Origin of the sequence: Pseudoalteromonas sp. SWXJZ10B (assembly GCF_015864475.1) — a bacterium.
Taxonomy (GTDB): Bacteria; Pseudomonadota; Gammaproteobacteria; order Enterobacterales; family Alteromonadaceae; genus Pseudoalteromonas; species Pseudoalteromonas arctica.
The window spans coordinates 1-114,714 of sequence record NZ_JADYXD010000012.1; the positions used below are offsets into that span (position 1 = coordinate 1).

Below are 114,714 nucleotides of genomic sequence, written 5' to 3' on the forward strand. Positions count from 1 at the left end.
GATGGAGCAGTCTGGTAGCTCGTCGGGCTCATAACCCGAAGGTCGTCGGTTCAAATCCGGCTCCCGCAACCAATTCTACTAGTAGGTATTACCTTACTAATTTATATCGCGCATTCTAAGTAATGCGCGTTTTGCGTTTTAGACTATGTAGTTTAATTAGGTCAGTTTACTGACTCGCAACCAAGCTTGGCCCTAGGCCACACAGTTTTATGCTTTATTGGTGTGACGCCCCGCTTGGTTCGGGGCGTTGTTGTATCTGCACCTTGCGATTTGTGGCAATTGTCATCAAATTAAAACTTAAACTCAGTATTTTAGGGCTATAAGCCCTTTTTTTGTTTGTATGGAGGATTTTCGTGACAAAACTTGAACAAGATTTAGTAACCATGTTAACGCCTGCGGTAGAAATGTTAGGCTTTGAATTGCATGGTCTTGAATTTGTGCAAGCGGGTCGCCATTCTACCTTAAGAGTATATATTGCTCATGAGAATGGGATCTCAGTTGATAACTGTGCGGATGCAAGTCGCCAAATTAGTGCGATTTTAGACGTCGAAGACCCAATTACAAATGAATATGATTTGGAAGTATCGTCTCCTGGTGTTGATCGTCTATTATTCAAACAAGATCACTACGAGCAGGCGCAAGGAGAGGAAGTACGCGTGCGTACTAAACTTCCACAGGATGGTCGTCGTAATTTTAAAGGCGACTTAGTAGCAGTTAGCAGCGATATGATCACACTATCTAGCGATGGTGCAGAGCATCTGATCATGCTTAGTAACATCGAACGTGCGAATTTAATCGCGAAGTTTTAAATTCGAGTGCGAAGGAATAGGGCAAGCGAGGCATTACCCATGGCAAAAGAGATATTATTGGTTGCTGAAGCCGTTTCCAATGAGAAAGCGGTTCCAAAAGAAAAGATTTTTGAAGCTCTAGAGTTCGCTTTAGCGACAGCTACAAAGAAAAAACACGATGGCGAAATTGAAGTACGCGTAGCAATTGACCGTAAAACTGGTGATTACGATACGTTCCGTCGTTGGCAGATTGCCGCTGTATTAGAAGATGGTTCTTTAGAGAATCCATACAGCGAAATCACTCTAGAAGCAGCACAGGTTGAAGAACCTGATTTGCAAATGGGTGATTATGTTGAAGAGCAAATCGACTCAATCAAATTTGACCGTATTACAACACAAATGGCTAAGCAAGTTATCGTACAAAAAGTACGTGAAGCTGAGCGTGCTTTAGTTGTTGAAGCATACAAAGATCAAGTAGGTGAGTTGGTAACGGGTGTTGTTAAAAAAGCAACGCGTGACTCTATTGTTCTTGATTTAGGCAATAACGCAGAAGCAGTAATTTACCGTGATGACATGTTACCACGTGAAAACTTCCGCCCGGGTGACCGTATTCGTGGCTTTTTATATGAAGTTAAGCCTGAAGCACGCGGTGCACAATTATTTGTAACGCGCTCTAAACCTGAAATGCTAATGGAATTATTCCGCATTGAGGTGCCAGAAATTGGCGAAGAGATGATTGAATTACGTGCTGCAGCACGTGATCCAGGTTCACGCGCTAAAATTGCTGTTAAATCTAACGACAAACGCATTGACCCAATTGGTGCATGTGTTGGTATGCGTGGCGCACGAGTGCAAGCTGTATCGTCAGAACTTGGCGGTGAGCGTGTTGATATCGTACTTTACGATGACAACCCGGCACAATTTGTTATCAATGCAATGGCGCCAGCAGAAGTTGCTTCAATCGTAATGGATGAAGACACTCACTCAATGGATATCGCTGTAGAAGCAGATAACCTAGCGCAAGCAATTGGTCGTAATGGTCAAAACGTTCGTTTAGCAAGTCAGTTAACTGGCTGGGAACTAAACGTAATGACTGTTGAAGACATGCGTACTAAAAATGAAGCTGAATCTGATAAGTTACTTAACTTATTCACTGAAAATTTAGAAATTGATGATGAGTTTGCATCATTACTTATCAACGAAGGTTTCTCTACACTTGAAGAAGTGGCGTATGTACCAGCGTCTGAATTTTTAGAAATTGATGGTCTTGATGAAGAGACTGTAGATTTACTGCGTTCACGCGCAAAAGATGCATTGACTACTAAAGCACTTAAAACGGAAGAAAGCTTAGATGGCGCAGAGCCAGCTGAAGACTTACTTGCGCTTGAAGGCTTAGAACGTCACTTAGCATTTGTGATGGCAAGCAAGGGTGTTGTTACACTTGAAGACTTGGCAGAACAAGGTATTGACGAATTAGTTGATATCACAGAAGTTTCATCTGAAAAAGCGGGTGAACTGATTATGGCTGCACGAAACATTTGTTGGTTTGCAGACGAGTAATTTATTAACGGAGGTATTACACACTATGGCAGAAGTAAATGTTGAAAAACTAGCCGGCGATATAGGTACGACTGTTGATAAATTGCTACAGCAGTTTTCACAAGCAGGTATCACTAAGCAAGCAACTGATAATGTAACAGAAGCTGAAAAAGCAACGTTACTTGATCATTTAAGTAAGCATCATGGCGGTACAGGTTCAGATGGCCCTGCGCGCATGACTTTACAACGTAAGAGCAAAAGCACGCTAAGTGTGACTGGCTCTACGGGTAAAGCAAAAGATGTTCAAGTTGAAGTTCGCAAAACACGTACTTACGTGAAGAAAAGCGCAATGGAACAAGAGCAAGAGCAAGCACGCTTAGCTGCTGAAGAAAAAGTGCGCCTTGAAGAGCAGCAAAAAGCTGACCAAGAAGCCGCAGAATTAAAAGCGAAACAAGAGGCAGAACGCAAAGCGAAAGAAGACGCTGACCGTAAAGCCAAAGAAGAAGCTAAACGCAAAGCTGATGCAGAGCGTAAAGCGAAACAAAAGCAGATGACCCCAGAGCAAAGTGCTAAGTCTGAGAAAGATCGCATAGAAGCTGAGCGTCTGCAAAAAGAAGCAGAAGAGGCCGCATTGAAGAAAGCTGAAGAAGAAGCGAAACGTCAAGCAGAAGAAGCAAGAAAGCTAGCTGAAGAGAATTCAGCACGCTGGAAGAAAGAAGAAGAAGAACGTAAGAAACGCGAAGAAACAGCGGATCACCATCTTACGACTTCTACTTATGCACGTGAAGCAGAAGATGTTGCCGATGCTCGTGATGAGCAAGGTACACGCCGTGCTAAGAAAAAGAAAAAAGCGCCAGCAAAAGATAAATTTGCAGCGTCAAGAGGCCGTAACAAGTCTAAGCTAAAAGCGCCAGCATCATTACAACATGGTTTCCAAAAACCAACTGTTGATGTTAAAAATGAAGTGCGTATTAGCGAAACAATTACAGTAGCCGAGCTTGCATCACGCATGGCCGTTAAAGGCGCTGAAGTTGTTAAAACAATGATGAAAATGGGTGACATGGTTACTATTAACCAAGTGATTGACCAAGAAGCTGCACAATTAGTTGCAGAAGAAATGGGTCACAAAGTTATCATTGTTAAAGAAAACGAATTAGAGCAAACAGTACTTAATGACCGCCATGAAGATGGTAAGTCAGAGCCTCGTGCTCCAGTAGTAACTGTAATGGGTCACGTTGACCATGGTAAAACATCTACGCTAGATTACATTCGTTCTGCGAAGGTTGCTTCTGGCGAAGCCGGTGGTATTACACAGCATATTGGTGCATACCATGTTGATGTAAACGGCAATATGATTACGTTCTTAGATACTCCAGGACATGCTGCATTTACATCAATGCGTGCTCGTGGTGCTAAAGCGACTGATATCGTAATCCTAGTGGTTGCAGCAGATGATGGCGTTATGCCACAAACTAAAGAAGCGGTACAGCATGCACGTGCAGCTGGCGTTCCTTTAATCATTGCTGTAAACAAAATGGATAAAGAAGGCGCAGATCCAGATCGTGTTAAAAACGAACTTGCTGTACTAGACGTTATTCCAGAAGAATGGGGCGGCGATACGCAGTACGTTCATATCTCAGCTAAAACTGGCTTAGGTATTGACGACCTTCTTGAAGCAGTATTGAACCAATCTGAGCTTCTAGAGCTTTCTGCACCGACTGAAGGTATGGCGGCTGGTGTTGTTATTGAATCTCGTCTTGATAAAGGCCGTGGTCCAGTAGCATCAGTACTTGTTCAATCTGGTACGCTTAACCAAGGTGACATTGTATTATGTGGTCTTGAGTATGGCCGTGTTCGTGCAATGCGCGATGAAAACGGTAAAGACATTAAGTCTGCTGGTCCATCTATTCCAGTTGAGATTTTAGGTCTTTCTGGTATTCCAGCTGCGGGCGACGAAGCGACTGTAGTTAAAGATGAACGTAAAGCGCGTGAAGTTGCTTTATACCGTCAAGGTAAGTTCCGCGATGTTAAACTAGCACGTCAACAAAAAGCTAAGCTTGAAAACATGTTTACTAACATGACTGAAGGCGATGTTTCTGAAGTTAACGTGGTACTTAAAGCTGACGTTCAAGGTTCTATCGAAGCAATCTCTGATTCACTAACTAAACTTTCTACTGATGAAGTAAAAGTGAAGATTGTTGGTTCAGGTGTTGGTGGTATTACCGAAACTGATGCAACACTAGCTGCAGCGTCTAACGCAATTGTAGTTGGCTTTAACGTTCGTGCTGATGCTTCAGCTCGTAAAGTTATCGAGACTGAAAACTTAGACCTACGTTACTACAGCGTAATTTATGCCTTGATTGACGAAGTTAAACAAGCAATGTCAGGTATGTTAGCGCCAGAGTTTAAACAAGAAATCATTGGTCTTGCTCAAGTTCGTGACGTATTCAAGTCTCCAAAAATTGGCGCAATCGCTGGTTGTATGGTTACTGAAGGTGTTATTAAACGTAGCGCTCCAATCCGTGTACTACGTGAAAACGTTGTTATCTATGAAGGTGAACTTGAGTCACTTCGTCGCTTTAAAGACGATGTTGCTGATGTTCGTAACGGCATGGAATGTGGTATCGGCGTTAAGAACTACAATGACGTACGTGTTGGTGACCAAATCGAAGTATTCGAAACAGTTGAAGTACAACGTACTCTATAATTGTTACTAGGGAGTATTGAACGCTCAGGTTAACGCCGGACGTTCTACACACCCTACGCTAAGATTTTAAATGGGGGCTTAGCCCCCATTTGCATATCCATTATTTAGTTAACTTATTATTTAATTTCAATAAGTTATTATTTTAGGACAAGTATAATGAGAGAATTTTCTCGCACTGATCGTGTTGCACAGCAAATCCAAAAAGAGATTGCTGTAATTTTACAACGCGAAATTAAAGATCCACGCTTAGGTATGGTGACAGTGTCAGCGGTAGAAGTATCGCGCGATTTATCTTATGCCAAAATTTTCATTACTGTGTTTAACACACAAGATGAAGACGCAGCAAAGCAAAGCGCAAAAGTACTTAATGAAGCAACGGGCTATATTCGCTCGTTACTTGGTAAGCGTATCCGTGCACGTATAATGCCTGAGTTAAAGTTTGTAGTTGATAACTCATTAATGGAAGGTATGCGTATTTCTAACTTAGTGGATTCTATTATCCGCGAAGATAACGCAAAGCATGTAGATGAAGACGTAGAAAGTGTTGATGCTGCTGATGTTTCAGATAGCGAAGAAGGTACTGATCACGTAGACGATACAGATAGCGAAGAAGGCACTGATACAGATGGCAAAGCGCAGTAAAGGCCGTGCAGTTGACGGTATTTTGTTGTTAAACAAACCTGAAGGCATTTCATCAAATAAAGCATTACAGCAAGCAAAAAGTGTTTATTTTGCGCAAAAAGCTGGACACACAGGTGCTTTAGATCCACTTGCCACAGGTATGCTGCCAATTTGTTTTGGTGAAGCGACTAAGTTTACGCAGTTTTTACTCGATACAGATAAAACCTATATCGTTCGAGCACAACTGGGTGAGCGTACAACAACATCAGATTCTGATGGCGAAATTGTTAGCACTAAAGATGTGAACGTTACGCGTGAACAGCTAACAAAAGAAATAGCTGCTTTTGTTGGTGAGTCTGAACAATATCCGTCAATGTACTCAGCTCTTAAGTACCAAGGTAGACCGTTATATAAGTACGCGCGCGAAGGTATTGAAGTTCCTCGTAAATGCAGAAAAATAAACGTGTTTAGCTTATCGTTTGACGAATTTGATGAACAAAGCAACGTATTACAAATGACGGCCCATGTATCTAAAGGGACCTACATTCGTACAATCGTTGATGATTTAGGCGAAAACCTAGGCTGTGGCGCACACGTTATTATGCTCCACAGAACCGCTGTTGGTCAGTATCCGGCAGATAAAATGGTCTCGCTTGATGAGATTGAAGCGTTGCTTGCTAAAGCGAAAGAAGAAGAGCTTGCGCCTTCAACTTATTTAGACTCGCTATTGCTACCAATTGATACTGCTTTAACTGATTTACCCGTTGTTGAAATTACAAAAGAACAAGGGGGGATTTTTAGTCACGGGCAAGCTGTAGAATTATCAATCGCTTTACCTGATGGTGCAATTAAAGTTGTTGCGGATAATATATTTATTGGTACTGGTGAGCGCAACTCAAACGGTCATTTAAAGGTTAAACGTGGTCTTGCTAGTCAGCAAGACGATTACGTAAAGCCTGAATAAGCAACTAATGTGCCTAACGGTGGCTTATTAGTTGTAGTTGGGGATAATTAGCTTGTAGTTATTCCTACAGTTGGTAGAATACGCCCGCTTAATCGTTTTGGCTGAATTAGTGATCGGCTAAGACACCTTTTAAATTTAATTTTTGGAGTTACTATGTCACTAAGCAATCAAGAAAAAATCGATATCATTGCTAAATTTGCACGTGCAGAAGGCGATACAGGTTCATCAGAAGTACAAGTAGCATTACTTACTTTTGACATCAACAAGCTTCAAGGTCACTTTGCTGATCACAAGCATGACTTCCACTCACGTCGTGGTCTGCTTCGTAAAGTAAGCACTCGCCGTAAACTACTTGATTACCTTAAAGGTAAAGACATCACTAGTTATACTGCGTTAATCAAAGAACTTGGCCTACGTCGCTAAGAACTAGATTATAGAAAAAGGAGCTTTTTAGCTCCTTTTTTTGTGCCTAAAATTTGTGTTTCCAAATTAAGAAAATTCTTAAACCTATTGAATTATAATATAAAACCCCCATTTCATAGACTACCAATAGCTGTTGTATTTACCCGCTAATTAGCCCAGTTTAAATCTAGTAGCGAGTGTGTGTTGACCTTTCGTGATTAATTTTGCAGCTGTATGTTTGGTCTTTAGGCAAGGCAGCGCCTATGTAGTGTGGTTATTCCCCATAAATAGGCGATAACGCAGCATAAATGCCAAACATGCGCTGCCCTGCGGGTTCATCCTAGGGGCGATTAACTCTTTGTTGCTCGATTTTTACTTAGCCCACTAGGTTACAAATCTCGCGCCGTGATTAAATCGACCCTAGATTGAACAAATTTCAATCCACAAAGATCAACACACCCTAGACTCGCATTTTGAAGCAGCTTTGGTATATACTATGCGCGTAGGTAAAAAGGTTTATCTACGCTTATTCACATCATTGCCAATTGTAGTACTTAATTGATTTCCAACTGAATACAATTATGTACTGTAATTGGTACTTTGATGACAACTTATTAGAATACATTTAAGGAATATTTTAAGTGCAAGCAATTATTAAAGAATTCAAACTAGGTCAACATACAGTGACTCTAGAAACTGGTGCAATCGCTCGTCAAGCAGACGGCGCTGTACTTGCAAGCATTGGCGACACTTCAGTTTTAGTAACTGTTGTTGGTAAGCGTGAAGCACAACCTGGCCAAGACTTTTTCCCACTAACAGTTAACTACCAAGAGCGTATGTATGCTGCTGGTCGTATCCCAGGTGGTTTCTTAAAGCGTGAAGGTCGTCCTAACGATGGCGAAACACTTATTGCACGTCTTATTGACCGTCCAATTCGTCCACTTTTCCCAAGCGGTTTTGTAAACGAAGTACAAGTTATTGCTACTGTTGTTTCTGTTAACCCTGAAATCCAACCTGATATGGTTGCGATGATTGGTACTTCAGCAGCACTTGCTATCTCTGGTATCCCGTTCAGTGGTCCAATTGGTGCATCTCGCGTTGGTTACATCAACGGCGAATATGTACTTAACCCTACATTAAAAGAGCTTGAAGAAAGCCAACTTGATTTAGTGGTAGCCGGTACTGATAAAGCGGTACTTATGGTTGAATCAGAAGCTAACGTACTTGCAGAAGACGTAATGCTTGGCGCTGTTGTATATGGTCATGAGCAATCTCAAGCGATCATCACTGCAATCGAAGAATTTAAAGCAGAAGCAGGCAAGCCTACTTGGGATTGGACTGCACCAGCTAAAAACGTTGCACTAGAAGATAAAGTTGCAGCAATTGCTGCTGATAAAGTAGGCGCAGCTTACTTAATCACTGATAAAGTAGCGCGTAAAGAAGCACTTGGCGTAGCTAAAGATGAAGTTGTTGCAGTGTTAACAGCTGAACTTGCTGAAGGCGAGTCTTTAGATAAGCAAGAAATTGGTAAAATCTTCGGTTCACTTGAGAAGAAAATCGTTCGTGGCCGTATCGCTTCTGGCGAAAAACGTATCGATGGTCGTGAACCAGATATGATTCGTGCACTAGATGTAATGACTGGCGTATTACCGCGTACTCACGGTTCTGCTATCTTTACTCGTGGCGAAACTCAAGCGTTAGTAACAGCTACACTTGGTACAGAACGTGATTCACAGTTAATCGACGATTTAACGGGTACTCATAAAAACCACTTTATGCTTAACTACAACTTCCCTCCATTCTGTGTAGGTGAAACTGGTTTTGTTGGTTCTCCTAAGCGTCGTGAAATCGGCCATGGTAACCTTGCTAAGCGTGGTATTGCTGCTGTAATGCCAACATTGACTGAATTCCCATATTCAATCCGTGTAGTATCTGAAATCACTGAATCAAACGGTTCATCTTCAATGGCTTCTGTATGTGGTACTTCACTTGCACTTATGAATGCCGGTGTACCAATTAAAGCGTCTGTTGCTGGTATTGCGATGGGTCTAGTTAAAGAAGACGATAAATTCGTTGTTCTTTCTGACATCTTAGGTGATGAAGATCACTTAGGTGACATGGACTTTAAAGTTGCTGGTACAGCTGCAGGTATCACTGCACTTCAAATGGATATCAAAATCGAAGGTATCACTCAAGAAATCATGCAAATTGCGCTTAAACAAGCAAAAGCTGCACGTTTACATATCTTAGAAGTGATGGACGAAGCAATTTCTGCTCCTTCTGAAGAGCTATCAATGTTTGCTCCTCGCATATACACAATGAAAATCCCACAGAAGAAAATCGCTGAAGTTATCGGTAAAGGTGGCGCAACTATTCGTCAGCTTACTGAAGAAACTGGTACAACGATTGAAATCGGTGACGACGGTACGATTAAAATTGCCGCTACAGATGGCGAAAGTGCAGCTAATGCAATTAGCCGTATTGAGCAATTAACAGCTGAACTTGAAGTAGGTACTATCTACGAAGGTAAAGTTGTACGTATTGTTGATTTCGGTGCGTTTGTAAACATTCTTCCTGGTAAAGATGGTCTAGTACATATTTCTCAAATTAGTACTGAGCGCGTTAATAACGTGGCTGATCACCTTTCTGAAGGTCAAGAAGTTAAAGTTAAAGTACTAGAAGTAGATCGCCAAGGCCGTGTACGTCTAAGTATTAAAGAAGCAATGGAATCAGCAGCACCTGCAGCTGACGCGCCAACTGACGCGTAATTGTTAACTTATTAATCTAGTTATATTAGCTAGATGATAAAAAAGGGGCTGTTTAGCCCCTTTTTTTATGCTTTAATGAAACCTTATTGGACAAGGTCTGTCTTATATTAATCGCGATATATCTTGGTATTAAGGATTTTAATGATACTCAAACATTTAGCTTTGGCATCTTTTGCTATTTTGTCTTTAAGCGCTTGCCAAACTACAACAGAATCAGAACCAACCCCGATTGTTAATGTGCCATTTACTGCACCTTTAGCCTCTGACTTTAGAAGTGAAATTGCTATTGCACGCTACTCAGAGTTATTGAATAGGGCTGACTTAAGCGAAGAGCAACAAGCTAAGCTTTATTACGACCGTGGTGTACTTTTCGATAGTCTAGGTATGACCACTCTTTCGCGTATTGATTTTAACCGCGCAGTAAAACTTAAGCCTGATTTAGCTGAAGTGTATAATTTTTTAGGTATTCAACATACGCTTATGCAGCAGTACGAAAAAGCCTATGAGTTTTTCGATTCAGCTCTAGAACTTGATGAAGAGCATGAATACGCCTATTTAAATCGAGGAATTGCACTGTATTACGGCGATAGAGCTGGCCTTGCTAAAAATGACTTTAATGAGTTTTTAGCCCGTTCTCCTAACGATCCGTACCGTGTTTTATGGGTTTATTTAGCCCAGGCACAAGAGGATAAAGTAATCGCACTTGATGCCCTTAAACAAAATGCGACTGCGCTTGATGATTCACAATGGGCGTATCAGTTAATTTCTCTTTATACGGGCGATATGAGTGAACATGCATTTTTATCAGGCATTAGTGATGGTGTTAGAACTGAGCAAGAATATGCGCAACGTTTATGTGAAGCTTATTTTTACTTAGCCAAAATGCATCAAGCAGCGGGTGAGCTGTACTTAGCATCAGACTATTTTAGGCTTGCGCTAGCAACCAATGTACATGAGTTTATTGAGTACAAATATGCGCGTTTAGAACTTGAGTTGATGGAAGGTGTTGACGCAAGTTAAGCGTTTTAAATTAATAGGTGTATTACTATGTTGTTTGTTAATTACAGGCTCGAGTAATTACCTTGGCGCTATTGGCTTTTGGCATGTTTTAAATACAAAAGCCAATGTTCTACAAAGTTATTGGAATTCACCAGCTTATTTTTCTGATCACCTAGAGCAGTTACCAAAGACCTCTTTAGCTATACTTGCTCGCAGTAAAATTTCCTCAGCACAATATATGTATTCTCTTAAGCTTATTAAAAGCAGTCAGAGTGATACTGCAAAACAATTTTGGCTCTCCGCTATAAATGACTTAACAATCCCAGAGCGTAAAATATTAGCAACAAAGTTACTTGAGCAATCACGTTGGAGCGATTTAGAGTTACTCGCTAGTAAAAACAAATTACCAGCAGGGGATGTACTAAATCATCTAAAACTTCAGTTAAAAATACCACAGAGTAAAATATCTACCGCGTTTATCCACGATCTCGGTTTTTCATCTTTAAGAAATATAAGCAAACCTAATAAGCAATGTATGTTTAACGTGCTGACTATGAGCGATCATCGCAGTGGCTTATATAAACTTACAGAGTTTATTAATGCTTATAATAAACAACCAGAGCCCCGTGAAAATATTTTTTGCTTTTCAAAACCCGTTTACGTTGCGGGTATGCTTGAGTGTAAAAGTAGTACTAGTCAAATAGCAAAGTGTGACTGGCAATCATCTAAACTTAATAGCCAGCTTCCTAACAATTTTGATTTTATAGTGATGATGCCTAAAGATGGAACGGCTAATGTCACGAAGGGAACAATGCTAATAAACTCAAAAGCAAAATACAGTATATTTTTGCATGAGCTGATGCATTTTAACGGTTTTGAAGATGAATACGCTTTGCCTAAAATTAAGCAAGCATGGTTGTGTGCAAAAACGGGTTTTGTTGCACCTAATTTATTTATTTCTCATGGTGAGTCACCGCCAACAGGTTGGCATAAAGCAAAGAGTTGCCAGGTAGGAGGTATTGCTTATAAACCTAGTGAAAATTGGTCTATTATGCAATATCAGCAGTTAGGGCTCTCAGCGCAGTATAGACAACTTTGGTTGAAACATTTAGATATGACCAATGGTAACTTTCATCGTCACCCTGGCGCGCTTACATTTGCAAATAAGGCCATATTAAATTAACAATTATCAGTATTAATTAATTGTTTTTTTAGGCTTAATAAATTGTTAGTTCTTGTTTAAAAAACACCCATACAGAACCGCTTTTTATAGACAAAATCAGTGTTTTTCAGTATAACTATAGTCATTAATGTCGTTTAAAAACAGGCAGTAAAAGCATCACTTAGTATTAAAAAGAGATGCCCTAATAAACTTATGATAATAAAAGGCCCTACATTATGACTTTGCTCTGGATACCCTTGTTATCCTTAATTGGCAGTGTTATTTCTGCATGCACAGGTAAGTTATCCCGCAATTTAAGCACTAGTTTAACGGCTCTTGCGCCTTTGACGGCTTTGGGGATTACTCTATACCATGCACCTGCCGTTTTAGCGGGCGAAACCATTCGTTATTCTTTAGCTTGGATCCCGTCAATAGGACTCGATTTGTCTCTGCGGTTAGACGGCCTCAGTTTATTGTTTATGTTTATGATTTTAGGCATAGGCTTGCTCGTTATCCTCTACACCCGTTACTACCTAAGCGCTAATGACTCAATGGCTAAGCTATATAGTTACTTAATGCTATTTATGACTGCAATGCTTGGTATTGTTATGTCTAACAACGTCATTCAACTGTGGTTGTTTTGGGAATTAACGAGCATCAGCTCATTTTTATTAATTAGTTTTTGGTGGCATAAATCAGAAGCGCGAAAAGGCGCACGTATGGCGCTTGCTGTAACAGGCGCGGGCGGCTTAGCGTTACTTGCTGGATTGATGCTATTAGGTGATATTGTTGGTAGTTACGACCTAGATGTTATTCTAGCGAGTAAAGCAATAATTCAATCTCATGATTTATACGAAGTAGCATTGGTATTGGTGCTACTGGGTGCGTTTACTAAATCGGCACAATTTCCATTTCACTTTTGGCTTCCTCATGCAATGGCAGCGCCTACGCCAGTAAGCGCGTATTTACATTCTGCGACGATGGTAAAAGCCGGTATATTTTTGTTAGCACGTTTTCATCCTGCTTTAGCCGGCACCGATACTTGGTTCTTGCTCGTTGGGTTAACGGGTTTAGCTACGCTGTTGTTTGGCGCTTATATAGCACTATTCAAACACGACTTAAAAGGCTTGTTAGCCTATTCAACAATAAGCCATTTGGGTTTAATAACGCTATTACTCGGACTTGATACTGAACTTGCGACTGTTGCTGCTATTTTTCACATAATTAACCATGCGACGTTTAAAGCGTCGTTATTTATGGCCGTTGGTATTATTGATCACGAAACGGGCACGCGCGATATGCGTAAATTAAATGGTATGTGGCGATACTTACCATACACTGCAACGCTTGCGATGGTCGCGGCGGCTGCAATGGCAGGAGTTCCTTTACTAAATGGCTTCTTGTCTAAAGAAATGTTTTTTGCAGAAACGCTGCATCAGCAAGTGCTTGGTTCTATGTCGTGGTTAATTCCAGTACTGGCAACTGTTGCAGGTGCATTAGCTGTTGCGTACTCAGCACGCTTTATTCATGACGTGTTTTTTAATGGTGAACCAATTGATTTACCTCGTACGCCGCATGAGCCACCGCGCTATATGCGTGTACCAATAGAAATACTTGTTGTGATTTGTTTGTTAGTGGGTATGTTCCCGCACTTTACAATTGATGGCATTTTATCTGCGGCGTCTTTAGCTGTACTTGGAAAAGAAATGCCTGTTTACGAATTAGCTATCTGGCATGGGTTTAACTTGCCTCTACTAATGAGTGCGATGGCGATTGCTGGCGGCTTATTTATTTATATTAATCGTAAATATCTATTTCAATTTCAAGCATCACTACCACCTCTAAACGCTAAAAAAACGTTTGAACGTGTAATCTTAAATATTGTTGCTTGGTGTCAGTCAAAAGTAAACAGTACAGAAAATGGATCGCTGCAGCGCTACCTTGTAATTATGTTAGCGGTAGTATTACTGTGTGCAGGTTGGCCGTTATTTGAAATGCAACAACTTGCCGGAAGCATGCCACTTACCCCTGTTGATGTGCACAATGCAATTGGTGCAGGCTTATTGATTATTGGTGCTCTTGCCACCGTTATTTGGCATCGCTCTCGAATGGTATCGCTATTAATGCTCTCAATTGTAGGATTAATGGTGTCGGTTGTATTTACACGCTTTTCTGCTCCAGATTTAGCGCTTACGCAGCTAACCGTTGAGGTTGTTACTATTATTTTACTTATGTTGGCATTGTTTTTCTTGCCGCAGCATACGCCAAAAGAATCAAGTTCATTACGCGTACTTCGAGACTTAGCAATAGCCTCTACGTTAGGTGTAGTGATAGCGAGTATTTGTTACGCATTACTTACACGTCCATTAGATTCAATCTCAGACTTCTTTATTGCTAACGCTAAAATAGGTGGCGGTGGTACCAACGTGGTTAACGTTATTTTGGTCGACTTTAGGGGCTTTGATACGCTTGGAGAAATTACCGTATTAGGTATTGCCGCATTAGGTATATTTAAAGTACTTTCTCGAATTCCATTATTTATGCCAGCAAGCGACAGCGAAGGGCGCCCATGGGCTAAAGAACGTCATCCAATATTACTGGCGAGTATTTCACAAAGTTTATTACCGCTTGCGTTATTAGTTTCTGCATATATTTTCCTACGTGGACATAACTTACCTGGTGGTGGCTTTATTGCAGGACTGGTAACGTCAATCGCGTTTATTTTGCAATACATGGCGCATGGTACAGCATGGATAAACGAACGCTTTGATGTTAATTATCGCAAAATTATAGCCTCAGGCATCGGTATTTCTTTGTTTACAGGTGTGGGTAGTTGGTTCTTCGATAAGCCATTTTTAACAACTTGGTTTGACTACTTTGATATTCCGTTTGTCGGTAAAACAGAGCTTGCCAGCGCGATTGCATTTGACCTAGGTGTTTACTTAACTGTTGTAGGCGCTACGTTAATGATTTTAGCAAGCTTAGGTAATATGACAGCAGATACCCAGAAAAAAGAGGTAAATATTTAATGGAATTATTGTACGCATCTTGCGTTGGAGTATTGGTCAGTTGCGGTGTGTTTTTACTGCTGAGAGCTCGTACATTCCCTGTAGTACTTGGGCTTACTATGATTTCATACGCTGTTAATTTATTTTTGTTTTCAGCAGGTCGCCTTACTATTAATAAAGCGGTAGTACTTGGTACTGGCACAGAATACGCCGATCCTCTACCTCAAGCATTAGTACTAACTGCAATAGTGATTGGTTTTGCGATGACCGCATTTGTGGTTATTTTGGCAATACGTGGGCGCGCCGATTTAGGTAGTGACCATGTTGATGGTTATGTGCCTAACACCTCTGCAGATAATAAGGAGCAAAAATGATCCAACATTTAGCTTCGCTACCTATTTTATTACCTATGTTGACGGCAGTTATTTTATTGCTGCCGCCATGTGGTAAAAGCGTCAAAATTCGCCGCTTAGTTTCAATTGTAATGGCAATAGCTACTTTTGCCATTAGTGTGCTTTTACTTGTACATATTAATAATACAGGTATTAATGTTTACGCTATTGGTAGTTGGTCTGCACCATTTGGGATAGTCTTAGTCGCTGACATGTTATCTACCTTATTGGTTACGTTAACTTCACTTTTAGGTTTGGGCGCTATTTTATATGGTAGTGCTGGCGATGATGAAAAGGGCAGCTTTTATCATCCACTTGTTCATTTTTTAATATTGGGTGTAAATGGCGCGTTTTTAACTGGCGATTTATTTAACCTATTTGTATTTTTTGAAGTGTTACTGATTGCATCATATGCACTGTTAATGCACGCAGGTGATAAACAAAACACTCGTGCGGCACTGCAATATGTAATATTAAATTTAGTTGGCTCAAGCGTATTTTTAATCGGTTTGGGTATTTTGTACGGTGTACTTGGTACGCTTAATATTGCAGATATGGCGCAAAAAGTATCACAGCTTTCGGGCGATGATGTATACCTAGCAAAAGCAGGTGGTTTATTACTATTAATTGTATTTGCTTTAAAGGCCGCACTATTACCTCTGCATTTATGGCTTCCAAATACGTATTCAAGCGCTAAACCTGTGGTTGCTGCATTGTTTGCGATTATGACCAAAGTAGGCGTTTACGCCATGCTTCGTGTTTACACGGTGATATTTGGCGAACAAGCAGGAGCGCTTGAACATATGGCGCAGCCTTGGCTTTGGGGCTTAGCAATTGCCACCATTATAGTGGGTGCCATTGGCGTTATGGCAGCGCAAGACTTACGTAAACTCACCTCTAACTTAGTATTAGTATCGGTAGGTACGTTGGTTGCGCTAATTGCATTGCAAAATGTAAATGCCACTGCTGCACTTTTATATTATTTAGTGCATTCAACACTTGTTAGTGCCGCACTGTTTTTACTAGCAGACTTAGTTTCAATCCAGCGCGGTAAAGTTGGTGATAGGCTAGTAGCGGGTCGCTCTGTTAAACAACCATTTTTATTAGGTGTGTGCTTTATTGTTGCGGCTTTAACTGTAGTTGGTATGCCGCCACTATCAGGCTTTGTAGGTAAAATTTGGATACTTAAAGCCACATTAAATAGTGAGCAAGCTTTACTATTTTGGCCTGTATATTTAGTAACAAGCTTCGCGTTGTTGGTAGCGCTTTCGCGTGCTGGCACGACCTTGTTTTGGGAGCATAAAAGTAAAAATAGCGAAAACGCAGATTGTGCAAATGCACACCCGTTGCAGGTAATTGTAATTATAGGTTTACTTGCGTGTTCGCCATTGCTCGTTATTTTTGGCGGACCAATAAGTGAATACATGCTAGGTGCTGCTACTCAGTTACATGATATAAGCGGCGGTATTAATGCTGTACTTAAAGGAGGCATGTGATGAGATTACAAGCCCGTTTTCGTTGGTTACCAACGCCATTTCGTAGCTTATTTTTGTTTATGGTTTGGCTATTGTTAAATAATAGCGTGTCGGTAGGGCACTTAGTATTAGCGACTATTTTTGCAATACTTATCCCGATATTAAGTTTTTCGCTTCGCGAGCCTCAGCCACTAATTTTAAAGCCGGGCTTGGCTCTTAAGCAGTTGCTTATTGTGCTGTACGATATTGTCGTAGCAAATTTACAAGTGGCTTTACTTATACTTGGGCCATCTAAAAATTTGCGTCCGGCATTTATAAAAGTACCGATAGATTTAACTCATGATATGCCAATTACCATATTGGCCAGTAGTGTATCGCTTACACCCGGTACAGTGAGTGCAGAGGTTTACCCAATTGCTGAATCGTTACCTGAGGGTGAAGAGCCAACACAACGCTACTTATTAATACATGTGCTTGACCTTAAAGATGAAGAAGCACTTATCAAACAAATAAAACAACGCTACGAAGCTCCACTAAAGGAGATATTTCAATGTTAGACACCGTATTACTCATTGTTTTTTCGATGATTGGCTTATCATTATTGCTTAATTTATGGCGATTGATCATTGGTCCATCAGTGCCTGATCGTGTTTTAGCGCTCGATACAATGTACATTAACGTCATTGCACTGATTATTTTATATAGCATTAGTATGGATACAGGGCTTTATTTTGAAGCTGCACTGCTTATTGCCATGCTAGGTTTCATAAGTACAGTTGCAGTGTGTAAGTATTTACTACGTGGCGATATAATTGAATAAGGTGAAAACATGATCAGCGAATGGGTTGTATCAATATTATTGTTATTTGGTGGTACGTTTATTTTAATTGGCTCAATAGGCTTAGTTAAACTACCTGACTTTTTTATGCGTTTGCATGGGCCAACTAAAGCAACAACGTTGGGCATGGCAAGTATGCTAATTGCAGCTATGGTTTATTTTGCAAATTCAGGGCATGGCCTAAGTGTTAAAGAAATACTCATTACTATATTTTTACTAATTACGGCACCGATTAGTGGTTACATGCTAATAAAGTCAGCTATTCATCATAAGCTAAAAGCCAAAGAAGGCACTAAAGGCCTAGATAATGTAGAAGACGATTAACATAAAAATATATTTATAAAAGGCCGAATAAATTCATTTTACTCGGCCTTTTTAGTGATTGCTTGTACCCTTTACAAGACTAATTAATAATGTAACTATAAAACGATTATTTATATGAAAGGATATTATTATGGGTAAGGTACTACTTTTATCATTACTGATTTTTTCTAGTAGTTTATATGCTGAACAAAATACTAAGCAGCAAAAAATAGATGAACTTATTAGTGTAATGAATTTAGATTCAATGGTTGACTCTATGTACGGCCAGGTTGAAGGTATGATGAAAGGCATGTCAGACCAAATGGGCGTTAAGCCTTCTGAGCAGCCAATTTTTGATAAATACTACGCAGATATGACAGCAGTATTAAAAACGCAAATGAGCTGGGCTAAAATGCAGCCAATGATGGTTAACGTGTACGACAAGCATTTTAATGAACAAGAAATTGCCGATATGTTAGCTTTTTATAAAACAGATACTGGGCAAAAAATACTCGCTAAAATGCCAGTTGTAATGCAAGAATCTATGCAAATGTCACAAAGCTTAATGCAAGATGCAATGCCTAAAATACAAGCTTTAGCGCAGCAACTAAGTGACGAATTAAAAGTATCTCGCGAGGGTGAAAATAAGTAAGGCTGATATTTATCTAAACTTTTATTTTTCATCACATGGGCAGGGTTTACCAATATGGTAGCCCTGTACATAGTTAACACCGATAGTCTCAAGTATTTGGTTAATCTGTTCATTCTCTACAAACTCTGCAATGGTCTGCATTCCCATCATATGGGCTATTTCATTAATAGATTTGACTATTTGTTGATCTACTTGGCTGCGTTCAATATTTTTAATTAAACTGCCATCTATTTTAAGATAATCAGCTGGTAGGTTTTTTAAATATTCGTAAGTAGACGCGCCACTGCCAAAATCATCGATTGCGAACTTAATACCAAGTACTTTCATCTCTCTTATAAAATTTTGAACTTTAGTTATCTGAGATATAGCAGCTGTTTCGGTGATTTCAAAACAAATATTCTTAGCATTGATATCACTTTTTTTTATGAGTTTAATTATGTGTTGTACAAACGCCTCATTACTTAGGCTAATCCCAGATAAGTTAATAGATACAAGGGTATTATTATCAGGGAAAAACTCTCTATATCTCACTAATAAAGTACTCACTACCCATTGATCTATTAATGTTATTAAGCCATTTTTTTCTGCAGCTGGAATAAATAAATCAGGGGGAATTAGTTTATTATCAAGCGCTTTAAAGCGAATTAAAATTTCGTAGTGGGCTTGTTCACTTATAGAAGAGCTTAGTGGAGCTATTTGCTGTTTAACTAAAAAAAACTGATTATTAGTAATAGCTTGGCTAATATTCGCAATATAGCCTATTTGAAGTGCTTCGTTGTATAAACTATTGTTACCGTGATCGGTAATATAAACACGACCTCGGCCTAGTTCTTTAGCTTTATAGCACGCTAGATCTGCTTTACTAAGTAACTCTGTCGCATTTAGTCCATATGTTATAGGCACCATACCTATACTAATACCTGAGTCAAAAATTCGTTCATTCCATATAAACTTATAGCTTCTAATCGTACTAATTATTTTTTCACAGGTGAGCTGAGCTTGCTCTAAAGTTGAATCATTAACTAATAAAGCAAATTCGTCCCCGCCTAAACGTGCAAGTAAGTCTTTATTAGTAATGCTTTGCTTTATAAGTGTCGCGACTTCACATAACATGGCATCACCAACTAGGTGACCTGCGCTGTCATTAACTAATTTGAAGCGGTCTAAATCGAGTATACATAAAAAGCGTGGAGCTTGATTATTTTGCTTATTAGATAAGTAAGCTTTCAGTTTTTCATTAAAGGTTTGGCGATTTATAAGCCCAGTAAGTTGGTCATAGCTTGCTTGATATACGACTCGTTCCGAAAGCTGATGTTGCTGTGTGATATCCTTAATTATTCCGCGGTAACCCGAAAAATTACTGTTTTGATCAAAGGTTGGCTTAGCCACGAGCATTAAAATTTTAAGATCTTTACTGGATAATTTTATTTTTATAATTAGGTTTTTTATTTTATTTTTTTTCTCAGTAGCTACTTTATAATTTTCCCAAGGAAACTCAATATTATTGTTATTTTTCAATAATGACTCAAAGGTATGATTAAGCATTTTTTGCTGAGATAAATTAAAAAATAACGTTGTATTACCAGAAATATAGCAAAGTTCACCTAATTGATTTGTTTCCCAAAATACATTTGCGCCAGCTTGAGCTAAGTCTTTATAACGCTGTTGATTTATATTTAATATTTTTTGGTTTTGCTTTGTACGTCGAATTATTTCAGCCATTAATATAATGATGCACAGTGCTGTGCTAAATGCTGTAATAGTAAGCCAAACGTAGGTTTTGTACTTTTTATAAAAGCTTGTTTTTTGATTAATAAGAACTTTAGGTGTGGGGGTTAAAGCTAAATTAATACCAATTTCTTCTAATTTTCCAACATCTAAAACCCATATGCTTTGCGCCTGTAAAATAGGCTGTAACAGTGAAGCCTCAGTACCATTTAATATTTTCTTAATGAGCTGACTCGTCTGCATTGCGTGCTGAATACCGTCAAGTTCGTGTGCGCCAGTTGCGCCATTATTTAACGTAACTTTTGCAATAGTGAATATGGGTCTAGTAGTATGCTTAGCTAGTAAAGAGCTACTCTCGCTCCAGCGAATAAGTTCATTTCTTTGATTGGGATTAATGAGTTGTCCGATCACCAGTATTGGAATGTTTTTAGAGTATGGGGTAAGTGTTGTTGCAATATCTATTTCATTTAAATCGATGACCTCATAAATATGTTTAGGTGCTTTTGGGTCCTTATTAATTGCTCTAATTTTATTTAAGTTTATTTTACCGGTTATACTGCTGTCGGAAATAACAATTAACTGTTCTTTCCCCGTCATTCTCTTTATATCGAATACTGTTTGGGCAAGGTTTCTATTTTCGAAAACACCTGTCATGTTTTTTTTTGCTAAAATTTCAGGTGTAACTTGGTTAATACCACTGTATACAATTGGTAATGAAGGGAAAAATGTAGCCCTGTGACCTGTCACCCACTCGAGTGCAGAGTCATCTGTTACAGCAATAAGGCTTAAATTAGTAGATATGTATTTGTGTTGGAGGTAGGTCAAAAATTGTTCTTTAAATTTTCCTTGAGGATAGCGCTTAGCATCCATAAATTCATGGAATAAATGCGTACTTTTTTCTTCTTTAAAAGAATCTTCAAATCCTTTTTTAAGCATACTGGTCCACTCATGCTCACTATGATAAGAATGAATGATCAGAATATTATTTTTAGCATTTTCTGCTATGCCTAGATTGCTATATAGGCAACCTATAAAAATGATAAGGTATTTTAGCAAAACATAAAATAATCAATTTGTTAGGGAGTTTATAGTATGCGTTTAATTGCACTATATCCAACTTTCGATTAAAAATACGAGTTAAGTTTATACTATTATATTTTTTGTAGGGAAAAGTCATTGCATTTTAATGATGCTATTGACCTATGTGTTGCACCTAGGTTTATTATGAAACTACTGAAACATGACGGAGCTAAATTATGTATGTTAAACAACTCGCCAAGTTAATGGGCGTGACTGCCGATACTGTTCGTCATTACACGCGTGTTGGGTTACTTAATCCAATACGCAGTGAAGAAAATGGCTATCAAGAATATACAAAGCGAGACCAGCAACGTTTAAAGTTTATTATTAGCTCTCGTCAACTTGGTTTTTCACTCAAAGATATTCAACAGATTATAGGCGAGTCAGAGCAGGGGAATTGTCCTTGTCCGTTAACGCGTAAACTCATTACTAAACGCCTAGAAGAAACCGAAGCACTATTTCAAGAAACATTAAAATTACGAAACAGAATGCATGCAGCTCTGGAGCAATGGGATACATCAGCCGATGGTGCAAATACCAGTGACGTGTGTAGTTTAATAGAATCTTTTGTTGATCCAATAAACGATTCTGCAAATAAGGAGCAGCGTAATGACGACTAATACAAAAGACACCGCGCAAAACTTTATTATTGAAGGTGCTAATTGTGGCAGTTGTGTGGCCAAAATTGAAAAAGCCCTCAATAGTGTTCAAGGTGCGCAAAGCGTAGAAATGAACTTTGCTGAGCGTACTGTACGTGTAGAAGGTAAAGCCGACGAAAGCACGCTTATTAAAGCAGTCGAAAACATTGGTTATTCAGCTAAGCCAATGAGTAACGAATCTGATCAAGATGCACTTGATGAAAAAGCAAAGTCAGACGAGGCACATTACAAAAAGCTAATGCGTAATATGATATTAGCGTTAGGAGTCGGTACACCGTTAATGATATACGGGCTTATTTTTGACATGAGTGTAACCACCGACACACAACGAATAGCGTGGTTTTTAGTGGGTATAGTCACGCTTGTAGTTATGGCTATATCAGGTAAACAATTTTACAACGGCGCATGGCAAGCATTTAAAAACCATGCGGCAAATATGGATACATTAATAGCGCTTGGTACAGGTACTGCGTGGTTGTATTCGATGTTTGTAGTAATCGCACCAAATTTATTACCAGAAGTCGCAAGACACGTATATTTTGAAGCGTCATCGATGATCATCGGTTTAATTAGTTTAGGGCTCGCTTTTGAAGTAAAAGCACGTGGGCGAACCTCACAGGCAATTAAACGCTTAATTGGTCTGCAACCAAAAACTGCACGCGTAATACGCGATGATCAAGAGCAAGACATCGACATTAGTGATGTTGTAAAAAATGATGAAGTACGTGTTCGCCCGGGTGAAAAAATCCCTGTAGATGGCGACGTTATTGAAGGCAGCAGTACGGTTGATGAGTCAATGCTTACTGGTGAGCCAATGCCTGCCCGCAAAAAAACGGGCGACAAAGTCGTTGCCGGAAGTATTAATAAAAGTGGCACTTTATTATTTAAAGCCACGCACATTGGTAGCGAAACCACACTTGCCAATATTATCAATATGGTAAAGCGTGCACAAAACTCTAAGCCATCAATAGGGCGCTTAGCTGATGTTATATCAGGGATATTTGTACCAACAGTCATGATTATAGCAGTACTTGCTGGCCTTGCATGGTTAAACTTTGGACCTGAGCCATCAATTGCTTATGCCGTTGTTGCTGTAACCACGGTACTTATTATTGCTTGTCCTTGTGCGCTGGGACTCGCAACCCCTATGTCGGTTATGGTGGGTATTGGTAAAGCCGCTGAGTCGGGAATATTAATTCGAAATGGCGAGTCGCTGCAAACTACATCTAAAATCACCACCATGATTTTAGATAAAACAGGCACTATTACTCAAGGCACACCGCAAGTTACCGATGTGGTTACATTTAACAACAGCGACGAAAATACAGTAATGCAATGTGTTGCAAGCCTTGAAAGTAGCTCAGAGCATCCACTGGCTGAAGCAATTACGGCATACGCTAAAAAGCATGGCTTAACACTGAGTAAAGTTACCGACTTTGATGCCATTACAGGTAAAGGCGTAACTGGCAGTGTTGACGGGCAAACATTGTTATTTGGCAACAAAGCGCTAATGGATAAATACAATGTGAGTGTTGATGATGCAACCGAGCAAGCTCAAACACTTGCCAGTGATGCTAAAACGCCCATGTATTTTGCAAGTAATAATAAGCTCCACGCTATTATTGCTGTAGCAGATCCTATTAAAGAGGATTCAGTAGAAGCGATTAAACGCCTGCAAAATAAAGGTATCCACCTAGTTATGCTAACTGGTGACAACAAAGCCACTGCACAAGCTGTTGCTAAGCAAGTTGGTATTGATGACTTTATTGCAGAAGTAATGCCCGATGACAAAGTAAACGAAGTAACAAAACGCCAAGCCAATGGTGAAATAGTGGGTATGACTGGTGACGGTATTAACGATGCTCCCGCACTTGCGCAAGCCGATGTAGGCTTTGCAATTGGTACAGGTACTGATGTAGCAATAGAAAGTGCAGACATTACCTTAATGCGTGGCTCGTTACATGGCCTTGCTGATGCAATTGCCGTGAGTAATGCAACTATTTCAAATATTAAACAAAACCTATTTGGTGCCTTTATTTATAACGTGGCGGGTATTCCGATTGCAGCCGGCGTGTTGTATCCATTTTTTGGCATATTACTTAACCCCGTTGTAGCAGGAGCTGCTATGGCACTTTCATCGCTTACTGTGGTAAGTAACGCTAATCGCTTACGTTTTTTCAAACCAAATAAATCGTAATTTAAGCTAAGGAGTACATTATGTTGATGATTAATATAGGTGGTGCACTGTTAATAGCCGCAATTATTTATTGGTTTTGGCTATACAAACCAGAGCAAACACAAAGTGATGACAATAAAGTAACGATAGTCGTTGATAACGGTATCTATAAGCCTGGCCATATTCAAGTGGCTGCCAACAAAGAGGTTGTACTTACCTTTGATAGAAAAGACAGCGCACCGTGCGCCGAAACAGTGATATTTCCACAGCTTGATATAAGTAAAGCTCTGGCAATGGGTGATGGTAATACAGTTAAACTACCTGCGCTTGAAGCTGGTGAATATGACTTTCATTGCCAAATGCAAATGTACAAAGGTAAGCTAGTTGCGCAGTAACCTGAACTAAGTAGGTGTTGGGGTCGTATAGTTGCTTTATATAAGCTGTGATATTAGCAGGAGTCGCTATATTAAATGAATAAATTAAACCCTAAAAAATTATTGAATAGTAAATGGACCGCAACACCTGCTATAAATAAAGAAAAGCACTTTATTATTGTTGAGGTGGAATTTGATGAAGACGGCAATGTAATTGAGTGTATTACCGAGGCTGTTATGTCAAAAAATCAATATCCAATTAGTTGGCGAGATTTAAAAGACAACCAAAAGTGGCTACAAGGGTGGAAGTAGTTTAAATCTATATAATTTACCTCCCTCAAATAGTGGCACTTTTAGCGGTACTTTTGCAGATGGCTGGCACACGATGTAGGTTTGCTTAACTCAAGCGAACCTATATTTTACGGCGCATTAAGTTATGAACTCAATGCTATAACTTAGCTTTCACATTGCAACCTTTCTAGATAAATTCGCCATTTGGCAACAAAACAGTTAATTTCAAAATATCACTTCACAATTTTTATAAAATACCTCAAAAAAATATAACTATCTAATTTTAAATAAGTTTATTTTTTAATAAACTTGAATAAATCCTATGTAATTTCCATGTTCATATTCAGTTTATTTTGAAGACGAACCTAAATGCTCCCGTCACTGGCTTTTTAGCTAAAGTGTGTCTTTTTAATTAAAGTTAACTTATTGATTTATATTGGCTTATTTTTTTTAGTTAAATGACTGTTGCTAAAAAGCAACAAAAGCATCTCCCCAAATTTAGCTTCTCTCGCTTTATATTGTTTAACCCATTGTTTTTAAATAACAAATAAAAAGTGGCATCGAAGTTGTAATACCAAGAGTGTATTAAGCAAAACGTGATGAAAGCCAAAGGCCTTAATCGCAACAACCCAATGAAGGAATACTATTATGAAAACATTTCAATCAACATTAGTACTAATGGCGCTAGCTTCTTCATCAGCGGCTTTTGCAGCAACAGATTTTGATACGCTAGACGTAGATGGTAATGGCGCAATCAGCCAAGCCGAAGCTTCAGTAGATGCTGAGCTTTTAAGCAAATTTGAAGAACTCGATACAAACCAAGATGGTGAGCTATCTGAAGATGAGTTTTCTAAGGCCTAAAATTAAAGCCTTAAGCAGTTAATGCTCTGTGATGTTATCTAAATTCTGAGTTGCCAAAGACAACCTAAGTAGGCAAGGGAGCCTACTAAAAAGAATAACCAGGAAGTGACTAGAGAACACTATTGAGCAAATTTATTTAGGACACCGCATACTTTTGAAGGATTAAATTATGAAAAAGCTACAATCAATATTTGTGCTCATAGCTATTGTTTCCTCGTCAGTTGTATTTGCAAACACAGACTTTGAAACACTTGATACAGGCGGCAATGCTTTAATTAATCGCTCTGAAAAATCGGCGCAAGTGATAGAGCAATTTGACGAGCTGAATGTTCAAAGTAGTGGTGGTCCGACAGAAAATGATTTTTTTGAATATTAATTTATTCAAACTTTACTCCTAAAGGATCTTTGAAAAGGACTTCTTACCTCTCTCTTATCAGGCACAAAGCCTAAGGAAACGCTTATGAAAACATTACACAAAACTTTAGGGCGTATTGATCTTTGTGGATTGAAATTTGTTCAATCTAGGAACGATTAAATCGCGGCGCGAGGTTTGTAACCTAGTGGGCTAAGTAAAAACCGAGCAACAAAGAGTTAATAGTCCCTAGAAAGAACCCAAAGGGCAGCGCATGTTTGGTATTTATGCTGCGTTATCGCCTATTTATGGGGAATAACCACACTACATAGGCTCTGCCTTGCCTAAAAACCAAACAGACTGCTGCAAATTCACCCACCAAAGATCAACACGCCCTACCACTTGTAGCCCTAGCTTCTTCTTCAGCGGCGTTTGCTGCGGTAGATTTTGATTCTTTTGATACTGATGGCGACGGCGTAATTAGCAAATCAGAAGCACAAGTAAACTCGCAACTAGTACAGTTATTTGATCAATTAGATACAGATGGAAATGGCGAGTTATCTAAAGAAGAGTTTTCAACGGTTCAGTAACAGGCTTTATATTTGAGTTAGTTGTAAAACCTTACCAGTCATACTCACAAAGCAACTAAGTATTTAATACTTAGTTGCTTTTTTCGTAAAAATTTTTATAGTTTGTCACTATAGACAGATTTACTGTGCTAACTATTTTATTAATAGGGTGCAGGTAATCATGTTTAAAGTGGTACTTGGGCAATAAAAGCATTTATATATGGCTTAATGAAAAAACCCTCCAACTAGGAGGGTTTTATATTACTCAGTAATAGCTATTACTACTTATCTTGTGCGCGCTTAGCTTTAAAGTCAGACTCGCTAGTCCACTTTGGCCAATCGCCATTGTTTGCAAGTTGAGCGGCTATATCAACAATAAGATCTATATCTTGCTTAACTCCCCCTAGCGACCAATCAGCAGAGTAGTCGTCAGCTTCTTTATGGTATTTATGCGCAATGTACTCAGGGTCGGTATCGCCCAGGCTCATAAATAATAAACTAGGCACGCCTTGCTTAGAAAGCGAGAAATGATCAGATCTAAAAAACAAGCCATTTTGCGGGCGAGGATCCATTTTAACAACACGGCCTTGTGATTTTGCAGCCTTTGCTAAATAGTTTTCCATTGTCGATAAATCTTTACCGTATTGTAAAATGTAGTCAGTGCCATCAAGCACGTTCATGCCATCAATATTTAATAAACCGACCATTTTTTTTGTTGGTACAACCGCGCCCGATGCAAACTCTTCAGAACCAATTAATCCCGTTTCTTCTGCTGTAAAGTTAGCAAAAATAATTGAGCGTTTAAATGGTTTTTGCTTGTTCATTTCGCTCATGATGCGTGCAATTTCAAGAGTTGCTGCTGTGCCAGAAGCATTATCTACTGCGCCATTGTAAATTTTAGGACCAGTGTCGGTTTGCTTCGTACCAAAATGATCCCAATGTGCGCTTATAACCACGTACTCGTCAGGTGATTCGCTACCTGTAATTTGTGCAACGACGTTATGCGATTTGGCATGGGATATTTCGTTTTTAAAAACTAGGTTTGCTTTTAAGTTAAGTGGCGTCGCTTTAAAGTCATCACTTAATGCTGCTTGCTTTAAATCTTGATAGTTTAGCTTTGCAGCGTTAAACATTTGCTCGGTCGCATCAAGTGTTAGCCAGCCCATAACCGGTAATTTTGATGCGTTTAAGTTGTTATCCATTAACGTGTATTTAGTACCCGTGTTTGAGCTTTCAACTACGCCCCAAGGGTACGCTGCGGGTGCTGTTTCGTGGACAATAAATACAGCCTTTGCACCTTGGCGAGCCGCTTCTTCATATTTATAAGTCCAGCGACCGTAGTAGGTCATTGCATTGCCAGTAAATAAGGCATCATTTTGAGTCGCAAAGCCTGGGTCGTTAACTAGCACAACCACTGTTTTACCCGTTACATCAATATTTTTATAATCATTCCACTTATATTCTGGCGCATTAATACCATAGCCAACAAATACAACGTCAGAGTTACGTACATCAATTAATGGCTGAAGTTGCTCGGTACGTGCAGTGAAGTCTTTACCTGATTCAAAGCTTAAATCACCTACCTTTAACTGCATATCCTGATTAGCCGTCACCATTGCCATTTTTACAGGCTGTAAGTATTTACCCTTATAAGCTCCGGTTAAACCCAGCGCTTTATATTGCTCGCTTAAGTAGCCTACTGTTTTTACTTCGCCATGAGTAAGCGGGCCGCGGCCTTCAAAGTCATCCGAGGCTAGCGTTTTAATATGTTGTTTAATATTGCTAAGGCTTACACCAGGTGTGTTTTCAAGGTTGGTTTGCTCATCAACAGGGTCTGAGCAGCCAAATAAGGTAACTAGCAAGCTTAAGCTTGCGACTTTTAAAAGAGTCGATGCCATAGTCTTCATATTGTTATTTAATTAGGCTTTCAATATAAAGGAAGCACCGCAGCGATGTCGAATTTTTATCGAAAACTTTTCACGCAATTGCAGATTAGTTTTATAAGGTGTATAAATAACGAACAACCTAAAGGAGCATATAATGAGCCAATGTAAAAAAAGTGGGTATTTATTTATAGCTAGTGGGATTGCATTTCTTGCTGCTGCAATATTAGCTGAACAGGAGGCATTTTTTGTGCTGTCTGCTTCTTTTATAATATTGGGCACTATAAGTATAAAAAAAGCGGCTTAATAGCCGCTTAGTTTTATTTAAATGATTGCAACCACCACTTATCGTGTATGGGGGCATCATTTATTGTAAATATTTGACCAAACTGCGGTGTACTTAATGCAACGTTATTGGCTGTACTTGCTGCTGTCACTCGCTCAAGTGGGTCTATCCAGGTATGAAACGCTAAATCAAATGTACCATTATGAATGGGCACCATGATTTTACCTTGCAAGTCCAAGTGCGCCTTAACAGACTCTTCCGGCGTCATATGAATATCGGCCCAGTCTTTATCATAAGCACCGGTTTCAATAAGCGTTAAATCAAATGGCCCGTACTTGTTACCTATTTCTTTAAAGCCAGCAAAGTAGCCTGAGTCACCACTGAAAAAGAGGTTTTGTTCCTTTGATTTAATAACCCACGACCCCCACAAGGTATTATTTGTATCACTAATACCTCGGCCAGAAAAATGCTGAGTAGGTGTAAAGGCAACTAATGCATGCTCAGTTTCTTGTTCTTGCCACCAATTAAATGAAGATATTTTACTTGGTTCAATCCCCCATTTTTGTAAATCAGTTTCAACACCTAAAGGAACATAAAACTGCTTTGTTTTTGCAGCTAGTTGTTTTACAGCTGCTTTATCAAGGTGGTCGTAATGATTATGCGATATAAGCACTCTATCTATCTCAGGTAGATCAGTAATGCTAATTGGAGTGGGCGAAAAGCGTTTTGGTCCTAAAAACGAAAATGGCGAAGCGCGCTCACTAAATACGGGATCAAGTAGCCAGTATTCACCATGCACTTTTAATAGCACCGTAGAGTGCCCTAATTTGACTACGTGAATGGTATTATTGCTTAATTTATCTAGCATATCTTTTGTTAATGAGTGCATAGGTACCGGACTAGAAGGGCTAATATTGGTACGTTTTTCTTTAATATAGCGCGCTATTAGTCCCAGTGTTTTTTTCAATGTAGTCGGCTCAACTTTGGCATCGTTGTGAAACTTACCATTGTCAAAATGCTTAATATTAGCTGTATTTTCTAACCCATGAGCAACTAAACTTTTATTCACGCTATACACTCCACAAATAATGACGGCGATGATCACAACTAACCATTTAAAAAATGTCATCGTTAAACCTTAAAGTAAACTAGTGAGTGTAGTTTTTCATTATCTATATAAAAAGTAAACTACTTAGTGCATTTTTTTATTGTTTGGTTAAAATACATGTATAAGTAATTGAAGATCCCATTATGAAATTATCAGAAAAAAAACGCATAGATATATTAGAAGCTGCAGAGCAATTATTTTATGAAAATGGTGTAGAGCATACCAGTATGGATCAAATTGCTGCTAAAGCGGGTGCATCAAAGCGTACTGTGTATAACCATTTTATGACTAAAGACGAACTGTTTCAGGCTATATTATCAACGATGCTGGCTAAAATTAATCATGGTGATGTTATTTCCTTTGATAAAAATAAGCCTATTGAGCAACAACTTAGCGCTATTGCAGAGCAAGAAGTAGGGATGCTCACTTCCCCCGATTTTTTACGCATTGCTAAAATAGCTTTTATGCAAATGCTACAAGAGCCACAGTTAGCTAAATCTTTGAGCAATAATACAATGGGATGTATGAGCTACTTTGAAGGTTTTTTAAAAGAGGCTACAAAGGCTAATACTTTAAAAGTTGATGACTTAAGCATTGCAGCAAAACAGTTTGTGTATCAGTTAAAGTCTTTTGTATTTTATCCGTTGCTTTATGGGTTTGAAAAAGCTGAAGAGCAGAAAAATAATAAAGTAATAGAGCAAACTGTTAGTTTGTTTTTAGCTAAATATAAAGCCTAAATGCAATACTGTGCACTAAAAGCAAAAAACCAGCATTAGCTGGTTTTTTAGCATAAGTAGCAGTTAGCTTTAAGCGTCTGCAAGTTTTACGCGGATCTTACTTTTATCAACAGTAGATTGGTTAAGTGCTTTAATAGCGCTTTTACTTTCTATGTCGTTTGGCATTTCTAAAAAGGCAAAGCCTTTAGATTGGCCAGTTTCTTTATCAAGTACTAAGTTACAGGTAGTCACTTTACCGTGCTCTGCAAATAAAGTACGAAGCTCATGCTCAGTGGTAGCACGAGACAAGTTACGAACTAATAGTTTCATAATGAACCTAAATAATTATGTCAGTACTAATTATCTCAACTTAGATGGGTTTAACCTAATTTTATTTGATAAATGGTAAAAAAAATTTATCACATACAAAAATGCCGTTAGTTTAATTTATTAACTAACGGCATTTTTTACTATAAAAGTAGTTTAATACTTAAGTTTATTTATTTCACTTCTTTACCAGCGGCTTGTTGATCTGCGTGGTAGCTTGAGCGTACAAACGGGCCTGAAGCCGCGTGAGTAAAGCCAATTTCGTCTGCATACGCTTTTAAGCCATCAAACTCTACTGGTGGCACGTAGCGCTTAACCGGTAAGTGATGCTTAGAAGGTTGTAGGTATTGGCCTACAGTTAGCATGTCAACGTTATGCGCACGTAAATCGCGAAGTACTTCTTCAATTTCGCTAATTTCTTCACCTAAACCAACCATTAGGCCTGATTTAGTTTTTACTTCTGGGTGAGCTTCTTTAAAGCGACGAAGTAATTCTAAAGACCATTTGTAGTCAGCACCAGGACGAGCTAGTTTATATAAACGTGGCGCAGTTTCAAGATTGTGGTTAAACACATCTGGTGGCGTCTCGATTAGTATCTCTAGTGCGCGGTCCATACGGCCACGAAAATCTGGTACTAAAATTTCGATAGTGATTGTTGGATTGTGCTTACGAATTTCGCGAATACAATCAGCAAAGTGTTGTGCACCACCATCACGTAAATCATCACGGTCAACCGAAGTGATTACAACGTAGCTTAGCTTCATATCTTTAATAGTAAGTGCTAGCTTTTCAGGTTCAGTGGCATCAGGTTTTAATGGGCGACCATGGGCAACATCACAAAATGGGCAACGGCGAGTACATATTGCACCTAAAATCATAAAGGTAGCGGTACCGTGGTTAAAACATTCTGATAGGTTAGGGCACGAAGCCTCTTCACATACCGAGTGTAAGCCATGTTTACGTAGCGCTTTTTTAATGCCGTCAATGCGATCTGTTGATTTAGGTAAGCGAATTTTTAACCATTCTGGCTTACGTAACATTTCAGTTTTTTCTGTAGGTAAAACTTTTACTGGGATCAACGCCATTTTTTCTGCGTCGCGTAGTTTTACACCTGGTTCCATTTTGACTGGTTTATTCATTCGTTTTCAAACCCTTCAGTATGCTTAACCTGTGTTGCATTAAGCTTATTGATCATGTGTTTTACCAATCCTTCACCCGCACTTTCTAGGTTTTGAGGACCATCTAATTCTTTAGTTTGCACCATATTCATGCCCGCATAACCACATGGGTTAATGCGTAAAAATGGACTTAGATCCATATTAACATTTAATGCTAAGCCATGAAACGAGCAACCACGACGAACTCTTAACCCGAGAGATGCAATTTTGCTGTCGTTAACGTAAACACCTGGTGCATCAGCTTTAGCATACGCTTCAATACCGTACTCGGCGAGTGATTCAATAATGCACTCTTCAAGCCACGTAACTAGTTCACGTACACCAATTTTTAAACGACGTAGATTAAATAATACATACATCATCTGTTGGCCTGGACCGTGATAAGTTACCTGTCCGCCACGGTCAACTTTAATCACCTCAATGTCGCCAGGAGCAAGTAAGTGTTCGTCCTTACCAGCTTGACCTTGGGTGAATACACTCTCGTGCTCTACAAGCCAAATTTCATCTGGCGTATTTTCATCACGGGTGTCGGTAAAGTCCTGCATTTTTTGCCAAATTGGCATATAACGCTGGCGACCCAGTTGGCGTACGATCAAAGTGTTTTCGTTCACAACAAATCTCAACTATGGATTAAAGCATGTGGCGTACGTCATCAATATTGCTGATCACGTTGTAAATTTCTTCAATGTGTTTGCCACTAGTAACTGTTGCTACAAGGCTTACTGACTCGTAATTACCTTTGCTGCTTGGTTTTACTTTAGGGGCGTAATCGCCAGGTGCTATTGGTTGTAACTTAGCTAAAATTTGATCAGTTAAGTTTACATTAGCTAAACCCATTATTCTGAATGTAAATGGGCAAGGGTACTCTAGGTACTCATCAAATTTAGTATCTTTAACAGGTTGAACCACGACGGTGACTCCTCATACAAAAGTGTGGACTCTATGCAAGCTTGAAGCTTAATACAGATAGGCAATTAGCAGTCTTGCTTATATGGGGCGCATTCTAACATTTTTCAAGCAAAAAAAAACGCCTCACAGTGGAGACGTTTAAATTAGTTACCCACGTTAGTAGGGCAATTGTAAATTACTGCATTATCTGTAAACGTAAGTAATCATAAATTTTGCTAAAGAAGCTGCCTTCTTCCACTTCTTCAAGTGTTACTAGCGGGTATTGAGCAATATCTTCGCCCTCTAGTTGTAAGAATAACGTACCTACTTTAGTACCTTTAGCAAGTGGTGCTTCAAGCGTGTTATCTAGCTCAAAGTTAGCTTTAAGGTTTTTATGCTGACCACGTGGGATAGTAATCGGTGTATCTTCTAAAATACCTAAAGATACATTTTCTTTGTTACCCATCCAAATACGTTGTTTTGCAAAGCTATCGCCTGCTTTGTACGGAGTAATTGTTTCATAAAAACGAAAACCATAGTTAAGTAGCTTTTTACTTTCTACTTTACGAGCACGTTCGCTGGTAGTACCCATAACAACAGCAATTAAACGCATATCGTTTTTAGTTGCTGAGGTAACTAGGCTGTAGCCTGCTTCTGATGTATGGCCAGTTTTAATACCGTCAACATCTAAGCTTTCGTCCCACAATAATGAGTTACGGTTATATTGCTTAATGCCGTTATAAGTAAATGACTTTTGCTTATAAAGTGCGTATTCGTCTGGCACGTCACGAATAAGTGCAGCACCAAGTGTCGCCATATCGCGCGGAGTTGTGAAGTGCTCGTCAGTATCAAGGCCGTGGCTGTTGATAAAGTGGCTGTTGCTCATACCTAATTTAGCAGCATGTGCATTCATTAAATCAGCAAATGCGCTTTCGCTTCCAGCAATATGCTCAGCCATTGCAACACATGCATCATTACCAGATTGAATAATAATACCGTGGTTAAGCTGATCAACACTAATTTGCTTACCTACTTCAATAAACATTTTAGAAGATTCTGGGAAGTTTTTAGCCCATGCTTTTTCGCTTACCGTTACCATATCGGTATTGGCAATGTTACCGGCTTTAATTTCAGTACCAATTACATAACTGGTCATCATTTTAGTTAAACTTGCAGGTGCTAGCTGTGTGTCAGCTTCACCTTCAGCAATTACTTTACCAGTTGTAAAGTCGACTAAAAAATAACCTTTTGCATTAACTTGAGGTGGTGCCGGAATAATTTGGGCGCTGGCTGAGAATACGGCGGCTGTACAAACTAGGCCGCATACACCTTTGAGGATTTTATGTTTAATAGATTTCATCATACTCATTAATGGTTAAAGTTAAAGATTCGCGTTACGCCATTTTATACCCAAACTACCCTGAGATGCGAGCATCCTGGGGTAGTTTGGGTATTAGTCTTACTGAGTGTATAGCAAGAACGCATTTTGAAATTGATCTTGTTTTAATTTTTGTAATACTTCTTTTGCATGCTGGGCATCTTTAATAGGGCCGAGGTGCAATCTATAAATAGCGTCCTTTTGAACGATATTTGTTGGTAATTTATACTGACTTCTTAACGTGCTTGCTAGCGCTTCAATGTTTGTTAGTGTACTACCTGCAGCTACTTGAATATAGGTTTGATTTACAGCAGAGCCAGCAAGCGTAACGGCCTCTAGCTTAACCTTTGCTGTACCATGAGTGTAATAACCAAGCTTATAAGCGGCTGCGTACGAAAGGTCAATCACTCTATCGTCATGAAACGGGCCCCGGTCGTTTACGCGCACTATTACCGATTTACCATTTGCGGTATTGGTTACTTTAACAAAGCTAGGTAATGGCAGTGTTTTATGCGCTGCGGTCATGGCAAACATATCGTAGGTTTCACCATTTGAGGTGTGATAACCATGAAACTTACGACCATACCACGAGGCAATACCTTCCTCAGAATAACCTGTTTCATCAAGCATCGGGGAATAGCTTTTACCAAGCACTGTGTATGGGCGGCTAGCGCTAGCACTTTTAGTGGTTTCGGTTACTATAGCGTCTTGCATCTCAAGTGTAGTTGGGGCTCTTAATGGCGCTGCATCATGACGCATACTATAACGGCTACTTGATCCGCTACTACAAGCACTTAAAAGTAAAATTAATAATGTAGTAAATATAAGCTGATTAGTGTGTCGCATTATTTTAAAAGCATCCTTTTATCTGTTGCGATTGACATAATAATGCCAAATCCTGCCATTAACGTCACCATCGATGTACCACCATAACTAATCAGTGGTAAAGGTACGCCTACTACAGGTAATAAACCCGACACCATGCCTATGTTTACAAATACGTACACAAAAAAGGTGAGGGTGAGTGCGCCTGCGAGCAATTTACCAAATGCATCTTGTGCATTAACAGCAATGTATAAACCACGGCCAATAATAAATAAATAGAGACTAAGTAAAACACATACGCCAAATAAACCAAATTCTTCGCTTAAAACCGAAAATATAAAGTCGGTGTGGCGCTCTGGCAAAAATTCTAATTGCGATTGCGTACCAAGCAGCCAGCCTTTACCTTCTATACCGCCTGATCCAATAGCAATTTTAGATTGAATAATATGATAACCTGAACCGAGCGGATCGCTCTCAGGGTCTAAAAAGGTGAGTACACGCTGCTTTTGATAATCGTGCATACCGTAGTGCCAAAATGGCCATGCGGCAAGCGCTACAATAGAGCTTAAAAAGCCGATTAAACGCCAACTTAATCCAGACAAAAACAAAACAAATATACCTGAACTTGCAATAAGTATAGCGGTACCTAAATCGGGTTGTTCTTTAATTAATAATGTAGGGAGCATTACAATCATAAAGCCAATAATTAAGTGCATTGGCCGAGGGGGTAAGTGGTTACGCCCTATATACCAAGCTACCATCATCGGGACTGCCAGCTTCATTAATTCTGCAGGTTGAAACCGTGTCACCCCTAAATCGAGCCATCGCTGTGCGCCTTTTGAGCTTACGCCAAATAAAAGTACACCCACTAGCATTAATAAACCAACGCAATAAAGTGGGATCACTAAACGCTTTAATGTGGCAGGCGAAAATTGGGCCAAAACAACCATAGCAACAACCGCACCGCCCATACGAGTCATGTGCCTAATCATCATTGAAGAGTCTTGGCCGCTTGCGCTGTAAACAACCATTATGCTACCAGCCATCATTATGAGTAATGCAATAAGCAGTGGTAGGTCTAGATGCATACGCATCCAAATAGAGCGTTTATCGTGTAAAGCGGTCATGGTGTATCGTTCCTTGCAAGATTAACTGGATTGGCTGCAAAGTAGTAATCCATAAGTTGGCGAGCAATTTGAATACCACCGTGGTTGTTTTCTAATACAACAGAAACCACAATTTTAGGATCGTTGTAAGGTGCAAACCCTACGTAAATTGTGTTGTCACGCTGGCGCTCTTTAAGCGATTCTGCATCGTAGCGTTCACCTTGGGCAATACTAACTACCTGTGCAGTACCCGTTTTACCAGCCGAGTCGTAGTTAGTGCCTTTAAATGCTTTGTGCGCTGTGCCTGATATTTTTTGAACTGTATTATGCATTGCATCTAACGATACTTGCCAATGGCGTGGATCTTTTAAAATAACAGGGGGTTTTTCTTCGTTGTTAATTTGCGTTATGTCGCTATCTTTTTTTATTACTTGCACCAAATGAGGTGGATGATTAATACCACGATTAACTAATATGTTAGTCGCATTTGCAATTTGAATTGGTGTAGCAGTCCAGTAACCTTGACCAATACCTACCGAAATAGTATCACCACGCCACCAAGACTCTTTAAAGCGTCCTTCTTTCCATTCTTTTGAAGGTAGAATAGCAGTAGTTTCTTCATGAATATCAATACCTGACAAATCGCCGTAGCCAAAACGGGCCATAAAATCACTGATTTTAGTGATGCCTAATCGATAAGCCGCATCGTAAAAATAGGTATCGCACGACTCTTCAATCGCCTTGTATACATCCACATGACCATGGCCCCAACGTTTCCAATCTCGCCATTTGTGTTCAACATTTGGAATTTGAAAAAAACCAGGATCCCACATTGATGTTGATTCATTTACTATATTTTCTTCAAGCGCTAATACAGCCATTAAGGGCTTTACCGTAGAGGCAGGCGCATAACGACCTTGCGTAGTACGGTTTATTAACGGACGGTCTTGGTTAAGTAACGCTTTATAATTTTTGCTGCTAATGCCGTGTACAAATAAATTTGGGTCGTAACTTGGGTTTGAATAAAGTGCCAGCACGCCACCATCTTTTGCATCCATAACTACAACAGCGCCACGCATATCTTTAAGCCCATGCTGTGCAATTTGTTGCAAGCCAATGTCTAAGGTAAGTACTAAATCGCTACCAGGTTGTGGCTGGGTCATGCTTAGAGTGCGAATTACACGGCCACGGTTATTAACTTCTACCCGTTGTGAGCCCACTTTACCGTGCAATGTCTCTTCATAGTATTTTTCTAATCCGAGCTTGCCAATATCATATGTAGCACGGTAATTGGTTGCACGATCTTCTTGTTCTAATTGGTTTAGCTCTTTTCTATTAAGCTTGGCAACATATCCAAGCGCATGCGTTAGCGTGTCGCCAAATGGGTAGTAGCGAGCCAGACGTGCCTCAATACTAAAACCAGGAAATTTATGCTGATTAACCGAAAATTTCGCCACTTCTGTTTCGTCTAAGCGGGCTTTTAATACTTGTGATTTAAAACGACGGGTGTGTTTTATATCTTTTAAAAAGTCTTGTTTATCTTGCTCTGTAATCGCAATTATTTTACTTATTTGATCAAGCGATTCGTCAAGGTCATCTACCTCTTCGGGGATGACTTCAAGGTTGTAAACAGGTTTGTTTTCAGCAAGTAGCACACCGTTACGGTCGTAAATTAAACCACGGTTGGGTGCAATAGGAATAACTTTAATGCGGTTATCGTTGGAGCGGGTTTGGTAGTCTTGGTGATCTTCTACCTGAATAGTATAAAGATTAGAAAGTAATACAGCGACTAATCCTAATACAAAAACAAAACCCACGAATGCTCGCCTAGCAAATAAGTTTGCTTCTGCGGAGTGGTCACGAATAGTGGGTCTATGTTTTAGCATGGCAAGGGGTTACTCGCGATGATAAGGATGGTTGTTATTTAAGCTCCAGCCTCGATAAAGGCTCTCTGCAACAATTATACGCACCAAAGGGTGCGGCAATGTTAAATTAGATAACGACCATTTTTGCTCAGAAGCTGCAATGCACTCTGGAGCAAGTCCTTCAGGTCCGCCAATAAGTAAACTTACATCGCGGCCGTCGAGTTGCCATTTTTCCATATTTTTAGCAAGTTGGTGAGTATCCAGCGCTTTCCCTGTTACCTCTAACGTTACAATACGATTGCCTTTTGGAATAGCCGCTAATGTTTTTTCACCTTCAATGTGTAAAATACGCTTTATATCTGCATTTTTACCACGTTTTCCGGCTTGAATTTCAATTAACTCAAGGGCCATATCTTTAGGGAAACGGCGCTGATATTCTGCAAATCCCGTTTCTACCCATGCTGGCATTTTGGTACCAACAGCAATCATTTGTATTTTCACGTATTACTTCCAAGCATTGTCTAAAATAAGTGAGCGTTTAGCCCCACAGTTTTTCTAGATCGTAATAGATACGTGCTTCGCTTTGCATCACGTGTACAACCACATCACCTAAATCAACCAGTGCCCATTCGCCGTCGCCTTCACCTTCATAACCTAGTGGTTCTGAATCTGCATGACGCGCTTCTTTTGCTAAGTGATCAGCAATTGACTGTACGTGACGTTTAGAAGTACCAGAACAAATTACCATGTAATCTGTGATATCTGATGTCTTAGTTACGTCAATATGAACGATGTCACGCGCTTTCATATCGTCAATTTTATCCATTGCAAAGGCGAGTAGTTGTTTTGAATCCAAGGTTTTGTCTCAATTTAAAAATTTAATGGCGCGCATTTTAACACGCTAGGAGTTTTTAAGCATCAATTTGATAGAGCTGATGCATTTGTATGTAATGACTCACTGCATCGGGCAATAGTTCATTCTTTTTATTACTTATTTTTAGCTGCTTGCGAATAGTACTTGAGGCCGCATCGAGCATTTCACCGGGTAAAAAATAAAGTTTACCGGCAAGTGACTGCTTAAGTGTTGCTGCTTCGTCTACATTTGCGTGTTGCATATAGCTTTTTAGCTCGCCATTAACAGTGCAATGTTGAGCAGGGCGTTGGTAGACCACAATATGACAAAGTTGCGTTATTGCTTGCCACTCAAACCATTTATCCAGATTGTTAAAAGAGTCCATACCAATTAAAAATAAAATAGGTGTAGTGGGGTGCTCTTTATGAAGCTCTTGCAAGCTCAGCAACGAATACGATGGACCGGTTCGGTTAAGTTCTCTTAAATCGAGTTCAAAATGAGGATAAGGTGCAATAGCTGCGTTTAGCATATTAATTCGATGCTGCGTACTAATACCCGGCGCAGCTTTATGTGCAGGGAGTGCACACGGCATAAAATAAAGCGTATCTAAATTAAACGCATTAACGCATTGCTGCGCCATATTTATATGACCTAAATGAACTGGGTCAAAGGTACCACCAAAAATTGCGATCATTTAACACCCATTAGCTATTTATTAATTAGCCGTGTGGCACGGCATAGGAATGTTAAGCGGCTGGCAAAATTTAATGCAAATATGTGCAAGCGCTTGGTAAGGTGCTATTAACTTACCTTGCTTATAACTGGCATCAAACAACGCTACATCACTATTTATTTGCTCTAGTGTGTGCATTTTTAACCGGTTAATAGCATTTTGAACAGGGCCTTGTTGGTTTTTCCAAATAGCCTTTTGTTTAAATAAATTAGCGATAGGCTCGCCATTTAGTAAACCAAGTTGCACACTTATTAGTGTATTAAGCTCTTTGGTAATCGCCCACAAAATGCTCACCACTTCGGTGTTGTCGCTCGCAAGTTTGTTTAATACTTTTATAGCTTGTTTAGCGTGACCATTTAATAGTGCATCACTTAAATCAAAAATATCAAACTTGGCTTGATTTAAAAGCCCTTGCATCACTAATTGCTGAGTAATTAAAGCATTGCCGTGAAGTAGTGAGAGTTTTTCAAGTTCCTGAAAACACGCTAATAAGTTACCTTCAGTGGCATTAATTAAGCTTACTTTGGCGTCGTTTTGTACATTGAGCGATAAACGTTGGCATTGATCATCAAGCCATCGTTTTACATGCGTGCCTGTAAGCGGGTAACAAGGAACAAATACGCCTAGTTTATCAAGGGCTTTAAACCATGCACCACGTTGTACTTCTTGGCTGGCTTTAGCGCCTTTAACAATTAAAATAGTATCGGGATTAACCAGTTCAACCACTTTTTTAAAGGTGTTGCTGCCAATAACGCCTGGTTTTTGTTGGTTTAAATCAAGCTCAATAATAGTGCGCGCACTAAACAACGACATGCTTTGGTATTGAGCTATAATTTCTTGCCAATCGAACCCTTGCATTAAAGTAAACTTAATTACCTCATCAAACCCTTGCTGCTTAGCAGCGTCACGAATTTGCTGTACGCATTGCGCTTCTTGAAAAGGTTCTTCCCCAAACACTAAATAAAAGGGCTTTAGCCCTTTATTTAATTCACTCGGTAGTTGATTAGCGTAGCAGCGCATTATAGTTGCGACAGCTCTCTAACAATACGACGACTAGCTTGCTCACGAATCTCGCTAATGAGTAGCTCAAGCTCTTTTGCTTTTGCTAATGCATGATCCGGATCGTCTTGGTAATTACGGTAAAGCTCAAAGCGTTTTTCTATTGCTTTTTCGCCTGGTCGTTTAACTACATACGATACGCCATAAGCGAGCTCGTATTCAGCAACCTGACCATTTTGAAACAACGAAAGTGTTTGGCGTTCGATAGTTTCTTTACGTAAATACAACTGAGCTTTATCTTTAGCTGACGATACTAGCTCTACGTTACTCGCTTTAAGCTCTTTTTTAAGCTCAGTGAATAAAGTCGATTTTTCGTCATCGCCTACAAGTGTTAGCTGTTTTAAGTTATCAGGTAAGCTAGAGGCTTTTTTTAAATGAAATCCACAGCTTGATAACAAAAAACAGACTAGCACTAAGGCTAGTCCATTTTTAATGGCGTTAAATGCAGCCATATTAGTTAGCTACCACGTTAAGTAGTTTGCCTGGTACGTAAATAATTTTACGAATAGTTGAGCCATCAGTAAATTTAGTGACGTTAGACTCAGCAAACGCAAGGGCTTCTACTTGCTCTTGAGTTGCACCAGCTGCCACTGTTAACTTAGCGCGAAGCTTACCATTTACTTGCACGATGATTAGTTTTTCATCTTCAACAAGTGCCGACTCGTCAACTTTTGGCCATGCTGCATCTAAAATCTCGCCTTCTTTACCAAGCTCTTTCCAAAGCTCATGCGATAAATGCGGAGTAATAGGTGCAAGCATAATAATTAATGCTTCAAGTGCTTCATTAGCAATGGCTACATCTTGCTTGTCGTTTAATGGTGCTTTTAATAACTTATTAGAAAGCTCCATAATAGCGGCAATAGCGGTGTTAAAGGTTTGACGACGTTCAACATCATCAGTCACTTTAGCGATTGCTTTGTGTAAGTCGCGACGTAATACTTTTTGTGGGTTAGTTAGCGCTGATTTATCAAGTGCTTGGTAACCTACTGTTTTAACGTCTACCGCGTATTTCCATACACGTTTTAAGAAACGGTGTGCGCCTTCAACGCCCGAGTCCGACCATTCAAGCGTTTGCTCTGGTGGTGCTGTAAACATCATGAATAAACGTACTGTATCTGCACCATACTGGGCAATTACATGTTGTGGGTCTATACCGTTGTTTTTAGACTTAGACATTTTGCTCATGCCTGATGAGAATACCGGCTCGCCATCTTCTTTGTGCCATGCTTTAGTTACACGGCCTTTTTCGTCGGTTTCGGTGTTTACATCAGTTGGCGAAATCCAAATGTCGCCGCCTTTTTCATCTTTACGATAAAATGTTTCAGCAAGTACCATACCTTGACAAAGTAAGCGGTCAAACGGCTCGTCTGAATTAACTAAACCAAAGTCACGTAATAATTTATGGAAAAAGCGCGAGTACAATAAGTGTAAAATTGCATGCTCAATACCACCAATGTATTGGTTTACTGGTAACCAGTAGTTAGCAGCCGCAGGATCTAGCATACCTTCGTCGTAGCGTGGGCTACAGTAGCGTGCGTAGTACCAAGACGATTCCATAAAGGTGTCAAACGTATCAGTTTCGTGAAACGCAGGTGCGCCATTTACTGTTGTTTTAGCCCACTCTGGGTCTGCTTTAAGCGGTGACGTTACACCGTTCATTACGACATCTTCTGGTAAACGAACAGGTAGCATATCTTCTGTTGCAGCAAGCTCTTTACCATCTTCATCGCTAAGCATTGGAATTGGAGAGCCCCAATAACGCTGACGGCTCACACCCCAGTCACGCAGGCGGAAGTTTACTTTACGCTCACCAACGCCTAGTGCTTCTAATTTGTCGGCAATGGCTTTAAAACCAGCTTCAAAATCTAGACCGTTAAATTCACCCGAATTTACAAGTACGCCTTTATCAGTAAACGCTTCTTCTTTTAGGTTTACTTCAAGATCTGAACCTTCAGCCGGTGCAATAACTTGTTTTATATCTAGGCCGTACGCCGTTGCAAATTCAAAATCGCGTTGGTCGTGTGCAGGTACTGCCATTACAGCGCCTGAGCCATAATGCATTAATACAAAGTTAGCGACCCAAATTGGTACTTGCTCGCCCGTTAATGGGTGAGTGGCGTAAAAGCCTGTTGCTATGCCTTTTTTCTCCATTGTTGCCATGTCTGCTTCGGCAACTTTGGTGTTTTTGCATTCTTCAACAAACATTGCAATAGCATCGCTATTTTTAGCGGCTTCTTGTGCAATAGGGTGGCCACCGGCAACAGCAACATATGTAACACCCATAAAGGTATCTGGGCGAGTTGTGTATACGCTAAATGTTTCGTCGTTATCTGTGCGTTTAAATTCAATATCACACCCTTCAGAGCGGCCAATCCAGTTACGCTGCATTGTTTTAACTTGCTCTGGCCAATCTTCTAACTTGTCTAAATCGTCAAGTAGCTCTTGTGCGTAGTCAGTAATTTTAATAAACCACTGTGGAATTTCTTTTTGCTCAACTACAGCACCCGAACGCCAACCGCGACCATCAATAACTTGCTCGTTAGCGAGTACTGTTTGATCCACTGGATCCCAGTTAACTGTCGACATTTTTTTATACACTAGGCCTTTTTCGTAAAGCTTAGTGAAAAACCACTGCTCCCACTTGTAGTACTCTGGATGACACGTCGCAATTTCGCGATCCCAGTCATAACCAAAACCTAATTGCTTAAGTTGGGTACGCATGTAATCAATATTTTCGTATGTCCACTTAGCGGGTGCTGTTTTGTTTTTAATAGCAGCGTTTTCTGCAGGTAAACCAAACGCATCCCAACCCATAGGTTGCATTACGTTTTTGCCTTGCAGGCGCTGGAAACGAGAAACAACATCACCAATGGTGTAGTTACGCACATGACCCATATGCAGTCGACCACTCGGATAAGGGAACATAGAAAGGCAGTAATACTTTTCTTTGCTCTCATCTTCAGTGACTTTAAATACCTGGTTTTCTTCCCAGTAGCTTTGTACTTTTGACTCTATATCTTGCGGGTTATATTGCTCTTGCATCTATGGTTCCAGACTTCTTGCAAACTAATAAAAAATTGCCATTAGGATACCCCAAATAAAACACTATTCACAGCGTCAAAAACATGCTTTTATTAAATTGTAACTTTCAGTGCAGGTTAACCTGCTTTTTTATAGTGTGGTTAGCTAAAGTCATAAGTTACAGACTGATTTAACAGCAATTTTGAAGGAGTAAAAAATGACTGATTACAAAACATGGCTTAGCAGTTTTACCCATTGGATAAAAGATGTGAAAGAGCATGGTTTAAAAGATGTGGTTTCTGGGTTTGTTGAATCTGAGCAGGCGCTTAAAGATTTAAGTCAAGAAAGATATGAGCTCTATAAAAGCTATTTAAAGAATGATATTGAACATATAGTAGAGAACGAATCACACTATAATTCGCTTGCATGGCAAGAGCTTAAAGAGTCTCTTTGGTTTGAACTTTCGCACATAGAAGATAAAACCCAGCTTGAGTGGCAATCTTTAAGTCAAGATTTTAAGCACAATGGTGTGTATCACGCAGGCGAATGGATAGCCATGGGCACATTAGTATGTAAGAATTGCACCCATAGTTACGATGTTTATCACGCTACACAAATTACACCGTGTATTGAATGTGATGGAATCTATTTTAGTCGTAAGGCACTGCACCCTTAAATATAAGTATTAAGTGGCTGCGGGCCACTTAATACGCCCAAAGGCCAGCGAATATGCTGGTAAAAAAAGAAGTTAGAATGACGAAAAAATTGCTGCCACTATCTGTTTCAAAGCTCGCACCGAGTATATCTACTAATCACGTAAACACGTGCATGAGCAATCCATACCCAGAGCAACTTACGTTTATAGGCCAACAACGCGCCCAAAGTGCTTTAGATTTTTCATTAGGGATGGAACTGCCGGGTTACAACGTTTATGTAATGGGCGAGGCTGCTCACGGGCGCTTTACGCTTGTTAAAGATAAACTTAAGCAACACGCAAAAGACCGCTCAACGCCAAACGAATGGTTATACGTAAATAATTACGATGATCACAGAGAGCCCATTGCGCTGTTTATGCAACCAGGACAAAGCAAGCAACTTAGTGACGACATAGATTCATTTTTAGATGAAGTGCTCGACACCTTTCCTGCTGCATTTGATAACCCAGCGTATCAGCGTAAGAAAAAATCAATCGACCGTGAATTTAACGATGCCTACGACAGTGCTATTACCGCAGTAGAAATTGCGGCGTTTGAGCAAAGCGTTGCATTAGTTGAAGAAAAAAATTCAGTAGGGTTTGCACCACTTGTAGATGGTAAACAATTAAGCGACAGCGAATTTGGCGAACTTGAAGAAACGTTACGTGAAGAGTTTTTTGAAAAAATTGAAAAGCTAGAAGATTCATTAATAGAAGCATTAATAGAACTGCCACGTTGGAAACGCGAATCAAAAGAAAAGCAACGCAATCTTAAAAAATCGACTGCAGAGCAAGCCACTAAACCACTTTTAAAAGACTTAGAACATAAATACGCAACTCATATTGGCGTACTGCGTTATTTAAAAGATATTCGCGTTGAAATTATAGACGCGGTACTTGAATGGCTAGATGACGAAGATGAAAGTGAAGAAAGCAAAGAAGACTTTGACCGCAAAGGCATGCTTACCGACTTTTTTGCACCTAACATTTTAGTTGAGTTTAAAGAAGACGACGCAGCACCGGTTGTGTACGAGCCAAACCCAACGTTTGGCAATATATTTGGCAAAATTGAGTACTCAACATCGCAAGGCTCTTTAATTACATGTTATCGATCAATTCAGGCAGGTGCATTGCACCGTGCTAATGGCGGCTATTTAATTATGGACGCTGAAAAAATCATGGCAAACCCACAAGTGTGGGATGGTTTAAAGCTCGCGTTAAAAACACACCAAATTAAAAATGACTTACCGTACCAAGACAGCACAGTAGGGACGAGCTTTACACTTCGCCCGCAGCTTATACCGCTTGATGTTAAAATTATTTTATTAGGCTCACGCGAGTTGTACTACACCATAGGTGAATATGACGAAGAATTTGCAGAGCTATTTAGAGTATTAGCCGACTTTGATTACTACTTGCCAAGTAGCGATAAGTTGCAATATCAGTTTATTACCAAAGTGACTGAGTATTGCGAGCAAACATTAAAATGCACCGCTACAGAGGCTGCTATGGTCCGGTTACTTAAATTTAGTTACCGCCAAGCTGAGCATCATAATAAACTCTCGGCGCGCTTTGCTGATGTGCTTGAATTAGTTGCTGAGGCGAGTTATTACGCGAAACAAGATAACTTAACGGTTATTGATGCATACCATATTGACGAAGCCATTGAAGGCAAACAATATCGTACCGGTCAGATCAGCGAAAACATGCTTAGCGATATAAAAGAAGGCCATACACTTATTGCAACTGATGGCCAAGCTATAGGTAAAGTAAATGGTTTAACAGTACTACACATTGGCGATACCTCGTTTGGTACACCTGCGCGTATTACGGCAACTGTTTATGCAGGCGCCGATGGCGTAATAGACGTTGAACGCGAAGCCGAACTAGGTAAAGCTATCCACTCAAAAGGCGTGATGTTGCTTACCGGCTATTTAGGTAATAAGTACGCACAGCAGTTTAGCTTAACGCTTAGTGCTAATATTGCCATAGAGCAAAGTTATGGTTACATAGATGGCGATAGTGCATCTTTAGCAGAGCTTTGTGCGCTTATTTCATCTATTACAAGCCTCCCTATTAGCCAATCTATCGCGCTGACAGGCTCTATTAACCAACATGGTGATGTACAAGCCATTGGTGGTGTAAACGAAAAAATAGAAGGCTTTTTTAAACTGTGTAAAATGCGTGGTTTAACCGGTTCGCAAGGCGTTATTATTCCTAAATCAAACCAAGTTAACTTAGTACTTGATGACGAAATACTTAATGCGGTAGAGGCGGGTAAATTTAATATTTACGCAGTTGAAACCGTAGATCAAGCGCTTAACTTGTTAATGGATATAGAAGCTGGCGATATTATTGATGACCAGTATCCAGAAAACTCAGTAAATGGCATTGCGCTTGCTCGTCTTAAAGAAATTGCCGACATAGTTAATGGCGATGATGACGACGAAAAAGACGAAGAGCCAGATAACGAAAAGTAAAACAACGAAAAAGGTTAATGATGATCAATATAATTTTGGCGGTAGTTATCGCCATTTTTTGTTTTTTAATATTTCAAAATAGTAAAAAAGCAAAACAACAAGCAGGCATAAATGCACAAATAGGTGCAGACTATTTAGCCGCTAACGCAAAGGTAGAAGGTGTAGTAGAAACGACTTCTGGCTTGCAGTATAAAGTAATCCATAAAAGCGATAGTGAAAACACACCAACCCCAAAAAGTATGGTTAACGTGCATTACCACGGCACACTAATCGACGGCACTGTGTTTGACAGCTCAGTAGAGCGTAAAACACCGATTAGCTTTGGTTTGCACCAAGTTATTAAAGGCTGGACTGAAGGCTTACAACTGATGAGCCCAGGCGACAAATACACGTTATACGTACCGCATCAATTAGCGTACGGCGAAAAACGGGTAGGGAGTATTCCTCCTGCCTCAGTACTTATTTTTGAAGTAGAGTTACTGGCAATTGAGTCGTAATTTTATTCAAGGTAATAAATAGCTAAAGCCCTACTTTAATAAAGTGGGGCTTTTTGCTTTTAGCTAACAATAAAATTTACTCAAGGATTTTAATACGAGGTCGATACCTATAATAGTTACAGAGCTATTTTAGGGATAAAATAATGAAGATTTCACCGACTCCCATTCCATACCAAGTAAACAGCTCTAATACTCAACCTTTAGCGCAATCAGATAAACTACCTGTTGAAAAAGCGAGTGAAGAAAAGAGCGGGGAAGAGAATGAGGAAGAGCCAAAATATGTGTTATCTAAGTTTCTAGATACCAAAGCGCAAGAATACAGTGAAGATAACGCTACGTTTAGCAATCAATATAAAAACCTCGAAAAAGTATACAAGCACTTCACTGGGCGAGTTATTGCGCTGCAAGAACAAATTAACAAACTTAAACAAAGCCCAGCACAGCGAAGTTTAACCATCGATAGCAGCGCCAATGAGATAAATAAAAGTGATGCCAATTTAACTTTAGATGCAGAGCATCTAGGTGCAAAACAATATAAAAACACGCAACAACAAGAGCAAATAGACATGCTAGAGCTGCAACTTGGAGAGTTGAAATCAGAGCAAGCGGCAGTAAAGCAACAAATGGTTGAGTTGGTTATTAGTGAAATGAAAAGGCGAGGTGACGACTATACTATTTAGCGCCACCAACATGCTGGTGGGCTAGCTTTTAAACTCAATTTTACTCACTTCTAGTTCAAACTCACCTTCTTGCTTACCTGCAATCATAAAGCCTAGCTGTTTTATATCGTCAAAATCAATAGTTGGTTGTTGCTCAAGCATGCGACCGCGATACGTTAAAGTAAAATCACTTGGGGCAAAATTTATATTTACCCATTCATTTTTTACTGTTTTAAATGAGTGAGTATACGCTGCGCCATCAAGAGAATTAGTTGTTCTGAGCCTGAGCTGATAAGTTTGCCCGTCACCTTTAACACGCAGCGCTACAGCTTTAGTATTTTGGCTTTGGGTATTTAGCTCTGTACGTATTGATGCAAAACCGCCGTTATTATCAAGCGAAACATTGCCTGTAAACAGTAAACTGCCTTGTATTTGTGTGAATTGGCTATTAGATACACCGCCCATTACTGAGTCGTTAACAACGTACCAGCGCTGGTTTGCATTAGCTTGCGCACTTACAACTAATAAATTAAATACAAAAAGTGATGATAGTTGTTTGGTGATCATGGCTTACTCCTAAGTACTTTAAGCTTATCAATACGGGTAAACATATTATTTGTTCACTTATTTAAAGCTAATTATTTTTACGACTCCATTTTTTCATGATTTTTTCAAACATAATTTCTTTATCAGTTTTATCCTCAGGACAGGGTTTACCGCTACTTTGAGGCATGCCATTACTACCAAATACAGTTGAAGTATCAATTAAATAGCATTTACCATTAAATTTTTCTAATCGTCGTGTGCCTGTTGTATTTTGGCTAATAACTTCTGATTTATCAGACTTTACTGGTGTTTTAATTGTGGGCTTATTGTTTATCTCATCATTTTCGGAGCTTTTATCTTCATCAAAGGAGACCATTTTTTTATGAGTCATATTATTTACAGGAGAGCCAAATAGCGGCGCGTATGGATTTAGCTTTTTAAATGTTTGAGAAACTTTTGTTGTAGGCTCTGAAGGCGCGGCTAACTGGGGTTCAACAGGTTTTACAGGCTCTTTTTTAAGCTCTGTTTGTGCCTTTGGTAACGTGGTGGTTTTGGCTTGCGTTTTTTTAGTCACCTTTACTTTGGCTTTTGTAGAATCTTTTATTATAGGTGTAGTGTTGGAGGTCGCTGCATTTGGTGCATCAGTTTTAGTATTTACAGGTTTTATATCAGGCGCATTAGTTGTGGTAACAACTGAGCTTGGCTTAGGTAGGCTTGCTAAATTAACCGTAACATAGGCCTGTATTATAGCGTTTTTCTCCTCCTTTGGCGGCGCAACTTTAATAGATTGCGAAAACAAAAAGTACAACACAATAGCGTGTATACAAAACGAGATGACCCACGGCCACGCATTCCCTTTATTCACATCAAACCCTCAACTTAATAGTGCTGTTAAGAGTCAATAAAATACATTTAGTTCACCTAAACTTAATGTGTTTTACTTTGTGGCTTTATTGCAAATACAACAAAACTATTTTGCAGTTTTTGTTGTTTTTGCATGTGCTTGGTTACGTTATTATGAGCGAAATCAAACTTAGGAGGCATTATGACATTACTTTTTGAACCAATAGAACTTGCAGGTAAAACATTAAAAAACCGTATCGTTATGCCCCCAATGACTCGCTCGCGTTCAACACAACCTGGCGATTTAGCTAACGACTTAATGGCAACATATTACGCACAGCGCGCAAGTGCCGGGCTAATTGTAAGCGAAGGCACACAAATTAGTGAACTTGGTAAAGGTTACGCTTGGACTCCGGGTATTTATTCAAATGAGCAAGTTGTAGGTTGGAGTAAAGTAACAAGCGCAGTACATAGCGCTGGTGGCGTGATGTTTGCTCAGCTTTGGCATGTTGGCCGCGTAACTCATAGTGACAACACCGGTGGCGTGCAGCCTATTTCAGCCTCGGCCATTGCTGCAAAAGACGTAAAAGTATTTGTAGATACAAATGGCGCGCCGGGTTTTGTAGACACCCAACTACCACGCGAAATGAGCAAACAAGATATTACGCAAGCCATAGGCGAATTTCGTCAAGCTGCTAAAAATGCAGTTAATGCAGGATTTGATGGCATAGAGCTTCATGCTGCAAATGGTTACCTCATTAACCAATTTTTAGACTCAGAATCAAATGCTCGCACCGATGAATATGGTGGCAGCGTGCAAAACCGAATACGTTTTTTAATTGAAGTGGTAAATGCTGTTAGCGACGAAATTGGTAGCAGCAAAGTAGGCGTAAGACTAGCCCCGTTAACAACTCTTAATGACACAGTAGACGAAAACCCTGAGGAAACTTATTTAGCGGTTTCTGAGGCATTAAATAAGGCCGGTGTAGGTTACATGCATATAGCCGAAGCCGATTGGGATGACGCACCTTTAATGAGTGTTGAGTTTAAACACGCTATTCGCAAAGCCTACAGCGGTGTATTAATTTACGCAGGCAAGTACACCAAAGAGCGCGCAGACAACGCACTTAGCGAAGGCTGGACCGACATGATTGGCTTTGGTCGCCCGTTTGTATCAAACCCAGACTTACCAGCACGCTTAAAGCAAGGCAAGCCTCTTAACAGCCACAACCCCGACACTTTGTTTGGTGGTGCAGAACAAGGCTATACCGATTATCCAACGGTATAATTACTAGTAAGTAATTAACATTGAGTAAAAACATAAAGGGCTGCATTTTATGCAGCCCTTTTTTGTGCACTGATTCTATTAGCTTTACCTTGAGCAAAAAATAAAAAACGCGTAAGTTAACCGGGTTACCTATTTTAATAACAAGAATATAAATGAAAGCCAAAGAGATAGAACAATTAGAATTATCAAATTCTGAAACCCGAGAAGTTGTTACCCCCTACGCCTTTAAAATTGACAGGGCTTTACTGGGCTTGCCTTTAGCTTCGCCAATTCGGCGTGCACTAGCAATTATTATTGATGTAGCGCTGATATTTTTAGCCGCCAAACTCAGCGCGGCTTTAATAGCATTTGTCGCTGCAATGGCTTTTTATAAAGGTACGGCGCAACAGTACTTACCTAAAATGTCGAATGTGTGGCGAAGAATCTTAAAAATAACGGCTGCAAGTATTTTATTTGTAAGCGCACTTACTGTGCTTTCAATTGGCATAGATTACTTAGAAGGCGATAACGCTGATCAAGGTTTGGCTGTTCAGGGCGTAAAAATACAAGATGAAATTGAGCTTACCGCCACAGAAAAACAAAAGGTAAATACTTATTTAGCGCAAACAGCCGATGAAAGCTGTGATCAACCCTGCCAACAAAATGCGCTGGATAATTTAATAGGGGAAGTACCCAAATTAGCAAAAATGGATGACCTACAAAGCCCACAACTTGCTACCGTATTTTTACAGCTATTAGTGCTCAGTGAAAATAACGAAATACAGCCTGCACAGTTAATAGAAGAAAAGCCAGCACAAACAACTACAAACAGTATTTTGCAGTGGAGCAAAGGCATTATTCAAGATTTAGGTTTGGGTTTTGGCTGGGCTGCTGTTTACTTTACGTTGTTCTCATTACTTTGGCGCGGGCAAACACCGGGTAAAAAAGTATGTAACATCCGCGTAGTTGCACTGAGCGGTGAGCCATTAGGTTTATTAGATTGTTTTGGTCGCTACGGCGGCTACGGTGCAGGGTTTGCCACTGGGCTGTTAGGGTTTTTGCAGATATACTGGGATCCAAACAGACAAGCTATTCAAGATAAAATATCAGCGACGGTGGTTATTAAAGGTAACTTGAATCAACCTGTGAATGTTGAAACCGTTGTAGATGCAGTGAAAGAGTAATAAAAACTAACAAGATTATAAAAAAGAATAGCTATAAATAAAAAAAAGTCTAAAATTAGGGCTTAATTTAGTTCTTTTTAGGTGTTTTATGAGACAAGTTTTAGCTGATTGTTCGGCAAGTATTTCAGAACTTAAAAAAAATCCAACAGCGCTTTTAAATGAAGCAGATGGCGCTGCAATAGCCATATTAAATCATAACAAGCCCGCAGCTTACTTAGTACCGGCACCAATGTATGAGCTAATTATGGAACAACTGGATGATTATGAACTAACTAAAGTTGTTGAGAGCCGCAGAGGCGATTTATCTCAAGCGGTTGAAGTCAGTATAGATGACTTATAAGTTAAAGTTTTTGCCTGCGGCGTTAAAGGAATGGGGGAAGCTAGCGGCCCCACTTAAAAGTCAGTTTAAAAAGAAGCTCATTGAACGCTTAGACAACCCACATGTGCCTGCATCCAAGTTGCGAGGCTTTGATAATGTTTACAAAATAAAATTGCGCACGGCAGGGTATCGCCTAGCTTACGAAGTTATTGAAGACGAAATTGTGGTCTATGTACTTGCAATTGGCAAGCGCGGTAAAGATGCGATATATAAAAAGCTGATGAAACGTAGTAAATAAATGTCGCAAGGATGGATGGAAATCGCATTGGATATTTCGTGCGCTTAACTTATGCGTTATTATTTTTCCAAATCAGCTTGCTAATATCACTTAAAAATTCATTAGAAATACGAAAACCCTCGCTTTGCGAGACTAGATCCTCGCGATTCATTGTAATTAGTAATGATGCAATTATCTGTCGATGTACCTTAGCATAATATAGGGGGTTATCTTTTTTAGTACAGATTCTTGCTCCACCTTGAATAGATATTAAGTCTTCTTCAGGGATTTTTAGGAATGAGTCAAATACAGGATCTTTAGGCCCCAATATAGAGAGATCAACAAAGGTTTGGTTTATCCAGCTTTCTGTTAATTGCTTTCCTTTAGTTTTATTTCTAACATCATGGCCTCTTTGAATTATGTCTTTATAAAAGACTTGAAGTATTTGATTATGCGATTTTATTTCTTCAACTTCCTGATTACTTGGTTGATATTTCCCCCTGATAAATACTCAAGTATTAATCCTTCAGTGTAAATGTTGACCTTCATTTCTTCTTCAATTTTTTTTATTCTTTTTTCAAACCTTTCATATAACTGATAAAACTCTTGAGATTGAAGTTGCTCAGCTTGCGATTGAAAGACTTTTTCACTTAAGTCATTTGCTTGTTTTGAAATTAAGTAAGATTTATTCGCAATCAATATCGAAATCACAGACGTTAAAAACATTAACACGCTAATAATTGCTGAAAGAATATGCTCAGGTTTAAGTCCAAGTTCATTATCCACAATTAAGGCACTTGGGAAAAATGCAGCAATAAACACCAACATCAGCGCACAGCACATCAGCAGTGAAATGGTATTAGAGTTTTGAGCAATTGATTTAAAATACGGCACTTCTTCCATCCTTGAAAACGATGATTATTATCCATTAACTTGTTGGGTTTCGTGGCACTCAACCCAACCTACGAATAAACTGGCTTACGGCTTACGGCTTACGTCTTCTAGCAATACCTATAACTCCCAACAACAACACAAATCCCCACACAAACATGTTTCCGTATTGGCTGTACACGCTGTCGCCTTTTATAAGCTTAATATCGGCTTTTAATGTAGTAGCTTCAAACTGAGGCATGGTTTGTTGTGTGTGGCTTATAGGGTCGTATACGGCGCTTACACCATTGTTAGTAACACGCACTAGAGGGCGTTGTAGTTCGAGCGCGCGCATACGGGCTATTTGCATATGTTGCAAAGGCCCAATGGAGTCGCCAAACCAGGCATCGTTACTTACAGTAAATAGTAGGTCGGAATCGCTTTTGTAATTACCGCGTACTAAATCGGCAAATACTATTTCGTAGCAAATAGCGGGTAGTAAGTTAAAGCCATTGGCGCGTAAGTTGTTTTGCACCCTGTCGCCACGCGTAAACGACGACATAGGTAAATCGAATAACGGGGCAATAGGGCGCAAAAAGTCTTGAAACGGTACAAATTCGCCAATAGGTAGTAGCTGGTGTTTTTGATAGCGGTTTTTATCTAGGTAATGGTAATGCCCGTGCTCGTCGCCGCGTTCTTTATTACCGACCACAATAAGTGTGTTAAATATGTTTTTAGTGTCGCGTTGATAGTCAACAATACCGGTTACAAGGGCGGTTTTATTAAACGAGGCTGCACTGTCTAAATTGGCTAGGTAGGAATCAGCAAGCATTTCTATTTCGGGCACGGCGGCTTCTGGCCATACTATTAAGTCGGCATCCCAATGAGGGCGCGTCATGTCTTGGTATTTACTCATGGTGGTCCAAAACTCACTTGGCTCAAAGCGCAGGTGTTGTTGTATGTTCCCTTGAACGAGTAATACCGACATGTTTTTATCTGTGTAATGAATACTGCCTGTGGTACTTGCGCCTGTAAAAATGAGCGCAACAGCTGTCGCAGTAACCGCCGGGGTTTTAAAATCTTTTTGGGTTAAGCGATAAAGTGCAAAACCAATTGCGATGCATACGAGAGTTAAGCCAAACTCGCCAATATAAGGGGCAAGCAGCCTGAGTGGTCCGTCGGTTTGTGTGTAGCCAAAACTTAACCACGGAAAACCAGTAAGTACTGTTCCGCGTAAATACTCACTAATTGCAAAGCAAGCAATGAGTAATGCACCAAAGCTTTTAGGGCCAGTGGCAAAGCGTGTGGTTGCCCAAAAGGCAAGGGCTGGAAATAACGCTAAGTAGGCGCACAAAAATGCCATTAACGAGAGCGACGCTATAAGCGGCATTCCGCCAAAGGTGGCAATAGAAACATGGACCCAGCTTATACCTGCACCAAACCAACCTAGACCAAATATAAAGCCATATTTAGCAGCGGTTTTTGCGTGTGCTTTACCGGTATTATTAGGGTTAATGCAAAAAATTATGGCTCCAAGGCTAATAAATACAATGGGCCAAATTTTAAAGGGGGCATAGCCAAAAGTTAAAACAAGGCCCGCAACCAGTGCGAGCCATGCTTTTTTATCTTTTGCTAATAGGGTAAGTCTAGTTAGCAGTTTCTTCACTGTCGTTATCATCATCCTTAGGAACGGTGACTTGCAGTTGCAAAATACGACGATTGTCGGCGTTGGTTACTTTAAATTGGTAACCTTCTATGTCAATCGTTTCACCACGGCTTGGCATGTGGCCAAATGCGTGCAGTACAGTTCCACCAATAGTATCGGCTTCGTCTGTGCTGTAACCTGTTTTAAAATGCTCGTTAAAGTCATCTACAGGTGTGAGTGCTTGCACTACGTGAACATGTTTAGCAAGTCGACGAATATCTTGATGTTCTTCTTCTTCGTCGTGCTCATCTTCGATTTCGCCAACAATTATTTCAAGAATATCTTCAATCGTTACTAAGCCCGATACGCCGCCGTATTCGTCAATAACAACAGCCATATGGTAGCGTTGCTGACGAAATTCGTTTAGCAGTGTATCAACACGTTTGCTTTCAGGTACTACCATTGCTGGGCGTAAATAATCGCGTATTGATGGTAAGTGCTCGTCTTTATTTAAGATCAGTGGTAATAAATCTTTAGCGAGCAAAAAACCTTCTACATGATCTTTATCTTCAATCACCACCGGAAAGCGTGAGTGAGTTGAGTCAACCATCATTGGAATTAGCTCTTCAAGCGGCTTGTCGATCTCAAGAGTGATCATTTGTGAGCGCGGAACCATTATGTCTCGCACTTTAAGCTCTGACACGCCAAGCACACCTTCTATCATCTCTTTTGTTTCTGGATCGATTACGTCTCGTTCTTGCGCATCGGCAATAACTTCGACCAGCTCTTCTCTATTCTGGGGTTCCCCTTGCAACATTTGAGCTATTCTGCCCAACCACGTTTTGCCAGAAGAACCCTGGCTAGATTGCGAGTTACCGTCGCTCATTGCGTCTAATTGCTCCGTTAATTTAAATATCGTCCCGGTATGGGTCTGCTATGTTCAGCTCTGCAAGTAATTGCTTTTCTATGCTTTCCATCTCTAAAGCATCGTCACTCTTTATATGGTCAAATCCAAGCAAATGCAAGCATCCGTGAATAACCATGTGGGCAAAGTGGTCATGAAATGACTTCTCTTGCTCAATTGCTTCAGCTAATACAATGGCTGGGCAAATAATTAAATCACCAACCAAGGGAATATCTATTCCTGGTGGTGCTTCAAATTCGAACGACAGTACGTTGGTCGGTTTATTTTTACCACGATAGTCGTTATTAAGCTGTTGCGATTGCGCTTCGTCGCTAATAACAATACTGAGCTCTGACTCATCACGATATTGGCTAAGGGCTTTGTCGGCCCACAGTGCAAATTGCTCTTCGCTTGGGAGGTTGTCAAACTCACACGCTATTTGTAAATCAAGTTCGGTTGTCAAAGTATTACTCTTTAGTAGTAGGCTGTTGAAGAGCAGCAAGTGCGTCTTTTGCATTTTGCTTTTCAATGCGCTTTAGTCGCTCGCTTTCATCATTACGCTCGTAGGCTTCAACAATGCGTGCTACAACAGGGTGGCGTACTACGTCTTGGGCTTTAAAGTAGTTAAAGCTAATTTCGTTTACGCCATCAAGTACTTCCATTGCATGGCGAAGGCCTGAACGTGTACCACGTGGTAAATCAACCTGTGTAATATCACCTGTAATAACCGCTTTTGAGTTAAATCCTATGCGGGTTAAAAACATTTTCATTTGCTCGGCGGTGGTATTTTGGCTTTCATCTAAAATAATAAAGGCATCGTTTAAAGTACGTCCGCGCATGTAAGCAAGCGGGGCGACTTCAATGATATTTTTTTCGATGAGCTTTTCTACTTTTTCAAAACCTAGCATTTCAAAAAGCGCGTCGTAAAGAGGACGCAGGTATGGGTCTATTTTTTGACTTAAATCGCCAGGTAAAAAACCAAGCTTTTCGCCGGCTTCTACAGCAGGGCGCGTTAGTAATATACGGCGTATTTCTTGGCGCTCAAGGGCGTCAACGGCGGCAGCAACAGCAAGGTAGGTTTTACCAGTACCAGCAGGGCCAATACCAAAGGTAATGTCGTGGTGTAAAATATTAGCCACATAAACACCTTGGTTATCGTTACGTGGTTTAATTACACCACGGCGCGTTTTAATCACCATATCTTTGCCATAAGCGCTGCTTGATGCGTCTTGCTCTAGGGCTTTTGATTCGGTAATAGCTAAATGAACGGCGTCGGGTTCTATTTCGCCTAACACACCACGCACTGGCTGAGTATCAACATAAAGGTTTTTTAAGATTTCTACAGCGCCGGCGCAGTTGTGTAGTTTACCGGTTACTTTAAAAAAGTTGTCACGGTGAATTATTTCAACAGCCAGGTGGCGTTCAATTTGTTTGATGTTTTCGTCAAACGGGCCACATAAAGAAGAAAGGCGTTTGTTATCGGCAGGTTCTAAATAAATCTCTAATGTTTTTAACTGATTACTCAAAATTGCTTCCTATAGTACTGCGCCAGCGTTAACTGGCGCTAATAGTGTGACTAAGGAACGAAAGTAGCTACGCCAATTTCGTTAACAGTGTCTGGTTTTGGCTCTGCAGCTGCAGCTTTAGTTAAAATAGCTGAAGGAGCGATTTCACGTCGTAAGTTCATTTCTGATTCTGTACGAATTAAGTCACCACGTAAAGAATTAGGTAGTGCTTCGGTAATACGTACGTCAACAAACTGTCCGATCACTGTGTGCGGGCCAACAAAATTTACTACACGGTTATTTTCGGTACGGCCACGTAATTCCATTGGGTTCTTTTTAGAAGGACCTTCAACAAGTATACGTTGCTCTGTATCGAACATTTGACGGCTAATTTGCTGCGCCATTTGTGTAATACGGTTTTGTAGTAAGTATAAGCGTTCTTTTTTCTCTTGCTCTGTTACGTCATCTGGCAAATCTGCCGCTGGCGTACCTGGGCGTGCACTGTAAATAAAGCTAAAGCTCATATCAAAACCAATGTCGCTAATAAGCTTCATGGTCGCTTCAAAGTCTTCTTTACTTTCGCCTGGGAAACCAATAATGAAATCTGACGACATGCTTAAGTTAGGACGAATTTTGCGTAACTTACGAATTGTCGATTTGTATTCAATTGCCGTATGGCCACGTTTCATTAGGTTTAATATACGGTCTGAACCACTTTGTACTGGTAGGTGTAAGTGATCTACAAGCTCTGGTACATCAGCGTAAACGTCGATTATATCAGGCGTAAATTCTACCGGGTGCGATGTGGTGTAACGAATACGGTCAATACCATCAATAGCGGCAATAAGACGAATTAAATCTGAGAAATAACATATTTCGCCATCGTGTGTGTCGCCGCGGTATGCGTTTACGTTTTGGCCTAGTAGGTTTACTTCACGTACGTTTTGCTCAGCAAGCTGTGCAATTTCAAGTAGTACGTCATCTACTGGGCGGCTAACTTCTTCGCCGCGAGTATACGGTACAACACAAAAAGTACAGTATTTAGAACAGCCTTCCATAATTGATACAAACGCAGATGGGCCATCCGCTTTTGGCTCTGGCAGGCGGTCAAACTTTTCAATCTCTGGGAATGAAATATCAACAACCGATGAGCCTTTGTTGCCTTGCACTTGTTTAATCATTTCTGGTAAACGATGCAATGTTTGCGGGCCAAAAATAACATCTACAAATGGTGCGCGTTGGCGAATAGAGTCACCTTCTTGTGAGGCAACACAACCACCTACACCAATTATTAAGTCTGGCTTGTCGTCTTTTAACAATTTCCAACGACCTAACTGGTGAAATACTTTTTCTTGTGCTTTTTCACGAATTGAACAGGTGTTAAGTAAGATTACGTCGGCATCTGTTGCATCATCAGTTAGCTGGTAGCCGTTGGTGGCATCTAAAAGTTCAGCCATTTTCTGAGAGTCGTATTCGTTCATCTGACAACCCCAGGTTTTAATATGCAGCTTTTTGCTCATTGAAATATTGCCTCGTGTTCAATTCGATAGTGGCACAAAAATGTGCTAGAAACAGGATTAAGGAGCAAGCATGCTCACTTAAAGGAGGCGTATTTTAGCTGGATACCCGCCCAGATCCAAGTATAGTTTTCATGTTTGTGATCTCAAATCAATACAGGGCGAGTTTAATGTGCTGTTAGGGATATCCTCTGGTATAAAACAAATTAATTTTGATACAATCAAAACAGACTCAAGTAATAATAAAATGATGAAAAACATGACCAAAAATAATGTGATAGTGGTTGGGGGGGGCATGGTTGGCGCGGCTATGGCGATAAAGCTGGCTCAGCAAGGCTTTGGCGTGCGCATAATTGAAAAACACCTAATAGACCCATCGCACATTCTTAGTAGCGATAAGGTGGATATTAGAGTGTCTGCTATTAATCGTTTTTCAGAAAATTTACTTGATGAATTAGGGGCAATGCCTCTTTTAAGGCAAAACCGCATAGCACCTTATCAACAATTAGAGGCTTTTGAGCGCGGTGGTGACAATTTATTATTTGATTGCGCCGACATAAACACGACACATTTAGGCCACTTGATTGAAAATAGTTTAATTCAAGCAAGTTTGTGGCAGCAATTTGGGCATTATAAGATTGAGGTTATTGAGCAATCATTGCCGGTAACTAAAATAGAGCAAACGGATGATTTAATTACGCTTGTGTATGGTGATCAAACCTATACAGCTGATTTAGTAATTGCCGCCGATGGTGGGCAATCGCAGCTGCGTGCTAAAGCTAATATTGGTATTACGGGTTGGCAGTACCAACAGCATTGCATGGGGGTATTAATTAAACTCGATGCACCGCAACAAATTAAAACATGGCAACAGTTTACACCAAGTGGGCCGTTAGCATTTTTACCAATGCAGGCACCGTACGCTAATTTAATTTGGTACGACGATGCAAATACATTGCAAGCATTTAAAGGGCTAAGCCCAACTCAGTTAAAAACGCACATACTGAATAAATTCCCAGAACTTGCTGGAGACTTTGAAGTACAAACCCATGCAGTATTTCCGCTTACTCGCCAACACGCTAATAATTATTCGCAAGGGCGCTTGGTTTTAGTGGGCGACGCTGCACATACAATTAACCCACTTGCAGGGCAGGGCGTTAATTTAGGTTTTCAGGACGTAGTGGCACTTGCTGAGGTTTTAAACGAAGCAGGAGATATAGGTTGCCCACTAAAACTTAAAGAATACGAGCGAGCTCGCCGCAGGGCTAATTTATTAATGATGAGCATGATGGACGCGTGTTACTTTGGGTTTTCTAATCAAATTACGCCACTTAAATGGGCACGCAGCCAGTTTTTAAAAATGGCTAATAATACGGGGCCAATAAAAAACTGGGTTTTAAAATACGCAATTAGTGGTGATTTAGGCTAAATTTAAAGTAGATATTAGAAAGGCTCATTTATGAGCCTTTTTTTATGTCTGTTTTTAAGTCAGCAAATAGTGACTCGGCTATATTGAACACGGTTTTAATTTAACTGGTGTTACATCACTAAATCGCAATTTAATAACTTTAAAGAGCCTGTGTGTGGATAATTTTTTTACAGTAATAATTATTTTAGGTGCGCTACTGCTTGTTGCTAGCTTAAAAACAACCGTTAAAGTTTGCAAAAAAACATCGCAAAGAGCATGGAGTGTACTGCTATGCGCTATTATTTTTTTTATTATAGGGTATTGGTGGATACTCTATTATTTTTCAAACCACGACATTGCACCCGTCGTTATGAATATGGTGGCTATGTTGTTACTTGGCGGTGGTGGGTTTGTTTTTTTAGTTATTAAACTGAGCTTAAAAAGTATTCTTAAAATAGAGCAAGCAACGCAGTATCAAAAATATCAAACTGAGCACGATAACTTAACAACTCTACCTAACCGCGATAAATTTTTTAAATCTTTAAGTAAACAAGTTGAATATCCTTCCCCATTTTCACTATTTTATATCGACTTAAATAACTTTAAACAAATTAATGATGCGTTTGGGCATCAGTGTGGTGACCAACTCTTGGCTGCATTTGCCAATAAACTAAATAAAGAATTATGCGGCATTGCTAAGTTATATCGAATAGGTGGCGATGAGTTTGCTTTTTTATTGCATACCGATACAGATGAAAGCATGAATTATTGTGTAAACATTATAAACTCAGCCGTCAAAAGTCCGTTTTGTACGAATGAGCAAATGGTTAAAATACAATTAAGTATAGGCGTAAGCCGTTTTCCTGATGATAGCCGATTGCCCGATCAGCTATTAAAAAAAGCTGACTTGGCACTGCATGAAGCTAAAAAAACATTTCAACCTTTGGTAAATTACTCATCTGCAATAGGTAAACGAGCTGAGGACTTTTTTGATTTATCAGCCAAAATTAAAGTGGCATTACATAAAGATGAGTTTGAGCTTTATTTACAACCCATAATGGACTCTAAAGATCTGCAATTACATGGCCTAGAAGCGCTTATCCGATGGCCGCAAGATGATGGTAGCTTTATTAGTCCAGAAAAGTTTATAACCGTAGCTGAGCGTACAGGGCTTATTTTTCCTTTATCGAAATGGGTTGTACAAGAAGCCGTTAATCATATTAGAAAGCTCAAGCTATTTGGTTTCACCGGTACTATACATGTCAATTTATCAACGAAAGATATTGAAAGCAGCGAGTTTTACGATTTTATAATTAGTTTACTCGCAACCGACCCTACATTAAGCGACTCGTTAATTTTTGAAATTACAGAAGGTGCAATGATGACAAATATACCGGCTGCTAGAAAAATGATGCAACAGTTGAGTATGCGCGGGTTTAAATTTAGTGTTGATGACTTTGGTACTGGCTTTTCGTCACTGTCGTTATTAAGAGAGCTGCCAATTAATCAAATAAAAATTGATCAGTCGTTTGTCAAAGATATGCTTACTAACTCACCTGATTACGCCATTGTAGAATCTACATTGTTTTTAGCGAGTCGATTAAATTGCGATGTAGTTGCTGAAGGAATAGAAACTAAAGAGGTAGAACAGGCGTTGTTGAGTCTTAACTGTGATTATTTACAAGGGTATTTATATAGCAAACCAATAAATATAGATGAATTTATAAATGTTTATTTAAGTGCAGAAAAAGTAAGTTGAATTTAATGAGTATTGAGAAGTTTTAGACAGGGGAATCAAATTGGCTGGGATACCAGGATTTGAACCTGGGAATGCCAGGATCAAAACCTGGTGCCTTACCGCTTGGCGATATCCCAACAAAGAATTTATAGTTTTAGTTCTTATAAGAACATGGTGCGGAAGGAGAGACTTGAACTCTCACAACCTAAGTTACTGGAACCTAAATCCAGCGCGTCTACCAATTCCGCCACTCCCGCATCACTAAGTTGCTAATTTAAACTCTAAGCTAGAGCAATTCTTTTATCCAACTTTCCTTGGTAGAAGAAGTTGGCTGGGATACCAGGATTTGAACCTGGGAATGCCAGGATCAAAACCTGGTGCCTTACCGCTTGGCGATATCCCACCAAAGAATTNTGATAGTTTTAATTCTTATCAAGAATTATGGTGCGGAAAGAGAGACTTGAACTCTCACATCCTAAGATACTGGAACCTAAATCCAGCGCGTCTACCAATTCCGCCACTCCCGCATCATTTGTACAATAAAGTACAGGTAGTTATTTTAAACTCTTCATTGAGCAACAAAAAAATAATGGTGGCTAAGACGGGATTTGAACCTGTGACCCCATCATTATGAGTGATGTGCTCTAACCAGCTGAGCTACTTAGCCATCTTTTTTTGTTAGCACTTCATCGCTGAGTGCGGGGCGTATTATGCTGATATGACCCAAATTCGTCAACACCTTTTTTGCAAAAAAACACTTAACTGTGTTTGTTTGCAGGAAAATTAAGCTAACAGGCTAAAATTTAATAAAAATGCTGTTTTTTTAGCTGCCTTTAAGGCGCGGAATCTTAATTAACCCTGTACTTCTTTAATTAAGCGATATTACAAAGATAGACTAGTTGAGGCTAATTATTATTTTTATAATGCTTAAATACAAAAAAGGCTCGTAAAAACGAGCCTTTAAAAATTATTACCAAGTGAAATTGGTTTAATTTGTACTTATACGTTGAACAAGAAGTTCATTACATCGCCATCTTTAACAATGTACTCTTTACCTTCTTGACGCATCTTACCTGCTTCTTTTGCGCCACTCTCACCTTTAAAGGCAACAAAGTCGTCAAAAGCAATAGTTTGCGCACGGATAAAGCCACGCTCGAAGTCGGTATGGATTTTACCCGCTGCTTGTGGTGCTGTTGCACCTACAGGGATTGTCCATGCGCGTACTTCTTTTACGCCAGCTGTGAAATAAGTTTGTAATTGTAGTAATTCATAACCACCACGAATAACAAGGTTAAGACCTGGCTCTTCTAGACCAAGATCAGCCATAAACTCTAGCTTGTCTTCGTCATCTAGTTCTGAAAGCTCAGACTCGATAGCGGCACATACAGGAACAACAATCGCATCTTCAGCTGCGGCAATAGCGCGTACGCGGTCAAGGTATGGGTTATTTTCAAAACCATCTTCAGCAACGTTTGCAATATACATTGTTGGTTTAATCGTTAAGAAGTTAATAGAGCTGATTGCTGCTTTTTCTTCTTTAGTTAGTGCTAGACCACGTAAAGTTAAGCCTTCGTCAAGATGCACTTTTACTTTTTCAAGTACAGCATTTTGCTCTTTAGCGTCTTTATCGCCACCTTTTGCTTTTTTTGAATTACGGAAAAGGGCTTTTTCAGCGCTATCCATATCAGCAAGTACTAACTCAGTGTTGATTACGTCAATATCGTCAGCAGGGTCAATAGTGCCTGCTACGTGGATGATGTTTTCATCTTCAAAACAGCGAACTACGTGGCCAATTGCATCGGTTTCACGAATGTTAGCTAAAAACTGGTTACCAAGGCCTTCACCTTTAGATGCGCCTTTTACTAAGCCAGCAATGTCTACAAATTCCATACTGGTGGTAAGAACTCGTTGAGGATTAACTATTTTAGCAAGTTCGTCTAGACGAGGATCTGGCACAGGTACCACACCTGTATTAGGCTCAATGGTACAAAAAGGAAAGTTAGCGGCTTCAATACCCGCTTTAGTTAGTGCATTGAAAAGCGTTGATTTACCAACGTTAGGCAAGCCAACGATGCCACATTTAAAACCCATAGTAAGATACCTTGTTTAGAATTCGTTTAAACGGTGTACTTGGACCCAAGTTACTAGGGTTTAAACGAATGTAGTCTGTTTTGTGCTTTTAACACACCATCTTTTGCAAGTATTTCCATGCAACGAACTGCTTCATCAACAGCAGCATCCATTTTTTCTTGGTCTGCTTTGACCGCTTTTCCAAGCACCCAACCAGTAACCATTTCACGATGCCCCGGATGACCTACACCAATGCGCAAGCGCATAAAGTCTTTTTGATTTGCCATTTTTGCAATAATGTCTTTTAAACCATTATGACCGCCATGCCCGCCGCCTTTTTTTAACTTGGCAACGCCTGGGTCTAAATCCAATTCGTCATGGGCAACTAAAATGTCCTCGACAGGGATTTTGAAAAAATTAGCTAAACTACCGACCGCTTTACCACTTAAATTCATGTAAGTAGTGGGGATCAATAATTTGAATTCTTGGCCTTGAATGATCACTTTGCCTGTAAGGCCGTGATATTTAGGATCGTATTTTAGGGTGCAGTTGTAGCGTGCAGCGATTTGCTCGATGAACCAAGCACCTGCATTGTGGCGTGTGTTTGCGTATTCGGGGCCTGGATTAGCCAGGCCCACAAGCATTTGAATAGAATTCAAGGTTGCGAGACCTTAAAAATTATTCTGCTGCTGCAGCGTCGTCTTCAACTGGAGCTGCTTTGTTTGCTTTGATAGTCAGGATAGACTGATCATGGCCTTCGCCTTTACCTAAATCTACAGAGCTAACGCCTTTAGGGAAAGTAAGGTCAGAAATATGAACAGAATCGCCAACAACAAACTTAGAAACATCTACTTCAATGAATTCTGGAAGTGCTTTTGGAAGACACGTAATTTCAACTTCAGTTAACTGGTGAACAACAGTTGCGCCAGCTTTAGTTACAATATCTTCACCGATGAAGTGAAGAGGAACTTTAGTTTGAAATTTATGAGTAGCATCTACACGTTGGAAATCAAGGTGAGTAAGCTTAGGCTTGAATGGGTGACGTTGGATATCTTTTAAGATTACTTCAACAGCTTCGCCATCTACGTTAAGCGTAAGGATATGCGTGTAAAAACCTTCGTCTTCTTGTGCTTTGATCATATCTTTATGAGCAAAAGTAAGAGATAAAGCTTCTTTGTCAGCTCCGTAAAGGATTGCAGGAACTTTGTCTTCGCGACGTAGGCGGCGGCTCGCACCAGTACCAGTTTCTACGCGAAGTTCAGCGTTATATGTATAAGTTTTGTTAGACATGATGTCTCCAGTTATTAAAATGTGTAGGGCCTTTGCGACCAAGGTCCCTAGCCAAAAGGCGCGCTATCATACCACCACGCCCAGACAAAATAAACATCGCTTACAAAAAAAGCGCCAAAAGGCGCTTTTATACTCAGGAATGTTTAATTTTAGTGTTCAAACATCGCTGAGATAGATTCTTCGTTACTAATACGACGAATAGTCTCTGCTAACATGTCAGCAAGCGTAAGTACCTTAATTTTATCAAGGGCTTTAAGCTCGTCAGATAGCGGAATTGAGTCAGTTACAATTACTTCGTCAATCATCGAGTCACGTAAGTTTTCTGCTGCTTTACCTGAAAGAATAGGGTGCGTTGCGTATGCAAATACGCGTTTAGCGCCATGTTCTTTAAGTGCTTCTGCGGCTTTACATAACGTACCACCGGTATCAATCATATCATCTACGATAATACAATCACGACCTTCAACGTCACCAATAATGTGCATTACTTGAGAAACGTTTGCTTGAGGGCGACGTTTATCAATGATTGCTAAATCGGTATCGTTTAGTAGTTTTGCAATTGCACGTGCGCGTACAACACCACCAATATCTGGAGATACAACAACGACGTCTTCAAAGTCGCGTTCTTTCATATCTTCAAGTAATACAGGGCTGCCAAATACGTTGTCTACTGGTACATCAAAGAAGCCTTGGATTTGTTCAGCGTGTAAATCAACCGTAAGAACACGGTCAACACCAACGCTTGATAAGAAATCGGCAACAACTTTAGCGGTAATTGGAACACGGGCAGAACGTACACGACGGTCTTGGCGCGCATAACCAAAATAAGGAATGACGGCAGTAATACGACCTGCAGATGCACGACGTAGAGCATCAACCATAACGATAAGTTCCATTAGGTTATCGTTTGTAGGGGCACAGGTTGATTGCAAGATAAAAACGTCCGAGCCACGAACATTTTCATTTATTTGAACACTGATCTCACCGTCGCTAAAACGGCCAACAACAGCATCGCCTAATTCAATATATAAACGTTTTGCAACTTTTTGAGCTAACTCAGGTGTTGCGTTACCAGCGAAGAGCTTCATGTCAGGCACGGTAGGGTTCCTCAGGCACTGAATATTTGGACTAACGGGCAATGATAAATACCACTGCGAGTTAACTTATGATTACTTGTACGTTACTTCATTGATCGAATATGGCGGTTAACTCCGTATGAGCAGGTGAGACATTTGCGCTTGAAGCCACAAAACCCTGCCAAGTATGGGGGAGATTTTCAAGTACATCTTGTGCTTGAACTTGACTAGCAAATTCGACAAAACAACATGAACCTGTTCCGGTCATCTTCGACGGTGCGTATTTTAGCAACCACTGGAGGGTTTTTTCAACCTCGGGGCAAAGCTTTTTAACTAAAGGCTCACAATCGTTGGTTAAAGTATGGTGTTTCCAATCGCCTATTATTTTTGGTGTGTCGCGTTTTAAATCTGGATGTGTAAATATTTTTGCAGTACTTACATGTTGGTTTGGGTGTACAACGCAGTACCATTTTTGTTCAAGTTTTACCTGGTGTAATTTCTCACCAATACCATGCGCTATGGCGCTTTGCCCTTGTATGAACACCGGAACATCAGCCCCTAATTTAAGTCCTAATTGGGCTAGAATTTCTAAATTTAGTTCTAATTTCCATAATTTATTTAGCGCTAATAAAGTACTTGCGGCGTCGGATGAACCACCTCCAACACCTCCGCCCATCGGTAAGCGTTTAATTAAATTTATTTTTACACCTAAAGAGGTTTTACAGTGTGTTTGTAATAATAAAGCCGCTTTATAGATGAGATTATCATTTAGGGGTATGTCTTTAGTATCACCCCCGACAGAAATACCACCGTCTGTTGTTAGCTCAAAATGCAATTCATCACCAAAATTTAAAAAAGTAAATAAGGTTTCTAGTTCATGATAGCCATCTTCTCGGCGAGCATTTATATGTAAAAATAAATTGAGTTTTGCCGGAGCAATAAGGGAAAAAGAGGTTTTGTTATTCATGTTTATTTAAATTGCCAATCGTAGAGTTGAATCTTAATTTTTATTTGTTGATGCTTTAGCGTCAGTTTAGTTGGTAACCAGTAACCTGCGTTTTGTACGTAAGTGCCGTAATCTATTTGCCATTTTTTGCCTGTATTATCAAACCATAATACTTGCTTTGCGCGGCCTAACTCATCAACAACTAAACTTTGGTCATCAATAGTCCCTTTAAGCCAATTATCGGCATTATCAACAGGGAGTGTAAAACCCGTTAAGCGCTTTAAAAGCTCTGAAGCGTTAGTATCAAAGTACTCATCGCCGTCAAATTCTAATTCAGCACCGTTTGCTGTTTGTTTAAGCGACAAAATACGCGTACCAATAAAGGTAGTCAGTATTAAATTATTGGAATTTGTTGTTTGCTGCCAATTTAAGTTTGCAGATTGACGCTCTTGTGGGCTAATAAACGCGAGTTTACCCTCGACCTGCCAAGTTTTTTGAGCAGCTAAACGTGGTTTCCAATCATCATAAAGTGTTGTTTTTGTATCAATTTGATGAGCACAGCCACCTAAAAACAAAAAAAACATGAATAAAATCAAATATTGTCGAATCAAATGTTGTTCCTTACTTTCCATATTCCGCTGATTTTTGGTAAAATTACCGCCTTTGAAGTAGGGCTCAGCAATATTTGGCAAATATGACCATAATAGCACTAGGTATAAATCACAAAACCGCATCCGTAGAATTACGTGAAAAAGTGGCCTTTTCGCCTGAGCAAATTTCAGAGGCGTTGCAACAATTAAGCGGCCATGCCGACTTTAATGAAGCGGTTATTGTGTCTACCTGTAATCGAACCGAGATCTATTGTAGCCTCGCTCAGCAAAATTCCCAAACACTGTTAACGTGGCTTGCCAGTTTCCATGGTTTGGATGAACATGAACTGAGCAGCAATATATACTGCCATGAAGGTAATGACGCCATTAACCACTTAATGCGCGTAGCGTGTGGGTTGGATTCTTTGGTGTTAGGCGAGCCGCAAATTTTAGGGCAAATAAAGCAATCGTTTTTTAGTGCTAAAACCCACGATGCAATAGGGGTTACTTTTGATAGGTTGTTTCAAAAAACCTTTTCGGTAGCGAAGCAAGTTCGCACTGAAACAAATATAGGCGCAAGTGCCGTGTCGGTTGCATTTGCGGCTGTTAATTTAGCAAAACATATTTATGGCAAGCTTGATCAAACCAATGTGTTATTGATTGGTGCTGGTGAAACCATTGAACTGGTTGCTAAACATTTATATCAAAATGAGCCTAAAAAAATAACGGTAGCTAATAGAACAATTGAACGTGCTCGCAGCCTTGCTGATGAAGTGTCTGCAGATGTTATCGCACTTGCACAGTTACCAGAACGTTTACATGAAGCCGATATAGTCATTAGTTCTACCGCCAGTACTTTACCTATTATTGGTAAAGGGGTGGTTGAGCAAGCGCTTAAGCAGCGCCGTCACAAGCCTATGCTATTTATAGATATTGCGGTTCCGCGCGACATAGAAAGCCAAGTAGGTGAGCTAGATGCTGCCTATTTATATTCCGTTGATGACTTACAAACCATTGTAAGCGAGAATATGGCAGCGCGTGAGCAAGCTGCACAGCAAGCGCAAATAATTATTACTGAACGCACCAAAGAATTTGCAATGTGGATGCGCTCACTCGATTCGGTAGATTTAATCCGCCATTATCGAAATGATGTACAAACAATTAAGTCAGAACTTGTAGAGCGTGCTGTTAGTCAGCTAAATACAGGTAAAGATGCAGAAAAAATTATATTAGAGCTCGCCAATAAATTAACCAATCGCTTAATGCACGCGCCTACCCGTGCAATACAAGACGCAGCGAAAAAAGGTGAAGTGGCGCAGCTAAACCAGTTGAAAAAAATGTTAGGTATTGATCAGGAATAACCGTTAAATGAAAGAGTCTGTTTATAATAAATTAGAAACCTTAGTAGAGCGTTACGAAGAAGTACAAGCGCTACTAAGCGACCCGTCGGTCATTAGTGATCAAAATCGTTTTCGTGGGCTTTCAAAAGAATACTCTGAGCTTGAAGAGATTGTAAAAACGTTTTTAACTTACAAAGAAACGCAAGATGATTTAGCCAGTGCAGAAGAAATGCTTAAAGATTCTGACCCTGAAATGCGTGAAATGGCGCAAGAAGAATATAAAGAAGCTAAAGCACAAATTTTGGCAATTGAAGATCAAATTCAAGTATTAATGTTGCCAAAAGATCCGCGAGATAATAACAACGTGTTTGTTGAAGTACGCGCTGGAACAGGCGGTGATGAAGCGGCTATTTTTGCTGGCGACTTATTCCGTATGTACAGCCGCTATGCAGAAACTAAAAAATGGAAAGTAGAAGTTGTGAGCACCAATGAAGGTGAGCACGGTGGTTACAAAGAAGTTATTGCAAATATTAGTGGCGAAGGCGTTTACGGTCAATTAAAGTTTGAATCAGGTGTACACCGCGTACAACGTGTGCCAGAAACTGAGTCACAAGGGCGAGTTCATACCTCTGCGTGTACTGTTGCGGTAATGGCGGAAGTACCAGAGGCAGAAGCGATACAAATTAATACCGCAGATTTAAAAGTTGATACATTTCGTGCATCAGGCGCAGGTGGTCAGCACGTTAATAAAACAGATTCTGCTATTCGACTTACACATATACCTACCGGTGTTGTGGTTGAGTGTCAGGATCAACGTTCACAGCATAAAAACCGTGCTAAAGCGATGTCAGTACTTGCAGCACGTTTACAACAGGCTGAAGATGAAAAGCGCCATGCGGCAGAAGCATCTGAACGTCGTGATTTAGTAGGTAGTGGCGATCGTTCTGAACGTATCCGTACTTATAACTACCCACAAGGTCGTATTACCGATCACCGTATTAACTTAACACTTTATCGTTTGAATGAAGTGGTAGCGGGTGATTTAAGCTGCGTTATTGACCCATTAATGCAAGAACATCAAGCTGACTTATTAGCGGCTATGGGCGACGAGTAATCGTGAGCCAAACTCTTGAACAAGCAATTGCTGCAGGCGCTAATTTATTAGCACCTAGCAGCGAAAGTGCTAAATTAGATGCACAAGTTTTACTTTTACATATTCTTCAAAAACCTCACAGTTACCTTTTTACTTGGCCAGAGCATGAGCTTAACGCTGAGCAACAACAGCAATTTGATAACTTTTGCCAAAGACGTTTAAACGGTGAACCTGTTGCACATATTACGGGGCAACGTGAATTTTGGAGCTTATCGCTTGAAGTTAATGCAACAACTTTAATACCTCGACCAGATACTGAAACATTAGTAGAGCAAGCACTTGAAGTGGCTGTACCTGCTACATCTAAAGTGCTTGATTTAGGCACGGGTACTGGTGCAATCGCACTGGCCCTTGGTAGTGAAATGCCTAACTGGCAAATTATTGCAGTAGATAGAGTAAGCGATGCAGTTGCACTTGCTACACGTAATCAGCAGCGACTGGCAATTAATAACGTGCGCGTTAAGCAAAGTAATTGGTTTAGCGAGTTACATGGCGAAAAGTTTAACCTAATTGTCACCAATCCCCCTTATATTGAAAGCAGTGATATACACTTGAATCAGGGCGATGTGCGCTTTGAGCCTTTGTCTGCGTTAGTGGCCGATGATTGCGGAATGTCTGATATTAAACAAATAATTACACAATCACGTGACTATTTGTTATCTAGTGGCTATCTTTTAATAGAACACGGTTTTGAGCAAGGTGAAGCTGTACGTCATTTTTTTAAAAAAATGGCATTTGTTAATATTAAAACAGTGAAAGACCTCGGTAATAATGACCGTGTAACGTTTGCACAGTGGCCCTAAAGAATAATAATTGCTTGCTAGTGCGTTAAATAATGCCATGAAGGAATTTCGACTATGATGGGTGATTTTTTATTTTCAGATGAGCCAGAAGAGACAATCGATGAGATTGAACACGGTACCTGGAAAGTATTAATTGTTGATGACGAACCTGAAGTTCATGCTGTTACAAAACTAGCGTTGAGTGATTTTGAGTTTCAAAATAAACGCTTAGAATTTATCAGTGCTTATTCGGGTGCTGAAGCCAAAGAGCTCATAAAAGAGCATCCAGATGCAGCCATTGTGCTACTTGATGTGGTAATGGAAACCGATGATGCCGGTTTACAAGTTGCGAAGTTTATTCGTGAAGAGGCTAAAAATAATCATATACGGATTATTTTAAGAACAGGGCAGCCTGGACAGGCTCCTGAGCGCCAAGTAATTATTAATTATGACATTAACGATTACAAATCAAAGACAGAGCTAACCGCTCAAAAACTATTTACTGTAATTATGTCGAGCCTACGCTCGTATCGCGATATTATTTCGATTGAGCAGTCACGCGAAGGGCTTGAAAAAATAATTATAGCGTCTCGTGATATTTTTTCTGCGCATTCAATAGAGCACTTCATTGAAGGCGTTATGCAGCAATTAACATCTTTATTAGGTATTGCTGATCAAGCCATGTATGCCACTACTTTGGTTGCACAGAATCCAGAAGATCAAAATAATAAAAAGTTGATTGTGTGTTCTGGTACTGGCGATTTTGAAAAAAGTGAAGGGAAGGAGCTTGATGAGGTGCTACAAATAGAGCAGTTAAGTGCCTGCCATCAAGCGCTCAACGAAAAAAGTATTGTTTATAAGGATAATTACTTATTTGCATACTGCAGTAGTGAATATAATCATAACTCGATGCTGTTTATATCGGGGATCCCAAAAGATTTAACGGATACTCAGCGCCATTTAATTAAGATTTTTTCTCAAAACGTGCAACTTGCGTTTGAAAATGTACAACTTCAGTCTGAAATAGAAGCAACGCAACAAGAGCTTGTTTACAGGTTAAGTGAAGCGGTAGAGCAACGCTCAACAGAAACGGGTAATCATGTTAAGCGTGTAGCACATATTTGTCATATATTGGCACAAGGGTATGGCTTATCTAAGCATGATGCTGATTTAGTAAGGTTGGCGTCGCCTCTTCATGATGTAGGCAAAGTGGGCATTCCTGATGCGGTATTAAATAAACCAGCAAAGTTAGACGCCCAAGAATGGGAAGTGATGAAAACCCATACTGATAAAGGCTATACTATTTTAAAAGACTCGCCGCATGAGATTGTTAGTGCAGGCGCAATTATTGCAAAAGAGCATCATGAAAAATGGGATGGCTCTGGTTACCCACAAGGTTTAAGCGGAAACGCAATTAATGTATTTGGTCGTATAGTTGCACTTGCTGATGTATACGATGCACTTCGCCATAAACGATGCTATAAAGAACCTTGGACACTGCAAAACGTAGTTGATGAAATTAACGCTCAAAAAGGCACACACTTTGAACCAAAATTGGTTGAAGTATTTAACGAGAAGCTTGATGAGTTAGAAGCGGTTCTTAACCGTTTTCCTGATTAAATTTTTATAAAACAGAAGTACAGGGGCATATGGATTATTTAGCAGTAAAGCATTCACACATGGCAATTGCGATGTTGAGTGTGATTTTATTTTATGTTCGCGCATTTTCGCGAATGGGCAGTGGTAAATTAGCAAAAAATAAAGCGGTAATGATTGGTAGTCATAGTATAGATACTTTGCTATTAGTGTCTGCACTTACGCTTATATTTATGGCTAAAATTAACCCGTTTGAACAATCTTGGCTATTAGAAAAAATAGTTTTAGTGGTTATATATATTGGTATTGGGGCTAAAAGCGCCAGACAAACTAAAATGACGGCTAAAGTTGCTTACGTTTTAGTTAACACTGCTGTTATTTTAGCGATAGGTTATTTAGCGACGTCTAAATCAGCTTTTTTGCTATAAGTAATACCTGACTATTTGAGCTTTATAGTTGTTTTATAAAGCTCAAATACGACTCCCTCTCAGAAAATATTCAAAAACATCTCTATATTGGTATATAGCTTTAAAGTTAGGTAAACTACGCCTTCGTTTTCTAAAATGTTGCAGTATTAATGACTACCCTCGGGTTTGACGAACACGATGAATCTTATCTTGATGATGCTTACGATGAATTTACACCTCCAGCGATTTACCGCTGTATTAAAGCAGAGTCAAAATGGGACCCTCAGATAGATTTAACACCATGTTATGAAACTTTAACTGACTTTGAACAGCAAATTTCAGCGCTGTGTTTAAAAGTGAGTGATGAGCACGATCGCTTCGAAAAATTATTAGATATGTTTTACAGCGATTGGCTATTTAGTGCCTCAGGCTTAAAAGTGCCAGAATACAAATTAAATACATTAAGCTATACGCTTTCTATGCGTAGTGGCTCACCAACAACGCTTGCAATTATACTTTGTCACTTTTTACAACAAGCTAACTTTGATGCAAATCTTAGTCTTACGCTGGGTGATGTTGGTGTTCATGTGGCGATAAGTGATGAAGAGGGCTACATAATTGAGCCAAGCAGCGGGCAACAAAGCTGGTATATCATCCCTGAAAACGCAGATGAAGATGATGGGCAAGAACAAGAGCCTTTAGAGTTAATTTTTGATGACGAAGTATATAAGCTATTTTTAGCTCAGCAAAAATGGTCTTTCATTAGCGAAAACAAATTTGGTCATGCTTTGACCTGTGTAGAGATGCTAATGGAGCTAATAGGCGACGACCCGTATGAGAGACGCGACAGAGGTTACTTATTAAATCAGCTCGGTTGCCCTAAAATGGCACGTGATGATTTACAGTTTTTTGTCGATGAGTGTCCGGACGATCCTGCAATAGAGATTATTCAACACCAAATAGAAGAACTAGAAGATAATAATAAAACGCACCATTAAGAATAGGAATAATTATGGTTGAAACTCAAAGCGCATTAATTACAAATGATGCCGTTGTGCTTGGTTTGCTTGCTATTATTTTGGGGTTTATTTTTAAAACCTCAAACAGTGAGCGTCCAGCTTTAAAACGATTTTATAAATACGTACCTGCTTTACTACTGTGTTACTTTTTACCTTCGTTATTAAATACCTTTGGTATTGTAGATGGTAATAAATCCAATGTTTATTATGTGGCTTCGCGCTACTTACTGCCTGCTTGTTTAATACTGCTTACCATTAGTATTGATTTAAAAGCTATTATTAACTTAGGCCCTAAAGCGCTCATTATGTTTTTAGTGGGTACATTGGGCATTGTTATTGGTGGGCCATTAGCTATTTTAGTCGTGAGTGCATTTGATCCAAGTATTGTTGGTGGTCATGGGCCCGATGCAGTATGGCGCGGTATGACAACCGTTGCGGGTAGCTGGATTGGCGGTGGTGCTAACCAAGCATCAATGAAAGAGATGTTTGAAGTTGGTGGTGATATATTTTCTGTAATGATTACAGTAGATGTAATAGTCGCGAATATTTGGATGGCTGTTTTATTGTTAATGGCAGCAAACCATAAAAAGATTGATGCAGCTACGGGTGCTGATACAAGCGCAATTGAAGATTTAAAAAAACGTGTTGAAGCCTATCATGCTGAACACGCACGTATTCCTACTCTTAACGATTACATGACGCTGCTTGCAATTGCATTTGGTATAACCGGTTTAGCGCATTTTTGTGCTGACTTTTTAGGTCCGTACTTTGGCACTACTTATGAGTGGGCAAAAGAGTACAGCTTAAACAGTAAATTCTTTTGGCTAATTGTTATATCAACAACGATTGGCATAGGCTTATCGTTTACTAAAGTGAGACAAATAGAAGCGTTTGGCGCTTCAAAAGTAGCCTCTAGCTTTTTGTATATTTTAGTTGCATCGATTGGTTTGCATATGAATGTAACCGCTATTTTTAATAACCCAGGGTTATTTTTAGTTGGTGCCATTTGGATGTTAGTGCATGCAAGCATAATGTTAGTAGTAGCTAAACTAATTAAAGCACCGTTATTTTATATGGCTGTGGGCTCGCAGGCTAATGTGGGCGGTGCAGCGTCTGCACCTGTTGTAGCATCAGCATTTCACCCTTCGCTTGCGCCTGTTGGTGTCCTGTTAGCTGTACTGGGCTATGGTGTGGGTACTTATATGGCTTATATTTGTGGATTAATGATGCAAGCAGTTGCACCGTAAGGAATTTAAATGAAAGACCAAATTATTAAAATTAATGAAATTGAACTAGCAAACAACAAACCGTTTGTATTGTTTGGTGGTATTAACGTATTAGAATCTCGTGATTTAGCAATGCGTGTTGCAGAGCATTACGTAGAAGTTACGACGAAACTCAATATTCCTTATGTATTTAAAGCGTCATTTGATAAGGCTAACCGTTCTTCAATCAATTCGTACCGTGGTCCTGGTATGGAAGAAGGTTTAAAAATATTTGAAGAGATTAAAAAGACTTTCAACATACCGCTTATTACTGATGTACATGAACCGCATCAAGCAGCACCTGTTGCTGAAGTTGTTGATGTAATTCAGTTACCAGCCTTTTTAGCACGTCAAACAGATTTAGTTGTGGCGATGGCTAAAACAGGTGCAATTATTAACGTGAAAAAACCACAGTTTTTAGCGCCGCATGAAATGCGCCACATCATTACTAAATTTAATGAAGCGGGTAATAATAACATCGCACTTTGTGAGCGTGGTTCTAGCTTTGGTTACAACAACCTAGTGGTTGATATGCTGGGTATGGATGACATGAAAGCAATGGCGCCTGTTATTTTTGATGCAACACATGCGCTACAACGCCCTGGTGGACGAGCTGACTCTGCTGATGGTCGTCGTGCACAAGCTGCAGAGCTTGCACGTAGCGGTATGGCGCTAGGTATTGCAGGTTTATTTATTGAGGCGCATCCAAACCCTAACGAAGCTAAATGCGATGGCCCATGTGCGCTAGCGCTTAGTAAGTTAGAAGGATACTTAACGCAAATGAAAGCGGTTGATGATTTAATTAAAAGCTTTGCCCCACTTGATACAAGTGCAAGCGATTTATAATTAAGCATGATGTTTATTAAAAAGCGACTCAGGTCGCTTTTTTTATGCCTTTAATATACACAAACTTATATGATGTATATAATCTCACGCATAAGAAAAACTAATTCTAAGCTTGGTTATTATGTCAAGACGGGTACCTCCATTAAACGCATTAAAAGCCTTTGAAGCGGCTGCGCGTCATTTAAGTTTTACTAAGGCTGCAGAAGAGCTCTATGTAACGCAGGCGGCAGTAAGTCATCAAATAAAAACACTTGAAGAGCATTTAGGTTTAAAGTTGTTTTTACGTAAAAACCGCTCATTATTATTAACTGAAGAAGGCCAAGGCTATTTTTTAGATATAAAAGAGATTTTTACTCAGCTTATTGATGCAACTGAAAAGCTATTAGCCCGTGGTGCTAAGGGCTCATTAACGGTTAGTCTAACACCCAGTTTTGCTATTCAGTGGTTAGTGCCTCGTTTGAGTTTGTTTAATGAGTTACACCCAGAGATAGACGTGCGAATAAAAGCACAAGATCAAGATGAAAACTCACTGACTGATGACGTAGATATTGCTATTTACTATGGAAGAGGTCATTGGAATGGCGTACAAGCGTACAAACTTCATACCGAGTATTTAGTACCACTTTGTAGTCCTATGTTATTAAGCGGATTAAAGCCGCTTGATCAACCTAGTGATTTAGCGCATCACACTTTATTGCATGATACCACACGTAAAAACTGGAAAACGTGGATGAAAACTGCAGGCGTGCGTAACATTCAGGTAAATCAAGGACCTATATTTAGTCACTCATCAATGGTGTTACAAGCTGCAGTACATGGGCAAGGTGTGGCAATTGGTAATAGTGTATTAGCTAAACCCGACATAGATGCAGGGCGTTTGGTTATTCCGTTTAATCACAGTCTAGAAAGTAAAAATGCATATTACTTAGTGCTTCGCGAATCGCAAACAGAGCTTGGTAAAATAGTTTCGTTTAAAGAGTGGATGCTGAGCTTAGTAGAGCATGAACAAGAACATGAGTATTAATAATGATTGAATGGTTTAAAAGCACCGCACAACCTGCAATTGCACAGTTTATATTTGCGCATGGTGCAGGTGCCGGTAGCGATTCTGACTTTATGCAACATATGGCAAAATTAATAAGCGAGCAAGGTGTTGATGTTGGTTTATTTGATTTTGAATATATGCAAATTGCTAAACAAACTAATAAACGTAGGCCTCCAGAGCGAGCGCCAAAGCTACTTACTTATTATGAGCAAGTGCTTGGTCAGGCGCAGCCAGATTTACCGTTATTTATAGGCGGTAAATCGATGGGCGGACGCATGGCATCAATGCTTGCGTGCAGCACAGAGCAAAGACTTTCGGGTGTTATTGCATTTGGTTATCCATTTCATCCGCCGGGTAAGCCAGAAAAGTTACGCACCGATCATTTTGCTGATATTGTTTGCCCTTTTTTAGTATTACAGGGCGAGCGAGATACATTTGGTACACGTGAAGAACTGCTTACTATGGAAATGCCAAAACAGCCTTTACTCACATGGCTGACTGATGGCGATCATTCATTAAAACCACGTAAAAAAAGTGGCGTAACTGAACTGAAAAATAGAGAAACAGCAGCGTTAAGTGCCGTTGAATTTATTAAGCAACAAGTAGAGATGTGTTAAGACTCGATTAGGGGATTAGATGATTAAATTATTTTTAATGGCCGGCAGTATTTTTTGTATGCTCTCGGTTATGTTAGGTGCATTTGCTGCCCATGGTTTAAAAAGCCGTTTATCGGAGTATTCATTAGGGGTTTTTAAAACAGCTGCTGAGTATCAAATGGTGCATGGCCTTGCACTTATTGCGGTGGCTATTTTAATTAAATGGGGCATAAACCTGAGTTGGGCTGGTGGCTTTTTTATAACGGGCACACTACTTTTTAGTGGCAGTTTATATTTACTCGCTCTAACAGATATGAAGTGGCTAGGGCCGATAACACCGCTTGGTGGATTGTGCTTTATTATTGGTTGGATTGTTATTTTAGTGCAAGTCGCACGATTTAAGTTTTAAAGAGTTTAAGGGTTAATATGTCTAGTGTTGTGATTTATTGTCGTAGTGGTTTTGAAAGCGATGCCGCTGCTGAAATAACGTTTCATGCTGCAGAGCAGGGTTTTGCAGGGTATGTAAAAGCAAAGCCAAATACAGGTTATGTTGTTTACGAATGTTTTGAAGCGCATCACAGCGACGAAATAATCAAAAAAGTCGATTTTAAAAATATGGTGTTCGCACGCCAATGGTTTGCCGGTACATTACTTGAAAACATGCCAGTAGAGGACCGTGTAAGTGCAGTAGTTGAAGCTGCTAAAGATTTTACATTGTGCTCAGAGCTGCGCGTAGAAACGCCAGATACAAATGAAGGCAAAGAGCTTTTAACGTTCTGTAAAAAAATATCAACGCCGCTTAAAAAAGCCCTCGAAAAACAAAATACAGTACTGCGTGAGCCAAAAGCAAACCGCCCAGTAATGCATGTCATGTTTTTAACAAACAATACGGCTTATGTTGGTTACTCGTATAGCTTTAATAATTCTCCATTTTTCATGGGTATTTTACGCCTTCGTATGCCAAGCGATGCACCGAGTCGTTCAACGTTAAAACTCGACGAAGCGTTTAATGTATTTATTCCTGAGCAACAACGTGAATCACGCGTGGCAGCAGGTATGCGCAGTGTTGATTTAGGTGCATGCCCGGGTGGTTGGACTTATCAGCTTGTACGCCGTGGTATGTTTGTAAGTGCGATTGATAACGGCCCAATGAATGACGATTTAATGCAAACGGGTCAAGTTAAACATTTTAGAGCAGATGGTTTTAAATATCGCCCAGAAAAAAGAAATATTACTTGGTTAGTGTGCGATATGGTGGAAAAACCAACCAAAGTGACTACGCTAATGATTGACTGGGCAGTAAATGCATACGCAAAAGAGTTTATATTTAACTTAAAACTACCTATGAAAAAACGCTTTGATAGTGTTTATGAATGTCTTTCGATGATAAGAAAAGAGCTTGAGAAACATAGCATTAATTACGAGTTACAAGCTAAACATCTCTATCATGATCGTGAGGAAATAACCGTTCATTTAAACGTTACTAAGGTGCCACAAAATTTGTATAGTTAATATGTAGAGGCTAAAAGTGGTAAAAAACAATATTAATAAATGGCTAAGTTTACTTTTTTTATCACTTTTAATCACAGGTTGTGGCGGCGGCGGAGAAGGTAGTGATTCAACTACGCCCTCTGGTAACACTGCGCCCAGTGTTACGCTCTCTGTTAGTAGTAACGTTATTGTCTCTAACCAATCGTTTACTATTACTGCGCTTGCAAGTGATAGTGACGGGCAAATAGCCAATTATCAATGGCAACAACTTAGTGGTCCTGAATTTACATTTATTGTTAATGGCAATACGCTTACAGCTACTGCACCGAGTGTAACCACTGACACGACCTTTAGTTTTTCAGTTACTGTTACTGATAATTCAGGTGCTACTGCACAACAAGTATTTTCAGGCACTATCACTTCTCAAAATAATGCACCTACAGTTAATATTACAGGCCCAAGTAGTGCACTTGCTAACACACAAGTAAGCTTAGTTGCTAACGTTCAAGATACAGATGGAACCATAAGCACTATTAGTTGGATTCAGTCTGTGGGAGATAATGTTGATTTTAGCCAGTCAGATGGTGTACTTAGTTTTACTGCACCCAATGTATCTGAAAATACAACGCTAGGCTTTAGCGTAACCGTAACTGACAATGCCGGTAAAAGCGCTCAAGCGAGTAAAACGGTTTTAATTAATCAAGTAAATAGCGCGCCAACAGTCATTGTTACAGGCCCAGAAGAAGCTGAAAAAGATGACAGTGTAACCCTAGTTGCAGATGCACAAGACCGCGATGGCAGTATTAATAGCATAACCTGGCAGCAAACAAGTGGCCCTGTAGTTGAACTTACCCAAACAGAAACAAGTATTAGTTTTAATGCGCCCACTGTTGCGCAAAATACCAATGTAACGTTTGTAGTAACTGTTACCGATGACGATAACGCTACAAATAACGCCCAGAAAATAGTTGTAATATTAGCCCCAAATAACCCACCGACTGCCGATGATGTAAATATAAATGTGCAATATAACCAAGCCACAGAATTTAGCTTAGTGGTTAGCGACGCAGATAACGATAGCGTACAGATTGACTTTGGTGATGATTTAAATGGAGCGCAAATCAGTGTTATTGATGACCAAGCCTTACGTTTTAGTTACACACCTCCTGCAAACAGTATCACTCCACAAAGCTATACGTTAACGGCGACTGATACAAAAGACACAACTGAATTTGTATTGAATGTTACCGTTGTTGATTCAACGCCCGCTACAATTAGTAATGTAACGCCCCAAAATAGTAATGAACCAGTATTTGTAGATAGCCCTGTTAGCATTACATTTTCAGATATTATGCTCGTGAGTACTTTAGCCGTTAACTCTAGCAGTGGTACTTGTACTGGAAGCGTACAAGTGTCAGCAGATAATTTTACTACTTGCTTGGCCTTAACTATTGAAAGTTTGTCGGGTACTACCAGCGACACAAGTACTTATTTTCATACTGTAAATTTAAGCGCAAGCTTTGATGAAGACACTCAATATATTGTTCGTGTTACAGCTGATTTAGCTAATTTTGATAGCACAACTATTTTGGCGCAAACTGCCACCTCGTTTACAACTTCTAGCCAAGATATAAAAATAACAGAGCTTTCATCTGTGCAATTTAGTAATGACTTACCTTGGATTGAACTTTATAACGGCACCGGTGCGACAGTAAATTTACAAGACTACTCTCTTAAAGCTCGCAGTATTAATATGTCTGATAGTACGTTGAGTGGTGAGCAAATATTTACGCTGCCTAATAAAGAGCTTTTAAATGGCGCCTATATTATTTTACAAAGCCGCTTTGGCGATGACTTTTTAGCAAGTGCGTCATTAAATAACACTAAGCTTGTGCTTGTTGGTAGCGCGAATGATCAAATTAGGCCTTATTGGTACATAAATGGTTTTGCAGAATTACTTAATAGTGCGGGTACACAAACTATCGACTTTGTTAAGTTTGGAAATTCAACCCAAGAGCCTGTAACAGCCTCGCAGTGGCAAGGCGAAAATGCTGCACAAATACCGCCAGAGCAGGGCGCCAGCTTAAAGCGTACGCTCGGCGCAACCGATACTAACCAAAATACAGACTGGAACTACTCAGTATTCAATACTCCGGCAGGGCCTAATGATATAACTTGCTCAATAGATGATGATGAAGACGGTATTCCAGATTGCGCAGAGGTAGAGGGGGCAACATTTGGTGGACTGCCTTTATATGAATGGGGAGCGCGTACTTCACAAAAAGATATATTTATTGAAATAGATTATATGGATAGTAGTGATGTTGGAATAACGCCTCATCGAACAGCACTTGAAAAAATTGTTAGTGTATTTGCAAGTAAAGGCTATACCGTTCATTTTGATGTAGGTGACTTATTTGATCAAAATAGCGATATTGCGCTGCAAAACTTTGATTTAGGTGGCGGAAATGTTGTCCCTTTTAATAGTTATACTCCGTTTGAGTACGATTTAAGTTGCCCTAATTTATTTGCTTATAAAATGGAATATACCGATATAACCCGCAGACCCATTTTTCATTACTTATTAATGGCAAGTAGTGGAAATGAAGATGGCAGTATTAGTGGGTCGGGTATTGCTGAGATCAGCGGTAATGATTTAATGGTAACTATGGGGGGCTGGGGCTTAACGCTCGATACGCAAATAGCAACCAATGTAACTTATAATTATCAAGCATCAACTATCTTTCATGAGCTAGGCCATAACTTAGGCTTATACCATGGTGGCGATGAAGAGGTTAACTTTAAGCCTAATCATTTAAGCTCTATGAATTATTTATATCAATTAGCGGGTTTATCAACAATAGGTAATAACGAAGGCGATCGTTATTATGAGCGTTTTTATCCAGGCAATGCTAGCTGCGATATTACACCAAATACTAATAGTCATTTAGGCTCTACAGATGATTTTATTATTGATTATTCAAGTGGTAGTTCAGCAGATTTAAATGAGAGTACAATACTTGAAGCACAGGGGTTAAATCGAAATGCCTCACTACCTGTTGATTTTAACTGTAATGCAATTAACACCGAAAGCTTAACCAGCTTTGATACTAATCAAGATAATACAATATCAATACTTAGTGATGTAAATGAGTGGAGCATGCTTAATTTGCAGTTTTATATGCAAAGTGCAGGTAATCGGTTTGGCGTGCCAAATACTAATAATAGTAAGGTGTATAATTTACAAAGCTCACCTACTAATATTGAAACGCTGCCCAGTTATATAAAAGAAGCGCAGCCAAGTAGTGCAATTATTGCTGAGTTAAAAGCAATTAAAGAGCATTAATATGAAACTAGGGTTAAGTATTAAGTTTATTGTTGGTAGTAGTTTTTTAAGCTTACTAATAGCGTGTAGCGATACTAACAATGCACGTGAATGGTTACTAAAAAATGACAATTTATATTACAAAAATACAGCTATTGACTGGCGAGTTGAATTAGTAAAGGGCTGTAAGGCATGCGTTGTAAGCCAAGATGTTGTTTATCAGCCTGAAGGCATTAGTAGTTATAATACGTTAATGCAGAGTCAAAATTGGGTGGCGGTACATGAGTTAAGTAAAATCAATGTTATCCGTTTAAAGATGCCAGACCAAACACCTTACTTATTCGTAGAGCGTATAAAAGGGCGAACACTAAAGCTGTTTGATCAGCAGCAAAACTACAGTATAAAAATTGGTGAAGTTACAGCCGTTAATTTTAACAATCAGCGCTTTAGTATTTTGATTAAAAAATTTGAAGAAGTAGATAAACAAAGCGTCGCATTACCAAGGCGTGCATCGCTTGAGTTTATTGTTTTAAAAATAGATTAAAAAAGCACCTTAGGTGCTTTTTTATCTCGGGTGCGGCGTCCTTTGAATATTGAAAAGTCAGCAACCTCTTAATTAACTACGGTATTTTGGTCGATAATTATCGACCCACAAACGTGTTGCACCACACACAGCTACAGGCATAACTATTAAGTTTACAAAGGGTATAGCCGTTAATAACATAACAGCAAAACCAAACCCGTATGATAAACCTTGCTTAGATTTTAAATCGTCTTTCATCTGCTTAAAGCCAATTTTATGGTTATCAAACGCATAGTCTTCATACTGCACCGCGTACATCCAACAGGTAAACAAAACCCATAGTATTTGGCCAATGACAGGTAAAACCCAAAGTAGTATGAAAAAACCAATAGCGCGAGGAAGGTAATAACATAATTTTTTCCACTCACGGCCAAGCATTCTAGGCACATCTTTTAATAAATCGGCAAAGCCGTCATCATTAATTTTTTGACCCGTTAAATAAAGCTCAACTTTTTCGCTTAATAAAGCATTAAAGGGGGCTGCAATAAAATTAGTGATGACTGTAAAGAGCATACTATAGCTAAATAGCACGACTAATACTGCAATTGGCCACATTAGCCATTCAAGCCAGCTTAACCATTCTGGTAGCATGTTGTTAATGTAGCTAAAGCTATCACTTAACCATCCAAACAAGAAAAACAACGAACTACCAAACAGCAAAATATTAATTAAAAGCGGGATAAGTACAAAACGCTTTAACCCCTTTTGGCTAATTAATTTAAATCCTGAAAAAAAATATTCCATACCTTGTGTGATCTGCACTGTAACCTCAAAAAATATTCACCATTAGTGACAGTATAAATAGCTTAATAATTTTAAACAGTATTTTTAGGTAACAAAGTGTTTAAGTTAAGTAATAACAACGGCCAGTTTACTATTTTTTTCTCCCAGCTTAATAAGCGATAATTAGTTTACAAGCCTTATAAATTGGCTCTATGGCGTAACCAAGCGCTAACTTACCTTGATTTTTTGGTAGTGCAAAGCGTACTATAGCCACTCTAGGCTTAGGCATCGTTTTGATGCATTGTGGAGAAATTAGTAAAGTTGCCGCGTCAGTGCGTTGCAAAAATAAAGGGTATAAATAGTGATGTACAAAAATCAGGAAGTAATTTTACGATTGCGCGCTAATATTCCAGCGTTTGAATGCGTAAAAGGATGCCACGACTGCTGCGGGCCAGTAACAACGTCTTCAGAGGAAATGTCGCGCTTACCGGTAAAAACAGATGCGGAGCATGAAGCGGCGTTAAACGAGTTCAATTGTGTGCATCTTGGCCCCAATGGCTGCACTGTATATGATGAGCGCCCATTAATTTGTCGCTTATTTGGTACTACGCCAAGAATGCCTTGCCCGAATGATCGTCGACCAGATGAGCCTGTTGACCCTAAAATTGAGCGCGAAGTACATCACTTTATAGCAAACACGCGTCAAGTATTAGTGTAAGTATCGTATTTATCAAAGTAATAGGCGCTTATTAAGCGCTTTTTTTATGTGTGTTATACGCGTTGCTAATAATTTAAAAACTATCAATAAATTTACCCAAAATATTATCTTAGTTATTTTTACAAAAATACTATCAATACATATTAAATATATTGCGAGATTAATTATGCATTTGACTATTAATATACTTAGCCTTATGTATCTTGTTCTATCGCTGTACTTTCCATCTCTTTATTTATATTGCTATTTCTGTTTTCCTAACCCCTTCAAAATTGTTGTTTTATATTTGTTTATTATTAAAAATAGCTGTAAGCAAGGCTTTACTATTGTGTAAATTCACTATTAATAATTAGAGTACCGTTGGATTAGGTGGCTGAAAAGGGTAAAATATTTACAAGTTGGCAGTTAAGATATTTGTTATGGCATTTTCTAAACTCGGAATAAAGTAAGATCGAAAGATAATTTAACCTTTTGATTCGCGTCGCTTCATTTCGTATTTAGGGTGGGTGTTGTGGTATGTCGCTATGTCGGTAACTAAAAATCCATCAAGAGACGATAAATGAGCACTACTGGAGTAACAAAACAACATGAGGATGAGCATTCATCTACAATAAAGTATTTGGTAGGGGTAGATATACCGGTATTTTTAATCAGTGGTGGCATTCTTGTGCTATTTGCTGTGCTAGCACTTTATGATATTGATTTGATGTCGGGCTGGATCAATATCGCCTTTGCTTTTTCTACTAAGACGTTTGGTGCCTTTTGGCAAATATTATTGCTTTCGACCTTTATAATTGGGTTGTTTTTAGCCTTTGGACGTACCGGAAAAGTGGTATTAGGTGGTTTAAAAAAGCCAGAGATTAACACCTTTAAGTGGATCAGCATTATTATGTGTACACTCCTTGCTGGTGGTGGGGTGTTTTGGGCTGCTGCTGAGCCCATGGCGCATTTTATTTCGCCGCCGCCAATTTTTGGTGGTGAGTCAGGGATTAAAGAGGCTGCATTTAATGCTTTAGCGCAAAGCTTTATGCATTGGGGGTTTTTAGCCTGGGCTATTTTAGGCAGCCTTACAGGCATAGTTTATATGCATTTACATTACGAAAAAGGTTTACCGCTTAAGCCACGTACTTTGTTGTATCCGGTATTTGGTGAGCGCGTAATGAAAGGCGCATTTGGGGCTATTGTCGATTCGTGTTGTGTTATAGCTGTAGTAGCAGGCACGGTAGGCCCTATTGGTTTTTTAGGGTTGCAAGTAAGTTTTGGTTTAGAAAAGCTATTTGGTATTCCAGATACTTACACCACTCAAGTGGCTATTTTATTTGGTTTAATTGCAATTTATACTCTATCTGCTGTAAGTGGCGTCACTAAAGGAATTCAATTACTCAGTCGCTTTAATGTAATTTTAGCCGTAGCGTTAATGCTGTTTATTTTGCTGATGGGGCCTACAGCTTTTATTTTTGATAGCTATATTCATTCGTTTGGGCTTTATATTAATAACTTTATTCCTATGGCCACTTTTCGTGCCGATACCGCCTGGTTAGACTGGTGGACGGTATTCTTTTGGGGCTGGTTTTTAGGGTATGGACCTTTAATGGCTATGTTTGTTGCACGAATTTCACGCGGCCGTACTATTCGCGAAATGATCACGCTTATCTCAATAATTGCTCCTGTTATTACTTGTTTTTGGTTTACGATAGTGGGTGGTTCAGGTATATTTTTTGAGTTAGCAAACCCGGGTGTTATTTCAGAACCCTTTGCGGGCTTAAATTTACCCGCTGCACTGTTGGCTATTACTGAGCAGCTGCCTATGGGCTTTGTTATATCGGTGTTGTTTTTAATTTTAACCACAATATTTGTAGCAACCACAGGTGACTCCATGACCTACTCGGTATCTATGGTAATGACGGGTAACGATCATCCGCAAACACCCGTTAGAGTGTTTTGGGGCATTATGATGGGGGTTATGGCAGCAATATTAATTTCGATAGGTTCAGGTGGTATTTCTGCACTGCAGTCGTTTATTGTAGTAACCGCCGTACCTGTATCATTTGTGTTGTTACCATCACTTTGGACTGCCCCACAAATTGCGAAAAAAATGGCTACTGAGCAAGGTTTATAAGCAATAGGTATTAAAGCTAAATAAAGGATTGATTGCCCAACGTGAGGTAATCAATCTTATTTATAGATTAGCGCCCCCTGCATCGAGTCTAGAGTGGTCGGGGTTTTCTACCAAGACCCCCATACCGAGATAATTTATTTTTAGCCAAATATCTTCGTCAATTTCGATCCCATGATTAACTGAGTGATTTTTGTTTTTTTCAATTTTTTCAGCGCTAATCATATAACTGTTATCACTTTGAAGTGAGGTAGTTAAATCGACCCTTGAACTACAAATAATGGTTAACGCTTGCTTGTCATCAGAGGTTATTAAGTTGGTTACACCGCGGCTATAGCTAGGGTAACGTCTACCTAAAACGCCCGCATAAAGTAATGCTAATACGACTAATCTGTATGTTCTTTTTATTATTTAGTGCACTTAATAGCGATAAGCCTAGTCCTAGAAGCAAAATAGGGGCGGGTATAAAAGCAGGATAAATCAATACTAAAATTGGCGTAGCAATAACCCCTAAGCCAAAACCAAGTAAACTTTGCAGTGCAGCAGCACCAGCAATAAGGGTTAAAGCAAGGATTAAAATTAAAGGCTCGGTGAGCATAATCACACAGCAAATAGGCATAACGATTAAGTTTATAAATGGTATAGCGGTTAATAACATAACAGCAAAACCAAATCCGTACGATACACCTTGCTTAGCTTTTAAATCGTCTTTCATCTGCTTAAAGTCAATTTTATGGTTATCAAACGCATAGTCTTCGTATTGCACCGCACACATCCAACACGTAAATAAACCCCATAATACTTGACCAATAAAACCCAAAGTAATATAAAAAATCCAATAGTGCATAGAGGGTAGTAGCACAGCTTTGTACACTCACGGGCAAGCATTCCAGGTACATCTTTAACTAATTCAGAAAAGCCATATCGCTAATTTTTTGGCCCGTTAAATAAAGCTCAACTTTTTCGCTTAATAAAGCATTGAATGGGGCTGTAATACCAACCTGCATAAATCTTTGATCAATTTAACGAATCAAATTGCACTACAACGTCGTTAAAATTTTTTTATTTAGAACAACTAGATACAAAAATTTTTGCCTAGTTCTAGCGTAATTTTCTTAACGTTAAATAGACCCCATATATAAGCAGATTGGTATAATAAAATTAGTGATTATAGTAAATAGCATGCTGTAGCCAAATAATACGACCAAACTGCGATTGGCCACATTAACCACTCAAGCCAGCTTAATCACTCGGGTAGTATGTTATTTATGTAGCTAAAACAGTCGCTTGACCAGAAAAATAAAAAACAACGAGCTACCAAATAGTAAAATATTAATTAAAAGCGGGATAAGCACAAAACGCTTTAACCCTTTTTGGCTAATTAATTTAAATCCCGAAAAAAATATTCCATACCTTGTATGATCTGCACAGCTACCTCAAAAAATATTTTCCATTTGCACTTGTATAAATAGCTGAGTAATTTTAAACAGTATTTTTAGGTAACAAAGTGTTAGCTTTAATGTTGCTATTTTGGTTATATGGTAACTACAGATGTTTAGTAATATGCAATTATGATTGATCAAAATAGGCCAGATTAGTTTTTTATTAATAAAATAATAAACTTACTAATCATGACTATACTGAACTTTACTACATAGTAAAAAAAGCATCTGCTTGAGGCTTTTGTTGTATCAATATGTATAAATAATGCGAGCAAGTGAAAATGGGTACGGACAGGTTAAAAAAGTTATTATCTCACCAGCAAGGCATTTTATCTAAAATTGCATTAGGGGCACCTTTAAATGAGGTGCTTACTGAAATTTGTTTATCGATAGAAAAAATTATGGATGATGAATCTGCTAGGTGTTCCATTTTATCAGCTAAAGGCGAGCAGCTTTTTCATTGTGCAGCCCCTAATATTCATCCAGAGTACTGTGGTTTGCTTAATGGAGTTTACATAGGGCCAAAAGTGGGTTCATGTGGTACTGCTGCATTTTCGAAATCGCGCATAATTGTAGAAAATATTGAAACTTCACCACTGTGGGTGGATTTTAAAGACTTAGCGTTAAAGTTTGATCTTAAGTCATGTTGGTCAACGCCTATTATGTCAACTCAAGCTGATTTGTTAGGCACCTTTGCTATTTATCACAGCAGCCCTAAAGCCCCATCAGAGCAAGAGTTAGAATTAATTGATTTTTTTGTACACTTTTCAAGTATTGCTCTTGAGAAAAGTAACGAATTTGAGAAGGCAAAACAGCTTGTCGCTAATTTACAGCACAGTAATGAAAAATTTAAAGCCTTTACCAAAGTAATGCCCGATCTCATCCTCATTTTAAGTGAAGACGGCATATATACCGATGTTTATGGTACTTCTAATGAGTTACTGCTTGATTCGACCATGGATATTATTGGTCAAAATGTTAAAGACTTACTTCCTCAAAAAGATGCGCAAATGATAATGGCAGTCATTGCAAAAACGTTGTCGACTAACGATATGCAAATATTTGAATATGAATTAAATGTCCCGAAGGGGAGTATAGTTTTTGAAGGACGAGCCGCTGCTTTAGATCATTACCATCCTGAGAACCCGACAAAACGGCATATTGTATGGATGGCCAGGGATATTTCAATAAGGAAAAAAGCAGAGCAAGAAGTTCATAAGCTTGCATTTTATGACCCACTCACCAATTTGCCAAATAGAAGAATGCTTAGCGATAGGTTAAATACGTGCGTAGAGAGCATCAAAAGTATAAAAAATATTGGAGCTTTATTATTTTTAGACCTAGATAACTTTAAGCGTATTAATGATTCGTTGGGGCACAGTGCTGGAGACGAAGTGCTTGTAGAGCTATCAAAAAGATTAAACGCCATAATCAAAAGCTCAGACACGTTAGCTAGAGCCGGTGGCGATGAGTTTATTATTTTACTTGAAGACATAGGTGAAAATACAAAGCAGGCAATTTATGAATGCGAATCCGTGGCAAAAAAAATCCAGAGCGTGTTTCATGATAATTTTGAAGTCGGCGAACTTGCCTTTCAAGTAAGTTGCAGCATAGGTATTTGCCTAATTGACAGCGTAAACGCACAAACTGACAATATATTAAAGTTTGCCGACACTGCTATGTATCGCTCTAAAAAGAAAGGCGGAAACAGCAGTAGCTTTTACGATCCAGCGTCGCAAACACTGCTTGAAAAGCAAACCGAGCTTGAAACCGACATTGTTAGAGCTATTGCTTCTGATGAGTTTTGTGCTTATTTTCAGCCACAAGTTAATACTTGCGGAGATATTATTGGAGCTGAAGCGCTAATTAGATGGAACCATCCGCAAAGAGGCCTTATAGCGCCAAATGAATTTATACCTATAGCTGAGCAGTACGGACTTATACAAAAACTACAAAATGCAGTATTACGCGATATATGTATTTTAATTAATGAACTTAAAGAAGCCAGCGCTATTGACGATTCGTTCAGTGTTTCAATTAATATTAGCCAAAGTCAGTTTAATTCATCAAATTTAAAAAAAGAGCTGTTTAGTACTATAAGTAAGTTTGATATTCCAGCTTCACAAATTAAGTTAGAAATAACCGAGTCGATGATCTCAAACGATATAGAATATACAATTAAACAAATGAAAGAGCTTATTGCTGCAGGTTTTATATTTTCTATTGATGACTTTGGAACCGGGTACTCTTGCTTAACGTACTTAAGTGCGTTTCCCGTTAAAGAATTAAAAATAGATAAAAGTTTTATAGATAAAATTTTAGACAATGACATTGGTTTTAATATCGCGCAAACAATTATTAGCTTAGGGAAAAGCTTAAATTTGGCCGTTGTTGCAGAAGGTGTAGAAACCGCTGAGCAATATGATTTACTTAAAAAAATGAATATTGATTCGATGCAAGGTTATTTAATCGCAAAACCAATGGATAAGGAGCGCTATTTAAAATGGCATAACGCTAAAAATAAGCCTCGCGATCTAATTACTTAAAGCTCAACGTGATTTAATAGCAATAATCTAACTACTCATTTTGAGATTGGATTGTTTATTGCTTTTGTTGATGAAATTTCACAATGCGGGCTCCCCTAAAGATTTTTTTGTTAAACAGTGCTAAGCTACGTCCGCTTAAATATATTATTTAAAGCTTAATAAACTTATAACAATGAATGGAAGCTTTATGCAGTTAGTTGATTTGAATCCAAGTGATCCCGATGTAGTTAACGTATTTGACGATATAGACCGACTTATAAATTCGTTGTACCCTGTTGCAACAGCTCAGTCTCTTGAGTTAGACGAATTAACCTCACCTAATGTATATGCTATTGGTTTAAAAACCGAAGAGGGAATTATAGCCTGCGGTGCGATTGTAGAGAAGTTTGATACTCAACCTTATGGCGAAATAAGACGTTTATACGTTAAACCAAGCCATCGTGGTAAAGGGCTATCGAGACGTATTATGCAAATTTTATTGCATCAAGCTGGTGAAAAGCAAATCCCGTTAATACGTTTAGAAACAGGCCCAAAGCAAATAAAATCTATCAGTTTATATGAAAATTTAGGCTTTAAACGTTGTGGTAGCTTTGGCTCATATGTCGATAATCCACAAAGTGTATTTATGGAACTAGGGCTTAGCCAATAAGTTAACTAGCTCTGCGGCATGTTAAAGTTTAACGTGTCGTAAATATCCTTCCTACAACCACCCATTATTACCTTGCAATAAACGCTATACTTAAAACTAATAACTATAAAAACTCCTTTTATAGCTAAGCAAAAAATACTTCACTGTTTTTAACACCTGTCTTCGTATAAAATCTGTCTCGATAATTAGTAATTAACTTACAAAGCGAGAATTTTTATCTTTTCTAATAGTAGCGATAAACCAATGAGCGAAATAACAGTAGTAACCCACAATGGTAATTTTCATGCAGACGACGTTTTTAGTATTGCGGTACTTAAACATATTTTGCCAGCGTTTAAGCTTGTTCGTACTCGCGATAAAGCGCTTATAGAAAGTGCTGATATTGTTGTTGATGTAGGCGGCGAATATAACCCAGATACAGGTCGATTTGATCATCATCAACGCGGTGGTGCGGGTGAGCGTGAAAATGGCACTCCTTATTCATCATTTGGTTTAATTTGGAAAAAGTACGGTTTAACGCTTTGTAATGATAATCAAGCAGTGGCAGATAGAGTTGACTCTGGTTTAGTATCGACTATTGATGCCATTGACTGCGGTTACGTAAAAGGTGTGGTTGAGGGCATAACGCTTAGTCAAACAATTTCAATGTTTAACCCTACATGGGAAGAAGAAAGTAACTTTGATACCTGTTTTGATGAAGCTGTTGAATTTGCAGCGCGTATGCTCGTTCGTTTTATCGCTTCAGCTCACGGTAGTGTTAATGCAAAAGAAATTGTTGCCAAAGCAATTGAAAATGCAGACGATGCCAGAGTAATCGTGCTTGAAAAGTACACACCGTGGAAAAAAACAGTCCATATTTTATCAAGTGACGCACTATACATGGTTTATCCGTCTCACTCAGGGCAGTGGATATTACAAACGGTGCCTGTTGAGCCTGGGTCGTTTGAAGATAAAAAATCGCTTCCTAAAGCGTGGTCTGGCTTATCTGATCAAGCGTTTGTAGATGAAACAGGTATTGATGATGCCGTGTTCTGTCACAATGGTTTATTTATAGCGGGTACTAAATCGTTTGAAAGCACAATGAAGCTTGCCACAATGGCGCTTAGCGAATAACAACGCAGATTCATAACGAATACTAAGCATAACAATTTATATAGATTGTTATGCTTGTTATCTTAGCGTGGAGCATTATGTTTGAACTAAAAACAATCGCACTTTTTACTATTACAGCCTTAGCAGAAATAGTGGGTTGTTATTTGCCTTACCTTTGGCTTAAGCAAGATAAAAGTATTTTACTTTTAATTCCAGCGGCTTTAAGTTTGGCACTATTTGCATGGTTGCTATCTTTACATCCTACTGCAGCAGGGCGCGTGTATGCAGCTTATGGCGGCGTATATATTTGTGTTGCGCTATTATGGTTATGGGTTGTTGATGGCGTAAAGCTTACTATGTGGGATATTATCGGTGGTTTAGTAGCACTGCTAGGTATGGCGATAATTATGTTCGCCCCAAAGTCTATTTGATTCAAAGACATGCCAAAGCTTACTCATAATGAAATCACCCTTGAGCTTCCTGAAAGCCGATTTTTTGAAGATATGTTTGGGGTAGACTACCCAGGTTATCTCCCTTATTGGCTTGCCTATATGAGCCCAAAAGAGAGGCAAGCGTACCTCTTAGCTAACAAAGTCAGAGTATATGGATATAGTTGATGAGATGTATAACGAAAGCTTTAATTGGCAAGAATGGTTACCTTACCCTTATTAAAACGTCACAAAATCCCGCACGCTAATTATCTATTTACTGTAATAAGATGCTCTAAAGTTTTAATTTGAATACCTAACTAGCGCTTTTTTCAAATAAGGAAAAAGATGAACATTTCATGTCTTGTGATTATTTTTGCATGTATAGCAGCTAGCTATCTTTTTTTTGCGTTTTTTATTTATAGGCTACCAAAACCCCAGCAGCAAAAATGTATTGAAGGTGAAATTGTATTTATTTTTATTGATATGAATACTCACTATAAGTATTGATGAACGGTTATGTTTTTTTAGATTGACGTTGAACGTTTTAGGGGGACAAATTTACCCATATATTAAAAAAAATATATATGTATTACTTAACCACAATAAACTGGCTGAACAGCCAGAAATATCGGGCGAAGAGGTTGCACTTCCTTAATTTACTCGGGCAGCTCATTTTTGCTAATAAAATTTATAATAAGTGATTTTAAAATTGTCACTTTTACAACTTTCCTTATCTTTAATAGTCATCAACGCCATATTTTATATACGCTAGAGAGCAATACGTGATTGGTCGTTTTATCAATATTAAAAATCACTCGTTACGAGTAAAAATACTTGTTGGACTTGAATGTCTATTTTTCTTTTAATGCGCGGCACTAGCCGAGTCGGCATTAATTAAATAAAAGAGAAAGATAAATGAAAGAAACAACATCACTAGAACAAGCTCGTACGAGCTACAATGTTCGTCATTGGAGCCAAGGTTTTTTTGGTATTAATGATCAAGGTGATGTGTATGTTGCACCCAAGGCTCATGCACCAGAGCAAACCATTGCATTAACAGATATCGCAAAGCAACTACAAGAGAAAGGTTTAAGCTTACCTGCTTTAGTTCGTTTTCCGCAAATTTTACACCATCGTGTACACAGCTTATGCGGCGCATTTAATACTGCGATTGAAAACTATGGTTACCCTAAAGACTACCTATTAGTTTACCCAATAAAAGTAAACCAACAACGTGAAGTGGTTGAAGAAATAGTAGCAAGCCAAGCACAAGTAGAAAAAAAGCAACTTGGTTTAGAAGCAGGCAGCAAGCCTGAACTACTTACGGTACTAGCACTGGCTGAAAAAACCAGCGCGGTTATTGTATGTAACGGCTACAAAGATAAAGAATACGTACGTTTAGCACTTATTGGCGAAAAGCTAGGTCATAAAGTGTATATCGTACTTGAAAAGCTTTCTGAGCTAGACATGGTACTTAGCCAAGCAAAAGAGCTTAACGTAAAACCACGCATTGGTATTCGTGTACGTTTAGCATCGCAAGGTAAAGGTAAATGGCAAGCGAGTGGCGGCGAAAAATCAAAATTTGGTCTATCTGCATCGCAAGTTTTGCATGTAGTTAATCGTTTAAAAGACGCAAACCAGCTTGATTTACTTCAGCTAGTACATTTTCACTTAGGGTCACAAATGGCGAACATTCGTGACGTACGTTTAGGTGTAAGCGAAGCGGCGCGTTTTTACTGTGAGCTACGTAAGTTAGGCGCAGAAATTGATTGCCTTGATGTAGGTGGTGGATTAGCTGTTGATTACGACGGCACACGTAGCCAATCGCATAACTCTATGAATTACAGCTTAGCTGAATATGCAAATAACATTGTGTACACCATTGGTGATACATGTAAGCAATATGAGCAACCAATGCCGACTATTATTTCTGAGTCGGGTCGTGCGCTTACAGCGCATCATGCTGTGCTTATTTCTAATGTTATTGGTACTGAAAGTTACACGCCAGAAGAGTTAGTAGCGCCAGCGGCAGATGCACCACTTTTATTAAAAAACATGTGGGCATCGTTTGTGCAATTAACTGATTTAACGGATGACCGTGCATTAATTGAAATTTATCACGACAGCCAAGGTGATTTAGCTGAAGCGCATAACCAATTTGCACTCGGTTTATTAGACTTAGCGCAGCGTGCGTGGGCTGAACAAATTAATATTCGTATTTGTTATGAACTTAACAAGCATATGGATAATAAAAACCGTTTTCATCGTCCTATTATTGACGAGTTAAACGTACGTTTAGCCGATAAGTTTTTTGTAAACTTTTCGTTATTTCAATCGCTTCCAGATGCATGGGGTATTGATCAGGTGTTTCCGGTATTGCCATTAAGTGGCTTAACTGAAGCGCCAAAAAAACGCGCGGTATTACTTGATATAACCTGTGACTCAGACGGCGCACTTGAGCATTACGTAGATGGGCAAGGCATTGAAAGTACATTACCAGTACCAGAGTTTAGTGCTGATAAACCATACTTAATGGGTTTTTTCTTGGTGGGTGCTTATCAAGAAATTTTAGGTGATATGCATAACTTATTTGGCGATACGCACAGCGCGATTGTTAATATGGATGAGCAAGGCGTTGCAAGTATTACCGAAATAAACCAAGGCGATACAGTTGCCGATATGATGCGCTATGTACATTTAGATGTTGAAAGTTTTCAGCAATCATACGAGCACTTAGTAAGCACTAAAATTGAAAAACACGAACAGCAAAGCGTTTTAGACGAGTTGCAAAGCGGCCTTGATGGCTACACTTATTTAGAAGAGTTATAAGCAATGTCGACTTTGTTTGGTCACGCAGATCACTCATTGTACTCAAATGGGATGACGTTTTTGCGTCGTCCTATGGTGCAAAATATTAATGCAATTGATGCAGACGTAGTGGTTTTAGGCTTACCGTTTGACTTAGCAACATCGGGTCGCCCAGGTGCACGTTTAGGTCCAGATGCGATTCGTCGTGCGTCGGTTCATTTAGCATGGGAAGACACTAAATACCCATGGACGTTTCCGTTATTTGAACGCTTAAAAGTGGCAGACGCAGGGGACTTTACTTACCCTGTTGGCGATCCTGAGTATTTCACTGCGCAACTAGAAATGGCTGCTGAGCAAATACTTCGTCAAGGTAAAACATTATTAGGTTTAGGGGGGGATCACTTTGTGACGCTTCCACTATTACGTGCTCATGCAAAAATACATGGCAAAATGGCATTAGTACATTTTGATGCGCACACAGATACCTATAGTAACGGCTCGCGTTTTGATCACGGCACTATGTTTTATCATGCGCCAATGGAAGGGCTAATTGATGTTGAACGCAGTATACAAATAGGTATTCGTACCGACTTTGATCAAAGTAAACACGAGTTTGCTGTAATTGATGCAATGCAAGCTAACGATTTACATGCAAATGATATTGCAGCGCAAATACTTGAGCGAGTAGGTGACTTACCTGTTTACTTAACGTTTGATATAGATTGTTTAGACCCTGCGTTTGCGCCTGGTACAGGCACTCCTGTGTGTGGTGGTTTAACGTCAGATAAAGTACTTAAAGTACTGCGTGCGCTAAAAGGCATAAACATGGTAGGTATGGATGTGGTAGAAGTATCACCTTCGTATGACCAAAGTGAGCTTACCGCAATTGCCGCAGCAACCATTGCGAGCGAATTACTGCATTTGTGGACGCATAAAAATAAGTACTAATTTTACAAATTAAATACTACAAAAAAGGGTATGCGCTTGCATACCCTTTTTTTACTTAGAGGTATCGATTATTCAGCAGTTTAATTTCCTTTAACCAAATAACGCTTAGCCCAATAAGAGGCAGGTTAGTAGTTACAGGGTTAAATGCTTCAATAAGTAATTGTGGCTGCATTACAACTACAGCGAGTAAAAGGCCAATTAACGCTAAAATATTTAAAATTATTAGGTGTTTATTTTTGTAAAACACAAATAAACACAGTCCAAATATAATTTCGCCAACACCCGCCGAACGTGTAATCAAGTCAGACACTTCTGCTGAAAAACCAGCACTGCCAGTCATTAATTTTTCAAGTGGCGCTACGTGATAAAGCTTTGGAAAAAAGCCGTGACTGATACTAACCCAAATAACTATTTGAACAATTTAACGTCCTAAATCAATTATTAACGTCGTTAAAAAACATTTATTTAGAACCACTAAACACAAAGTTTTTTGCCTAGTTACTAAATGATTTATTTATCGTTAAAATAGTCCCCATAGTTAATTGAATTAGTATATCCAACTTAAACTCACTATGTAGCGAGCAAGTTGAATATAACCGCGATTATTTCCTAGCATTATTAATACGCTCTTGTGCACTTGGGTGGCTAGATAAATACTCTAAAAAGTCATTTACTTTTTCGAGGTGCTCGTTTTCGCTGGTATGGCTTTCTTGCAGCGCTTCTATTGCATCAGCAAAATCATTACTCGAATACCCAAGCGACTCTAATTGTATGAGTGCAAAGGTATCTGCCTCGCGTTCCATATCACGTGAAAACCCTTGCTGAGCAAACGATGCACCCGTACCTAATGCAACCTCTGCAACACCTTCTAAATCACCAAATACAACCGCTAACACAATCGTACTTGCGGCAGATTGCGCTGTAATACGTACGCTATGCTGGTGGACTACATGGCCCATTTCGTGTAGCAATACCGCTTTTAGCGCATTGGGTTTATCGGCAAGTAAATTGGCTAACTCATCGGTGACGACTATACGCCCATGGGGTAGTGCAAACGCGTTAGCACCAAAGCTGTCTGATTTATAAAACGATAATCTATAAACTGATTGATCAAGCGATAACGCATTAAGCATACTTTTAAAGTGTGCTTGTACTTTAGCTTGTTGCTCTGCGGGTAGCTCACTTGGGTCAAGCGCAATTTTTTTAATAAGGGTAAAACTCTGCTCACCCATTTGCTCTACAACACTACGCGGTAGGGTATCAACACTATAAACAGCAATGGCAGGTACCGCTTTATAAAGTACTAACCACATAAACAGTGGCGTAAAAATTACGGCGGCTAAAATGGCCCATTTACTTTTTTCGAGGCGTTCCATTATGTGATGGTTATTTTCTTTAAATGGCCATCTGTAACTTACATCAAGTGGAATAAAACGACTGCCATCTTCAAAGTTTAGTTCGTCAGCAAGTCCTGCCATCCCCGAACTTAAATTAAGACTTGAGATTGCGTGGCGAGCAATAACATATTCATCGTTAATAATTTCAATGTGTGTGTCGCTAATAGTTGCAACACACACTTGATAATTACTCGATGCGATGGGAAAAAAATGTCCCTTTACATGCATAGTGAGCTCTTAAGTTAAAGAAAGGTCAATATCGAATACGTTTGCAGCTTCTTCAGCAAATGATGATTGCTGATCCTGCGCGGTATCAATCAGATTCAATGCACCAGGATAAATAGTGACGTTAGTTACATCAGCGAGCATTTTTGATGTACGCACTTTTGTCCATGGGTATGCAAGCCCTAAAGAAAATACAATAGCCAACATATTAGTGAGTAGTAAAACTGCGAAAGGAATGGGCTTTAGCTCTGATTTAAATGTAGCAACGCCTTCAAAATAGCTGTTATCAAAAATGTGATTTCTAATAGCGGCGTGCCATACAGCAGAAACAATGGCAATCATTAGCACGTAGGCAATCATCATAAATATAGGAAGCATAACCATAGCAGGGGAGTTTTCTAAGTTTTGTGCATTTTCAACATCTAATAAGTTGAGGCCAAATAATCCTAAAATCCCCATAAATACCACCATGGTGATAGAGCTCACCACAAAACAAATTAGCGCTGTTAGGTAATAGGTTTCGCCTTTTAGATTTACAGTAAGTTGTTTGTCGCCGTAACTAATGTTGCTATGGATATAGCTATCAATACGCTTTATAACATAAGGCATTAATAAATAAAGCGTAAATATGCTGGCGATAGGTAACAGTATAAAGTTAACAAAGGCTTCGCCATAACTGCCTTTAAAAGCAAAGCGAACATTACGATGGCGCGTCATACGCAAATTAAAACGTAAACCTTGGTTAATAATCCATGGCATTAAAAAGATAAAACCAATAGCAATAAACAGGCCTAGTATAGGCATAAAGCTAATAGAGAATGTATAAATAAAAAATACAATAACCGCTAAAATCCGACCTTTTAAAATTTGTATTGGCGTTGCTAGGTAGTCAAAACTATGACCATCTATGCGGGTGTGGCCGTAAAAATAGCGATGCGTACGTACTTTAGCCCACGCTGAGTATATGCCAAGCGTAATAACGCTAAGTAATATATTTACAATCCAAATTCCAAAAAACTCACCGCCTTTACCACTAAACTGCACTTTTCCGCTAAAAATTGGTTCAGCAGGCTCATTTATTGGTGGGGTTGTTTCAGATGGGGTAGGGTGTATTGATTCCATTAAAATTATATCCATGTTGTTTTTTTGTTAATTTACCCATTTTTAGTGCAAAATTCAATGTTTATAATTATCTCACCCTTCTGTAAACAGCTATAAATAGGCGTTTTAAGTATTGAGTTAAATACCCTAATACTTTTTTATAAATAAACCTCGCTGGTTTTATTTATTTGGCTGGTAACTGGGAACTTTAGCTTTTTAATATGCGATTTAGCTACTATACATAGTTAATTCTGCTTAAATGTAATGGCATTAATTATGTATTAAGCACACCTACGTACAATTAAGCTAATTGATTTATATGCCAAAATAATAGATTGTAAGAGTAGTGAGGATGTAAATTTATTTAGGTTTTACAGCTTTTATCACCGCTTTAAATAACATTAGGATATTTATTATGTTTCAAGCAGTCGTGTTAGGGGGATTAGAGTTTAGCCCGCTGATTGTTTACTTCCCAATTGCGTTTATTTTAACAGCGCTGACTCGTTTTGCTTTGCATCGACTAGATTGGCATGACCGTATTTGGAAAGTGGCTTGGTTTGAAGTGTCACTATTTGTTTGTTACTTGGCACTGGCCGTCTATTTACTAAGTGGAAGATAAATTGAATGATTAAATATCTGCGTATTACTTTTACTATCTTGGTTGTTATAGCTGCGGTTTTTGCTGGGCGTTGGGTATGGACTGACTACATGCATACTCCTTGGACGCGCGACGGTCGCATTCGAGCAGACATAGTTACAGTTGCTCCAGACGTGTCGGGTTGGGTGACTGCTTTAAACATTAAAGATGGTCAAAACGTACAAAAAGGCGAAGTACTTTTTAATGTTGATCAAAAGCGTTACCAAGCAGCGCTTGATAAAAGTAAAGCCAATACAGAAAATACGCTATATACATGGGAGCTTGCTAAACATAAATACGAAAGACGTGTTGAGCTAAACACTCAACAGGCAATAAGTGAAGAAACGCTAGAATCAACACGTATCAATACTAAAATTGCTGAGGCAAATTATAACCTAGCTAAAACAGAGCAAACAATTGCGCAATTAAATGTTGATAGAACTAAAATTGTTGCGCCTGCATCGGGGCAAATAATTAATCTGAATTTACGCCAAGGTAACTATGTAGCTCAAGGCACACCTGTGTTTGCTATCGTGCAGTCAGATTCATTTTACGTAACGGGTTACTTTGAAGAGAGTAAAATACCGCTTATTTATCCTGATCAAAAAGCTAAAATAGCGCTTCTAAGCGGTGGTAAGCAATTAACGGGGCATGTAGTGAGTGTAGGTAAAGCAATTGCAAATACGAATACACAAAGTAACGGGCAGCTTTTACCACAAGTACAACAAACATTTAATTGGGTACGTTTATCGCAACGTATTCCTGTTGATATTAAGTTAGATTCATTGCCCGAAGATACACAGTTAAGCGCAGGAATGACCGCCACAATACATCTCGCTACACGTTAAGGGGAAGACAGTGGGCGTTGTATTACAAAATTTGTTTTTTCCTAAAAAACAGGCAATTATTTTTGCGACTAAGGGCGTTATAGCCATGGTAATGGCGCTTACTATTGCTATGTGGCTTAATCTTGAAAGACCTTATTGGGCGTTAGTCTCGGCTATATTTTTGCAATTACGCCCGCAAAGCGGATTGGTTATTGAAAAAGCAATTTGCCAAATAATAGGCACCATAGTGGGTGGTTTATTTGGCATATTGCTTTTAACTCAGTTAATTCTCTACCCTTATTTAGCGCTCGGTGCATTGGCATTATGGTTGGGGGTAAACTCTGCGTTATCGGCAATGGTACGCCAAGCAAACTTTGTTTATGCGTTTGCTATGGCAGGTGTAACAGCCGCTATTATTGTACTTTTAGTCATGGTTACTCCGGCAATGGTGAGCAGCCAAAGCATATTTGATATTGCACAAGCGCGCGTGAGTGAAATAGTAATAGGCTCAATATGTGCAGGCCTTGTGAGCCATTTGTTTTGGCCTGTAAAAGTTAAACACTTACTGCAAGTACAAGCGCGGTCGGTTATAAACCAAACGTTAGATTATTTAGTAACTGAGCTTGATTCTAAAGGCTCGCACGAAAATCGCCATCAGCAAATAGATGGCATTATGGCAACATTAGGATCAATAAACGAAGACTCCAGCGCAGTAAGGTACGAAGGGCCAAAAGGTCCAGGGCGCTCACGTGCTGCAAATCAATTGTCGCAAAAAGTACTTTCTTTACTGGCTTCAATTCAAATAATTGGTCGTCTGCAACGAAACCACGCAGACCTTATTACTCCCACATTAGACAAATTAATAAGTAAACTTAAACACGTATTCGCGCAAATTAAAGAATCTGACGATTTTGATTACTGCGCCGAACAAGTTAAAACGCTGCGTAAAGAGCTAACCGACTATAGAGCAAATACGGTGTGTGATTCGCCATTTGAATCTCACATGCTCAATGTGAGCTTAGAAGTGGCAGCGGACTTAACAATTTTACTACGGGCATACAGAGCTTTAGAACAACGCGATAAAACATTATTAAATGCACCCAGTATGCTTACATATCGCGACCCATTAGCTGGCATTATTGTTGGATTTAGAACTGCTTTGGTGTTTTCTATCGGCGCATTTATTTGGATTAATACAGGTTCTTCAGCTGCATTATTAATTATGATATTACCGGTCATATTTTCGATAATGCTGTCGAGAATACCCTTGGCTATTTTACAGGTTGTAATTAAACGTTTATTGGCAGGTATAATTGTTGCTACTTTTGTAACTATTTTTTATGCGTTAAATTTACTGTCGCAAAGTGGTGGGCAATTAGAAATATTGTTGCTTGTATTAGCTGGTCCGTATTTTTTGGGTTTGCTGTTACTCGCTGATCAACAAACGCTGCCATACGGCTTAGGGTTTTGTATTCCATTTACTATTTTGGTTAGACCCAGCACGGATATGAGCCTAGCTTTTTCAATTGATTATACACTCAGCTCTGCAATCGCGATTTTTGCTGGCGTGAGTATTTTATTTTGGATTTTTCAGTTATTTACAGGACCAAGTGTTCAGTTACTTGTTCATCGTGTTTTTAAGGCTACCTATAAAGATTTACTCGAAATAAATACCCATCAAACTCCGAGTATTTGGTACAATCGCCGCATGGCAGATAGGTTAATACGCTTAACTAATTACGATCAGGGCTCACGCTCAAGAGCTATTACTGACCTTGCATTAACAGCTTTAAACTTAGGGCACGCGTCGGTACGATTAAAAGCAATTTGCGAAAATCTTGCTGGTGACACAAAGCTAAAATATTTAAATGAGTGGCAACGCACGTTGGCTGATGCATTTATGCTGGCTACCAAAGGTAAGTTTGATGAAAACTTTAAGCAAGCGTCTGATAATCTTTATAACGAATTAGCCGCATCTGTTGGTGATTCAAACCAATTAGAGGCAATAAAAGGGATGTTTATTCGCATTAATCTGACCTTTGAAAGAAGTGCGAGTAAGATAAATTAGCCCTATTCGCTGCTTTCGAGTTCAGATGTTATAACGAAATCTGTTATACTTGCTGGATAATTTTATGGGGCTGTTATGATTTCAAAAAACCAACTCAAACTTATTCGCCAACTTGGCCAAAAAAAGTACCGAAAGCAATATAATCAATACCTTGTACAGGGTGAAAAAAACGTACTTGAGTTATTAAACAGCCCATTAAATGCGGTTAATATTTTTGCTACAAACGAATTTATAAATGCGTACCAAGGTGAGTATCAGCACGCTAATTTTATTGAAGCGGATGAAGAGACCCTCACTAAAGCGAGCACGTTAGTTAGCAATAATGCAGCCATTGCTATTGTTGATATGCCAAAGGCAGCTTTACCACAAGCAAATGGCTTAATACTCGCGCTTGATGGCGTATCAGACCCTGGTAACTTAGGCACAATAATTAGAGTAGCTGATTGGTACGGTATTAAACATATAGTAACTAGCACCGACAGCGCAGACGCTTACAACCCTAAAACAATTAGCGCCACAATGGGCTCATTTGTAAGGGTATCGGTAAGCCAAGTAGATTTACCTGATTACTTACAGTCTTTAAATTTACCTGTTTACGGTGCTTTTTTAGATGGACAAAGTGTACATAAAACCCAATTTACGGGCTCAGGCGTTTTACTAATGGGCAGTGAGTCGCATGGTATACGCGAGACATGTGCAAATTTAGTGACCAATAAAATCACTATTCCCGCTTTTGGTGGAGCAGAGTCGCTAAATGTGGCAATGGCAACCGGTATTATTTTAGATAACTTTAAACGACAAGCTTAATCTATTAGTAAATTATGGGTTAAATTGTTTATGACAAATAACAATAATAAATTGGTAATAACAATAAGATGCGCTTAAGCACTATTAAATTAGCGGGCTTTAAATCGTTTGTAGAGCCCACTAAAATTCCATTTCCTGATCAAATGACATGTGTTGTAGGCCCAAATGGCTGTGGCAAATCTAACGTTATTGATGCAGTGCGATGGGTGCTAGGTGAAAGCTCTGCTAAAAACCTGCGTGGCGATGCCATGACCGACGTTATTTTTAATGGCTCAACTAATCGTAAAGCCATATCACAAGCTTCTGTAGAGCTTGTTTTTGATAACGATAAAGGTAGTCCTTCAAACACATTTGCCGATCGAAACCAAATTGCAATTAAACGCTTAGTAACGCGCGACGGGCTATCGCTGTACTTTTTAAATGGCAGTAAATGCCGTAAGCGTGATATTACCGATATATTTTTAGGCACCGGTCTTGGTCCACGTAGTTACGCAATTATTGAGCAAGGGATGATCTCGCGCTTAATAGAGAGTAAACCACAAGAGCTGCGCGTATTTTTAGAAGAAGCCGCTGGCGTTTCTAAATACAAAGAGCGCCGCCGCGAAACACAAACACGTATTAAAAGCACCCGCGAAAACCTTGAACGTTTACTCGATGTGCGTAAAGAACTACAAAGCCAGTTAGATAAATTGGCTGTGCAGTCGGTTGATGCAAAAAAATACCGCGAGTTAAAAGCGCAAGAGCGAACGTTAAAAGGGCAAATTGCGGTTTTAAAATGGCAAAAGTTACATCAGCAACAACTTGAAAAAAGTACTCTAATTAAAAAACTGAACGATCAAATTTCTTTTTTTAAAACTGCTAACTCAGGGCATGACGATGTACTTGCAAGCTTAGAAGGGCAAGTACAAGCCAAGCAAGATAAACTAAGCGATGCACAACATCAGCAACATGTAATACACACCGAGCTTACCCGCGCTGAGCAACAGCAAATAAATGTAAAGCAACAAACTCAAACGCTTAAACAAAATTTAATTAAATTACAGCAACGCCAAACCCATAGCACTGAAGTTAAAACGCAGCAGCAAATTGTGTGCGAGCAACTAAATGAAGCCCTGCAAGAGGCAAGTGAAAACGCGTTAATGTGCGAAGAGCAAGTTAGGAAGTTAACGCATGAGCTTGAGGAATTATTAGCACTGAAGCAGCGCCACAATACACACTGGCAAACTTTGTGTGAGCAACAGCAACAACTTAATAATAGTGCGCAACTGCATAGCAGTCACATTAAACAAACTCAGCAGCAAATAAGCCACGTTAACGAGCAAATTGATCAGTTAAATACGCAGCTTACTGACTTACAAAGTAGCGATGTAGAACAACAATTAACGCAGCAAACACAGCAAACACAAACATTAACCCAAGAACTTGCTGCTAAACAAACAGCGCACACGCAGTGCAGTGCTAAGCTTGAAGTGCAAAATGAGCGTGTTAATAACTCACAAAAGCAATATTCGACGCTTACTCAAACAATAAATGAGTTAAAAGCCAGTATAACGGGGCTTAAAAGTACATTAGGGCTTGATGAAAAAAGTGAAAGTACTAATGGTTTGTTTAATCAGCTAAGTGTTAAAGAAGGCTTTGAGCCCTTAATAGAGCAAGCACTTAAATCGCTAGAGCACTTAAATGTAAGTGAGCAGCAAGCTGATAATAGTGTGTGGCCAATTAGTGGTAAGCACATTGCTGAAAATAGCTTAGCGGCATTTGTAACAAGTGGTGTGTATCCAGAATATTTAACGCGTATTGCTTATAGCGAGAGCGGTAATTTAACCCTGCTAAAAGATGCTTTTTATACAGCCGTTATGGATAAAAAAGGTGCTTTATATGGTCGAAATTGGCATGTAAGCACCGATCGCAACGCCGAAAACTCATTACTTTTAAAACATAGGCAATTACAGGATAAAACTCAGCAGTTAACTAATGCCGAGAATGAGCTAAAGCACATAACATCGACTCGTGATGAACATACAGCCAAGCAAGTAAAGTTAACTAACGAGCAGAGCGAGTTAAAAGAAGCGATACATGAGCTTGCGCAAAATATAGCAGTAGCCGGTACACGCAGCGATATGCTCAAACAGCAAGTAGCGCAATTTAAGCTGCAGCTTGAAAAAATACAGCAGCAAAAGCAGCAGTTAACCACTCAGCATTTGCAATTAAATACCGTGCTTGATGAACAAACTACGCAATTTGAAGTCTTAAATAAGCAACAACTTAGTTTAACGGATGAGGTAGACGCTGCAAATAGCCTGCGCTCACAAAGTGATAAAAGTTATAGCGAAGCATTAAGCATGCTTGAGCAATATAAAACGCAAGCGCATAAGGCAACGCTCACTGAGCAAAAGGCACGCAGTGAATGGCAGTTAAGCCAAACTAAACTCAGCCATGCAGAGCAAGAGCATGTTAGTGCCTCTGAAGGCGCACAAGAATTACTTAATGAAATAGAAGAGCTGCTTATACCAGAGCAAGCGCTTAGCGATAAAATAACGCAGCTTTTAGCGCAGCATCAAAAAGGTGAACAGGCGCTGGTATTACTTCAAAAAGAATTAGTTCAAGCCAAAGAAAGCTTAAACACTAAGCAAGCAAGCCTTAAAAATTCACAAGGTGAGCTGGTGGGCTTGCAAGAGCAACATCAAAAGCTAACAATTGAAGAGCAAAGCTTACTAATAAAAGCGCAAGTTGCGCTCGAACCATTAGAAGAGCTAAAGCAAAGCTTAAAAGCAATACTTGATGAATTACCTGATTCATTGAATTTAAGTGCAGCGCAAAATCAGTTAACCGGATTTACTAATCAGTTAGATAAATTAGGTGCAGTAAACTTAGCGGCAATAGAAGAGTTTGATTTAGCTAAAGCTCGTAGTGATTATCTTGATAATCAATTAGATGATTTAACAAAAGCGTTAAGTACCCTTGAAGGTGCAATTCGTAAAATTGATAGTGAGACCAAAACACGCTTTAAAGCGACGTTCGATCAAGTTAACGAAGACTTTGCAGAGCTATTTCCTAAAGTTTTTGGTGGTGGTAGTGCGTATTTAGAATTAACCAGTGACGATTTACTCGAAAGTGGTGTTAGTATAATGGCACGACCACCGGGTAAGAAAAATTCAACAATTCATTTGTTAAGTGGTGGAGAAAAAGCGCTGACCGCATTATCATTAGTGTTTTCTATATTCAGGCTCAATCCAGCTCCTTTCTGTATGCTGGACGAAGTAGATGCACCATTAGATGATGCCAACGTTGTGCGTTTTTGCCGTTTGGTTGAAGAAATGTCACAATCAGTGCAGTTTATTTATATTAGTCATAATAAAATTGCGATGGAAATGGCTGGTAGATTAACAGGTGTTACTATGGCAGAACCTGGCGTATCGCGTATGGTTGCTGTAGATATAGAACAAGCTGTGCAACTTGCACATGCATAAATTTTTATAACAAGTGTATTATTTTTTAATTAATATACAGGTTTTAGGCATATCAAATAATAAAAGGTGAGGGGATGGCCGAACAATTAAGATGGGTTTTAATCATTATCAGTGTAGTTGTCATTGGTGGTTTATTAATACATGGATTGTGGTCTGTGAGAAAAAAAGACCGCCCAGAAGTATCTGATAACGAGCGGGTTGAACCATTACAAGAAAGCGCATCAGCTTCATCTAAACCGTTCCGAACTGAGGCTGAACCAAAAGAGCCAATGCAAAACGAACGTGATGAGCCACAGTTTGGCGAGCTTAACTTTGATGCAAATGAGCCGCAAATAGATACAAGCGTGCCAGAAGTGCCGATTGAAGATGACCTAGAAATAGTTGATGACCTAGAAGCAAAAGAGCAAAGCGCGGAAGAAGCACCTGCCCAAATGTCTGACTTTGTTATTGTACATATTCAAATGCCGGAAGAGCTTAGTATGCAGGGCAGTAAATTATTGCCAGCAGTTAACACTTTAGGTTTTAAATATTCTGAGGAAGGCTTTTTTAATCGCCACTTAGATCCGGCTGGTCAAGGCCCTGTTTTATTTAGATTAGTAAATATGTACAACCCAGGTACGTTTGATATTGATAATATGGAACAGTTTAGTACCGCTGGGGTAAGCTTATTTATGACGTTACCGTGCGACGGCGATGGTCTAGCTGCATTTAATATGTTGCACAGCGCAGCTAAAAAGTTAGCGGATGAATTTGGTGCACAAATTTTAGATGCTGAGCGAAATGAAATGACAGTAGATCGCGTAAGACAATATGTTGAGCAGGTTCGTTCTTTTTCAGCGTAAATAACGCATACATTATATTTTTATAAGCCACTGGACGGTGAATCGTCAAAGTGGCTTTTTTTATGTTTATTGAGGTTTAAATGTCTAGCAGCATTAGTGAGCAAGTTAATCATCTTCGTACTACATTAGAGCAACACAACTATAATTATTATGTGCTCGACACCCCCAGTATTCCTGATTCTGAATACGATAGGTTATTACGCGAACTAAGCGCACTTGAAACCGAGCATCCTGAATTTTTAACCGCCGACTCACCTACACAAAAAGTAGGCGGTGCAGCACTTAGTAAATTTGAACAAGTAGCGCACCAAGTGCCCATGTTATCGCTTGATAATGCCTTTAGTGAAGAAGAGTTCACTGCATTTAACCGCCGTATAAAAGAGCGTTTAATGAGTACCGATGAGCTTACATTTTGTTGTGAGCCAAAACTTGATGGTTTAGCTGTATCGATTATTTATCGCGATGGTGTGCTTGTACAGGCAGCTACTCGAGGCGATGGTTTTACTGGTGAAAACATTACTCAAAATGTAAAAACAATTCGTAATGTACCTCTTAAGTTACGTGGCGATTATCCAAAAGAGCTTGAAGTGCGCGGCGAAGTATTTATGGACAGCGCTGGCTTTGATAAATTGAATACTGAAGCGCAAAAACGCGGTGAAAAAGTATTTGTTAACCCGCGTAATGCAGCCGCGGGGAGTTTGCGTCAACTCGACTCTAAAATTACCGCCAAACGGCCACTTATGTTTTACGCTTACAGTACGGGGCTTGTTGCTGATGGCAATATTCCTGAGGATCACTATCAGCAATTAGAAAAGTTGACTGATTGGGGATTACCGCTTTGCCCTGAAACAAAACTAGTTGAAGGCCCACAAGCGGCGCTTGAGTATTACAGTGATATTTTAACGCGCCGTGGTGAGCTTAAATATGAAATTGATGGCGTAGTAATAAAAATAAATCAAAAGACCTTACAAGAGCGTTTAGGCTTTGTAGCGCGTGCTCCTCGCTGGGCTATTGCGTATAAATTCCCAGCGCAAGAAGAAATAACCCAACTACTTGATGTTGATTTTCAAGTCGGTCGTACTGGCGCCATTACACCTGTTGCACGTTTGAAGCCTGTTTTTGTGGGTGGCGTTACCGTATCAAATGCAACGCTTCATAACAGTGATGAAGTTGCACGTTTAGGCGTAAAAGTAGGCGATACAGTTATTATTCGCCGTGCTGGAGACGTAATCCCACAAATAACTCAAGTTGTACTTGAACGCAGACCTGATGATGCCAGAGATATTGAATTCCCGACGACTTGCCCAATCTGTGATTCTCATGTTGAAAAGGTTGAAGGCGAAGCTGTAGCCCGTTGTACGGGTGGACTTGTATGTCCTGCACAGCGTAAGCAAGCTATTAAGCACTTTGCTTCGCGCAAAGCGCTGGATATAGATGGTCTTGGCGATAAGATTGTTGATCAGTTAGTCGATAGAGAACTTATAAAAACGCCTGCTGATTTGTTTATATTAAAACAAGGGCATTTTGAATCACTTGAGCGCATGGGACCTAAGTCAGCTAAAAACTTAGTAACAGCACTTGAAGAGGCTAAAGGCACTACGCTTGCTAAGTTTTTATACTCTTTGGGTATTCGTGAAGCTGGTGAAGCAACAGCACAAAATTTAGCTAATCACTTTCTAACCCTTGAAAATGTAATAAATGCCAGCATTGATAGTTTAACGCAAGTAAGTGATGTAGGCGAAATAGTCGCTGCTCATGTTCGTGGCTTTTTTGATGAAGAGCATAATTTAGCAGTTGTTAATGCGCTGATAGATCAAGGTGTAAACTGGCCAGCGTTGAGCGCACCTTCTGAGGAAGAACAGCCGCTCGCTGGGCTTACATATGTACTTACAGGTACGCTTAATACACTTAATCGCAATGATGCAAAAGCACGATTACAACAACTTGGTGCCAAGGTATCTGGTAGCGTATCGGCTAAAACAGATGCGTTAGTGGCGGGTGAAAAAGCAGGTTCAAAACTAACAAAAGCACAAGACCTAGGCATAGACATACTAACTGAAGATGAATTAATTGAGTTGCTTATAAAGCATAACGGTTAGGAAAATGACAATGAGCCGATATGGGCCAGAATACTGGGATAAGTACGGAAGTTACCGTACGCCTATTGCATTTCATTTAAGTGTGCTTGTGCTATTACGCAGTTATTTTATTTGGGTTATTGCGGCTTTAAGCCGCAGGCCTGAACTAGATTTAATGTCGTTATTTTTTAAAAATAAAAATGATTTTTTTATCGCAATAACGATTGGAAGTATTGCAATAATACCGACTATTTTATTTTGTTTACGCAGACCACGAGATTCACACAGTGCAAGCAACAGGTTAGCAAGAATATGGCGACATATGCGCTGGCCTCTTATTTTATGTGCAGTTGTTGATTTAACATGGTTAAGTGTTCAAGCAGCGCATAGCCATTATCGATTTTCATCATTTTTAGCAGTACAAATGATGATTGTTTTATGGGTATTATGGTATTTGGTGAAAAGCCGCTATTTAACTGTTTTCTTTAATGATTGGCCTGAGCCGACAGAAAAGGCATCAGAAGAAAAAAAGCGACTTAAAAGGGATTAGTTGTGGACGCCGTAAATAAAAAAATAGCGATAGCTATATCGATAATAGGCTTTGTGCTTATTATTTTAATGATTAGCACTGAGCTTTTAGAGTTTATGTGGTTTAAAGCGTTATTTGGGTTCTGGGTATTTGTTTTTTGCTCAAGCGTTTATAGGTTAACGCCTTTATTTAAATCAAGAAACAGGTTAGAGGATTTTATTCAGCGAGACGCCCAACACTTATTACTTTTTAGTTTGATGGGATTTTTTGATAAAAAGCACGGTCCAGATTGGTTAGTTATTGAGAGTATTGAACGTATAACGACAAAGGATGATGAGCTAATAATTTACAGTAATAACGAGCGCCAAATGAGTGTTAGTTTACCTGTAAAAAAAGCAGAGCTAGATAGTTTTATTAAACGAATACTTAGCGATTCAGAAAAGCAAACCATTACCTTTAGCTAAGAAAATTACCTTTAAGATTGAACGAGTTTTAGTCTTAAACGGTCAACACTCCTTAGCTGATCTTTAGTGTATTAAATAACGTAACAATTAGCCGTACTTTTTATGACTTTATAAAGTATAGCTAATCAACTATTCAATGAGGCTATTATGTTGAAGTGGAATGATGTTATTAACTTTGCCACCAATGGCAATCCTACCCCAAGTGAAAAAGTAGTCAAAACTGACGAGCAGTGGCGGATGCAACTATCAGAAGATGAATATTACGTAACACGTAAAAAGGGAACAGAGCGCCCAGGTAGCTCGGGTAGTTGTACATTACTCGAACCTGGAAAGTATGTGTGTATTTGCTGTGATAATCTATTGTTTGATGCTGATGAGAAGTTTGATAGTGGTACTGGTTGGCCGTCATTTACGCAACCTGCGACAATTGAAGCGATTGGCTATGTAAGCGATACAAGTCATGGTATGGAGCGCATAGAGGTGGTTTGTAACGTGTGCGATTCGCACTTAGGTCATATTTTTCCAGATGGTCCATTACCAACGGGTTTACGTTATTGCGTTAATGCCGCATCAATGAAAAAGCTCTAATATTTTATTTACTAGCGCTTTGAATATCTAAATTCATTTCTTTTGCTATGTGCAAAATCTTATCTAAACGCTGCGTCTGATCTGCTTGTAATTTAGTTTTATCAAGAAGGGCGTAGCACCTTCTAGCAAGATCCACATTAAATGAGCTGCCAGATTGCTTAGTTGAATCAAATAGGCACTGTAATAAATTAAGTGCGATACTTTGATTACGAGGCATGACTCTAAACGCTTGTGTAAAAGCTTCCAACGCAGTATTTAATTGGCCTTTATTAAATTGACTAACGGCATGGTTGTTAAGCTCTTTTGGACCCATTTTAATATCGCGTCGCTCACTTTGTTGCTGCTGAATATAACGCAAGTAAGTTGTGTCGCTAACTGCGGGGTGTCTTTCACAGTGGCTAATTATTTGTGTGAATAAGGTTTGCGCCTTTTGATGAAACCCCAGTTCATGAAATGCTTTTGCTTTATCAAGTGCGCCATCAACCGATCGGATATGAGTATCGTCATCATCAAGCTGCTCAATTAGCTTTTTAGCTTTTTGGTGCTCGTCTTTTAAATAATGAAGTCGTGCATTAAGTACATCAATTTGAGCTTGATTCGCATTATTAGGAAACTGTTTTTTTAAATCATTAATGTACTGATTAGTTTGCCTTGAAATTCGCTGTATTTGGTCGGTTTGATCCGTCGTTAACGCAAAGTCGATACCAGCACGAGCTGCATTCAAATATACATCGGGGTGGTCGTGTATTGAGTGTTTTGCAAAGGTGGCTATATCTTTTTGAGTTAAATAGCTTTTTTCGTAGTCGTGATTAATTAGCGACACATTACTTAGCGATTTTTGGCGTGTGATATTTCGCGGTGCAATTTCTGCAGCTTGGCTTAAAAAGCTTTGTGCTAGCTCAAATTGATTTAGCTTTATTTCTAATCTGCCCAACAAATCAAGGGCTACTAAACGAGTTTCTTGGCGCTCTAACATTGTTTTGAGCATTCGCTGTGCCAAAATATGTTCGTTATTCGCTATAAGTGCTTCTACTAAGCCTACTTTTGCCCAAGCAAATTTTTGAATGTCGAGAACAGACTTAAAAAAGTCTTTCGCATCTTGAGCGCGCTTTAAGCGAAGTAAGGCATCACCTTTTAAGCGAAGTAGGATAGGGCTGTAATTATTATTTTTTTTATCTAGAGCGGTATCAATAAACTTAATAGCTTTTGAATCGTTACCATCATCAATTAATGAATACACTGTTTGTAAGTCGTGTTTACGCTTTAGGATTCGTTCAATGCGTATTTTAAGCTCTTGTACTGTAAAAGGTTTAACTAAAAAGTCATCAGGTTGCAGCTCAAGAACACTATGAACGAGTGAGCCACTTGTTTCTGCTGAGATAAAAATAAAGCCAGTCGAGCTTTTTATGAGTTGCTTTACACGTAGCTCTTCATAAAGCTGGTAGCCATCTTGGTGTTTATTTAAGTTGAATGAGCAAACGATTAGATCAAATTCTTCACTTAAACACTGCTCTTTTGCAGAATTTGCATGATCAGCAAAGCGCAACTGCCGAAAGCCAAGCCTTTCTAACGATTGTTTCATATAGCTTTGAGCAAGTGGCTGCTCCTCTACTATAAGTATTTTGGCTTTTGAATAGATCTTAGTTGGCATTGGCTTAAGCGTGATTGTATTTAACACAGACTATAATCAACAGTTTAACTCCTTACAAGGGAATTTAAATGATAGCTGTATTTATTAGGTAGTTAACTTTGCCTAATACGTTTATCTAACTACGAAGGTACTGAGCCGAATAACATAATTAAAAACTAAATAAGTAAAATTGATAACGCTATATTTGATGAGTGCTTTGATATGGAAATTTAGATTTTAATAAAAATATGAAATGTATTTAAGGTAAAAAGAGGAGTTAAACGTATTCAATATGGGAAAAGAGTTATTACTAGAGAAGTTGTCATTTAAAGAGTTATCTGATGGTATTTATATGTGGTGGGTGATTACTTGGCTTGATACCAGTGACTTAATTACATACGACTTATACCAACCTGCATAAATCTTTGATCAATTTAACGAATTAAATTGCACTATAACGTCGTTAAAAATTTTTTATTTAGAACAACTAGATACAAAAACTTTTGCCTAGTTCTAGCGTAATTTTCTTAACGTTAAATAGACCCCATATATAAGCAGATTGGTATTATATATTGAGTTTTTATGAAGTTCTTAAATGTATTTAATATGCGAAGAAAGAGTTATTACTAGAGAGGTTGTCTGATGGTATTTATATGTGGTGGGTGATACTGGACTTGAACCAGTGACCCTCGCCTTGTAAGGGCGATGCTCTCCCAACTGAGCTAATCACCCACATATAATAGGTATGCCTGTTATTTAATTCTTTATTATCAAATTAACCGCTTGATGTAATTTGGTGGGTGATACTGGACTTGAACCAGTGACCCTCGCCTTGTAAGGGCGATGCTCTCCCAACTGAGCTAATCACCCA

General features: G+C 39.3%; 103 protein-coding genes, 7 tRNA genes and 2 pseudogenes. 68 read left to right on the forward strand and 44 right to left on the reverse strand.

The features are described 5' to 3' along the window. Nucleotides 1-353 precede the first annotated feature (353 nt). The 16 genes from rimP to I6F54_RS12155 all read left to right on the forward strand — a co-directional run bounded on the left by rimP (nt 354) and on the right by I6F54_RS12155 (nt 18,618). Complete coding sequence (rimP, locus tag I6F54_RS12080; RefSeq protein WP_197141611.1) at nt 354-809, forward strand: ribosome maturation factor RimP; 456 nt, start codon at nt 354-356, stop codon at nt 807-809. 39 nt (nt 810-848) lie between these two features. Beyond that, nucleotides 849-2,348: a transcription termination factor NusA gene (gene nusA, locus I6F54_RS12085; RefSeq protein ID WP_197141540.1), complete on the forward strand. Its 1,500-nt coding sequence runs from the start codon at nt 849-851 to the stop codon at nt 2,346-2,348. Nucleotides 2,349-2,373: 25 nt separating this feature from the next. Next, nucleotides 2,374-5,034, forward strand: coding sequence for a translation initiation factor IF-2 (gene infB, locus I6F54_RS12090; protein WP_197141542.1), 2,661 nt, complete (start codon nt 2,374-2,376; stop codon nt 5,032-5,034). A gap of 156 nt (nt 5,035-5,190) precedes the next feature. Continuing rightward, nucleotides 5,191-5,676, forward strand: coding sequence for a 30S ribosome-binding factor RbfA (gene rbfA / locus I6F54_RS12095; protein WP_007585506.1), 486 nt, complete (start codon nt 5,191-5,193; stop codon nt 5,674-5,676). Further along, nucleotides 5,660-6,619: a tRNA pseudouridine(55) synthase TruB gene (gene truB, locus I6F54_RS12100; protein ID WP_007585508.1), complete on the forward strand. Its 960-nt coding sequence runs from the start codon at nt 5,660-5,662 to the stop codon at nt 6,617-6,619. The genes rbfA and truB overlap by 17 nt, the downstream gene beginning before the upstream one ends. A gap of 153 nt (nt 6,620-6,772) precedes the next feature. Then, nucleotides 6,773-7,042: a 30S ribosomal protein S15 gene (gene rpsO, locus I6F54_RS12105; protein WP_007585509.1), complete on the forward strand. Its 270-nt coding sequence runs from the start codon at nt 6,773-6,775 to the stop codon at nt 7,040-7,042. A 620-nt stretch (nt 7,043-7,662) separates the two neighbouring features. Continuing rightward, nucleotides 7,663-9,789 (forward strand): polyribonucleotide nucleotidyltransferase, encoded by a 2,127-nt coding sequence (gene pnp / locus I6F54_RS12110; RefSeq protein ID WP_007585511.1) that lies wholly within the window; start codon nt 7,663-7,665, stop codon nt 9,787-9,789. 141 nt (nt 9,790-9,930) lie between these two features. Continuing rightward, entirely contained in the window at nt 9,931-10,809 is an 879-nt protein-coding gene (gene nlpI / locus I6F54_RS12115; RefSeq protein ID WP_010554683.1) for a lipoprotein NlpI, read from the forward strand. After that, nucleotides 10,796-11,971 (forward strand): hypothetical protein, encoded by a 1,176-nt coding sequence (locus I6F54_RS12120; RefSeq protein ID WP_197141544.1) that lies wholly within the window; start codon nt 10,796-10,798, stop codon nt 11,969-11,971. The genes nlpI and I6F54_RS12120 overlap by 14 nt, the downstream gene beginning before the upstream one ends. 215 nt (nt 11,972-12,186) lie before the next feature. After that, complete coding sequence (locus tag I6F54_RS12125) at nt 12,187-14,979, forward strand: monovalent cation/H+ antiporter subunit A (RefSeq protein ID WP_165728932.1); 2,793 nt, start codon at nt 12,187-12,189, stop codon at nt 14,977-14,979. After that, nucleotides 14,979-15,332: a Na+/H+ antiporter subunit C gene (locus tag I6F54_RS12130; RefSeq protein WP_010554685.1), complete on the forward strand. Its 354-nt coding sequence runs from the start codon at nt 14,979-14,981 to the stop codon at nt 15,330-15,332. Before I6F54_RS12125 ends, I6F54_RS12130 begins: the two co-directional genes overlap by 1 nt. After that, nucleotides 15,329-16,846: a monovalent cation/H+ antiporter subunit D gene (locus I6F54_RS12135; protein ID WP_010554686.1), complete on the forward strand. Its 1,518-nt coding sequence runs from the start codon at nt 15,329-15,331 to the stop codon at nt 16,844-16,846. Before I6F54_RS12130 ends, I6F54_RS12135 begins: the two co-directional genes overlap by 4 nt. Next, nucleotides 16,846-17,382: a Na+/H+ antiporter subunit E gene (locus I6F54_RS12140; protein ID WP_007585523.1), complete on the forward strand. Its 537-nt coding sequence runs from the start codon at nt 16,846-16,848 to the stop codon at nt 17,380-17,382. The genes I6F54_RS12135 and I6F54_RS12140 overlap by 1 nt, the downstream gene beginning before the upstream one ends. Continuing rightward, nucleotides 17,376-17,645 carry a K+/H+ antiporter subunit F gene (locus I6F54_RS12145; protein WP_007378493.1) on the forward strand — a complete coding sequence of 90 codons (270 nt, stop codon included), beginning with the start codon at nt 17,376-17,378 and terminating at the stop codon, nt 17,643-17,645. Before I6F54_RS12140 ends, I6F54_RS12145 begins: the two co-directional genes overlap by 7 nt. Before the next feature lie 9 nt (nt 17,646-17,654). After that, complete coding sequence (locus tag I6F54_RS12150) at nt 17,655-17,987, forward strand: Na+/H+ antiporter subunit G (protein WP_007585525.1); 333 nt, start codon at nt 17,655-17,657, stop codon at nt 17,985-17,987. A 130-nt stretch (nt 17,988-18,117) separates the two neighbouring features. Further along, the gene (locus tag I6F54_RS12155; RefSeq protein WP_165742258.1) at nt 18,118-18,618 is read left to right on the forward strand and encodes a DUF2059 domain-containing protein; all 501 of its coding nucleotides are present in this window, start codon (nt 18,118-18,120) and stop codon (nt 18,616-18,618) included. A 21-nt stretch (nt 18,619-18,639) separates the two neighbouring features. Here the strand turns inward: I6F54_RS12155 and I6F54_RS12160 are convergent, their stop codons facing one another. Further along, the gene (locus I6F54_RS12160) at nt 18,640-21,282 is read right to left on the reverse strand and encodes an EAL domain-containing protein (RefSeq protein ID WP_166419157.1); all 2,643 of its coding nucleotides are present in this window, start codon (nt 21,280-21,282) and stop codon (nt 18,640-18,642) included. 320 nt (nt 21,283-21,602) lie between these two features. Here I6F54_RS12160 and I6F54_RS12165 point away from each other — a divergent pair, with 320 nt between their 5' ends. From I6F54_RS12165 to I6F54_RS12195, 7 genes and pseudogenes are all read left to right on the forward strand, one after another. Then, nucleotides 21,603-22,046: a MerR family transcriptional regulator gene (locus tag I6F54_RS12165; protein WP_165741484.1), complete on the forward strand. Its 444-nt coding sequence runs from the start codon at nt 21,603-21,605 to the stop codon at nt 22,044-22,046. Further along, nucleotides 22,036-24,282 carry a heavy metal translocating P-type ATPase gene (locus tag I6F54_RS12170; RefSeq protein ID WP_165741482.1) on the forward strand — a complete coding sequence of 749 codons (2,247 nt, stop codon included), beginning with the start codon at nt 22,036-22,038 and terminating at the stop codon, nt 24,280-24,282. Before I6F54_RS12165 ends, I6F54_RS12170 begins: the two co-directional genes overlap by 11 nt. Before the next feature lie 20 nt (nt 24,283-24,302). After that, nucleotides 24,303-24,656 carry a cupredoxin domain-containing protein gene (locus tag I6F54_RS12175; RefSeq protein ID WP_165728929.1) on the forward strand — a complete coding sequence of 118 codons (354 nt, stop codon included), beginning with the start codon at nt 24,303-24,305 and terminating at the stop codon, nt 24,654-24,656. Between the two features lie 75 nt (nt 24,657-24,731). Then, nucleotides 24,732-24,947 carry a TIGR02450 family Trp-rich protein gene (locus tag I6F54_RS12180; protein ID WP_002958506.1) on the forward strand — a complete coding sequence of 72 codons (216 nt, stop codon included), beginning with the start codon at nt 24,732-24,734 and terminating at the stop codon, nt 24,945-24,947. Nucleotides 24,948-25,574: 627 nt separating this feature from the next. Next, nucleotides 25,575-25,787 (forward strand): calmodulin, encoded by a 213-nt coding sequence (locus I6F54_RS12185; RefSeq protein ID WP_007585535.1) that lies wholly within the window; start codon nt 25,575-25,577, stop codon nt 25,785-25,787. 169 nt (nt 25,788-25,956) lie between these two features. Then, nucleotides 25,957-26,163: a calmodulin gene (locus tag I6F54_RS12190; RefSeq protein ID WP_165728928.1), complete on the forward strand. Its 207-nt coding sequence runs from the start codon at nt 25,957-25,959 to the stop codon at nt 26,161-26,163. Between the two features lie 371 nt (nt 26,164-26,534). Then, nucleotides 26,535-26,729, forward strand: a pseudogene (locus I6F54_RS12195) (EF-hand domain-containing protein); the annotation flags it as partial. 260 nt (nt 26,730-26,989) lie between these two features. Here I6F54_RS12195 and I6F54_RS12200 read toward each other — a convergent pair. Then, complete coding sequence (locus I6F54_RS12200) at nt 26,990-28,606, reverse strand: M28 family metallopeptidase (RefSeq protein ID WP_197141546.1); 1,617 nt, start codon at nt 28,604-28,606, stop codon at nt 26,990-26,992. Nucleotides 28,607-28,748: 142 nt separating this feature from the next. On the opposite strand from I6F54_RS12200, the gene I6F54_RS12205 reads away from it, so the two are divergent. Next, nucleotides 28,749-28,898 (forward strand): hypothetical protein, encoded by a 150-nt coding sequence (locus tag I6F54_RS12205; RefSeq protein WP_197141548.1) that lies wholly within the window; start codon nt 28,749-28,751, stop codon nt 28,896-28,898. Nucleotides 28,899-28,911: 13 nt separating this feature from the next. Here the strand turns inward: I6F54_RS12205 and I6F54_RS12210 are convergent, their stop codons facing one another. Continuing rightward, nucleotides 28,912-30,006: an MBL fold metallo-hydrolase gene (locus I6F54_RS12210; RefSeq protein ID WP_197141550.1), complete on the reverse strand. Its 1,095-nt coding sequence runs from the start codon at nt 30,004-30,006 to the stop codon at nt 28,912-28,914. Nucleotides 30,007-30,128: 122 nt separating this feature from the next. On the opposite strand from I6F54_RS12210, the gene I6F54_RS12215 reads away from it, so the two are divergent. Next, nucleotides 30,129-30,722: a TetR/AcrR family transcriptional regulator gene (locus I6F54_RS12215; protein WP_197141552.1), complete on the forward strand. Its 594-nt coding sequence runs from the start codon at nt 30,129-30,131 to the stop codon at nt 30,720-30,722. A gap of 69 nt (nt 30,723-30,791) precedes the next feature. Here I6F54_RS12215 and I6F54_RS12220 read toward each other — a convergent pair whose 3' ends face one another. From I6F54_RS12220 to leuS, 14 genes are all read right to left on the reverse strand, one after another. After that, nucleotides 30,792-31,031, reverse strand: a complete 240-nt coding sequence (locus I6F54_RS12220; RefSeq protein ID WP_007585551.1) for an RNA recognition motif domain-containing protein — start codon at nt 31,029-31,031, stop codon at nt 30,792-30,794. Nucleotides 31,032-31,201: 170 nt separating this feature from the next. Beyond that, entirely contained in the window at nt 31,202-32,167 is a 966-nt protein-coding gene (gene lipA / locus I6F54_RS12225) for a lipoyl synthase (protein WP_002958515.1), read from the reverse strand. Continuing rightward, nucleotides 32,164-32,817 (reverse strand): lipoyl(octanoyl) transferase LipB, encoded by a 654-nt coding sequence (lipB, locus tag I6F54_RS12230; RefSeq protein ID WP_096792742.1) that lies wholly within the window; start codon nt 32,815-32,817, stop codon nt 32,164-32,166. Before lipB ends, lipA begins: the two co-directional genes overlap by 4 nt. A 19-nt stretch (nt 32,818-32,836) precedes the next feature. Continuing rightward, the gene (gene ybeD / locus I6F54_RS12235) at nt 32,837-33,115 is read right to left on the reverse strand and encodes a DUF493 family protein YbeD (protein WP_002958517.1); all 279 of its coding nucleotides are present in this window, start codon (nt 33,113-33,115) and stop codon (nt 32,837-32,839) included. 175 nt (nt 33,116-33,290) lie between these two features. Further along, nucleotides 33,291-34,454, reverse strand: coding sequence for a serine hydrolase (locus tag I6F54_RS12240; RefSeq protein ID WP_197141554.1), 1,164 nt, complete (start codon nt 34,452-34,454; stop codon nt 33,291-33,293). 99 nt (nt 34,455-34,553) lie between these two features. Further along, nucleotides 34,554-35,318: a septal ring lytic transglycosylase RlpA family protein gene (locus I6F54_RS12245; protein WP_165739928.1), complete on the reverse strand. Its 765-nt coding sequence runs from the start codon at nt 35,316-35,318 to the stop codon at nt 34,554-34,556. Further along, nucleotides 35,318-36,424: a rod shape-determining protein RodA gene (gene rodA, locus I6F54_RS12250; RefSeq protein WP_007585558.1), complete on the reverse strand. Its 1,107-nt coding sequence runs from the start codon at nt 36,422-36,424 to the stop codon at nt 35,318-35,320. Before rodA ends, I6F54_RS12245 begins: the two co-directional genes overlap by 1 nt. Further along, a complete protein-coding gene (gene mrdA / locus I6F54_RS12255) occupies nt 36,421-38,289 on the reverse strand; it encodes a penicillin-binding protein 2 (protein ID WP_033012431.1) in 1,869 nt (622 codons plus the stop codon). The genes rodA and mrdA overlap by 4 nt, the downstream gene beginning before the upstream one ends. Nucleotides 38,290-38,298: 9 nt before the next feature. After that, entirely contained in the window at nt 38,299-38,769 is a 471-nt protein-coding gene (gene rlmH / locus I6F54_RS12260) for a 23S rRNA (pseudouridine(1915)-N(3))-methyltransferase RlmH (protein WP_007585562.1), read from the reverse strand. A gap of 37 nt (nt 38,770-38,806) precedes the next feature. After that, entirely contained in the window at nt 38,807-39,124 is a 318-nt protein-coding gene (gene rsfS / locus I6F54_RS12265; protein ID WP_165728920.1) for a ribosome silencing factor, read from the reverse strand. A gap of 55 nt (nt 39,125-39,179) precedes the next feature. Then, nucleotides 39,180-39,815: a nicotinate-nucleotide adenylyltransferase gene (gene nadD / locus I6F54_RS12270; protein WP_197141556.1), complete on the reverse strand. Its 636-nt coding sequence runs from the start codon at nt 39,813-39,815 to the stop codon at nt 39,180-39,182. A 21-nt stretch (nt 39,816-39,836) separates the two neighbouring features. Beyond that, nucleotides 39,837-40,874: a DNA polymerase III subunit delta gene (holA, locus tag I6F54_RS12275; protein WP_197141558.1), complete on the reverse strand. Its 1,038-nt coding sequence runs from the start codon at nt 40,872-40,874 to the stop codon at nt 39,837-39,839. After that, nucleotides 40,874-41,365, reverse strand: a complete 492-nt coding sequence (locus I6F54_RS12280; RefSeq protein ID WP_165744033.1) for an LPS-assembly lipoprotein LptE — start codon at nt 41,363-41,365, stop codon at nt 40,874-40,876. Before I6F54_RS12280 ends, holA begins: the two co-directional genes overlap by 1 nt. A gap of 1 nt (nt 41,366) precedes the next feature. Further along, on the reverse strand, nt 41,367-43,955 hold the full coding sequence (gene leuS, locus I6F54_RS12285) for a leucine--tRNA ligase (RefSeq protein WP_197141560.1): 2,589 nt from the start codon (nt 43,953-43,955) through the stop codon (nt 41,367-41,369). A 196-nt stretch (nt 43,956-44,151) separates the two neighbouring features. Here leuS and I6F54_RS12290 point away from each other — a divergent pair, with 196 nt between their 5' ends. The 4 genes from I6F54_RS12290 (at nt 44,152) to I6F54_RS12305 (ending at nt 48,285) form a co-directional block, all read left to right on the forward strand. Next, entirely contained in the window at nt 44,152-44,610 is a 459-nt protein-coding gene (locus I6F54_RS12290) for a zinc ribbon-containing protein (protein WP_007585575.1), read from the forward strand. Between the two features lie 77 nt (nt 44,611-44,687). Further along, on the forward strand, nt 44,688-47,108 hold the full coding sequence (locus tag I6F54_RS12295) for a Lon protease family protein (RefSeq protein ID WP_231617025.1): 2,421 nt from the start codon (nt 44,688-44,690) through the stop codon (nt 47,106-47,108). 20 nt (nt 47,109-47,128) lie between these two features. Continuing rightward, complete coding sequence (locus I6F54_RS12300; protein WP_197141563.1) at nt 47,129-47,605, forward strand: FKBP-type peptidyl-prolyl cis-trans isomerase; 477 nt, start codon at nt 47,129-47,131, stop codon at nt 47,603-47,605. A 143-nt stretch (nt 47,606-47,748) separates the two neighbouring features. Beyond that, on the forward strand, nt 47,749-48,285 hold the full coding sequence (locus I6F54_RS12305; RefSeq protein WP_197141565.1) for a hypothetical protein: 537 nt from the start codon (nt 47,749-47,751) through the stop codon (nt 48,283-48,285). 21 nt (nt 48,286-48,306) lie between these two features. Here the strand turns inward: I6F54_RS12305 and I6F54_RS12310 are convergent, their stop codons facing one another. Then, nucleotides 48,307-48,831: a CIA30 family protein gene (locus tag I6F54_RS12310; RefSeq protein ID WP_197141567.1), complete on the reverse strand. Its 525-nt coding sequence runs from the start codon at nt 48,829-48,831 to the stop codon at nt 48,307-48,309. A 67-nt stretch (nt 48,832-48,898) separates the two neighbouring features. Then, nucleotides 48,899-49,675 (reverse strand): hypothetical protein, encoded by a 777-nt coding sequence (locus I6F54_RS12315; RefSeq protein WP_197141569.1) that lies wholly within the window; start codon nt 49,673-49,675, stop codon nt 48,899-48,901. 180 nt (nt 49,676-49,855) lie between these two features. Here I6F54_RS12315 and I6F54_RS12320 point away from each other — a divergent pair, with 180 nt between their 5' ends. The 4 genes from I6F54_RS12320 (at nt 49,856) to I6F54_RS12335 (ending at nt 52,721) form a co-directional block, all read left to right on the forward strand. Continuing rightward, complete coding sequence (locus I6F54_RS12320; protein ID WP_197141571.1) at nt 49,856-50,941, forward strand: alkene reductase; 1,086 nt, start codon at nt 49,856-49,858, stop codon at nt 50,939-50,941. Between the two features lie 152 nt (nt 50,942-51,093). Further along, nucleotides 51,094-52,104: an RDD family protein gene (locus I6F54_RS12325; protein WP_197141573.1), complete on the forward strand. Its 1,011-nt coding sequence runs from the start codon at nt 51,094-51,096 to the stop codon at nt 52,102-52,104. An 88-nt stretch (nt 52,105-52,192) separates the two neighbouring features. Continuing rightward, nucleotides 52,193-52,444 (forward strand): type II toxin-antitoxin system Phd/YefM family antitoxin, encoded by a 252-nt coding sequence (locus tag I6F54_RS12330; RefSeq protein ID WP_033029102.1) that lies wholly within the window; start codon nt 52,193-52,195, stop codon nt 52,442-52,444. After that, nucleotides 52,434-52,721 (forward strand): type II toxin-antitoxin system RelE family toxin, encoded by a 288-nt coding sequence (locus I6F54_RS12335; protein ID WP_197141575.1) that lies wholly within the window; start codon nt 52,434-52,436, stop codon nt 52,719-52,721. The genes I6F54_RS12330 and I6F54_RS12335 overlap by 11 nt, the downstream gene beginning before the upstream one ends. A gap of 438 nt (nt 52,722-53,159) precedes the next feature. On the opposite strand, the gene I6F54_RS12340 is transcribed toward I6F54_RS12335, so the two are convergent. From I6F54_RS12340 to miaB, 6 genes are all read right to left on the reverse strand, one after another. Further along, on the reverse strand, nt 53,160-53,603 hold the full coding sequence (locus I6F54_RS12340; RefSeq protein ID WP_231617026.1) for a hypothetical protein: 444 nt from the start codon (nt 53,601-53,603) through the stop codon (nt 53,160-53,162). Nucleotides 53,604-53,685: 82 nt separating this feature from the next. Continuing rightward, complete coding sequence (lnt, locus tag I6F54_RS12345; protein WP_197141579.1) at nt 53,686-55,236, reverse strand: apolipoprotein N-acyltransferase; 1,551 nt, start codon at nt 55,234-55,236, stop codon at nt 53,686-53,688. Next, nucleotides 55,217-56,101 (reverse strand): CNNM family magnesium/cobalt transport protein CorC, encoded by an 885-nt coding sequence (corC, locus tag I6F54_RS12350; RefSeq protein WP_165728904.1) that lies wholly within the window; start codon nt 56,099-56,101, stop codon nt 55,217-55,219. The genes lnt and corC overlap by 20 nt, the downstream gene beginning before the upstream one ends. A gap of 22 nt (nt 56,102-56,123) precedes the next feature. Continuing rightward, nucleotides 56,124-56,582: an rRNA maturation RNase YbeY gene (ybeY, locus tag I6F54_RS12355; RefSeq protein WP_002958542.1), complete on the reverse strand. Its 459-nt coding sequence runs from the start codon at nt 56,580-56,582 to the stop codon at nt 56,124-56,126. A 4-nt stretch (nt 56,583-56,586) separates the two neighbouring features. Further along, on the reverse strand, nt 56,587-57,645 hold the full coding sequence (locus I6F54_RS12360; RefSeq protein ID WP_165728903.1) for a PhoH family protein: 1,059 nt from the start codon (nt 57,643-57,645) through the stop codon (nt 56,587-56,589). A 50-nt stretch (nt 57,646-57,695) separates the two neighbouring features. Further along, nucleotides 57,696-59,144 carry a tRNA (N6-isopentenyl adenosine(37)-C2)-methylthiotransferase MiaB gene (gene miaB / locus I6F54_RS12365; RefSeq protein ID WP_010554713.1) on the reverse strand — a complete coding sequence of 483 codons (1,449 nt, stop codon included), beginning with the start codon at nt 59,142-59,144 and terminating at the stop codon, nt 57,696-57,698. A 169-nt stretch (nt 59,145-59,313) separates the two neighbouring features. Here miaB and I6F54_RS12370 point away from each other — a divergent pair, with 169 nt between their 5' ends. Then, entirely contained in the window at nt 59,314-60,570 is a 1,257-nt protein-coding gene (locus I6F54_RS12370; RefSeq protein WP_101216149.1) for an FAD-dependent monooxygenase, read from the forward strand. Nucleotides 60,571-60,724: 154 nt separating this feature from the next. Further along, on the forward strand, nt 60,725-62,308 hold the full coding sequence (locus I6F54_RS12375; protein WP_007585601.1) for a putative bifunctional diguanylate cyclase/phosphodiesterase: 1,584 nt from the start codon (nt 60,725-60,727) through the stop codon (nt 62,306-62,308). A 41-nt stretch (nt 62,309-62,349) separates the two neighbouring features. Here the strand turns inward: I6F54_RS12375 and I6F54_RS12380 are convergent. The 11 genes from I6F54_RS12380 to lolB form a co-directional block, all read right to left on the reverse strand. Further along, a tRNA-Gln gene (locus tag I6F54_RS12380) sits at nt 62,350-62,424 on the reverse strand. Nucleotides 62,425-62,459: 35 nt separating this feature from the next. Continuing rightward, a tRNA-Leu gene (locus I6F54_RS12385) sits at nt 62,460-62,544 on the reverse strand. Nucleotides 62,545-62,615: 71 nt separating this feature from the next. Then, nucleotides 62,616-62,690, reverse strand: a tRNA-Gln gene (locus I6F54_RS12390). A gap of 39 nt (nt 62,691-62,729) precedes the next feature. Further along, nucleotides 62,730-62,814, reverse strand: a tRNA-Leu gene (locus I6F54_RS12395). Nucleotides 62,815-62,877: 63 nt separating this feature from the next. After that, nucleotides 62,878-62,954, reverse strand: a tRNA-Met gene (locus tag I6F54_RS12400). Between the two features lie 332 nt (nt 62,955-63,286). After that, entirely contained in the window at nt 63,287-64,378 is a 1,092-nt protein-coding gene (ychF, locus tag I6F54_RS12405; RefSeq protein ID WP_007583951.1) for a redox-regulated ATPase YchF, read from the reverse strand. Between the two features lie 53 nt (nt 64,379-64,431). Beyond that, on the reverse strand, nt 64,432-65,016 hold the full coding sequence (pth, locus tag I6F54_RS12410; protein WP_165740491.1) for an aminoacyl-tRNA hydrolase: 585 nt from the start codon (nt 65,014-65,016) through the stop codon (nt 64,432-64,434). A gap of 19 nt (nt 65,017-65,035) precedes the next feature. After that, nucleotides 65,036-65,647 (reverse strand): 50S ribosomal protein L25/general stress protein Ctc, encoded by a 612-nt coding sequence (locus I6F54_RS12415; protein ID WP_008171830.1) that lies wholly within the window; start codon nt 65,645-65,647, stop codon nt 65,036-65,038. A gap of 149 nt (nt 65,648-65,796) precedes the next feature. After that, on the reverse strand, nt 65,797-66,744 hold the full coding sequence (locus I6F54_RS12420; protein WP_007583957.1) for a ribose-phosphate pyrophosphokinase: 948 nt from the start codon (nt 66,742-66,744) through the stop codon (nt 65,797-65,799). Between the two features lie 88 nt (nt 66,745-66,832). Beyond that, entirely contained in the window at nt 66,833-67,690 is an 858-nt protein-coding gene (gene ispE, locus I6F54_RS12425) for a 4-(cytidine 5'-diphospho)-2-C-methyl-D-erythritol kinase (protein WP_010554716.1), read from the reverse strand. 2 nt (nt 67,691-67,692) lie between these two features. Next, nucleotides 67,693-68,280, reverse strand: coding sequence for a lipoprotein insertase outer membrane protein LolB (lolB, locus tag I6F54_RS12430; RefSeq protein WP_197141581.1), 588 nt, complete (start codon nt 68,278-68,280; stop codon nt 67,693-67,695). An 83-nt stretch (nt 68,281-68,363) separates the two neighbouring features. Here lolB and hemA point away from each other — a divergent pair, with 83 nt between their 5' ends. From hemA to I6F54_RS12500, 14 genes are all read left to right on the forward strand, one after another. Beyond that, complete coding sequence (gene hemA, locus I6F54_RS12435) at nt 68,364-69,620, forward strand: glutamyl-tRNA reductase (protein WP_010554718.1); 1,257 nt, start codon at nt 68,364-68,366, stop codon at nt 69,618-69,620. Between the two features lie 7 nt (nt 69,621-69,627). Further along, a complete protein-coding gene (gene prfA, locus I6F54_RS12440) occupies nt 69,628-70,713 on the forward strand; it encodes a peptide chain release factor 1 (RefSeq protein WP_024593863.1) in 1,086 nt (361 codons plus the stop codon). Nucleotides 70,714-70,715: 2 nt separating this feature from the next. Further along, on the forward strand, nt 70,716-71,555 hold the full coding sequence (prmC, locus tag I6F54_RS12445; RefSeq protein WP_197141583.1) for a peptide chain release factor N(5)-glutamine methyltransferase: 840 nt from the start codon (nt 70,716-70,718) through the stop codon (nt 71,553-71,555). A gap of 54 nt (nt 71,556-71,609) precedes the next feature. Then, complete coding sequence (locus I6F54_RS12450; RefSeq protein ID WP_197141585.1) at nt 71,610-73,154, forward strand: response regulator; 1,545 nt, start codon at nt 71,610-71,612, stop codon at nt 73,152-73,154. A gap of 29 nt (nt 73,155-73,183) precedes the next feature. Then, entirely contained in the window at nt 73,184-73,558 is a 375-nt protein-coding gene (locus I6F54_RS12455) for a SirB2 family protein (protein ID WP_197141587.1), read from the forward strand. A 149-nt stretch (nt 73,559-73,707) separates the two neighbouring features. After that, nucleotides 73,708-74,535: a tetratricopeptide repeat protein gene (locus I6F54_RS12460; RefSeq protein WP_007583966.1), complete on the forward strand. Its 828-nt coding sequence runs from the start codon at nt 73,708-73,710 to the stop codon at nt 74,533-74,535. 14 nt (nt 74,536-74,549) lie between these two features. Beyond that, nucleotides 74,550-75,803: a DUF819 family protein gene (locus I6F54_RS12465; RefSeq protein WP_007583967.1), complete on the forward strand. Its 1,254-nt coding sequence runs from the start codon at nt 74,550-74,552 to the stop codon at nt 75,801-75,803. Between the two features lie 9 nt (nt 75,804-75,812). Next, complete coding sequence (gene kdsA, locus I6F54_RS12470) at nt 75,813-76,667, forward strand: 3-deoxy-8-phosphooctulonate synthase (protein ID WP_007583968.1); 855 nt, start codon at nt 75,813-75,815, stop codon at nt 76,665-76,667. 121 nt (nt 76,668-76,788) lie between these two features. After that, on the forward strand, nt 76,789-77,691 hold the full coding sequence (locus I6F54_RS12475; protein ID WP_002958561.1) for a transcriptional regulator GcvA: 903 nt from the start codon (nt 76,789-76,791) through the stop codon (nt 77,689-77,691). A 2-nt stretch (nt 77,692-77,693) separates the two neighbouring features. Next, nucleotides 77,694-78,329: an alpha/beta family hydrolase gene (locus I6F54_RS12480; RefSeq protein ID WP_197141589.1), complete on the forward strand. Its 636-nt coding sequence runs from the start codon at nt 77,694-77,696 to the stop codon at nt 78,327-78,329. 19 nt (nt 78,330-78,348) lie between these two features. Next, nucleotides 78,349-78,717, forward strand: coding sequence for a DUF423 domain-containing protein (locus I6F54_RS12485; protein WP_007583972.1), 369 nt, complete (start codon nt 78,349-78,351; stop codon nt 78,715-78,717). 17 nt (nt 78,718-78,734) lie between these two features. After that, nucleotides 78,735-79,820: a 23S rRNA (cytidine(2498)-2'-O)-methyltransferase RlmM gene (gene rlmM, locus I6F54_RS12490; RefSeq protein WP_007583974.1), complete on the forward strand. Its 1,086-nt coding sequence runs from the start codon at nt 78,735-78,737 to the stop codon at nt 79,818-79,820. A gap of 16 nt (nt 79,821-79,836) precedes the next feature. Continuing rightward, complete coding sequence (locus I6F54_RS12495) at nt 79,837-83,145, forward strand: PKD domain-containing protein (RefSeq protein WP_197141591.1); 3,309 nt, start codon at nt 79,837-79,839, stop codon at nt 83,143-83,145. Between the two features lies 1 nt (nt 83,146). Continuing rightward, complete coding sequence (locus I6F54_RS12500; protein WP_197141593.1) at nt 83,147-83,668, forward strand: hypothetical protein; 522 nt, start codon at nt 83,147-83,149, stop codon at nt 83,666-83,668. A 72-nt stretch (nt 83,669-83,740) separates the two neighbouring features. Here the strand turns inward: I6F54_RS12500 and cysZ (I6F54_RS12505) are convergent, their stop codons facing one another. Next, a complete protein-coding gene (gene cysZ, locus I6F54_RS12505; protein WP_197119610.1) occupies nt 83,741-84,451 on the reverse strand; it encodes a sulfate transporter CysZ in 711 nt (236 codons plus the stop codon). A gap of 343 nt (nt 84,452-84,794) precedes the next feature. Here cysZ (I6F54_RS12505) and I6F54_RS12510 point away from each other — a divergent pair, with 343 nt between their 5' ends. After that, a complete protein-coding gene (locus I6F54_RS12510) occupies nt 84,795-85,148 on the forward strand; it encodes a YkgJ family cysteine cluster protein (protein WP_011327756.1) in 354 nt (117 codons plus the stop codon). A gap of 559 nt (nt 85,149-85,707) precedes the next feature. Next, a complete protein-coding gene (locus I6F54_RS12515; RefSeq protein WP_197141595.1) occupies nt 85,708-87,267 on the forward strand; it encodes a BCCT family transporter in 1,560 nt (519 codons plus the stop codon). Between the two features lie 607 nt (nt 87,268-87,874). Here I6F54_RS12515 and cysZ (I6F54_RS12520) read toward each other — a convergent pair. Further along, nucleotides 87,875-88,259, reverse strand: a pseudogene (gene cysZ, locus I6F54_RS12520) (sulfate transporter CysZ); the annotation flags it as partial. A gap of 728 nt (nt 88,260-88,987) precedes the next feature. Between cysZ (I6F54_RS12520) and I6F54_RS12525 the strand changes: the two are divergent. The 6 genes from I6F54_RS12525 to speB all read left to right on the forward strand — a co-directional run bounded on the left by I6F54_RS12525 (nt 88,988) and on the right by speB (nt 97,180). Next, a complete protein-coding gene (locus I6F54_RS12525) occupies nt 88,988-91,252 on the forward strand; it encodes a sensor domain-containing phosphodiesterase (protein WP_197141613.1) in 2,265 nt (754 codons plus the stop codon). A 187-nt stretch (nt 91,253-91,439) separates the two neighbouring features. Continuing rightward, complete coding sequence (locus I6F54_RS12530) at nt 91,440-91,901, forward strand: GNAT family N-acetyltransferase (protein WP_165728892.1); 462 nt, start codon at nt 91,440-91,442, stop codon at nt 91,899-91,901. Nucleotides 91,902-92,144: 243 nt separating this feature from the next. Beyond that, the gene (locus tag I6F54_RS12535; RefSeq protein ID WP_197141597.1) at nt 92,145-93,014 is read left to right on the forward strand and encodes an MYG1 family protein; all 870 of its coding nucleotides are present in this window, start codon (nt 92,145-92,147) and stop codon (nt 93,012-93,014) included. A 77-nt stretch (nt 93,015-93,091) separates the two neighbouring features. Continuing rightward, entirely contained in the window at nt 93,092-93,424 is a 333-nt protein-coding gene (locus I6F54_RS12540; RefSeq protein WP_039489462.1) for a YnfA family protein, read from the forward strand. Nucleotides 93,425-94,339: 915 nt separating this feature from the next. Next, nucleotides 94,340-96,253: a biosynthetic arginine decarboxylase gene (gene speA, locus I6F54_RS12545; protein ID WP_197141599.1), complete on the forward strand. Its 1,914-nt coding sequence runs from the start codon at nt 94,340-94,342 to the stop codon at nt 96,251-96,253. A gap of 3 nt (nt 96,254-96,256) precedes the next feature. Further along, complete coding sequence (gene speB / locus I6F54_RS12550; protein ID WP_149613580.1) at nt 96,257-97,180, forward strand: agmatinase; 924 nt, start codon at nt 96,257-96,259, stop codon at nt 97,178-97,180. A gap of 55 nt (nt 97,181-97,235) precedes the next feature. Here speB and I6F54_RS12555 read toward each other — a convergent pair whose 3' ends face one another. From I6F54_RS12555 to I6F54_RS12565, 3 genes are all read right to left on the reverse strand, one after another. Then, entirely contained in the window at nt 97,236-97,601 is a 366-nt protein-coding gene (locus tag I6F54_RS12555; RefSeq protein ID WP_197141615.1) for a DoxX-like family protein, read from the reverse strand. Nucleotides 97,602-97,782: 181 nt separating this feature from the next. Next, entirely contained in the window at nt 97,783-98,805 is a 1,023-nt protein-coding gene (locus tag I6F54_RS12560; RefSeq protein WP_197141601.1) for a M48 family metallopeptidase, read from the reverse strand. Nucleotides 98,806-98,814: 9 nt separating this feature from the next. Next, nucleotides 98,815-99,924 (reverse strand): YjgN family protein, encoded by a 1,110-nt coding sequence (locus I6F54_RS12565; RefSeq protein ID WP_197141603.1) that lies wholly within the window; start codon nt 99,922-99,924, stop codon nt 98,815-98,817. 394 nt (nt 99,925-100,318) lie between these two features. On the opposite strand from I6F54_RS12565, the gene I6F54_RS12570 reads away from it, so the two are divergent. The 10 genes from I6F54_RS12570 (at nt 100,319) to msrB (ending at nt 112,213) form a co-directional block, all read left to right on the forward strand. Beyond that, nucleotides 100,319-100,522, forward strand: coding sequence for a DUF1656 domain-containing protein (locus I6F54_RS12570; protein ID WP_008171772.1), 204 nt, complete (start codon nt 100,319-100,321; stop codon nt 100,520-100,522). Between the two features lie 5 nt (nt 100,523-100,527). Continuing rightward, nucleotides 100,528-101,388, forward strand: a complete 861-nt coding sequence (locus I6F54_RS12575; protein WP_007584004.1) for an efflux RND transporter periplasmic adaptor subunit — start codon at nt 100,528-100,530, stop codon at nt 101,386-101,388. Between the two features lie 10 nt (nt 101,389-101,398). Then, on the forward strand, nt 101,399-103,435 hold the full coding sequence (locus I6F54_RS12580; protein WP_197119577.1) for an FUSC family protein: 2,037 nt from the start codon (nt 101,399-101,401) through the stop codon (nt 103,433-103,435). A gap of 75 nt (nt 103,436-103,510) precedes the next feature. Next, nucleotides 103,511-104,242, forward strand: a complete 732-nt coding sequence (locus I6F54_RS12585; RefSeq protein WP_197101633.1) for an RNA methyltransferase — start codon at nt 103,511-103,513, stop codon at nt 104,240-104,242. Nucleotides 104,243-104,310: 68 nt separating this feature from the next. Then, nucleotides 104,311-107,712 carry a chromosome segregation SMC family protein gene (locus tag I6F54_RS12590; RefSeq protein ID WP_197141605.1) on the forward strand — a complete coding sequence of 1,134 codons (3,402 nt, stop codon included), beginning with the start codon at nt 104,311-104,313 and terminating at the stop codon, nt 107,710-107,712. A 74-nt stretch (nt 107,713-107,786) separates the two neighbouring features. Next, nucleotides 107,787-108,554 (forward strand): cell division protein ZipA, encoded by a 768-nt coding sequence (gene zipA, locus I6F54_RS12595; protein WP_007584012.1) that lies wholly within the window; start codon nt 107,787-107,789, stop codon nt 108,552-108,554. Between the two features lie 80 nt (nt 108,555-108,634). Beyond that, a complete protein-coding gene (gene ligA, locus I6F54_RS12600) occupies nt 108,635-110,653 on the forward strand; it encodes an NAD-dependent DNA ligase LigA (RefSeq protein WP_197141607.1) in 2,019 nt (672 codons plus the stop codon). 10 nt (nt 110,654-110,663) lie between these two features. Beyond that, a complete protein-coding gene (locus I6F54_RS12605) occupies nt 110,664-111,182 on the forward strand; it encodes a DUF2919 domain-containing protein (RefSeq protein WP_007584017.1) in 519 nt (172 codons plus the stop codon). A 2-nt stretch (nt 111,183-111,184) separates the two neighbouring features. Next, entirely contained in the window at nt 111,185-111,625 is a 441-nt protein-coding gene (locus tag I6F54_RS12610) for a hypothetical protein (RefSeq protein WP_197141609.1), read from the forward strand. Nucleotides 111,626-111,772: 147 nt separating this feature from the next. Beyond that, on the forward strand, nt 111,773-112,213 hold the full coding sequence (msrB, locus tag I6F54_RS12615) for a peptide-methionine (R)-S-oxide reductase MsrB (protein WP_010555368.1): 441 nt from the start codon (nt 111,773-111,775) through the stop codon (nt 112,211-112,213). A 4-nt stretch (nt 112,214-112,217) separates the two neighbouring features. Here the strand turns inward: msrB and I6F54_RS12620 are convergent, their stop codons facing one another. After that, on the reverse strand, nt 112,218-113,864 hold the full coding sequence (locus I6F54_RS12620) for a tetratricopeptide repeat-containing response regulator (RefSeq protein ID WP_165728879.1): 1,647 nt from the start codon (nt 113,862-113,864) through the stop codon (nt 112,218-112,220). A gap of 271 nt (nt 113,865-114,135) precedes the next feature. Between I6F54_RS12620 and I6F54_RS20435 the strand changes: the two genes are divergently transcribed. Continuing rightward, nucleotides 114,136-114,264, forward strand: a complete 129-nt coding sequence (locus I6F54_RS20435) for a hypothetical protein (RefSeq protein WP_269435025.1) — start codon at nt 114,136-114,138, stop codon at nt 114,262-114,264. A gap of 235 nt (nt 114,265-114,499) precedes the next feature. On the opposite strand, the gene I6F54_RS12625 is transcribed toward I6F54_RS20435, so the two are convergent. Together I6F54_RS12625 and I6F54_RS12630 are read right to left on the reverse strand one after the other, a co-directional pair. Next, nucleotides 114,500-114,575, reverse strand: a tRNA-Val gene (locus I6F54_RS12625). A 62-nt stretch (nt 114,576-114,637) separates the two neighbouring features. Next, nucleotides 114,638-114,713: transfer RNA gene (locus I6F54_RS12630), tRNA-Val, on the reverse strand. Nucleotide 114,714 lies beyond the last annotated feature (1 nt).

Coding starts and splice junctions, on each gene's coding strand:
- I6F54_RS12485 (WP_007583972.1), top strand. CDS start 78,349: ATGATTAAATTATTTTTAATGGCCGGCAGTATTTTTTGTATGCTCTCG.
- hemA (WP_010554718.1), top strand. CDS start 68,364: ATGACCATAATAGCACTAGGTATAAATCACAAAACCGCATCCGTAGAA.
- lipA (WP_002958515.1), bottom strand. CDS start 32,167: ATGAATAAACCAGTCAAAATGGAACCAGGTGTAAAACTACGCGACGCA.
- miaB (WP_010554713.1), bottom strand. CDS start 59,144: ATGAGCAAAAAGCTGCATATTAAAACCTGGGGTTGTCAGATGAACGAA.
- I6F54_RS12125 (WP_165728932.1), top strand. CDS start 12,187: ATGACTTTGCTCTGGATACCCTTGTTATCCTTAATTGGCAGTGTTATT.
- rpsO (WP_007585509.1), top strand. CDS start 6,773: ATGTCACTAAGCAATCAAGAAAAAATCGATATCATTGCTAAATTTGCA.
- I6F54_RS12155 (WP_165742258.1), top strand. CDS start 18,118: ATGGGTAAGGTACTACTTTTATCATTACTGATTTTTTCTAGTAGTTTA.
- I6F54_RS12310 (WP_197141567.1), bottom strand. CDS start 48,831: ATGATCACCAAACAACTATCATCACTTTTTGTATTTAATTTATTAGTT.
- I6F54_RS12150 (WP_007585525.1), top strand. CDS start 17,655: ATGATCAGCGAATGGGTTGTATCAATATTATTGTTATTTGGTGGTACG.
- ligA (WP_197141607.1), top strand. CDS start 108,635: ATGTCTAGCAGCATTAGTGAGCAAGTTAATCATCTTCGTACTACATTA.
- I6F54_RS12145 (WP_007378493.1), top strand. CDS start 17,376: ATGTTAGACACCGTATTACTCATTGTTTTTTCGATGATTGGCTTATCA.
- I6F54_RS12130 (WP_010554685.1), top strand. CDS start 14,979: ATGGAATTATTGTACGCATCTTGCGTTGGAGTATTGGTCAGTTGCGGT.
- I6F54_RS12300 (WP_197141563.1), top strand. CDS start 47,129: ATGATCAATATAATTTTGGCGGTAGTTATCGCCATTTTTTGTTTTTTA.
- I6F54_RS12525 (WP_197141613.1), top strand. CDS start 88,988: ATGGGTACGGACAGGTTAAAAAAGTTATTATCTCACCAGCAAGGCATT.
- I6F54_RS12295 (WP_231617025.1), top strand. CDS start 44,688: ATGACGAAAAAATTGCTGCCACTATCTGTTTCAAAGCTCGCACCGAGT.
- I6F54_RS12500 (WP_197141593.1), top strand. CDS start 83,147: ATGAAACTAGGGTTAAGTATTAAGTTTATTGTTGGTAGTAGTTTTTTA.
- I6F54_RS12135 (WP_010554686.1), top strand. CDS start 15,329: ATGATCCAACATTTAGCTTCGCTACCTATTTTATTACCTATGTTGACG.
- I6F54_RS12575 (WP_007584004.1), top strand. CDS start 100,528: ATGATTAAATATCTGCGTATTACTTTTACTATCTTGGTTGTTATAGCT.
- I6F54_RS12215 (WP_197141552.1), top strand. CDS start 30,129: ATGAAATTATCAGAAAAAAAACGCATAGATATATTAGAAGCTGCAGAG.
- I6F54_RS12450 (WP_197141585.1), top strand. CDS start 71,610: ATGATGGGTGATTTTTTATTTTCAGATGAGCCAGAAGAGACAATCGAT.
- I6F54_RS12305 (WP_197141565.1), top strand. CDS start 47,749: ATGAAGATTTCACCGACTCCCATTCCATACCAAGTAAACAGCTCTAAT.
- zipA (WP_007584012.1), top strand. CDS start 107,787: ATGGCCGAACAATTAAGATGGGTTTTAATCATTATCAGTGTAGTTGTC.
- I6F54_RS12475 (WP_002958561.1), top strand. CDS start 76,789: ATGTCAAGACGGGTACCTCCATTAAACGCATTAAAAGCCTTTGAAGCG.
- I6F54_RS12510 (WP_011327756.1), top strand. CDS start 84,795: ATGTACAAAAATCAGGAAGTAATTTTACGATTGCGCGCTAATATTCCA.
- corC (WP_165728904.1), bottom strand. CDS start 56,101: ATGAGCGACGGTAACTCGCAATCTAGCCAGGGTTCTTCTGGCAAAACG.
- leuS (WP_197141560.1), bottom strand. CDS start 43,955: ATGCAAGAGCAATATAACCCGCAAGATATAGAGTCAAAAGTACAAAGC.
- mrdA (WP_033012431.1), bottom strand. CDS start 38,289: ATGCTAAAACATAGACCCACTATTCGTGACCACTCCGCAGAAGCAAAC.
- truB (WP_007585508.1), top strand. CDS start 5,660: ATGGCAAAGCGCAGTAAAGGCCGTGCAGTTGACGGTATTTTGTTGTTA.
- I6F54_RS12190 (WP_165728928.1), top strand. CDS start 25,957: ATGAAAAAGCTACAATCAATATTTGTGCTCATAGCTATTGTTTCCTCG.
- I6F54_RS12220 (WP_007585551.1), bottom strand. CDS start 31,031: ATGAAACTATTAGTTCGTAACTTGTCTCGTGCTACCACTGAGCATGAG.
- I6F54_RS12455 (WP_197141587.1), top strand. CDS start 73,184: ATGGATTATTTAGCAGTAAAGCATTCACACATGGCAATTGCGATGTTG.
- I6F54_RS12140 (WP_007585523.1), top strand. CDS start 16,846: ATGAGATTACAAGCCCGTTTTCGTTGGTTACCAACGCCATTTCGTAGC.
- I6F54_RS12480 (WP_197141589.1), top strand. CDS start 77,694: ATGATTGAATGGTTTAAAAGCACCGCACAACCTGCAATTGCACAGTTT.
- speB (WP_149613580.1), top strand. CDS start 96,257: ATGTCGACTTTGTTTGGTCACGCAGATCACTCATTGTACTCAAATGGG.
- I6F54_RS12210 (WP_197141550.1), bottom strand. CDS start 30,006: ATGACATTTTTTAAATGGTTAGTTGTGATCATCGCCGTCATTATTTGT.
- I6F54_RS12280 (WP_165744033.1), bottom strand. CDS start 41,365: ATGGCTGCATTTAACGCCATTAAAAATGGACTAGCCTTAGTGCTAGTC.
- nadD (WP_197141556.1), bottom strand. CDS start 39,815: ATGATCGCAATTTTTGGTGGTACCTTTGACCCAGTTCATTTAGGTCAT.
- infB (WP_197141542.1), top strand. CDS start 2,374: ATGGCAGAAGTAAATGTTGAAAAACTAGCCGGCGATATAGGTACGACT.
- I6F54_RS12325 (WP_197141573.1), top strand. CDS start 51,094: ATGAAAGCCAAAGAGATAGAACAATTAGAATTATCAAATTCTGAAACC.
- I6F54_RS12185 (WP_007585535.1), top strand. CDS start 25,575: ATGAAAACATTTCAATCAACATTAGTACTAATGGCGCTAGCTTCTTCA.
- I6F54_RS12170 (WP_165741482.1), top strand. CDS start 22,036: ATGACGACTAATACAAAAGACACCGCGCAAAACTTTATTATTGAAGGT.
- rlmM (WP_007583974.1), top strand. CDS start 78,735: ATGTCTAGTGTTGTGATTTATTGTCGTAGTGGTTTTGAAAGCGATGCC.
- ychF (WP_007583951.1), bottom strand. CDS start 64,378: ATGGGTTTTAAATGTGGCATCGTTGGCTTGCCTAACGTTGGTAAATCA.
- I6F54_RS12330 (WP_033029102.1), top strand. CDS start 52,193: ATGAGACAAGTTTTAGCTGATTGTTCGGCAAGTATTTCAGAACTTAAA.
- I6F54_RS12465 (WP_007583967.1), top strand. CDS start 74,550: ATGGTTGAAACTCAAAGCGCATTAATTACAAATGATGCCGTTGTGCTT.
- I6F54_RS12240 (WP_197141554.1), bottom strand. CDS start 34,454: ATGAAATCTATTAAACATAAAATCCTCAAAGGTGTATGCGGCCTAGTT.
- I6F54_RS12535 (WP_197141597.1), top strand. CDS start 92,145: ATGAGCGAAATAACAGTAGTAACCCACAATGGTAATTTTCATGCAGAC.
- I6F54_RS12585 (WP_197101633.1), top strand. CDS start 103,511: ATGATTTCAAAAAACCAACTCAAACTTATTCGCCAACTTGGCCAAAAA.
- I6F54_RS12160 (WP_166419157.1), bottom strand. CDS start 21,282: ATGCTTAAAAAAGGATTTGAAGATTCTTTTAAAGAAGAAAAAAGTACG.
- I6F54_RS12340 (WP_231617026.1), bottom strand. CDS start 53,603: ATGGAAGAAGTGCCGTATTTTAAATCAATTGCTCAAAACTCTAATACC.
- cysZ (WP_197119610.1), bottom strand. CDS start 84,451: ATGGAATATTTTTTTTCAGGATTTAAATTAATTAGCCAAAAGGGGTTA.
- I6F54_RS12320 (WP_197141571.1), top strand. CDS start 49,856: ATGACATTACTTTTTGAACCAATAGAACTTGCAGGTAAAACATTAAAA.
- I6F54_RS12565 (WP_197141603.1), bottom strand. CDS start 99,924: ATGGAATCAATACACCCTACCCCATCTGAAACAACCCCACCAATAAAT.
- prfA (WP_024593863.1), top strand. CDS start 69,628: ATGAAAGAGTCTGTTTATAATAAATTAGAAACCTTAGTAGAGCGTTAC.
- I6F54_RS12560 (WP_197141601.1), bottom strand. CDS start 98,805: ATGCATGTAAAGGGACATTTTTTTCCCATCGCATCGAGTAATTATCAA.
- I6F54_RS12620 (WP_165728879.1), bottom strand. CDS start 113,864: ATGCCAACTAAGATCTATTCAAAAGCCAAAATACTTATAGTAGAGGAG.
- holA (WP_197141558.1), bottom strand. CDS start 40,874: ATGCGCTGCTACGCTAATCAACTACCGAGTGAATTAAATAAAGGGCTA.
- I6F54_RS12415 (WP_008171830.1), bottom strand. CDS start 65,647: ATGTCTAACAAAACTTATACATATAACGCTGAACTTCGCGTAGAAACT.
- rbfA (WP_007585506.1), top strand. CDS start 5,191: ATGAGAGAATTTTCTCGCACTGATCGTGTTGCACAGCAAATCCAAAAA.
- I6F54_RS20435 (WP_269435025.1), top strand. CDS start 114,136: ATGGGAAAAGAGTTATTACTAGAGAAGTTGTCATTTAAAGAGTTATCT.
- I6F54_RS12245 (WP_165739928.1), bottom strand. CDS start 35,318: ATGCGACACACTAATCAGCTTATATTTACTACATTATTAATTTTACTT.
- I6F54_RS12460 (WP_007583966.1), top strand. CDS start 73,708: ATGACTACCCTCGGGTTTGACGAACACGATGAATCTTATCTTGATGAT.
- rodA (WP_007585558.1), bottom strand. CDS start 36,424: ATGACCGCTTTACACGATAAACGCTCTATTTGGATGCGTATGCATCTA.
- I6F54_RS12200 (WP_197141546.1), bottom strand. CDS start 28,606: ATGGCATCGACTCTTTTAAAAGTCGCAAGCTTAAGCTTGCTAGTTACC.
- I6F54_RS12540 (WP_039489462.1), top strand. CDS start 93,092: ATGTTTGAACTAAAAACAATCGCACTTTTTACTATTACAGCCTTAGCA.
- I6F54_RS12290 (WP_007585575.1), top strand. CDS start 44,152: ATGACTGATTACAAAACATGGCTTAGCAGTTTTACCCATTGGATAAAA.
- nusA (WP_197141540.1), top strand. CDS start 849: ATGGCAAAAGAGATATTATTGGTTGCTGAAGCCGTTTCCAATGAGAAA.
- I6F54_RS12605 (WP_007584017.1), top strand. CDS start 110,664: ATGAGCCGATATGGGCCAGAATACTGGGATAAGTACGGAAGTTACCGT.
- I6F54_RS12180 (WP_002958506.1), top strand. CDS start 24,732: ATGAATAAATTAAACCCTAAAAAATTATTGAATAGTAAATGGACCGCA.
- I6F54_RS12335 (WP_197141575.1), top strand. CDS start 52,434: ATGACTTATAAGTTAAAGTTTTTGCCTGCGGCGTTAAAGGAATGGGGG.
- msrB (WP_010555368.1), top strand. CDS start 111,773: ATGTTGAAGTGGAATGATGTTATTAACTTTGCCACCAATGGCAATCCT.
- I6F54_RS12165 (WP_165741484.1), top strand. CDS start 21,603: ATGTATGTTAAACAACTCGCCAAGTTAATGGGCGTGACTGCCGATACT.
- I6F54_RS12590 (WP_197141605.1), top strand. CDS start 104,311: ATGCGCTTAAGCACTATTAAATTAGCGGGCTTTAAATCGTTTGTAGAG.
- speA (WP_197141599.1), top strand. CDS start 94,340: ATGAAAGAAACAACATCACTAGAACAAGCTCGTACGAGCTACAATGTT.
- I6F54_RS12175 (WP_165728929.1), top strand. CDS start 24,303: ATGTTGATGATTAATATAGGTGGTGCACTGTTAATAGCCGCAATTATT.
- I6F54_RS12205 (WP_197141548.1), top strand. CDS start 28,749: ATGAGCCAATGTAAAAAAAGTGGGTATTTATTTATAGCTAGTGGGATT.
- I6F54_RS12515 (WP_197141595.1), top strand. CDS start 85,708: ATGAGCACTACTGGAGTAACAAAACAACATGAGGATGAGCATTCATCT.
- ispE (WP_010554716.1), bottom strand. CDS start 67,690: ATGAATAACAAAACCTCTTTTTCCCTTATTGCTCCGGCAAAACTCAAT.
- nlpI (WP_010554683.1), top strand. CDS start 9,931: ATGATACTCAAACATTTAGCTTTGGCATCTTTTGCTATTTTGTCTTTA.
- kdsA (WP_007583968.1), top strand. CDS start 75,813: ATGAAAGACCAAATTATTAAAATTAATGAAATTGAACTAGCAAACAAC.
- I6F54_RS12530 (WP_165728892.1), top strand. CDS start 91,440: ATGCAGTTAGTTGATTTGAATCCAAGTGATCCCGATGTAGTTAACGTA.
- I6F54_RS12570 (WP_008171772.1), top strand. CDS start 100,319: ATGTTTCAAGCAGTCGTGTTAGGGGGATTAGAGTTTAGCCCGCTGATT.